This window comes from Bradyrhizobium sp. SZCCHNR1015 (assembly GCF_032489875.1).
In the GTDB taxonomy this organism is placed as follows: domain Bacteria; phylum Pseudomonadota; class Alphaproteobacteria; order Rhizobiales; family Xanthobacteraceae; genus Bradyrhizobium.
On record NZ_JAUEYW010000018.1, the window covers coordinates 57,672 to 162,889 of the forward strand.

The 105,218-nt window shown below is 65.3% G+C and carries 103 protein-coding genes (1 of these 103 only partly in view); 39 read left to right on the forward strand and 64 right to left on the reverse strand.

The window, feature by feature from the left end:
- A protein-coding gene (locus tag QX128_RS27710; protein ID WP_315805001.1) for an aldehyde dehydrogenase crosses the window boundary here: on the reverse strand, positions 1-176 show its 5' end (the start). The gene continues 1,309 nt to the left of window position 1, outside the view; only the first 176 of its 1,485 coding nucleotides appear in the window; the start codon lies at positions 174-176; the stop codon falls past the left edge of the window.
- Positions 177-381: 205 nt separating this feature from the next.
- Between QX128_RS27710 and QX128_RS27715 the strand changes: the two genes are divergently transcribed.
- The 3 genes from QX128_RS27715 to QX128_RS27725 are packed head-to-tail and all read left to right on the forward strand — an operon-like array spanning position 382 to position 3,677.
- Positions 382-1,647: a Tm-1-like ATP-binding domain-containing protein gene (locus tag QX128_RS27715; RefSeq protein ID WP_316239076.1), complete on the forward strand. Its 1,266-nt coding sequence runs from the start codon at positions 382-384 to the stop codon at positions 1,645-1,647.
- Positions 1,644-2,309 carry an HAD-IA family hydrolase gene (locus QX128_RS27720; RefSeq protein WP_315805003.1) on the forward strand — a complete coding sequence of 222 codons (666 nt, stop codon included), beginning with the start codon at positions 1,644-1,646 and terminating at the stop codon, positions 2,307-2,309. The genes QX128_RS27715 and QX128_RS27720 overlap by 4 nt, the downstream gene beginning before the upstream one ends.
- A gap of 18 nt (positions 2,310-2,327) precedes the next feature.
- A complete protein-coding gene (locus QX128_RS27725) occupies positions 2,328-3,677 on the forward strand; it encodes an aspartate aminotransferase family protein (protein WP_316239077.1) in 1,350 nt (449 codons plus the stop codon).
- A gap of 17 nt (positions 3,678-3,694) precedes the next feature.
- Here QX128_RS27725 and QX128_RS27730 read toward each other — a convergent pair whose 3' ends face one another.
- The 8 genes from QX128_RS27730 to QX128_RS27765 all read right to left on the reverse strand — a co-directional run bounded on the left by QX128_RS27730 (position 3,695) and on the right by QX128_RS27765 (position 13,028).
- Complete coding sequence (locus QX128_RS27730) at positions 3,695-4,357, reverse strand: helix-turn-helix transcriptional regulator (protein WP_316239078.1); 663 nt, start codon at positions 4,355-4,357, stop codon at positions 3,695-3,697.
- A 475-nt stretch (positions 4,358-4,832) separates the two neighbouring features.
- Positions 4,833-5,843, reverse strand: coding sequence for an ABC transporter ATP-binding protein (locus QX128_RS27735; protein WP_316239079.1), 1,011 nt, complete (start codon positions 5,841-5,843; stop codon positions 4,833-4,835).
- Entirely contained in the window at positions 5,840-6,835 is a 996-nt protein-coding gene (locus tag QX128_RS27740) for an ABC transporter ATP-binding protein (protein WP_316239080.1), read from the reverse strand. The genes QX128_RS27735 and QX128_RS27740 overlap by 4 nt, the downstream gene beginning before the upstream one ends.
- The gene (locus QX128_RS27745; RefSeq protein ID WP_316239081.1) at positions 6,835-7,740 is read right to left on the reverse strand and encodes an ABC transporter permease; all 906 of its coding nucleotides are present in this window, start codon (positions 7,738-7,740) and stop codon (positions 6,835-6,837) included. The genes QX128_RS27740 and QX128_RS27745 overlap by 1 nt, the downstream gene beginning before the upstream one ends.
- The gene (locus QX128_RS27750; RefSeq protein ID WP_316182707.1) at positions 7,737-8,717 is read right to left on the reverse strand and encodes an ABC transporter permease; all 981 of its coding nucleotides are present in this window, start codon (positions 8,715-8,717) and stop codon (positions 7,737-7,739) included. Before QX128_RS27750 ends, QX128_RS27745 begins: the two co-directional genes overlap by 4 nt.
- Positions 8,718-8,767: 50 nt before the next feature.
- On the reverse strand, positions 8,768-10,363 hold the full coding sequence (locus tag QX128_RS27755; RefSeq protein WP_316239082.1) for an ABC transporter substrate-binding protein: 1,596 nt from the start codon (positions 10,361-10,363) through the stop codon (positions 8,768-8,770).
- 80 nt (positions 10,364-10,443) lie between these two features.
- Positions 10,444-11,385 (reverse strand): GTP-binding protein, encoded by a 942-nt coding sequence (locus QX128_RS27760; RefSeq protein WP_316239083.1) that lies wholly within the window; start codon positions 11,383-11,385, stop codon positions 10,444-10,446.
- Positions 11,382-13,028, reverse strand: a complete 1,647-nt coding sequence (locus tag QX128_RS27765) for an amidohydrolase (RefSeq protein ID WP_315805012.1) — start codon at positions 13,026-13,028, stop codon at positions 11,382-11,384. The genes QX128_RS27760 and QX128_RS27765 overlap by 4 nt, the downstream gene beginning before the upstream one ends.
- Positions 13,029-13,211: 183 nt before the next feature.
- Here QX128_RS27765 and QX128_RS27770 point away from each other — a divergent pair, with 183 nt between their 5' ends.
- Positions 13,212-14,753 (forward strand): PLP-dependent aminotransferase family protein, encoded by a 1,542-nt coding sequence (locus QX128_RS27770; protein ID WP_316218588.1) that lies wholly within the window; start codon positions 13,212-13,214, stop codon positions 14,751-14,753.
- Between the two features lie 4 nt (positions 14,754-14,757).
- On the opposite strand, the gene QX128_RS27775 is transcribed toward QX128_RS27770, so the two are convergent.
- Complete coding sequence (locus tag QX128_RS27775) at positions 14,758-15,576, reverse strand: sulfite exporter TauE/SafE family protein (RefSeq protein ID WP_316218587.1); 819 nt, start codon at positions 15,574-15,576, stop codon at positions 14,758-14,760.
- A 181-nt stretch (positions 15,577-15,757) separates the two neighbouring features.
- Here QX128_RS27775 and QX128_RS27780 point away from each other — a divergent pair, with 181 nt between their 5' ends.
- Together QX128_RS27780 and QX128_RS27785 are read left to right on the forward strand one after the other, a co-directional pair.
- The gene (locus QX128_RS27780) at positions 15,758-16,171 is read left to right on the forward strand and encodes a nuclear transport factor 2 family protein (protein ID WP_315805015.1); all 414 of its coding nucleotides are present in this window, start codon (positions 15,758-15,760) and stop codon (positions 16,169-16,171) included.
- The gene (locus QX128_RS27785; protein WP_315805016.1) at positions 16,168-17,556 is read left to right on the forward strand and encodes an FAD-binding oxidoreductase; all 1,389 of its coding nucleotides are present in this window, start codon (positions 16,168-16,170) and stop codon (positions 17,554-17,556) included. Before QX128_RS27780 ends, QX128_RS27785 begins: the two co-directional genes overlap by 4 nt.
- A 58-nt stretch (positions 17,557-17,614) precedes the next feature.
- Here the strand turns inward: QX128_RS27785 and QX128_RS27790 are convergent, their stop codons facing one another.
- The 10 genes from QX128_RS27790 to QX128_RS27835 all read right to left on the reverse strand — a co-directional run bounded on the left by QX128_RS27790 (position 17,615) and on the right by QX128_RS27835 (position 24,951).
- On the reverse strand, positions 17,615-18,247 hold the full coding sequence (locus tag QX128_RS27790; protein WP_315805017.1) for an urea amidolyase associated protein UAAP2: 633 nt from the start codon (positions 18,245-18,247) through the stop codon (positions 17,615-17,617).
- Between the two features lie 9 nt (positions 18,248-18,256).
- Complete coding sequence (locus tag QX128_RS27795) at positions 18,257-19,066, reverse strand: urea amidolyase associated protein UAAP1 (RefSeq protein ID WP_316239084.1); 810 nt, start codon at positions 19,064-19,066, stop codon at positions 18,257-18,259.
- Positions 19,063-19,665 (reverse strand): urea carboxylase-associated family protein, encoded by a 603-nt coding sequence (locus QX128_RS27800; protein WP_316239085.1) that lies wholly within the window; start codon positions 19,663-19,665, stop codon positions 19,063-19,065. The genes QX128_RS27795 and QX128_RS27800 overlap by 4 nt, the downstream gene beginning before the upstream one ends.
- An 11-nt stretch (positions 19,666-19,676) precedes the next feature.
- On the reverse strand, positions 19,677-20,069 hold the full coding sequence (locus QX128_RS27805) for a RidA family protein (protein WP_316239086.1): 393 nt from the start codon (positions 20,067-20,069) through the stop codon (positions 19,677-19,679).
- A 29-nt stretch (positions 20,070-20,098) separates the two neighbouring features.
- On the reverse strand, positions 20,099-20,866 hold the full coding sequence (locus QX128_RS27810) for an amino acid ABC transporter ATP-binding protein (RefSeq protein ID WP_316218581.1): 768 nt from the start codon (positions 20,864-20,866) through the stop codon (positions 20,099-20,101).
- 12 nt (positions 20,867-20,878) lie between these two features.
- A complete protein-coding gene (locus tag QX128_RS27815; RefSeq protein ID WP_316239087.1) occupies positions 20,879-21,535 on the reverse strand; it encodes an amino acid ABC transporter permease in 657 nt (218 codons plus the stop codon).
- Positions 21,532-22,176 carry an amino acid ABC transporter permease gene (locus QX128_RS27820; protein ID WP_316239088.1) on the reverse strand — a complete coding sequence of 215 codons (645 nt, stop codon included), beginning with the start codon at positions 22,174-22,176 and terminating at the stop codon, positions 21,532-21,534. The genes QX128_RS27815 and QX128_RS27820 overlap by 4 nt, the downstream gene beginning before the upstream one ends.
- Before the next feature lie 136 nt (positions 22,177-22,312).
- Positions 22,313-23,167: a transporter substrate-binding domain-containing protein gene (locus tag QX128_RS27825; protein WP_316239089.1), complete on the reverse strand. Its 855-nt coding sequence runs from the start codon at positions 23,165-23,167 to the stop codon at positions 22,313-22,315.
- A gap of 25 nt (positions 23,168-23,192) precedes the next feature.
- Complete coding sequence (locus tag QX128_RS27830; RefSeq protein ID WP_316239090.1) at positions 23,193-24,026, reverse strand: nitroreductase family protein; 834 nt, start codon at positions 24,024-24,026, stop codon at positions 23,193-23,195.
- Between the two features lie 436 nt (positions 24,027-24,462).
- Positions 24,463-24,951, reverse strand: coding sequence for a MarR family winged helix-turn-helix transcriptional regulator (locus QX128_RS27835; protein WP_316239091.1), 489 nt, complete (start codon positions 24,949-24,951; stop codon positions 24,463-24,465).
- A 174-nt stretch (positions 24,952-25,125) separates the two neighbouring features.
- Between QX128_RS27835 and QX128_RS27840 the strand changes: the two genes are divergently transcribed.
- Genes QX128_RS27840 through QX128_RS27855 form a run of 4 tightly spaced genes read left to right on the forward strand, consistent with a single transcriptional unit; the run spans position 25,126 to position 30,797 of the window.
- On the forward strand, positions 25,126-26,403 hold the full coding sequence (locus tag QX128_RS27840) for an amidohydrolase/deacetylase family metallohydrolase (RefSeq protein ID WP_316239092.1): 1,278 nt from the start codon (positions 25,126-25,128) through the stop codon (positions 26,401-26,403).
- Between the two features lies 1 nt (position 26,404).
- Positions 26,405-28,777, forward strand: a complete 2,373-nt coding sequence (locus QX128_RS27845) for a xanthine dehydrogenase family protein molybdopterin-binding subunit (RefSeq protein WP_316239093.1) — start codon at positions 26,405-26,407, stop codon at positions 28,775-28,777.
- A complete protein-coding gene (locus QX128_RS27850; RefSeq protein ID WP_315805029.1) occupies positions 28,774-29,604 on the forward strand; it encodes an FAD binding domain-containing protein in 831 nt (276 codons plus the stop codon). Before QX128_RS27845 ends, QX128_RS27850 begins: the two co-directional genes overlap by 4 nt.
- The gene (locus QX128_RS27855) at positions 29,601-30,797 is read left to right on the forward strand and encodes a 2Fe-2S iron-sulfur cluster-binding protein (protein ID WP_316239094.1); all 1,197 of its coding nucleotides are present in this window, start codon (positions 29,601-29,603) and stop codon (positions 30,795-30,797) included. The genes QX128_RS27850 and QX128_RS27855 overlap by 4 nt, the downstream gene beginning before the upstream one ends.
- Positions 30,798-31,079: 282 nt before the next feature.
- On the opposite strand, the gene QX128_RS27860 is transcribed toward QX128_RS27855, so the two are convergent.
- The 4 genes from QX128_RS27860 to QX128_RS27875 all read right to left on the reverse strand — a co-directional run bounded on the left by QX128_RS27860 (position 31,080) and on the right by QX128_RS27875 (position 35,885).
- Positions 31,080-33,185: an acetate--CoA ligase family protein gene (locus QX128_RS27860; protein WP_316239095.1), complete on the reverse strand. Its 2,106-nt coding sequence runs from the start codon at positions 33,183-33,185 to the stop codon at positions 31,080-31,082.
- Between the two features lie 12 nt (positions 33,186-33,197).
- A complete protein-coding gene (locus QX128_RS27865; RefSeq protein ID WP_316239096.1) occupies positions 33,198-33,983 on the reverse strand; it encodes an enoyl-CoA hydratase/isomerase family protein in 786 nt (261 codons plus the stop codon).
- Positions 33,984-33,988: 5 nt separating this feature from the next.
- Positions 33,989-34,972, reverse strand: a complete 984-nt coding sequence (locus tag QX128_RS27870) for a tripartite tricarboxylate transporter substrate binding protein (protein WP_316216398.1) — start codon at positions 34,970-34,972, stop codon at positions 33,989-33,991.
- A 127-nt stretch (positions 34,973-35,099) separates the two neighbouring features.
- The gene (locus QX128_RS27875; RefSeq protein WP_316216397.1) at positions 35,100-35,885 is read right to left on the reverse strand and encodes an IclR family transcriptional regulator; all 786 of its coding nucleotides are present in this window, start codon (positions 35,883-35,885) and stop codon (positions 35,100-35,102) included.
- A 217-nt stretch (positions 35,886-36,102) separates the two neighbouring features.
- On the opposite strand from QX128_RS27875, the gene QX128_RS27880 reads away from it, so the two are divergent.
- Together QX128_RS27880 and QX128_RS27885 are read left to right on the forward strand one after the other, a co-directional pair.
- Complete coding sequence (locus QX128_RS27880) at positions 36,103-36,528, forward strand: tripartite tricarboxylate transporter TctB family protein (protein ID WP_316216396.1); 426 nt, start codon at positions 36,103-36,105, stop codon at positions 36,526-36,528.
- A 10-nt stretch (positions 36,529-36,538) separates the two neighbouring features.
- Positions 36,539-38,095, forward strand: a complete 1,557-nt coding sequence (locus tag QX128_RS27885) for a tripartite tricarboxylate transporter permease (RefSeq protein WP_316239097.1) — start codon at positions 36,539-36,541, stop codon at positions 38,093-38,095.
- A 3-nt stretch (positions 38,096-38,098) separates the two neighbouring features.
- On the opposite strand, the gene QX128_RS27890 is transcribed toward QX128_RS27885, so the two are convergent.
- From QX128_RS27890 to QX128_RS27925, 8 genes are all read right to left on the reverse strand, one after another.
- Entirely contained in the window at positions 38,099-39,064 is a 966-nt protein-coding gene (locus QX128_RS27890) for a D-2-hydroxyacid dehydrogenase family protein (protein ID WP_316239098.1), read from the reverse strand.
- Between the two features lie 90 nt (positions 39,065-39,154).
- On the reverse strand, positions 39,155-39,421 hold the full coding sequence (locus tag QX128_RS27895) for a hypothetical protein (RefSeq protein ID WP_316239099.1): 267 nt from the start codon (positions 39,419-39,421) through the stop codon (positions 39,155-39,157).
- Positions 39,422-40,352: 931 nt separating this feature from the next.
- Positions 40,353-40,784, reverse strand: coding sequence for a type II toxin-antitoxin system VapC family toxin (locus QX128_RS27900; RefSeq protein ID WP_316239100.1), 432 nt, complete (start codon positions 40,782-40,784; stop codon positions 40,353-40,355).
- 4 nt (positions 40,785-40,788) lie between these two features.
- Positions 40,789-41,031, reverse strand: a complete 243-nt coding sequence (locus tag QX128_RS27905; protein WP_316239101.1) for a type II toxin-antitoxin system Phd/YefM family antitoxin — start codon at positions 41,029-41,031, stop codon at positions 40,789-40,791.
- A 273-nt stretch (positions 41,032-41,304) separates the two neighbouring features.
- A complete protein-coding gene (locus QX128_RS27910) occupies positions 41,305-41,673 on the reverse strand; it encodes a hypothetical protein (protein WP_316239102.1) in 369 nt (122 codons plus the stop codon).
- A gap of 220 nt (positions 41,674-41,893) precedes the next feature.
- Entirely contained in the window at positions 41,894-42,067 is a 174-nt protein-coding gene (locus tag QX128_RS27915; protein WP_316239103.1) for a DUF1328 domain-containing protein, read from the reverse strand.
- A gap of 144 nt (positions 42,068-42,211) precedes the next feature.
- Entirely contained in the window at positions 42,212-42,586 is a 375-nt protein-coding gene (locus tag QX128_RS27920; protein ID WP_316239104.1) for a hypothetical protein, read from the reverse strand.
- A gap of 151 nt (positions 42,587-42,737) precedes the next feature.
- Positions 42,738-43,847 carry an AI-2E family transporter gene (locus tag QX128_RS27925; RefSeq protein WP_316239105.1) on the reverse strand — a complete coding sequence of 370 codons (1,110 nt, stop codon included), beginning with the start codon at positions 43,845-43,847 and terminating at the stop codon, positions 42,738-42,740.
- A gap of 140 nt (positions 43,848-43,987) precedes the next feature.
- On the opposite strand from QX128_RS27925, the gene QX128_RS27930 reads away from it, so the two are divergent.
- From QX128_RS27930 to QX128_RS27950, 5 genes are all read left to right on the forward strand, one after another.
- Positions 43,988-44,473: a hypothetical protein gene (locus QX128_RS27930; protein ID WP_316239106.1), complete on the forward strand. Its 486-nt coding sequence runs from the start codon at positions 43,988-43,990 to the stop codon at positions 44,471-44,473.
- A 274-nt stretch (positions 44,474-44,747) separates the two neighbouring features.
- The gene (locus QX128_RS27935; protein WP_316239107.1) at positions 44,748-45,107 is read left to right on the forward strand and encodes a hypothetical protein; all 360 of its coding nucleotides are present in this window, start codon (positions 44,748-44,750) and stop codon (positions 45,105-45,107) included.
- Position 45,108: 1 nt separating this feature from the next.
- The gene (locus tag QX128_RS27940; protein ID WP_316239108.1) at positions 45,109-45,366 is read left to right on the forward strand and encodes a DUF5985 family protein; all 258 of its coding nucleotides are present in this window, start codon (positions 45,109-45,111) and stop codon (positions 45,364-45,366) included.
- Positions 45,367-45,657 (forward strand): DUF5985 family protein, encoded by a 291-nt coding sequence (locus tag QX128_RS27945; RefSeq protein WP_316239109.1) that lies wholly within the window; start codon positions 45,367-45,369, stop codon positions 45,655-45,657.
- A 43-nt stretch (positions 45,658-45,700) separates the two neighbouring features.
- The gene (locus QX128_RS27950; RefSeq protein WP_316239110.1) at positions 45,701-47,944 is read left to right on the forward strand and encodes a trehalose-6-phosphate synthase; all 2,244 of its coding nucleotides are present in this window, start codon (positions 45,701-45,703) and stop codon (positions 47,942-47,944) included.
- A gap of 32 nt (positions 47,945-47,976) precedes the next feature.
- Here the strand turns inward: QX128_RS27950 and QX128_RS27955 are convergent, their stop codons facing one another.
- The 5 genes from QX128_RS27955 to QX128_RS27975 all read right to left on the reverse strand — a co-directional run bounded on the left by QX128_RS27955 (position 47,977) and on the right by QX128_RS27975 (position 52,423).
- Positions 47,977-48,426 (reverse strand): SPW repeat protein, encoded by a 450-nt coding sequence (locus QX128_RS27955; protein WP_316239111.1) that lies wholly within the window; start codon positions 48,424-48,426, stop codon positions 47,977-47,979.
- Between the two features lie 87 nt (positions 48,427-48,513).
- Positions 48,514-49,119, reverse strand: a complete 606-nt coding sequence (locus QX128_RS27960; RefSeq protein ID WP_316239112.1) for a PRC-barrel domain-containing protein — start codon at positions 49,117-49,119, stop codon at positions 48,514-48,516.
- Between the two features lie 87 nt (positions 49,120-49,206).
- A complete protein-coding gene (locus QX128_RS27965) occupies positions 49,207-49,611 on the reverse strand; it encodes a BA14K family protein (protein ID WP_316239113.1) in 405 nt (134 codons plus the stop codon).
- A 182-nt stretch (positions 49,612-49,793) separates the two neighbouring features.
- Positions 49,794-50,453: a response regulator transcription factor gene (locus tag QX128_RS27970; protein WP_316239114.1), complete on the reverse strand. Its 660-nt coding sequence runs from the start codon at positions 50,451-50,453 to the stop codon at positions 49,794-49,796.
- Positions 50,450-52,423 carry an ATP-binding protein gene (locus QX128_RS27975; protein ID WP_316239115.1) on the reverse strand — a complete coding sequence of 658 codons (1,974 nt, stop codon included), beginning with the start codon at positions 52,421-52,423 and terminating at the stop codon, positions 50,450-50,452. Before QX128_RS27975 ends, QX128_RS27970 begins: the two co-directional genes overlap by 4 nt.
- 180 nt (positions 52,424-52,603) lie before the next feature.
- On the opposite strand from QX128_RS27975, the gene QX128_RS27980 reads away from it, so the two are divergent.
- Together QX128_RS27980 and QX128_RS27985 are read left to right on the forward strand one after the other, a co-directional pair.
- Complete coding sequence (locus QX128_RS27980) at positions 52,604-53,410, forward strand: Crp/Fnr family transcriptional regulator (RefSeq protein WP_316239116.1); 807 nt, start codon at positions 52,604-52,606, stop codon at positions 53,408-53,410.
- A 188-nt stretch (positions 53,411-53,598) separates the two neighbouring features.
- On the forward strand, positions 53,599-54,864 hold the full coding sequence (locus QX128_RS27985) for a sodium:proton antiporter (protein WP_316239148.1): 1,266 nt from the start codon (positions 53,599-53,601) through the stop codon (positions 54,862-54,864).
- A 91-nt stretch (positions 54,865-54,955) separates the two neighbouring features.
- Here QX128_RS27985 and QX128_RS27990 read toward each other — a convergent pair whose 3' ends face one another.
- The 3 genes from QX128_RS27990 to QX128_RS28000 are packed head-to-tail and all read right to left on the reverse strand — an operon-like array spanning position 54,956 to position 57,050.
- Positions 54,956-55,672: an SDR family oxidoreductase gene (locus tag QX128_RS27990; protein WP_316239117.1), complete on the reverse strand. Its 717-nt coding sequence runs from the start codon at positions 55,670-55,672 to the stop codon at positions 54,956-54,958.
- A 48-nt stretch (positions 55,673-55,720) separates the two neighbouring features.
- Positions 55,721-56,395: a peroxiredoxin-like family protein gene (locus tag QX128_RS27995; protein WP_316239118.1), complete on the reverse strand. Its 675-nt coding sequence runs from the start codon at positions 56,393-56,395 to the stop codon at positions 55,721-55,723.
- Between the two features lie 34 nt (positions 56,396-56,429).
- Complete coding sequence (locus tag QX128_RS28000; RefSeq protein WP_316239119.1) at positions 56,430-57,050, reverse strand: glutathione S-transferase family protein; 621 nt, start codon at positions 57,048-57,050, stop codon at positions 56,430-56,432.
- Positions 57,051-57,247: 197 nt separating this feature from the next.
- On the opposite strand from QX128_RS28000, the gene QX128_RS28005 reads away from it, so the two are divergent.
- The 3 genes from QX128_RS28005 to QX128_RS28015 all read left to right on the forward strand — a co-directional run bounded on the left by QX128_RS28005 (position 57,248) and on the right by QX128_RS28015 (position 60,717).
- Complete coding sequence (locus QX128_RS28005) at positions 57,248-58,132, forward strand: LysR family transcriptional regulator (RefSeq protein ID WP_316239120.1); 885 nt, start codon at positions 57,248-57,250, stop codon at positions 58,130-58,132.
- Positions 58,133-58,272: 140 nt separating this feature from the next.
- A complete protein-coding gene (locus tag QX128_RS28010; RefSeq protein WP_316239121.1) occupies positions 58,273-59,580 on the forward strand; it encodes a DUF2254 domain-containing protein in 1,308 nt (435 codons plus the stop codon).
- An 897-nt stretch (positions 59,581-60,477) separates the two neighbouring features.
- Complete coding sequence (locus QX128_RS28015) at positions 60,478-60,717, forward strand: hypothetical protein (RefSeq protein WP_316239122.1); 240 nt, start codon at positions 60,478-60,480, stop codon at positions 60,715-60,717.
- 1 nt (position 60,718) lies between these two features.
- On the opposite strand, the gene QX128_RS28020 is transcribed toward QX128_RS28015, so the two are convergent.
- The 8 genes from QX128_RS28020 to QX128_RS28055 all read right to left on the reverse strand — a co-directional run bounded on the left by QX128_RS28020 (position 60,719) and on the right by QX128_RS28055 (position 70,345).
- Positions 60,719-61,594: an HNH endonuclease gene (locus tag QX128_RS28020; protein ID WP_316239123.1), complete on the reverse strand. Its 876-nt coding sequence runs from the start codon at positions 61,592-61,594 to the stop codon at positions 60,719-60,721.
- Positions 61,591-63,261, reverse strand: a complete 1,671-nt coding sequence (locus QX128_RS28025; protein WP_316239124.1) for an AAA family ATPase — start codon at positions 63,259-63,261, stop codon at positions 61,591-61,593. The genes QX128_RS28020 and QX128_RS28025 overlap by 4 nt, the downstream gene beginning before the upstream one ends.
- Before the next feature lie 202 nt (positions 63,262-63,463).
- Positions 63,464-65,071, reverse strand: coding sequence for a glutamine-hydrolyzing GMP synthase (guaA, locus tag QX128_RS28030; RefSeq protein WP_316239125.1), 1,608 nt, complete (start codon positions 65,069-65,071; stop codon positions 63,464-63,466).
- Between the two features lie 286 nt (positions 65,072-65,357).
- The gene (locus QX128_RS28035) at positions 65,358-66,659 is read right to left on the reverse strand and encodes an RsmB/NOP family class I SAM-dependent RNA methyltransferase (RefSeq protein ID WP_316239126.1); all 1,302 of its coding nucleotides are present in this window, start codon (positions 66,657-66,659) and stop codon (positions 65,358-65,360) included.
- 13 nt (positions 66,660-66,672) lie between these two features.
- Positions 66,673-67,005: an MAPEG family protein gene (locus QX128_RS28040; protein ID WP_316216338.1), complete on the reverse strand. Its 333-nt coding sequence runs from the start codon at positions 67,003-67,005 to the stop codon at positions 66,673-66,675.
- Positions 67,006-67,146: 141 nt separating this feature from the next.
- Entirely contained in the window at positions 67,147-68,169 is a 1,023-nt protein-coding gene (locus QX128_RS28045; protein ID WP_316182665.1) for an NADP-dependent oxidoreductase, read from the reverse strand.
- A gap of 176 nt (positions 68,170-68,345) precedes the next feature.
- On the reverse strand, positions 68,346-69,833 hold the full coding sequence (gene guaB / locus QX128_RS28050; RefSeq protein WP_316182664.1) for an IMP dehydrogenase: 1,488 nt from the start codon (positions 69,831-69,833) through the stop codon (positions 68,346-68,348).
- Positions 69,834-70,096: 263 nt separating this feature from the next.
- Positions 70,097-70,345: a hypothetical protein gene (locus tag QX128_RS28055; RefSeq protein ID WP_316239127.1), complete on the reverse strand. Its 249-nt coding sequence runs from the start codon at positions 70,343-70,345 to the stop codon at positions 70,097-70,099.
- Positions 70,346-70,479: 134 nt separating this feature from the next.
- On the opposite strand from QX128_RS28055, the gene QX128_RS28060 reads away from it, so the two are divergent.
- Positions 70,480-71,967: a DHA2 family efflux MFS transporter permease subunit gene (locus QX128_RS28060; protein WP_316239128.1), complete on the forward strand. Its 1,488-nt coding sequence runs from the start codon at positions 70,480-70,482 to the stop codon at positions 71,965-71,967.
- Positions 71,968-71,982: 15 nt separating this feature from the next.
- Here the strand turns inward: QX128_RS28060 and QX128_RS28065 are convergent, their stop codons facing one another.
- Positions 71,983-73,122 carry a sialate O-acetylesterase gene (locus tag QX128_RS28065; RefSeq protein ID WP_316239129.1) on the reverse strand — a complete coding sequence of 380 codons (1,140 nt, stop codon included), beginning with the start codon at positions 73,120-73,122 and terminating at the stop codon, positions 71,983-71,985.
- A gap of 209 nt (positions 73,123-73,331) precedes the next feature.
- Between QX128_RS28065 and QX128_RS28070 the strand changes: the two genes are divergently transcribed.
- On the forward strand, positions 73,332-74,756 hold the full coding sequence (locus QX128_RS28070) for an O-antigen ligase domain-containing protein (RefSeq protein ID WP_316239130.1): 1,425 nt from the start codon (positions 73,332-73,334) through the stop codon (positions 74,754-74,756).
- On the opposite strand, the gene QX128_RS28075 is transcribed toward QX128_RS28070, so the two are convergent.
- The 11 genes from QX128_RS28075 to QX128_RS28125 form a co-directional block, all read right to left on the reverse strand.
- The gene (locus QX128_RS28075) at positions 74,741-75,799 is read right to left on the reverse strand and encodes an acyltransferase (protein ID WP_316239131.1); all 1,059 of its coding nucleotides are present in this window, start codon (positions 75,797-75,799) and stop codon (positions 74,741-74,743) included. The two genes, QX128_RS28070 and QX128_RS28075, sit on opposite strands and share 16 nt — an antisense overlap.
- A gap of 299 nt (positions 75,800-76,098) precedes the next feature.
- The gene (locus QX128_RS28080; protein WP_316182655.1) at positions 76,099-78,075 is read right to left on the reverse strand and encodes a cellulose synthase catalytic subunit; all 1,977 of its coding nucleotides are present in this window, start codon (positions 78,073-78,075) and stop codon (positions 76,099-76,101) included.
- Positions 78,075-79,277: a hypothetical protein gene (locus QX128_RS28085; RefSeq protein WP_410053190.1), complete on the reverse strand. Its 1,203-nt coding sequence runs from the start codon at positions 79,275-79,277 to the stop codon at positions 78,075-78,077. Before QX128_RS28085 ends, QX128_RS28080 begins: the two co-directional genes overlap by 1 nt.
- An 11-nt stretch (positions 79,278-79,288) precedes the next feature.
- Complete coding sequence (locus tag QX128_RS28090; RefSeq protein WP_316239133.1) at positions 79,289-80,764, reverse strand: HlyD family secretion protein; 1,476 nt, start codon at positions 80,762-80,764, stop codon at positions 79,289-79,291.
- A 197-nt stretch (positions 80,765-80,961) separates the two neighbouring features.
- Complete coding sequence (locus tag QX128_RS28095) at positions 80,962-82,461, reverse strand: tripartite tricarboxylate transporter permease (RefSeq protein WP_315805044.1); 1,500 nt, start codon at positions 82,459-82,461, stop codon at positions 80,962-80,964.
- Positions 82,461-82,955 carry a tripartite tricarboxylate transporter TctB family protein gene (locus QX128_RS28100; RefSeq protein WP_315805045.1) on the reverse strand — a complete coding sequence of 165 codons (495 nt, stop codon included), beginning with the start codon at positions 82,953-82,955 and terminating at the stop codon, positions 82,461-82,463. Before QX128_RS28100 ends, QX128_RS28095 begins: the two co-directional genes overlap by 1 nt.
- Positions 82,952-83,920 (reverse strand): Bug family tripartite tricarboxylate transporter substrate binding protein, encoded by a 969-nt coding sequence (locus QX128_RS28105; protein WP_316239134.1) that lies wholly within the window; start codon positions 83,918-83,920, stop codon positions 82,952-82,954. Before QX128_RS28105 ends, QX128_RS28100 begins: the two co-directional genes overlap by 4 nt.
- Positions 83,921-84,164: 244 nt before the next feature.
- Positions 84,165-84,527 carry a hypothetical protein gene (locus tag QX128_RS28110; protein ID WP_315805068.1) on the reverse strand — a complete coding sequence of 121 codons (363 nt, stop codon included), beginning with the start codon at positions 84,525-84,527 and terminating at the stop codon, positions 84,165-84,167.
- A gap of 80 nt (positions 84,528-84,607) precedes the next feature.
- The gene (locus QX128_RS28115) at positions 84,608-84,886 is read right to left on the reverse strand and encodes a DUF3551 domain-containing protein (protein ID WP_316239135.1); all 279 of its coding nucleotides are present in this window, start codon (positions 84,884-84,886) and stop codon (positions 84,608-84,610) included.
- Positions 84,887-84,986: 100 nt separating this feature from the next.
- A complete protein-coding gene (locus tag QX128_RS28120; protein WP_316182643.1) occupies positions 84,987-85,682 on the reverse strand; it encodes an RlmE family RNA methyltransferase in 696 nt (231 codons plus the stop codon).
- Between the two features lie 146 nt (positions 85,683-85,828).
- Positions 85,829-86,902, reverse strand: a complete 1,074-nt coding sequence (locus QX128_RS28125) for a Ppx/GppA phosphatase family protein (protein ID WP_315805049.1) — start codon at positions 86,900-86,902, stop codon at positions 85,829-85,831.
- A 200-nt stretch (positions 86,903-87,102) separates the two neighbouring features.
- Between QX128_RS28125 and QX128_RS28130 the strand changes: the two genes are divergently transcribed.
- The 12 genes from QX128_RS28130 (at position 87,103) to QX128_RS28185 (ending at position 96,931) form a co-directional block, all read left to right on the forward strand.
- Positions 87,103-89,478: a xanthine dehydrogenase family protein molybdopterin-binding subunit gene (locus QX128_RS28130; RefSeq protein ID WP_316239136.1), complete on the forward strand. Its 2,376-nt coding sequence runs from the start codon at positions 87,103-87,105 to the stop codon at positions 89,476-89,478.
- A gap of 423 nt (positions 89,479-89,901) precedes the next feature.
- On the forward strand, positions 89,902-90,192 hold the full coding sequence (locus QX128_RS28135) for a RebB family R body protein (protein WP_315805051.1): 291 nt from the start codon (positions 89,902-89,904) through the stop codon (positions 90,190-90,192).
- Between the two features lie 61 nt (positions 90,193-90,253).
- A complete protein-coding gene (locus QX128_RS28140) occupies positions 90,254-90,523 on the forward strand; it encodes a RebB family R body protein (RefSeq protein WP_315805052.1) in 270 nt (89 codons plus the stop codon).
- Positions 90,524-90,595: 72 nt separating this feature from the next.
- Positions 90,596-90,865: a RebB family R body protein gene (locus QX128_RS28145; RefSeq protein WP_172108194.1), complete on the forward strand. Its 270-nt coding sequence runs from the start codon at positions 90,596-90,598 to the stop codon at positions 90,863-90,865.
- Positions 90,866-90,939: 74 nt separating this feature from the next.
- Entirely contained in the window at positions 90,940-91,212 is a 273-nt protein-coding gene (locus tag QX128_RS28150) for a RebB family R body protein (protein WP_172108192.1), read from the forward strand.
- A 68-nt stretch (positions 91,213-91,280) separates the two neighbouring features.
- A complete protein-coding gene (locus QX128_RS28155) occupies positions 91,281-91,502 on the forward strand; it encodes a RebB family R body protein (protein WP_315805053.1) in 222 nt (73 codons plus the stop codon).
- Position 91,503: 1 nt separating this feature from the next.
- A complete protein-coding gene (locus QX128_RS28160) occupies positions 91,504-92,136 on the forward strand; it encodes a RebB family R body protein (protein WP_315805054.1) in 633 nt (210 codons plus the stop codon).
- 98 nt (positions 92,137-92,234) lie between these two features.
- Positions 92,235-92,579 carry a hypothetical protein gene (locus QX128_RS28165; protein ID WP_316239137.1) on the forward strand — a complete coding sequence of 115 codons (345 nt, stop codon included), beginning with the start codon at positions 92,235-92,237 and terminating at the stop codon, positions 92,577-92,579.
- Between the two features lie 6 nt (positions 92,580-92,585).
- Entirely contained in the window at positions 92,586-93,641 is a 1,056-nt protein-coding gene (locus tag QX128_RS28170) for a hypothetical protein (RefSeq protein ID WP_316216324.1), read from the forward strand.
- 26 nt (positions 93,642-93,667) lie between these two features.
- On the forward strand, positions 93,668-94,351 hold the full coding sequence (locus tag QX128_RS28175; protein WP_316239138.1) for a hypothetical protein: 684 nt from the start codon (positions 93,668-93,670) through the stop codon (positions 94,349-94,351).
- 122 nt (positions 94,352-94,473) lie between these two features.
- The gene (locus QX128_RS28180) at positions 94,474-95,196 is read left to right on the forward strand and encodes a hypothetical protein (protein ID WP_315805058.1); all 723 of its coding nucleotides are present in this window, start codon (positions 94,474-94,476) and stop codon (positions 95,194-95,196) included.
- 178 nt (positions 95,197-95,374) lie between these two features.
- Complete coding sequence (locus QX128_RS28185; RefSeq protein WP_316239139.1) at positions 95,375-96,931, forward strand: hypothetical protein; 1,557 nt, start codon at positions 95,375-95,377, stop codon at positions 96,929-96,931.
- 102 nt (positions 96,932-97,033) lie between these two features.
- Here QX128_RS28185 and QX128_RS28190 read toward each other — a convergent pair whose 3' ends face one another.
- Complete coding sequence (locus tag QX128_RS28190) at positions 97,034-98,689, reverse strand: helix-turn-helix domain-containing protein (RefSeq protein ID WP_316239140.1); 1,656 nt, start codon at positions 98,687-98,689, stop codon at positions 97,034-97,036.
- A 304-nt stretch (positions 98,690-98,993) separates the two neighbouring features.
- Positions 98,994-99,791: a hypothetical protein gene (locus tag QX128_RS28195; protein WP_316239141.1), complete on the reverse strand. Its 798-nt coding sequence runs from the start codon at positions 99,789-99,791 to the stop codon at positions 98,994-98,996.
- 125 nt (positions 99,792-99,916) lie between these two features.
- On the opposite strand from QX128_RS28195, the gene QX128_RS28200 reads away from it, so the two are divergent.
- The 3 genes from QX128_RS28200 (at position 99,917) to QX128_RS28210 (ending at position 103,441) form a co-directional block, all read left to right on the forward strand.
- Positions 99,917-100,411 (forward strand): YaiI/YqxD family protein, encoded by a 495-nt coding sequence (locus QX128_RS28200; protein ID WP_316239142.1) that lies wholly within the window; start codon positions 99,917-99,919, stop codon positions 100,409-100,411.
- Between the two features lie 4 nt (positions 100,412-100,415).
- On the forward strand, positions 100,416-102,242 hold the full coding sequence (locus QX128_RS28205) for an ABC-F family ATP-binding cassette domain-containing protein (protein ID WP_316239143.1): 1,827 nt from the start codon (positions 100,416-100,418) through the stop codon (positions 102,240-102,242).
- Between the two features lie 119 nt (positions 102,243-102,361).
- Positions 102,362-103,441, forward strand: coding sequence for a D-TA family PLP-dependent enzyme (locus tag QX128_RS28210; RefSeq protein ID WP_316239144.1), 1,080 nt, complete (start codon positions 102,362-102,364; stop codon positions 103,439-103,441).
- Between the two features lie 121 nt (positions 103,442-103,562).
- Here the strand turns inward: QX128_RS28210 and QX128_RS28215 are convergent, their stop codons facing one another.
- Together QX128_RS28215 and QX128_RS28220 are read right to left on the reverse strand one after the other, a co-directional pair.
- Complete coding sequence (locus tag QX128_RS28215) at positions 103,563-103,859, reverse strand: hypothetical protein (protein WP_316239145.1); 297 nt, start codon at positions 103,857-103,859, stop codon at positions 103,563-103,565.
- Positions 103,856-105,094 carry a TIGR03862 family flavoprotein gene (locus QX128_RS28220; protein WP_316239146.1) on the reverse strand — a complete coding sequence of 413 codons (1,239 nt, stop codon included), beginning with the start codon at positions 105,092-105,094 and terminating at the stop codon, positions 103,856-103,858. The genes QX128_RS28215 and QX128_RS28220 overlap by 4 nt, the downstream gene beginning before the upstream one ends.
- Between the last annotated feature and the right edge of the window lie 124 nt (positions 105,095-105,218).

Sequence of the window (105,218 nt, forward strand, 5' to 3'; positions counted from 1 at the left end):
GCGCGATCGATATCTTCGGCGCTGCCGTCAGCAATCGTCGTCAGCCGCCTGCCATCGATCGGGGAGATCACGTCCAAACGACTGCCGGCCGAACTCTCGGCAACGGCACCGGCGATGAAGAGCCGTTGCGCAGAGACAGCCGCTCCACGCAACGCGTCGATTTCGGATTGTAACATGAAGGAGCCCTGTAAAGAACCGGCTGATCGATCGCCACGCTGCCGAGTCCGATCGTACCTCATTCAGCCGGATGAGCCTTTTCTCGCAATCCACCGATAGGTGGATGTCATGCATTGCAACAACTTCATAGGTTGCGGGCACCACTCGGCTGCTCACGACGACAGATTGCCGCCCTCCTCGCATTCGAGACGACATTCCAAGACCATGACCAACAGATCACCTCCGCGCATCCTGCTGATCGGCACCGGCGATACCAAGGCCGACGAGCTCCTGTTCATGCAGCGCTGCATCGGCGGCGCCGGCGGCGAGGCCGTCATGATGGACATCAGCGTGCTCGGCGATCCTCCCTACGCGGCAGCGCACGACAAGCATGCCGTGGCTGCCGCTGCCGACACGACGATCGAGGCGGTGATCGCCAGCGGCGACGAGAACTCGTCGATGACCCTGATGGCACGCGGCGCGGCGCGCCTGACACGACGGTTATGCGACCAAGGTGAGATCGACGCCATGATCGCGATCGGCGGCACCATGGGCACCGACCTGGCGCTCGACGTCGCACTTGCGCTGCCGCTCGGCTTTCCCAAGCTGATCGTCTCGACGATCGCGTTCTCGCATCTGATCCCGCCGGAACGCATCGCGGCCGATCTGATGATGATCCTGTGGGCGGGCGGGCTCTATGGCCTCAACGGCACCTGCGCCGCGGTGCTGTCGCAAGGCTGCGGTGCGATCGTCGGCGCAGCCCGCAGCGCGATCAGGCCGCGGCCCGACCGGCCGATCGTGGCGCTGACGTCGCTCGGCAAGAGCTGCCTGAGCTACATGGTCGATCTGAAGCCTCAGCTCGAGGCGCGCGGCTACGAGGTCGTGGTTTTTCATACCACCGGCATGGGTGGCCGCGCGATGGAGTCGATCGCTGCGCATCGCGGATTTGCCGCGGTGCTCGATCTCAGCCTGCAGGAGGTCGCCAATCAGCTGATGGGCTCGGTGGTGAATTCCGGCTCCGATCGGCTGACGAATGCGGGCCGCAACGGCATTCCGCAGATCGTGGCGCCCGGCGCCATCGACATGGTGGACTTCCCCGCCTGGCTGCCGGTGCCGACCGAGCTCGCCGACCGCCCGTTCCACGCGCATAATCGTCTGCTCGCTTCCGCGACGTCGCGTCCCGCCGACCGGCGCCGGATCGCGCGCGCGATCGCGGCCAAGCTCTCTGCGATGAATGCGCCAGTTGCGTTTGTGCTCCCGGCCGGCGGGATCCAGCAATGGGATCAGGACGGCGAGCCGCTGCATGATCCGGAGGGCCTCGACGCCTTCGTCACGGAAATGCGCGGCGCCCTGCATCCGCCGGTCGAGCTGCATGAGATCGAGGACCACATCAACGACAAGGGCTTCGCTGCAAAGGTGCTCGCGATCTTCGATCGCTGGGTTGCCGGCGGCATCATCCCGGCCGGCGTGCCCCACGCGGAGCAGCGATGACCGCCGCCTCGTCACGTGCATTGGTTCTGGATTTCGGCGGGGTGATTTCAAAGACCCTGTTCGAAACCCACGACGCAACGGAGGCCGTGCTCGGCCTTGCCGCGGGCACGCTGACTTGGCGCGGCCCGTTCGATGAGGACAGCGATCCGCTCTGGTCGGCCATGCAACGTGGCGAGTTGTCCGAGCGCGACTATTGGGCGGCCCGAAGCCGCGAGGTCGGCAGGCTCGTCGGCGAGGACTGGCGCGACATGCAGACCTTCGTGCGCCGCGCGCGCGGCGCCGATCCGGCGCTGGTCATCCGTCCCGAAGCCGAGCGCGCCATTCGCATTGCGAGCCGCGCCGGCTGCAAGCTTGCCATTCTCTCCAACGAGCTCGACCTCTTCTATGGTGAGGACTTTCGGCACCGGCTGCCGCTGCTCGCGCATTTCGACGTCATCATCGATGCCACGCACACGGGGATCCTGAAGCCTGATCGCCGCGCCTACCTGGCGACGTGCGACGCTCTGCGGCTCGCGCCGCAAGCCTGCGTCTTCGTCGACGACCAGCAGCGCAACATCGACGGCGCGGTCGCCTGCGGCTTGTCGACCGTCTGGTTCGATGTCCGGCACCCCGAAAAATCGTATAGTCAGGCCTTGCAGATGCTTGGCCTCGTTTTCGACTGACCACCATCGGAGCACTCCATGCGCGACATCAACTTTCTCATCGAGAACAACGCCCGGCGCATCTGGCACCCGATGGCGCATCCGAAGGAGATGCGGGACCATCCGCCGCGCATCATCGCCAAGGGCGAGGGCGTCCACGTCACCGATATCCATGGCAAGTCGGTGCTCGACGCGGTCGGCGGCCTCTGGAACGTGACGCTGGGCTATAGCTGCGACCCGATCAAGCAGGCGATTGCCGATCAGCTCAGCGAGCTGCCGTATTATTCCGGCTTCCGCGGCGTGTCGACAGGCCCGGCGATCGAGCTTGCCTACGAGCTGACCGAATGGTTCAAGCCCGAAGGCATGACCCGGGCGTTCTTCACCTCGGGCGGCTCCGACTCCGTCGAGACGGCGCTGCGGCTTGCGCGGCAGTACTGGAAGATCAAGGGTCAGCGCGACCGCACCAAGTTCCTGTCGCTCAAAAAGGGCTACCATGGCACGCATTTCGGCGGCGCGTCGGTCAACGGCAACGCCAATTTCCGCCGCAACTACGAGCCGCTGCTGCCGGGCGCCCACCACATCCCCTCGCCCTGGACCTATCGCAATCCGTTCAACGAGACCGATGCGGCTAAGCTCGCGCAGCTCTGTGCCAATGCGCTGGTCGATGAGATCGAATTCCAGGGCGCGGATACCATCGCCGCCTTCATCATGGAGCCCGTGCTGGGCGCCGGCGGCGTGATCGTGCCGCATGACAGCTTCATGGGACTCGTGCGCGAGATCTGCGACCGCACCGGCATCCTGCTGATCTCGGACGAGGTCGTCACCGGATTCGGCCGCACCGGCGCCTGGTCCGGCGCACGGCTCTGGAACGTCAAGCCGGACATGATGACGATCGCGAAGGCGGTCACGTCAGGCTATTTCCCCCTGGGGGCAACCATGATCGGCGACAAGATGGCCGAGGCGTTCGAGAGCGACGAGACCAGCTTCGGCTCGATCGGCCACGGCTACACCTATTCGGGTCACCCGGTGGGTTGCGCCGCCGGCATTGCCGCGCTGGCTGAAACCAAGCGGCTGCAACTCGATGCAAAGGCCGCAGCCTCGGGCATCGTCCTCAACGACGCGCTCGCCGCGCTGAAGCAGAAGCATGACATCGTGGGAGATGTCCGCGGCAAGGGATTGATGGCCGCGCTGGAGCTGGTGGCGGATCGCGCCACGAAGAAGGCGCTCGACAAGAAGACTGTCGGCAGGATCGCCGATGCGATCTACGAGGCCGGCGTGATGGTGCGCGTCTCCGGCAGCAACATCATCCTGTCGCCGCCTCTGATCATCACCGCCGACGATGCGAGAACAATCGCTGCCGCCATCGACCACGGCCTCGCAAGCGCCTGAGCGAGAGCGGCCGCGCGCTAGTTCGGCCGCGCCATCAGCGCCACGACGGCGGATCGCGTTTCCACGCCGAGCTTCTCGAAGATGTGGATCAGGTGCGTCTTCACCGTCGCCTGGCCGATCTTCAGACATTCGCCGATCTCGCGATTGGTGCGGCCGCAGCACAGGAGCCGCACCACATCCATCTCGCGGCTGGTCAGACCGTAGCGTTGCCCGTCCTCGGACCCGGCTGGCCGGCCGACAAGGTTGAATTGAAGATACTGATGAATCTTCTGGGCGATGGCCTCAGCCCCCTCAGGAATCCGTGCATCCTTGTTCCATGCGACACTCATGCCGGCGACGATCTGGTCATCACGCCGGAAGAAGAAGTCGACCATATCGACGATCCCGCACTGATCGACGAAGGCGCGGTAGGGCGCCATCTCGTCGGGCTGTTTGCCAGACATCGTCCTGCTCAGCCGCGCGACCGCAAGAGCTCCCGCGTGACGCGGATGCTGCGGATCGAACTCGCTCATGCCCTCGAGATACTGCCGGTGAAACGGCTCCGGAATGCCCGACAACAGGAAGCGCTGGAGATTGTACCCTCCGTCGATCTCATAAAATGCTGTCGCCGATCCGTCCAATATGGACTGGGCGAAGTGCACGGCTTCGCTGGTTGCCGCGTCCGAGCGGCCCAAAAGCATCAGCATGGCCTCCCCTCCTCGATTTCACTCCATTCGGGACATCTGCCGTGTCCTCGCGCTGATGACGCTGAGACAGGCACCACACTTAGTCAAGCAATTTCCGGACCACGCCGATCATTTCGCGCCGGCCCCCTGAGCCGACGAATCCGGGTCTCAACCAATCGGTTGATTGACTGGCCAACATCCATGTCTTTCCAGCGGGTGCATAGTCCGGTTCGTGTTGCACGACGGCGCGGACGGCCGATGCATGTCCACGAACGGGCTTTCGTCGAAGGGCTCCTGGAAAAGGACACATGGCAACGCCAGCGCGGAATAGTCTGGGCCCTTCTCCACGTTTCAAACAGCAGGCATGACTGGGCTGTCTCGCGGCGACCTGGGCCCGAGCTCTGCGATCAGTCGACCTCATACTCCAGCTGGAGCCGAGCAGGCTCGCGTGCGCCGAGCTGATATCGCGCGATTGCACGGCCCGCTTGTCTCAGGGCAGCTCGGCAGCACGGTGGCACGCAACGTAATGATGTGATCCGATTGCATCCAGAACGGGGAGACGCTGCGTGCATTCGTCGATCGCCATCGGGCAGCGCTGCGCGAAACGGCAGCCGGGCGGCGGATCGACCGGGCTCGGCGGATCGCCCTTGACGAGATAGCGGCGCTTGAGGTCCTCACGCATCGGGCCGGGCGGCGCGGCGGCCGCAATCAGCGACCACGTATAGGGATGACGGGGCGCGGCGAAGATGTCGGCCGCCGGCGCCTGCTCGACGATCTTGCCGAGATACATCACCGCGACCTCATCGCAGAATTTCTGGATCACGCCGAGATCGTGCGAGATGAAGATGTAAGTGAGATCGCGCTCGCGCTGCAGCCGCTTCAACAGATTGAGGATCTGCGCCTGGATCGCCACGTCGAGCGCGGACACCGCCTCGTCGCAGACGATCAGGTCGGGCTCTGGCGCCATCGCCCGAGCGATGCACAAACGCTGGCGCTGGCCGCCGGAAAACTGATGCGGAAACAGGTCGGCGGCTTGCGGCGGCAATCCAACCTCGGCCAGCAGCCTGCGCACCCGCTCGTCGCGCTCGCTGCGCGTCCCGATTCCGAGCAGGTCGAGGGGCTCGCGGATCTGATCGCCCGCGCGGCGGCGCGGATTGAGCGCCGAGAACGGGTCCTGGAACACGATCTGCAGATGCCGCCGCACCTCGCGCAGCGGCTGGCCGGTGAGGCCCGCAATGTCGCGGTTGCCGAACACGATCTGGCCGGATGTCGCCGGCACCAGCCGCATCACGGCCTGCGCGGTGGTCGACTTGCCCGAGCCGCTCTCGCCGACGATGCCGAAGGTGGTGCCGCGGCGAACGCGAAAGCTGACGCCGTCGACCGCGTGCACGAAGGACGGCTTGCCATGGCGGCGGCCGGCCGGAAAATGCACGACGAGGTCGTTGACGTCGAGCAGCACCTCTTGGGCGCCTGTCCCGCGGATGGCTTCCGCCATGCTCATGCCGCGATCTCCGTCCTGCGCCAACACGACACGGCGTGCCCCGGGGCAATCGGCTCGAGCGCAGGCTGCAGCTTCGCACGGCAGATGTCGCGGGCCTGCGCGCATCTTGCGAGAAAGGCGCAATCGGCACCGCGCGCGCCGAGTGGCGGCACCATGCCGGGGATCTCGCCGAGATCGACCCAGGGCCGCGGCGGCTCGCCAAGGGCGAGGTGCGGAACACAGTTCAGCAGACCCCGCGTATAGGGATGACGCGGCGTTGTCGCGATCGCGTCCGCGGCCCCCGCCTCGATGCAGCGTCCGGCATAGAGCACCAGCATCTCGTCCGCGAGCTCTGCGACCGCGCCGAGATCGTGGGTGATCAGCAGGATCGCCGTGCCGGTGCTGCGTTGCAGCTCGGCCAGCAGGTCGAAGATCTGCGCCTGCACGGTGACGTCGAGCGCGGTGGTCGGCTCATCGGCGATCAGCAGCTTCGGCCGCCCGGCCAGCGCCATTGCGATCATCACGCGCTGGCGCATGCCTCCCGAGAGCTGGTGAGGATAGGCATCGATCCGCTGCCCGGCCGCGGGAATCTGCACGGCGCGGAGCAGCTCGATGGCGCGCGAGCGCGCCGCCGCGCGATCGAGCCCCTGGTGCCAGCGCAGCACCTCTCCGATCTGATCACCCACGGTAAACAGTGGATTGAGCGCCGTCATCGGCTCCTGGAAGATCATCGACATGGCGCTGCCGCGCAGGCTCCGCATCTCCTTCGGCGGCAACGCCAGGACGTCCCTGCCCTCCAGCACGATGCGGCCGGAGGTGATGACGAAATCCTCCGGCAGCAGCCGCATCAGGGCCAGCGCCGTCATGCTCTTGCCGCAGCCGGATTCACCGACCAGCGCCAGGGTCCGCCCCGGTGCGACCGTGAACGACAGGTTCTCGATCACCGGGACGAGGCGGCCGGCCCCGTTGCGCATGCTGACGTTGAGATCATCCACTTCGAGCAGCGCACCCATCACAACCTCCGCCGCAGACGCGGGTTGATCGCGTCGTTGAGACCGTCGCCGACCAGGCTGATCGCGAGCACCGCAAGGAAGATCGCCGCTCCCGGGAACATCACCGCCCACCAGGCATCGAGAATGTAGTTGCGGTTCTGGCCCAGCATCAGTCCCCAGCTCATGACGTTCGGGTCGCCCAGACCCAGGAAGCTCAGCCCGCCCTCGAACAGGATCGCGACACCGATCGCCAGCGTCGCCGACACGATCACCGCGGGCAGCGCATTGGGCAGCAGCACGCGCAGGATCAGGTTCGCGTTGGAGGCGCCCGCCGCGCGCGACGCCTTGACGAAATCGAGATCGCGCAGCCGCATGAACTCCGCCCGCGTCAGCCGCGCCACCGAGGTCCAGCTCACGCCGCCGATCGCGAGCGTGATCGTGGTCAGCTTCGGTCCGAACAGTGTCACCAGCACCATCGCGAACAGCAATGGCGGCAGGATCTGGAAGAACTCGGTGATCTTGACCATGGTGGCATCGATCGCACCGCCGAAAAAGCCGCCGACCGCGCCGATGACGAGCCCGATCGCGATCGTGATGAGCGCCGCGACGGCGCCGACGGCGAGCGTCGCGCGCCCACCATGGATGAGGCCGGCCAGGACGTCGCGTCCGAGATAGTCGGTGCCGAACCAGGCATCGGCATCCGGCGGCATGAACGGGGCGCCGACGAGATCGAGCGGATCGACTGGATAGAGCGATGGCCCGACCACGGCCACCAGAATGATCAGGATCAGCATGCAGGCGCCGGCGACGCCCGACGGGCTCTTCATGAACTGCCGCAGCGCCAGGCGGCCCGGCGACGCGGCGGTTCGCGCGGGCAGATCGGCCGGCAACGTCGACACCTGCGAGGTGCTCTCGATCACCGTCATCGCCGTCCTGTCCGAATTCGCGGGTCAACGAGGCGGTAGACCACGTCAGTCAGAATGTTGGCGGTCATCACCATCAGCGCAGAGAAGAACAGCACCGCCATCAGGGTCGGATAGTCGCGACGCAGGATGGAATCGAACACCAGCCGGCCCATGCCGGGCCAGCTGAACACGGTCTCGACCAGCACGGCGCCGGCGAACAGATTGCCGAACTGATGGCCGGCGACGGTGACAATCGGGATCAGCGTATTGCGCAACGCGTGTTTGCCGACGACCAGCCATTCCGGGAGCCCCTTGGCACGGGCGGTTCTGACATAGTCGGCCGACAGCGCCTCGATCATGTTCACCCGCGCCAGCCGGCTGTATTGCGCGATGAACACGAGCGCGAGCGTCAGCGAAGGCAACACCAGATGGCGGCCGACATCGAGCGCGTAGGCGAAGCCCTGCTTCGGATTCACCACGTCGGTCATGCCGACCACGGGGAGGATCGGCCACACCGAGCCAAACAGCAGCAACAACATCAACCCGGTCCAGAAGATCGGCGCGGCATAGCCCGCCAGCGAGACCACGGTGACGGCGTGGCTGAAGGGGCCGTTCGGCCGCCGCGCGCTGACCACCCCGAGCAATGTGCCGATCGCGAGCGCACCGGAAAGGGCGCACAGGGTCAGATAGAGCGTCGCCGGCAGCCGCTGCAGGATCAGGCCGAGCACGGGCTGGTTGAAGTAGTAGGAGTAGCCGAAATCGCCGACGGCGACGTTCGCGAGATAGATGGACAGCTGCTGCAACAGGCTCTGGTCGAGGCCGTATTTGGCCCGCAGTGCCGCGACGACCTCCGCCGATGCGCCGCCCATCTCGCCGGCGATCACCTGGACGGGATCGCCGGGAGCAAGATGGATCAGGCAGAAGTTGAGCACCAGCACGGCGATCAGCAGCGCGACAGCATTGATGATCTGCCGGGCCAGATGGGTGGCGAATGCCATGGTGCAGCAAGTCTCCTCGTGGCTCTCACGAAACCGGGGATAGCTCCGCCTCAGGTCTTCGGCGGCGTTTCCCAGTAGAGCTCGTCGAGCGGCGACATCATGCCCCAGATCGAGTTCGGGAGATTGCCGAGCCCCTTGGCGAAGGCATTGTAGTATGGGCTGACGTTGATGAAGTAGATCGGCACATCCGAGACGACGATCTTCTGGAACTCCGAGTACAGCGCCTTGCGCTTCTCGGGCGAGGTTTCGACCGCCGCCGCCTGCAACAGCTCGTCCACCTTGGGATTGGAGTATTGCTGCGTGTTCGACCAGATGACGCCCTTGCGGATGTTCGACGTCAGATAGGTGCGGTTGACGCCGATCACCGGGTCACCCCAGTTGTAGACGGTGTCCATGGTGAGGTCGAAATCGAAGTTCGAGACGCGCTGCGCCCAGGTCGGGAAATCCGGCGCGGCGCGCACCTCGAGATTGATGCCGACCCGCTTGAGCTGCGAGCGCAGGTACTCGGCGACGTTGCGCTGCTGCTCGTCGGCGCCCGGAATGTAGTCGATGGTCAGCGAGAAGCGCGAGCCGTCCGCCCCCTTGGCGTAGCCGGCAGCATCCAGCAGCGCGGCCGATTTGGCGTAGTCGACCTTGTAGGGTTCGACGGCGGCTTCGGCGAGCGGCGAATCCGGTGCGATTGGCCCCAGCGACGGCGTGGCCTTGCCGCCCATCAGCTTGGACACGATGAAGTCGCGATTGGCCGCATAGGCGATGGCCTGGCGCACGCGGACATCATCGAGCGGCTTCTTTTTGGTATTGAAGGCAAGCCAGTTGAGCGGGCCGACGCCCGCCATGCCCTTGTCGGTCACGACAAGGTTCGGCGACTTTTGCAGACGATCGATGTCGCGCGCGCCTGCGATGAAGGGAAACGCGTTGAAATCGCCGCGTTCCAGCGAGACGACGGCCGCATTCTGATCCGACACCAGCCTGACCACGATCTTGTCGAGCTTGGGCCGGCCAGGGATGAAGAACTTGTCGAATTTCTCCAGCGTGTAGTATTCGCCCTGCTTGTACTCGGTCAGCTTGAACGGGCCGGACCCGATCGGCCTCAGATTCGCCGGATGCGTCTTGAGGTCCTGCCCGTCGCCATAGATGTGCTTGGGCAGGATCGGCATCAGCGCCGGCGACATCGCCAGGAGCAGCGACGGGCTCGGGTGCTTCAGACGGAGGATCGCGGTCGCGGGATCAGGCGTCTCGACCTTGTCGACCGCCGCCAGCATCGTCTGGAACGGATGGTTGGCCTTGATGGCCATGATCGAAAACGCGACGTCCTCGGACGTCACGGGGTGGCCGTCGTGGAAGACGGCGTCCTTCAGCAGGTGAAGCGTGACGGAAAGCCCGTCAGCCGCGACCTCCCACGACTGCGCCAGATAGGGCTGCGGATTCCACTTGTCGTCATAGCGCAGCGGGCTCGCGAAGATCTGCGCGGTCGGCATGGCCGTCGCCATGCCCGACTGCACGGCGCCGTTGAAATGCCGCGGCACCTGCGTGGTCGCGACCACCAAGGTGTTGCCGCCGGATGACTGCGCCTGCGCCGCGGGGGATGCGGCCGTGGCCGCGACGAGACCGAGAGCTCCGAGCACAAAATGTCGTCTGATCAACATGGCTATCCCGCTTCCTGATTCACGACCGGGTGGATGATGAGAAACTGGCTGGTGGTCCAATGAGCTCTGATGTCATCGCGTCACGCTGCGGTAGACAAAGCACGGTCGAGGATTGCGTCGAGCTCGTGATCCGATGGCAGATCCGCGGTCCCCACGCCGGCGAGCGTGATCGTCTCGGCCGCCGTGGCGCCATCCTCGGCCGGCGTCAGCGACCAGTTGCGTGACACCAGTTGGAACACCTGCGCGCGGCCGTCGCCGTCGACCCGGCAAATTCCCTTCAGCCGCAGCAATTCGCGCGGCAGGGTGCGCACCGCGGCGGCCAGCCTGTCGCGGTCGAAACGCCCGGCGCGCTGATAGGTCCAGCGACGGAAGTCGTTCTCGTGGTCGACCGTCTCCGCGACCAGATCGGCGCGGAAACGCGCCGCCCGCCCCCGCCCGAAGACCGCCTGATGCACAGGCGTCAGGGTCGACAATTGTTCGATCGGCACATTCGGCCGGATGGCGCCGATGGCGGCGCACGCCGCCTTGCGCTGGCTCTCGCTGGCCAGATCGCATCTGCTCAGCAGCACCACGTCGCATTTGGCGAACTGATTGCGGATGGTCTCGCCGATGTGCCGGTCCTCGCACTGCACCGTGATGCGGGTTGCATCGGCCAGCACGACGACGCCGTCGAGCTGCAGCGACGGCTCGACCAGCGCGATCTCCGCGATGCGCCAGGGATCGCCGACGCCGCTGGCCTCGATCACCACGCGATCGAAGCGCCCGATATCGTCGAGCAGCCGCGCCAGCGTATCGAGAAAGCCCGTCCCGATGCTGCAGCAGACGCAGCCATTGGTGAGCGACATCGTCGTGCCGTCGTGGCTGCGGATCAGCGCGGCATCAACATTGATCTCGCCGAAATCGTTCACCAGCACGGCGCAGCGCTCGGTGCTAGCCGACAGCAGACGGTTGAGCAGCGTCGTCTTTCCGGCGCCGAGAAAGCCGCCGATCACGGTGAACGGAATGGGCGCGGATGCCGTCATGCGCGCGGCGCTTCCTTGACGATGCCGCCGACGACAGTGCCCCAGACCGCAACGTCCTTCAATGTCTCCGGCGTGACCGTCAATGGATCCTGCTCCAGGACCGCGAAGTCCGCGTACTTGCCGGTCTCGATACTGCCGATGAGATGATCGAGCTTGAGCGTGTAGGCTGCGCCGATCGTGATGGCACTCAGCGCCTGCTCCACGCTCAGCGCCTCGGTCTCGGCACCGAGCTTGCGGCCCGACGAGGAGACGCGGTTCACGGCGCACCACGCGGTGAACAGCGGCGACAGCGGTGTGACCGGCGCATCTGAGTGGATCGAGTAGGGAACGCCGATCCGCTGTGCCGTGCCTGTCGCATCGAGGCGGTTCGCCCGCTCTGGTCCCATCGTCAGCTCGTAGTGGGAATCGCCCCAGTAGAAGACGTGATTGGCAAACAGGTTGACGCAAAGACCGAGCGCCTTCATGCGGCGGAACTGCGCGGCGTCGGCCATCTGGCAGTGCTGCAGCGTGTGGCGATGATCCAGCCGCGGGTGAGCGGTCTGCGCCTTTTCCACGGCGTCCAGCGCAAGCTCGGTCGCCTCGTCGCCATTGGTGTGGATGTGAAGCTGGATGCCGGCCTTGTGGTAGAGCTCGACCAGGCGCGGCAGCTCCTCCGGCGCGATGTACCAGAGGCCGTTCGGCGCGCCGTTGTGATATCCAGGCCACCGTAGGCGGGCCGTGAAGCCCTGGATCGACCCGTCGACGACCAGCTTGACAATGCCGTAATGCAGCTTGTCGTTGCCGGACTCGCGCAGCGCCGCGATCTTTTCGATGGCCTTGTCCGGAGGATGCGTGGCCGAGGCCAGCGCCGGTACCAGGCGCACACCGAACTCCGCCTGCTGCGTCGCGGAGCGATAAAGGTCCAACGTGTTGTCGGTGAGATCGTTGTGCAGATCGGTGATCGTGGTGACGCCCTGCACGCAGGCCGATGACGCGTAGCGCTGCACGTCGGACATGGTCAGCAGCTCCGACAGCGGATTGCCCACCAAGCGGAACGCCCGCAGCCGGGCTGCGATACCCTGCAGTTCGCCGCTGGCCAGACCGCCGGCTCCGGCGACGACACCGGAGATGTCGGTGGCATGCAGAAGCTGCGTGCGCTCCAGCACCAGCGTGTTGACCACACTGATATGGAAGCTGGCGTGGATCACCATGATCGGCCGCGTCGTCGAGACCCGGTCCAGTGCTTCGCGCGTCAGCTTCTCACCACCGATATGCAGCGGATCGAAACCCCATGCGAACAGCGTTGCGTTCGGATCAGCCATGCCGGCTTCGGCCTCGCGGAGGCGTGCCACGATCGCATCGATGTTGGGAACGCCGGCGACCGCCCTGCCCTCCGGCGAGCGCCGTTCGAAGGCCCCGACATAGGGCAGCGACCACATCATGCCTTCCATGATGTGGCTGTGGCCCTCGACGAACCCAGGTAACAGCACCTTGTCGCGGAAGCGCGTGTCGATCCGACCATCAGGAGCGAATTGCGCGATCTCCGCTTCACTGCCAACGGCAACGATCCGCCCCTCCCGCACCGCAACGTGCGTCGCAAACGGGCGTGACGGATTCATCGTCACGATCCTGCGGGCCGCGTAGACGACGGTATCTGAGCTCACCGCGAACTCCCTCAACTTCCCAAGCCGTTGTCGAAACCTGCGGTGTCGGATGGGTCCAGGCCAGCGCCAGATGCCATGCACAAATGGAGCCAGCCCATGCGAGCCACGCCCGCAATCATTCCGCTATGGCGCGGTTTTTGCTTTAGTTTGAGCGCCTCACGGCTTCCAGGACCAAATACCTCGATGGCAAAATTCGCGCCCCTGCTGCGATCCCAAGCGACCGGACCGGCTGTTCCGATCCATGACGTGCTGTTCTGGATCTCGCTGTTCGACGGCCTGGACCGCGGCGGCACCTTCCTGCAGCTTCAGATCCGGCAGATGATCGTGACCGCGATCGAGGACGGCCGTCTGCCGCTCGGCGTCCGCATGCCGTCGAGCCGCGATCTCGCAGCCCTCCTGAAGGTATCGCGCAACACCATCGTCATCGCCTATGAGCAGCTGGTCGACCAGAACTTCCTGGTGTCGCGCGAGCGCAGCGGCTACTTCGTGGCCGGCCTGCCCAAGCACATCGGCGAAGCCCGGCAGCCTGCGACGGAGGTCTACAGCCGGCGCTGGACCGAGCGGTTCGCGCTGCAGCCGTCGGCGCTTCGCAATATCGTCAAGCCGCTCGACTGGCAGACCTATCCGTATCCCTTCATCTTCGGGCAGTTCGACCCGAGCCTGTTTCCGACCAACGACTGGCGCGAGAGCGCGCGCGCGGCGCTCAGCGTCCCCGAGATCAACAACTGGGCGCGCGACATGATCGACGGCGACGATCCGGCGCTGATCGAACAATTGCAGCGGCAGGTGCTGCCGCGCCGCGGCATTCGCGCCCGTGCCGACGAGATCATGCTCACGATCGGAGCACAGCACGCCCTCTATTTGATTGCGAAGCTGTTCCTGCAGCCCGACACCCCGATCGGCATCGAAGATCCCGGCTATCCCGACGCACGCAACATCTTCGGCATGATGACGTCGCAGGTTGTGCCGCTTCGGCTGGACGATCAGGGCCTGGTCCCTGACGAGGCGTTCGCGCGCTGCGCGCTGGCCTATGTCACGGCGAGCCACCAATGCCCGACCACGACCGCGATGTCGCGGGCGCGGCGCGAGGAGATTCTCCAGGTCGCTCGCGAGCGCGACATCGTCCTGATCGAGGATGATTATGAAAGCGATCTGATGCCGGAGGGCAGCAGCCTGCCGCCGCTGATGAGCCTGGACCGCGACCAGAGCGTGCTCTACGTGGGCAGCCTGTCGAAGGCCTTGGCCCCCGGCCTGCGGCTCGGCTACGTCGTGGCGCCTGCGCCCGTCATCCGCGAGTTGCGCGCGTTGCGCCGGCTGATGCTGCGCCATCCGCCGCTGAACAACCAGCGCGTCGCGGCCTTGTTCATCGGTCTCGGGCACTACCGCTCCCATCTGCAGCAGGTCGGCCGCGTGCTGCTCGAACGCGCCACCCTGCTCGACGCGCTGTTGCCGCAGGCGCTGCCGGGCTGCACCTGGTCGCGCGGCCCGGGCAGCACCAGCTACTGGATCACCTGCCCTGCGGGAACGGATACGATCAAGCTGTCAGAGGTCGCACGCGCCGAAGGCGTGGTCATCGAGCCCGGCGACGTGTTCTCGATCAACCCAGAGGCGACGCGCAACTGCTTCCGTCTCGGCTTCTCCTCGATCCGCACGGACCGGATCGCGCCGGGAATTGCCAAGCTGGGCCAGATCTTCACGCGGTACATGTCGTCGCAAACGACCTGAGCGGCTACAGCAGGTCGCTCAGCCCCTTGAGCGCACTACCGAGTGCGACCACCGCGAGACTTGCGATCGACACCCGACGATGCAGCGTGTCGCTGCCGCGATGAAAGCCGAGATCGCCGAGCCAGGTGCCGACCAGCATCACAGGAACGCCGAGCGCGGTCAGGACCGCAATGTGCAGGTCCAGGAGATCGAACCAGGCGAGGCTGGCGGTCGCAACGATAGAGGAGACCAGGAAGAACACCATCATCGACGCGCGGGCGGCAACCCGGTCGAATGCGCCCGCGTTGTAATAGACGATCACAGGTGGCCCGGGCATGCCTGCAAGGCCGTTGAACAGACCGGCGGCGAGGCCGACCAGCGCCGTGATCCAGCGCGCTGGCGCCGCCGTCAGCCGAAACCCCGCATTGAGCAGCACGACCGCGCCGACGGTGATCAGCGCGATGACAACGCGTGCCACTGAGGCGGATACCAGGCTCAGGACCAGCACACCGGTCGGTGAGCCGATCAGGCCTCCGAGAGTCAGCCAGCGCAGAGACGACCAGTCGCAGACCCGCGAGGCGCGCGGCAGATCGCCGAGCCCGATCAGAAGCTGCAGACAGACCGCAACCGGCACCGATTGCGTCGGCGGCATGAACAGACCGAGCAGCGGCACGGCCGTCAGCGCAAAACCGAATCCCGTGAAGCCGCGCACGAGCGCCGCGGCAAAGATCGACAGCGCCGCAGCGAGTACCAGGGCCGGGCTCGGCAGCGATGTGGCGGCGATGTCATGGACCGCGACGGCCAGTTCCTGCAGGGCCATCGTCAGCGTGGGGCGTGAGAGCACAAAGGCGGCATCATCCGGCCAGTCAGCAACTCCGCCATGGTGATGAAAGGGCCAGCCGGCGCCCTACCATCGGGCCAGTTCTGGCCGCAGAGGTCGCGCGCTCTGGTTCTAGGGCCTCCAGCCGATCGCGTGGCACATGCGAGCCAAGCTCCAGCCGCGGCGCGATGCGCAGGGACATGACATGGCCGATCTCGAAACCGTCCGCAGCGAACTGCTCGATAATCTGTTCGCCGCCTTCAACCGGCACGATGGCGCAGGCGTGATGGCCTGCATGACCGACGACATCGTGTTCGACGCGGCCGCAGGGCCCGACAGCTGCGGCCGTCGCATCAGCGGCGCAGCCGATGTACGCGCCGCGTTCGAAGCGACCTGGGGCGGCATGCCCGACGTCAGCTGGGAGTGCACGCGCCATACGGTGTTCGGCGATCGGGCCCTGTCCGAATGGATCTTCCGTGGAACTGCACCGGACGGCCGGCGCATCGAGGTGCAGGGCTGCGACCTGTTCGGCTTCCGCGGCGACAAAATCTGTACGAAGAGCGCCTTCCGCAAGGACCGCCCGCCGCAGCCGGCCACGAGCGCGAGTGCCGCGCGATGAACATGCATGCTTTGCCCACGGCTGCGTATGATCCCCATTACGACCCGCTGGTCGCCGACGGCCCGGGTCGCAACCGCGACTACGCTCCGACCTACTGGATCGCAACGGCTGGCACCCCTCCGGAGAGCGACGGTCCGATCACGACCGACACGACGGCCGATGTCGCCATCATCGGCTCGGGCTATACCGGTCTTGCCTGCGCGATCTTCCTGGCGCGCGAGCACGGCATCAAGGCGATCGTGCTCGAGGCCAACCGCGTGGCCTGGGGCTGCAGCACGCGCAATGGCGGCCAGGCACAGAATGCCTCGGGCCGCCTGACGCGCTCGCAATGGATCGAGCGCTGGGGGCTCGACGTCGCCAAGCGGATGCATGCCGAGGTGTCCGAAGGGTTCGAGGCCTTCGAGGAGCTGGTGCGATCGAGCCCTGTCGATGTCGAGCCGCAGCGCGGTGGGCACCTCTACGTCGCTCACCGCCAGCGCAATCTCGACAAGATCGCGGCGGAGTCGAAGGTGCTGAATGACGTGTTCGGCTACGCCTCGCGCGTCATCTCGCGCGAGGAATTGGCAAGCGACTTCGTCAACGAGGCCGAGGCCGTCGGCGCGGTGCACGAGCCGCTCGGAACCGGCGTGCATCCGGCCAAGCTCGCCTTCGGCTATTTGCAGATGGCGCGCGCGCTCGGCGTGCGGGTTCATACCGCAAGCCCCGTGACACGCATCGAGCAGTCCAACGGCAGATTCGTTCTGCATACGCCCGGCGGCGCCGTCAGCGTGAACGGCGTCGGCATCGCCACGGGGGCCTATACGTCGCTCGGGCTGACGCCGGAATTGTCGGGCCGCTGCATGCCGATCCTGTCGAATTCATTGGTGACGCGGCCACTCTCCGCGGCCGAGCTTGCTGCGACCGGCTTCAAGACGCGGCAGGTGATCACGGACACGCGCACCTTGCGCTTCTACTACCGGCTGCTGCCGGACGACCGGGTTCAGATCGGCAGCCGAAGCGCCATCACCGGCGCCGATGCCACGCATGACCGGCACCTCCAGCTCCTGATCGACGGCCTGCACCGCAAGTTTCCCGCACTCACGGGCATCGAGATCGATTACTCCTGGTGGGGCTGGGTCGATGTCAGCCACGACATGATGCCGCGCATCGTGCGTCCCGATCCCAAGGCGAAGCTGGTCTATGCGCTCGGCTATGGCGGCAACGGCGTATCCTATTCGGCGCAGGCTGGCCGCCGCATGGCGCAGATGCTGGCGGGCCAATCGTTCAAGGGACAGGACCTGCCGATCTTCACCTCGCCGCTGCCGACGCATCCCTTCGCGCCGTTCCGACGCATCGGCCAGCGCCTGCTCTATCGCTGGTATCACCTGCGCGACGAAGCAAGTTGAGCCCCTCAAGCTTGATGCAACATCGATCAAGCGAGATTGCGAGCAGAATTGACAGCTTTCATGGCACAGAGGCCTGCCTGATCTCCACGCGGATTGGTGTCGGATCGAAACCGTTGCAGGGATTGTTGACCTGCGGACAATTCGAGATCACGAACAACACGTCCATCTCCGCAGTGACGTCGACGTAGTTGCCGGCCGCCGAGGGGCCGTCCAGCACGGTGAAATTGCCGTTTGGGTCGATCGGCACGTTCATGAAGAAGTTCAGGTTGGAGACGATGTCGCGCTTAGTCAGGCCGTAGCGCGACAGCTCCAGGATGAAGTTCTCCCGACAGGCGTGCAGGTAGCGGGTCGCCTCGCCGAAGCGGACGGCATTGCTCTCGCACGAACAGCAGCCCGCCGAGGTGTCATGGCGGCCGCAGGTGTCGGCGGTGATCCGCGCCATCACCCGGCCGCGGTTGGAGATCAGCCGCGTCCCGAGCTCGAGATAGGCCGAGCCCTGGACACGCAACGTGTCCTGCGCGCTGTAGCGCTCCGCGGTGTCGTCGGCGACATACATCAGCGCGTCCACCGCCTGCTCGCCCTCGCTGTCGATGATACGCAGCGTCTGGCCCTTGTTCAGCACCCGTGACCAGGGCTGCTCGGCGGGAATGTCGAAGACATAGACGATGCGGTCCGGATCGGTCGGCGACATGAGCGCTCCTCAGGCGAACAGCTGATCGGTGAAGGCGTAGGCGCGCGACGCTTCCGCTGACGCCGTGCGGCAGAGGTCATCGGCCGCGGGCGGCGGCAGCCGATGCTGGATCAGGGTGATCGGCGCGCTCGCCACCGGCCGTGCCGGATCGAGCGGATGGGCGCAGTTGGAGACCGCGACGATCAGGTTCATCTCGGCGCGCAGATCGACGAAATCACCGGGTCGCTTGCGCGCGGCGTGCCAGACGAACCGCCCGGTCACGTCCGTCGTCACGGGCGCAAAGAAGGTCACGCAGGGCGGGATGTCGCGCACGCCCAGTCCGATCTTGGCAGCGGCGGAGATGAAGTTCGCCTGCGTGTTGCGCGTCACCTCGCCATAGGCCGCGAGCGTCGAGTCCGCGGTCGAGCCGCCGACCAGAAGATCGTGCGCACCTGAGGTATCCTCGATCACCGACAGCAGCACACGTCCCATGTCCGACAGGATCATCCGGCCCTTCGACAGCGCTGCGCTCCATTGCACCTTCACCGTGTCGGCACAGTTGATCCGTTCGCTCGGATCCTCGGCGCGCCATGCCAGCAACGATACGCTCGAGCGCCCGTGATCATCGATGATGCGCAACGCCTCGCCGCGCGACAGCCGCACCGTCGTGTGCCAGCCGGACGGCACCCGCTCGCTCCGGACGATCGCGCCCTCCGCGATCGGCGCGGCATCCAGCGCCGTCGGCGGCGGCAGCTGCTTCAGCTCCTGCCCGGCCGCACGCAACTCCTCATAGCGGCGGCGGTTGGCGGCGGCACGCTCCGCCTTGCTCTCTGCGCTCATGCTGATGTCACCGTGAAATGCGCCTCGACCGGCTTCCCGGCCTTGCCGTTGATCGGCAGGATGTCCTGCGGACAGGCCGAGAACGCAATCACGAGGTCCATCTCGGCGCGCAGGCGCACATGGCCGCCGGGCACGGGGCGCGGCGGCGAGGCAAAGCCGAGCGTGCCCTCCGCGTCCCACGGAATGTTCATGAAGAGGTTGAGCGGGCTCGGCACCTCCGGCGGCGTCAGGCCAAGCTCGGCCATGCCGGCGAACAGATTGTCGGTGCAATTGTCGTGATGGCCCTCGTGCCCGAGAAACGCGTAGCGATAGCGGTCGCAGGCGGCGATCAGGGTGTCGTGAATGCCGCCCGAGGTGTCCTCGATCAAGGTCAGGATCGGCCGGCGCATATTGGTGCGGAGCACGTCGCCCGGCCGCGGCACCAGATGCAGCGAATGCGCGCGCGTGTGCTCATTCGACATGAACTCGGAGAGGTCGGCGCGATTGAACGCCCAGGTGTCGACCACCTGCTCGCCATGGGTGTTGATCACGGTGACCACCTGGCCTGCCCTGACGAAGGCCGCCTTGCCGCGCCGTGCCGGAATCTCGATCGGATCCATTGACCTCTCCCTCAGGGCCTGTAGGCGACCATGTCGATCTCGACGATGCCGCCGCGCGCCAGGTCGCAGACACCGATCGTGGTCCGGCCCGGCCGGTGCGCATCGTCGAAATGGCTCGAAAAGATTGCGTTCATCGGCGCGTAGTCGCGCTTGAAGTCGGTCAGGTAGATGCGGGCAAACACGACGTTCGCGAAGCTCATGCCGCAGCCCTTCAGCACGCGCGCGAGATTGTCCATCACCTTGCGGGTCTGCGCCTCGATACCGTCGGGCAGCGGCAGCGCGTCGTCGTCGGGATCGGTCGCCAGCTGGCCGGTGACGAACAGGAACGGGCCTGCCTGCACCGCATGGCTGTAGGGCGTGACCGGCTTCGGCGCATCGGGGAGCAGATGATAGATCGGATCCATGGCGTGTCTCTCCTCGTGTCGTTTCTGGTTCATCCGGCGGCATAGCGCTGGATGAACTGGCGCGCGCGCTCGGTGTCCGGGTTGACGAAGAAGCGCTCCGGCGGCCCGGTCTCGACGACGCGGCCGCGATCGAGAAACAGGATGCGGGTGGCGGCGTCGCGGGCAAAACCCATCTCGTGGGTCACGATCACCATCGTGCGCCCTTCGCGCGCGAGCTCGCGCATCACCACCAGCACCTCGCCGACCAGCTCCGGATCGAGCGCACTGGTCGGCTCGTCGAACAAGAGAACATCCGGCTTCATCGCCAGCGCCCGCGCAATTCCGACGCGCTGCTTCTGGCCGCCGGACAGCCGCGCCGGGAACACATCGCATTTGTCGGAGAGCCCGACCTTGGCGAGCAGCGCCATCGCCTCCTCGCGCACCTCGGCCACGGAGCGCTTCTGCACCTGCACCGGCGCCTCCATGAGATTCTGAAGGACGGTCAAATGCGGCCACAGCGCGAAATGCTGAAACACCATGCCGATCCGCGTGCGAACTCGCGACAGCTCGCGATCGGACATCACGACACCGCCATTGTTGATGCCGATGCGGTCGCCATTGAGATAGATCTGTCCGGCGTCGGGCCGCTCCAGCCAGTTGATGCAACGAAGCAGGGTCGACTTGCCGGAACCTGACGGGCCGAGCACGCAGACCGTCTCGCCACGCGTCACCGTGAAGCTGATGTCGGAGAGCACCTCCAATTCGCCAAAGCGCTTGGAGATGCCGGCGACGTCGAGCACGGCCATGTCGTCGGTCATCCCAGGTTCCTTTCAGCGCCGCGCCGCCGCCAGCCGGTCGATGCCGCTGACGGCGGCTTCGATCACCAGGCAGAGGCCCCAATAGAGGACCACGGCGGTGATGAAGGCGGCGAACGGCACGTAGTGGCGCGACTGGATCGAGCTTGCGGCATGCGTCAGCTCGGGCAACGCAATGATGGTGAGAAAGGCGCTGTCCTTGACGATCTGGATCATCTGGTTGCCGATGACGGGCCCTGCCGCGAGCAGCAGCGGCGGCAGGATGATACGGCGGAACAATCGCGCCCCGGAGAAGCCGAAGGCGACACCGGCCTCAAGCGGCTCGCGCGGCTGTGCCGCCCAGGCGCCACGCAGGATCTCAGCAAGGTAAGCGGCGTGATAGACCGTCAGCGCCACCAGCCCGGAGCTCCAGTTGTCGAGCCGGATGCCGAACGAGGGCAAGCCATAGTAGACGATATAAGCGAACAGCAGGAACGGCACGCAGCGCATGCCGTCGACGAACACGCGCACGGTGAGCGCCAGCCAGCGCCGCTGCGACATCAGCGCCGGCGTCAGCACGAACGCGATCACGAGGCCTGCGATGGCCGACAGCACCGACAGGATCGTGGTATTGCCGAGCCCGCTCAGCAGCAGATCCCGCTCGCTCCAGACGATGGCGAAATCCTGGATCATGCCGCCTCGCTTGCGCGCTGGCGCTTCTCGATGAAGCGCTGCAGGGAGACGAGCGCGAACACGATCGGCGCATACATCGCGATGGCCACCAGGAACGGCGGCAGCGGCTCATAGGTCTCGGCGCCGATCCGCACCGCCGCGCGCGTGATGTCGACCACGCCCACGACCGCGAGCACGGGCGTTACCTTGATCAGCAGCGACATCTCGTTGACCAGGCCAGGAAGACTGACCCGCACGATCTGCGGCAGCACGATGCGGCGGAAGCGCAGGCTCGCATGCATGCCCACGGACTGCGCCGCCTCGTACTGCTCCTTGGGAAAATTCATCAGGGCGGCGCGCCAGACCTCGCAGTTGAACGCCGAGGTATTCATCACCAGCGCCAGGATCGCCGCCGACACCGGCCCGATTGCGATCCCGATATTGGGCAGCGCGAAGAACAACAGCAGCAGCAGGGTGACGAGCGGCGTCGCGCGCAGGACCGAGACGTAGACGGCCACGATCCGTGCGATCACCGGCACGTCGGCCCAGCGCAACAGCGCGAGACCCAATCCGATGGGAAGCCCGATCAGGATGCCGACGAAGGACAGCGTCACCGTGACCACGGCGCCCTGCAGGATGGCCAGGACTTCGGCCGTGCTCATGACCATCCATCCGCAGCGCCGCGCGGGGGCCGGCGCCCTGCACCGGCCGACCGCGCCCGCTGGAGGACCACGCGACCGTCAAGCGGACGGGCGCGCAGCGATCGCCACCCGCACATGAATTGCCCTCGCCGCGCCGTCAGAATTCCGGCTCGAACGTGACCGGCAGATCAGGGAAGGCTTCGCCGAACCACTTCTTCTGCAACTCGGCGAAGCGCCCGTTTTCCTTCTCCTTGGCGATGAAGCCGTTCAGGAATTCCACCAGCTCGGTATTGCCTTTCGCGACCGCCCAGGCCGGATACGACTTGCCGGAGACGGGCTGGCCGACCGCGAACACGTTCGGCTTCTCGGCGACCAGCGCCTTGATGTTGATGATCGTGTTGACGACGTAGTCGACGCGGCCGAGCGCGAGATCCTGATAGGCTTCCGGATAGGAGGTGTATTCGACCACCTTGCCGAGCTTGCCGCCCTCCTTCTCCAGCATGTCCTTCAGCTCAGGCAAACGACCGAGCAGCGCGCTGCCGGCCTGAACGCCGACCGTCTTGCCGCTGAGATCCTTGATCGCGTTGATGCTCTTGTCGTCCTTGCGCTTGACGTAATAGTGCGTGGCGTCGGCGATCGGGCTGGTGAAGTCGAGCGACTTCTTGCGTTCCTTGGTGATGATCGCCGCGGTGATGGCGACGTCGTATTTGCCGGTGGAGACGCCGGCCAGGATGCCGGTCCAGGGCAGGATCTGCTGCTTGATCTCGAACGGCGCATATTTGCGCAGATCCTCGATCAATTCGTTGTCGAAGCCGGTCGGCTTGCCGTCCTTGACGAACTCGAAGGGCCGGAAGTCGTCCTCGGTGGCAACGATGAGGCCCCGCTTCTTGATCTCGTCCATGCTGCCGGCCTTGGCGGTGAACGCGGCCGGCAGCGTCAGCGCGGCCGCCAGCAGGGCCAGCGCGACGCGCCGCGACGGCGCCGACAGGCGGGGAAACGAAGGCTTGGTCATCTCACATCTCCTCATATGAAACTGATCAGTCGAAGCTGAAGCCGTGCGCGCGCAGATAGGGTGGGAAGGCCGCGCCCTCCGCCTTGGCGGCCTGACGCGCCTTGTCCTCCGACCAGCCGTAGAAGTCGGCCTCGCCGAACTCGGCATTGCCGCGCTGCTGCTCCTTCGGAATCGCGTGCCGCGCATGACGCCGCCGGTCGTAGTCGTCGAGCGCTGCGGGCAGCGCATTGTCGCCGTAGCGGTCGACATGCGTGGTGATGCTGCGCGGCAGCCGCAGGCTGACATGGCCCTCCCCAGCGGGATAGCCGAGGCACAGCCCGGCGACGGGGAACACCATGTCGGGCAGTTCCAGCACCTTGGCGACCGTGTCGATCTCGTTGCGGATGACGCTGATCGGACAGGTCCCGAGACCGGCCGACTCAGCGCACAGGATCATCGTCTGCAGCGCCAGCGCGGCGTCGACCGAGGCGTTGAAAAAGCCCTCCAGGGTCCCGTTCTTGACGGGCTTGGCACGCAGTTCGCCGATCCGCTGCAGCCGCCGCGCATCGCCCAGAAACACGAAGAACGCCGGCGACACTCCGATCCAGGGCATGCTCGGAAACAGTCTGCCGATCGCCGCCCGCTTCTCCGCGTCACGCACGCGCATGATCGAGGCCTGCTGGAAATCCGACTTGGCCGAGGCGCTCAGCGCGCAGGCGACGAGCAGATCGAGCAGCCCCTCCTCCGGCATGCGGTCGCTATAGCGGCGCACCGTCTTGCGGGACAGCACGCCGTGCAAAAATGCGCTGGACTCGGCGTCGCCGCCGTCGGGCCCGCCATCTCCGAAGCGTGTCGCAATGACATCAGCATGCTCCGGCATCAGGGTGCTCCCGTCGCGTCATGCGCAACGCACCACGGCGCACGAACGCTCTTGGCCCGAGCAATGATCGGCGGGTTGCGCCGCGGCAGACATCGCATCGCTTACTCCACGCCGCGACATCGATGTCGCCGCCCCGGATTCATTTCGCCGCGGCTTCCGCGCAGCTGTCGTCGGTCATGTCAGCAAGGGACATGCCAGACGCCGCCCTGCCACGCGCAGCGCAACGTCTGCGCATCGGCGTCCACGATGGCGTCAGCGGAAATTGGGCTGGCAGATGCGCCGTTTGCGGACAAAACGCCGCAGCGCGAAAATGCGGAGCATGCTTCGTAGTTGGCGCAACGAACGCCATGGCCGGATACCGCGCTCCGATGACGCGCTGCTTTTCGGGCAGCACCATGCCCATTATCTAATCGGAGCTCATCGCAAGCCGGAGCCGTCAGTCCGGCGAGCGTGTCGCGTCGAGTCTTTGCCCCTGCGCCGCAACAATCGCTTGCATCATGGCAATGAACCGCTTCTGATCGGCCTTCGTCAGATCCGCGACCGTCGCCAGATGCGCCGCCCGTGCCGGCCGCTCGATCTTGCGCAGCAATGCCGCGCCAGACGGGGTCAAACGACAGGTCCGCGACCGTCGGTCGTGCTGTCCGACGCTGCGATCGACGAAACCCCGCGCCTGCAGCCGCTTCAGCGCGCCTGTCGTGGTGGTCCGGTCGAGGGCGATGTCCTGGGCCAGCGCCGTCTGATCGGCCGCTCCCCGTTTCGCCAGCGCCGTCAACAGGCTGTACTGCAACGGCGTGATCTCATAGGCGGCGCATTTCTCCTGGAACAGCGCGACGTGGATCTGGTGCAGCCGCCGGATCAGGTAGCCCGGACGCTCCTCGAGCGGCCAAGACGATCTATCGGCTTTAGGCTTGTTCCTTCCGGCCATCGAACGGCTCCCGCATAAGCGCTGATCACGTTGCATCAATTTGAAGCTGTCTATGGCACGGATCTTGATGTAATGCGAAGCATGCTTCGTAACTAAGTCGGCGCATCATTTGCGTTGGCTCGTTGAAGAAGGCTTTGACCGGGACGACCACGCGCCCCGGAAAGGAGACCTTGCATGTCCGTGAGCGCCTCGTTCGACCTCCTGCTGCGCGGTGGCCGCGTCATTGACCCCGCTTCCGGCATCGATGGCTTGAGAGACGTCGCCATCCGCAACGGCCGCATCGCGGCCGTCCAATCCGACATTCTGCCGACCAGCGCCAAGGACGTCATCGATGTCAGCGGCCAGCTCGTGCTTCCGGGACTGATCGACACCCACGCCCATGTCTATCAGTACGTCACCGGCCGCTTCGGCATGAACGCGGACATGGTCGGCGTGCAGTCGGGCGTCACCAGCCTGATCGACCAGGGCGGCCCGTCCTGCATGACCCTGCCCGGCTTCCGTCACTTCGTCGCAGATCAGGCGCAATCGCGCGTCTATGCCTTCCTATCGGCCTATCTGGTCGGCGGCCTCGAGGGCCACTACTATCCCGATCTCTACCGGCCGGATTGCGTCGACATCGATGCGACGGTGAAATCGGCGGTCGCCAACCGTGACATCGTTCGCGGCATCAAGGCGCATGCCGAGATCGGCGGCTTCGCGCGCTGGGGCATCCGTGTCATCGAGATGGCGGCCGAGATCGGCCGCCGCGCCGAGCTTCCCGTTTACGTCCATTTCGGTCAACTGTGGGGACTGCCCGCAAGCGGCACCAATGGCGAGGATGTCGACACCATCCTGGAGCGCGTGATCCCGCTGCTGCGTCCGGGCGACGTGCTGGCGCATCCGTTCACCCGGCATCCCGGCGGCTTCGTCAACACCAAGGGCGAGGTGCATCCGGTGATCCAGGCCGCGCTCGATCGCGGGCTCAAGGTCGACGTCGGCCATGGCAGCCATTTCTCCTACCGCCTGGCACGCAAGGCGATCGACGCCGGCATCGTGCCGCATACGCTCGGCGCCGACATCCACGGCTACAACACCCATGTGCCGGCGCCCGCGGGCACCCCGGACGAGCATGCCGACGACGAGAACCATCCATTCGCGGGCCAAGCCAAGTTCAGCCTCGTGCAGGCGATGAGCTCGATGGTCGCGCTTGGCCTGACCTTGGAGCAGGTCGTGCCGATGGTGACGTCGAACCCCGCCGCCATGCTCGGCCTGTCCGATCAGATCGGCGCGCTGCGTCCAGGCATGGAGGCTGATGTGAGCGTGCTCCGCGAGCAGCAGGGCCGTTTCGTGCTGCGCGACAACGAGAAGACCGAGGTGATCGCCGAGAAGCTGCTGCAGCCGGTGTGCTGCCTGCGCGCCGGCGTCCGGCACGACGCCACGGCGCCGATCCTGCCCGCAGCGGTCGCGGCCTGACGTGACGGACGCGGCCTCGACCGCCTCGGATGCCCGCGCGCCGCGCGGTGTCGGCGCGCGCTTGCCGCGCAAGGAGGACGACCGTTTTCTGCGCGGCCGCGGTCAGTACGTCGCCGACATCAGGCTGCCGGGACTGAAGGACGTCGCCTTCGTGCGCAGCCCGATCGCGCACGCCAGGATCAAGGCGATCCACGTTCCCGCTGAATACCGCGACGTCGTGTTCACGGCCGATGACCTCACTGGCATCAACCCGATCCGCGCGGTCTCCGGCCTGCCCGGCTTCAAGATCTCCGAGCAGCCGGTGCTGGCGACCGGCAAGGTGCGCCATGTCGGCGAGCTCGTGGCGATGTGCGTCGCCCGCAGCCGCGCCGAAGCGGAGGACATCGCCGCGGCGGTCGAGCTCGACCTGGAACCGCTGCCGGCGGCGCACGACATGCGCATGGCGCGCGAGGCTGGCAGCGCGCTGGTGCACGAGCACTGGGGCGACAACGTCTTCCTGGAAACCAACTTCGAGGTCGACATATCAGCCGCGCTTGACGCGCCGATCAAGGTGACGCGCGAGATCACGACCGCACGCCAGTGCATGGCGCCGCTGGAGGGCCGCGGTGTCGTCGCGACGTTCGATCACCGGCTCGATCAGCTTACGCTGCACACCGGCTCGCAGATGCCGCACATCGTGCGCAACGGTCTGTCCGACTGCCTCGGCATCGAACAGGGCCGCATCCGCATCATCGCGCCTGACATCGGCGGCGGCTTTGGCCACAAGGGCATCCTGCTGCCCGAGGAGGTCTGCCTCAGCTGGCTCGCCATGCACAGGGGCTGGACGGTGCGCTGGCTCGAGGACCGGCGCGAACATCTGAGCGCCAGCGCGAATTGCCGCGAGCACGCCTATCGCATCACCGTCTACGCCGATCGCGACGGCCGGCTGCGCGGCATCGACTGCGTGGCCACGGTCGATTCCGGCGCCTATTCGTCCTATCCGTTTTCGGCCTGCCTCGAAGCGGCGCAGATCGCGAGCATCCTGCCAGGGCCGTATCGGATGCCGGCCTATCGCTGCCGGACCTACTCGGTCGCGACCAACAAATGCCCGATCCTGCCGTATCGCGGCGTCGCCCGCACCGGCGTCTGCTTCGCCCTCGAGCTGCTGCTCGACGCCGTCGCGACCGAGGCCGGGCTCGAACCCGGCGAGGTCCGGCTGCGCAATCTGGTGCAGCCGCAGGACATGCCGTTCGACAACATCACCAACAAGCATTTCGACAGCGGCGACTATCCCGGCGCGCTGCAGCGGGCGCTGACGGCGATCGATGTCCCCGCCGTGCGCGCACGACAGCAGCGCGGCGAGCCGGACGGCCGGCTGATCGGCACCGGCGTGTCGATCTATTGCGAGCAGGCCGCGCATGGCACCTCGGTCTATGCCGGGTGGGGCATCCCGATGGTGCCCGGCCATGAGCAGGCCACCGCGCGGCTGACGCCCGACGGCGGACTCGAGCTGCGTGTCGGCGTCCACTCCCACGGCCAGGGACTGGAGACGACGCTCGCCCAGGTCGCGCACGAGATCCTCGGCGTCGATCCCGACAAGATCCGCGTCGTGCTCGGCGACACCGCGATGACGCCCTACTCCACCGGCACCTGGGGCTCACGGTCGATGGTGATGGCCGGCGGCGCCGTGGGCACGGCCTGCGCGCAACTCGTCGCGCGCGCCACGCGCATCGGCGCCAAGCTGCTGCAGCTCGCGCCCGAGGCGGTCACGTGGCGCGAGGGCCAGGCCTGCGGGCCGAACGGCAGCGTCAGCCTCGCCGAGATCGCTCACACCTGGTACCGCCGGCCGCAGGACCTGCCCAACGACGTCGATCCGGCGGGCCTTGAGGCGACCGGCGGCTACAAGCCGGTGCGTGACAGCGGCACCTTCTCCTACGCGGCGCATGCCGTGACGGTCGCCGTCGATCCGGATCTCGGCGAGGTCGAGCTGCTCGACTACGTCGTCGTCGAGGACGGCGGCGTCCTCGTCAATCCGATGATCGTCGACGGCCAGATTCTCGGCGGCCTCGCCCAGGGCATCGGCACCGCGCTGTACGAGGAGATGCCGTTCGACGATGCCGCGCAGCCGCTGGCGACAACCTTGGCCGATTACCTGCTGCCGGGTCCGACCGAAGTCCCGGAGCCGCGCCTGTTCCACATGGAGACGCCGTCGCCCTACACGATGTTCGGCGTCAAGGGCATCGGCGAAGGCGGCGCGATCGCGCCGCCGGCGGCAATCGCCAACGCCGTCAACGACGCGCTGCGGCCGCTTGGTGCTGAAATGATGCAGTCGCCGCTGTCGCCGCGCCGGATCGTCGCGGCGGTGCTGGCAGCGAAACAGGCGAGCTCGCCGTGAAGGCCGCCTCCTTCAACTACGCGCGTCCCCAGAGCGTCAGCGACGCGGTCGGCCTGCTCGCGAAGGCCGAGGACGGCACACGGATCATGGCCGGCGGACAGTCGCTCGGTCCAATGCTCAATCTGCGTCTCGTGCAGCCGCCGCTCATCATCGACATCGCCGGCCTTGCCGAGCTTCGTTCGGTCGAGCGCGATGGCGATGCGCTCGTGATCGGCGCCTGCGTCACCCATGCCGACATCGAGGACGGCCGCCTCCCCGACGTGACCCATGGCATCTTGCCGCGGATCGCCCGTGGCATCGCCTATCGCGCCGTGCGCAATCGCGGCACCATCGGCGGCTCGCTAGGTCATGCCGACCCGGCCGCCGACTGGGTGACGACGCTCACGGCCCTCGGCGCCAGCGTGCAACTGACAGGCGCGGCGGGACGGCGTGACCTCGCCGTGACGGAGTTCATCCAGGGCGTGCTGCAGACGGCGCTGCGTCCCGGCGAGCTGGTCACCGCGATCCGCCTGCCCTCGCTGTCACCCACGGCACGCTTCGGCTACGCCAAGGCCTGTCGCAAGCCTGGAGAATTCGCCCATGCAATGGCCGCCGTGCTGATCGAGCCCGACACCGCCCGCAGCCGCATCGTCATCGGCGCCATCGACACGACACCGATCATCATCGACGATTCATCCCTGTTCGGCGGCGCGACCAGCCATCTCACCCCGCAGTTCGATCGCGCCCTCGCCGACCGCCGGCTCATCCAGGCCGGCGTGGCCGATCCGGCCGCCCGGCACATCCATGTCAGCGTGCTCGCGCGGGCGATCGCGGAGGCGGCCGCGTGAACAAGATCCAGCTCACCGTCAACGGCAGCGCGATCGAGCCAACGGTCGAACCTCGCACCCATCTCGCCGACGTCCTCCGTGATCAGCTTGACCTGACCGGGACGCATCTCGGCTGCGAGCACGGTGTCTGTGGCGCCTGCACGCTGTTGCTCGACGGCGCTCCGGCCCGTTCCTGCATCACGCTCGCCGTGGCCTGCGCTGGCGCTGCCGTGACGACGATCGAAGGCCTGGACGAGGATGAGATCGCCGCCGAGCTGCGCGTGGCTTTCACGCGCGAGCATGCCCTGCAATGCGGCTACTGCACGCCCGGCATGATCATGTCGGCGCGCGACCTCGTGCTGCGCCTCGATCACGCGGACGAACACGCCATCCGTGTCGGCCTGAGCGGCAATCTGTGCCGCTGCACCGGTTACGCCGGGATCGTACGGGCGGTCGGCGCCGTGATCGAGGCACGGCGTCAGCGAGGCATTGCAGCGGTGATCGGCGCAGGTCGAAGTTCGCTCGGTCCTGTGGGATCGCACCCGGTCGCGATCCCGACCACCGTCTCGTCGCCGCAAGCCAAGCACGAGATGGCGGCAAAGCAGAGCGCTGTGGCTGGCATGCTCGACATTCTCGACGCTCCGCCCACGAGAAGCTTCGATGCATCGCTTACGGTGAACGCCGCACCTGCCGAGGTCCTTGCGCTGTTCACAGATGTCAGAACCTTGGCTGCATGCTTTCCCGGCGCCTCCATCACGGGCATGCCAGCCGCCGATCTCATCGAGGGCGAGGTCAGGATTGCCCTTGGCCCGCTTGCTGCCGTCTTCCGCGGCGCTGCACGGATCGAGCGCAACGACGTGAGCCTGTCCGGGCGGCTCATCGGCACAGGACGTGACCGGCTGAGCCGCAGCTCGACTTCAGGACAGATCAGCTGGCGCATGGCCCCGATCGACGAGGGACGAAGAACCCGGCTCGCGCTCACGATCGGCTACAGCCTCACCGGTCCGCTGGCGCAGATCGCGCGTGACGGACTCGTGCGGGATCTGGCATCGCGCCTCACGACGACGTTCGGACAAAACTGCGAGCGGTATCTCAACGGCACGTTGAGCGTGGCTGAGAATGCTGCGCCGCAACGCCTCAACGCCGTTAGATTGCTCCTCGACGTCGCACTTTCACATCTTAGCGCACTCGCTCGCGGCATGCGAAGACAATGAGACTACCAATCGCAGCATGCGGTGCGCACGCACCGCTTGCGGTGCCAAGAGTTCGCAAGGTCTGCAATTTTAGCAGTGCCAAGTCAGCCAGTATCAAGTCACCCGAATTTAGCCGGAGCGTAGCAGGCAAATATCGCGGAGACGCGACCAACGGTACCGACATTGCGCCCTCCCGATCTGCTGACGTCCGCCACCTGCTCGATCAAGCAGATGACCTCGCGGCGGCGTCCCCTTCGTACAGTCAGATCCCAGCATGGGCATAAGGAGCTCTTGTGCGAGAGGTCATCCTTGGGAAGCCGGACCGCTCGTCAGCACGGCCACCGCGTCGGCGGCGCGGACGCCTGCACCTGTCGGGAGAACGAACATCGGATTGATCTCGGCCTCAACGATGCGCCCGTCGAGCGCGATGGCCATCGCGGCGAAATTGACGATGGCGCTGACCAGCGCCTCGACGTCGAGCTTGGCGCGCCCTCGATATCCGTCGAGCAAGGGCCAGCACCGGAGTTCCTGAACCATCTCCAGCGCGAGGTCCTGCGACAGCGAGTGCTCGGAGGACAGCAGCCGGATGACCGTGTCGTTCATGAGCTCGGCCGTGACGCCTCCCATGCCGAGCAGCAGGACCAGACCGAGCGGATCGCGGTGGCAGCCGAGGATCAGTTCCAATCCGCCGCCTTGAACCATTTCCTGCACAATGAAAGCTTCCGGCGCGCGTCCTGCTTTGGCCGTGACGACCTCCCGCATCCGATCGAGAGCATCACCGACCGTCGCGGCGTCGAGCCCGACGGCCACGCCCCCGACATCGCTCTTGTGGGTGATCGTCGACGAGAGAATCTTCAGGACGACGGGGCCACTGAACGCTTGCGCCGCCTCCCGGGCCTCGGACTCATTTGCGACGATCTTCTCGCGCACGACGGGGATGCCGAACCTTGCGAACAGCGCTTTGGCCTTGTGCTCGTCGAGCGAGCCAACCCAGTCGTGGGGAATGTCGACGGCCGGGCGCGGCTGAGGTCCTTCAAGCCGACGGAGGGGGCGTCCAACGGTCCACAGGGCATCGAGAGCAACAGTGACCGCCTCCGGCGTGCTGAAGGTCGGAACGCCCTGCGTGGTCAATCGCGACACGGCTTCAGGCGCATGCGGGCTCACATAGGCCAGCAAGGGCTTCGACCGCACGGACTTCGCATCACGGATGGCGTTGCTGATCAAGTCGGGATTGCGCACGCTCGTCGCTCCGACGATCACCACCAGTGCATCGTAGGCGGGGCTGTCCAGCAGCGTTTCGATACAGCCCTTCAGGATCGCCGGCTGCAGGCCTGCGAGGGTGACATCGATCGGATTGGTCGCGAGTGACGATGGACCATCGGGCATGAGGGCGGCGAGTTGTGCCGCAGTCCTCGCGTCCGGGTCCGGCGCTTCGAAGCTGTTCAGGCCGAAACTGTCGACGATGAGGGTCCCTGCCCCTCCGGTCGACGTCAGTATCGCGACACAGCGTCCCATCAATGGCGGCTGCGTCGCCAGTGCCGCGGGAATGTCGACGAGGTCGCCGAAGGTCTGCGCTCGGATGATGCCGAGATCGCGGAAGAAGGCATCATAGGTCCGGTCCGTGCCGGCCATCGCGCCGGTGTGCGAGGCGGCAGCGCGAGCGCCGGCTGCCGAGCGGCCGATCTTCAAGGCAACGATTGTCTTGCCCGCCTCTCTCGCCCGGCGCGCCGCGCGGCGGAACTTCCCGGGATGCCGGATGGCCTCGATGTAGAGAGCGATCACGGACGTGTCGGGATCATCGGCCAGATGGTCGACGAAGTCGGCTATTTCGAGATCCGCTTCGTTGCCGGTCGCAATCAGCTTGGAAAGGCCGACACCGTTCGCCGTCAGCCGCGACAGCAACGCACCGAGAATTCCGCCGCTCTGAGAGACCACGCTGACGGAGCCCTTCAACAGCGCGCCAGCCGACAGCGCGCCGCTCGCCGACAGCGGCACGGCGTTCGAGACGTTCACGAGACCAATCGTATTCGGTCCGAGGATGCGCATGCCGCCTGCCGCAGCAAGAAGCTGCTGCTGGCGCTTTCGTCCGTCTTCTCCGCTCTCGCCAAATCCGCCTGCCAGGACGATCGCGTATGTCGTGCCCTTGGCCGCCAGTTCGCGCACCGCCTCCACTGCGTGAGCCGAACCCAGCAGGACCATCGCAACATCAGGTGAGACCGGCAGAGTCTCGATGCTCTTGTAGCACCGAAGACCGTCGATTTCGGCTACGCGCGGGTTGACCGGGAAAATCTCGCCTTCGTACTTCTGCTGCCGCAAGAACCGGATCGGCAGACCGGACGTCTTGGTCGAGTCGGCGGAGGCGCCGACGATGGCAATGCTGCGTGGATTGAACAAAGCGTCCAGAGACATCGGCTGCGCTCGTCAGTTGCTCGACTTGGCGAGGAAGGCGAGGACCGAGTCGCGATGCTCGGTGCTGGTATAGCAGATGCCTTGCGCCTGGCTTCCGCTCGCAAAGATGTTGTTGGCCTCGGTCTCGAACGACCGGTTGAGAATGGCCTTTCCGAGCGCGATCGCGGTGCTCGAACCGGCGGAGAGTTCGCGTGCCCAATCTTGCGCATCCTGAAGCAACGTCTCGGCCGAACTCATGCGATCGACGATGCCGAGCTGGACGGCCTCGTCAGCACCGACCTGCCGACCGGTGAAGATCAATTCCTTCGCTTTCGCGAGCCCGACGCGCCGCGGCAGGAAGTACATGCCTCCGCCGTCCGGAATGAGACCGCGTAGGATGTATGACCACACGAACTTCGCAAAGGGGCTCGCGATGATGAAGTCGCACGCCATCGCCGTGTCCGCGCCGAGCCCCGCCGCCGCCCCGTTCACGGCAGCGATGGTCGGCTTGGGCATGGTGTGGAGCAACATCTGCGTCCGGTGCACCCGCTGCTGACGTGCCCATCCGTTGAATCCGACCTCGCCGGCCGGCGCCTCCATTCGCCGCTTCATGCCGGCGACGTCGCCGCCTGCACAGAACCCCCTGCCGGCCCCCGTGAGCACGAGGGCGCGAACCGATTTGTCTGCAGCGATGTCCTCGAGCACCTCGATCAGCGACGAGCGCATCTCGTCGCTCATGGCATTGCGCTTCTCGGGGCGGTTCAGCGTCACGGTTGCAATGCCGTCGCTGACAGTCTTCAGAACGATATCCGAGCCCATGGTGCCTATTCCGGTTTGATCTTGTTTTCAGTCACGACCTTGCGCCAGCGTTCGGTATCCGCCTTGACGTAGGCGTCGAGTTCGTCGGGGGTGCCGACCCGCAGCAGCAGGCCTTCGTCCTGTGCCCGCTTGAGAAAGTCCGGATCCTGTGCGGCGAACTTGACGGCCTCGAGCAGCTTGTCGATCACGGGCTTCGGCGTCTTCGCGGGCACGTAGAGCCCGTACCAGCTGTCGAACACATATCCGGGCACGGTTTCCTCGACGCTGGGAACGCCCGGCACTTGGGTCTGTCCCTTGGCGCCCGTGACGGCGATCGGCCGCAGGCTCTTGCTCGCGATGAACCCGGACACTGCGGCGCTGCTCGCGAACATCATGTCGACCTGGCCGCCGAGGACGTCCGTCAATGCGGGGCCCGCGCCCTTATAGGGAATGTGCGTCAGCTCGATATGAGCAAGATTGTTCAGAAGCTCACCCGCCAGATGCGCCGAGGTCCCGATGCCTTGCGAAGCATAGGTGTATTTCCCCGGATTTGCCTTGGCTGCCTTGATGACGTCTTCGACGGTCTTGAACGGGCTGTCCGGCTTGACGACCAGAATGTTCTGGTAGGTGCCGATGAGCGTGACCGGGGCGAACGCCTTGTCCGTATCGTACGGCAGCTTGGCGTGAAGGCTCGGATTGACCGAATGGGCGAGCGTCGCAATCAGGAGCGTATAGCCATCCGGCTGGCTTCGGGCGACGACATCAGAGCCGATGATGGTCCCCGCGCCAGCCCTGTTCTCCACAACGATCGATTGCCCGAGCTTCTCAGCCATCGGCTTCGCCAGGGTTCGCGCGATCAGATCCGTCCCGCCGCCGGGCGAAAAGGGAACGACGACCTTGATCGGTCGATCGGGATACTCGGCCCGGGCAGTCCCCGGAATTGCGCCGACGATTGCCAGACCCAGGCTCGCCAGCATCAAAACTTTACGTCCTACGCGATGATCTGCCATCTAGGGTGTCCTCCGCCACATCCGGCGTAGGCCGCCGGACCTTGTTGCGGAGGAGACTACGATGCGACGGCTCGTCCGGGACGCCCTCAATTCCACCTGTTGGAATTGGGCCGCGCGGGGCGCGCGCTCAGCTCAATTCGGAAGCCGCTGCATGCTCGAGTCGATTCAGGCAGCGGCGCTTCAGATCGAGCAGCCAGGGAGCCAGCCTGTGCGCAGCCTCGGCCAGTGGCTCGACGCTCCCGATGCTCATGTTCATGACGTGCGGCTCACTCGCGCCGTAAGGTAGCGTCGTCGCAACGGCCACGACTCCGGGCTGCCAACCGACCGCGCAATAGCCGAGCTTGTCCAGCTCGGTGAAGGATCTCTCGATCTCGCGAATGAGCCGCTTGTAGGTTTTCGGGCGCCGTCTTGCGATGGCGGCATACTCCCGTTCGCGGGCGGAGGGCTCGAGCGCCCATAGATAGGCGCGCCCCAGCGAGGTGAGTTCGACAGGGATGCGCTGGCCCGACACCACCGTCCGATGTGTCAATCGCGGGTGATAGCGGAACGACTCCAGGTAGACCATCATCTCCTGGTCCGCCGCAGCCAGCCCGACATTGACGCGACGCCGCGAAGCTTCGGTCCGCATCAGGGGTGCTACGACGGACAGCATGGGCGAGCTGAGACGCATCGCGTGCGCCAGGCTGAGGACCGCCGGGGCCAACCTGTAGACCCGGCGTCCCGGATCCCTCTGCAGCAGCCCTCCGCTCACCAGCGTCTGCGTCAACCGGCTGACCGTCGCCTTGGCGAGCCCGGTGCGTTCCGCGATCTCGGCGTTGCCGAGATCGGCGACCCCCGGCTTGAACGCCCGCAATATGGCGATGCCGCGCTCCAGCGAGCGGTTCACGCCGTCATAGCTGTGGTCTGCCGCCATTTTCTCGTGTTCCAGCAGATGGAATTCGGGTGCATCTCGACCCTAGCACGACAGCTATTCTTGATGCGAGTGGAGGAAGCCCATCACGTCTGTCCCGCCCGACTCTGAATATCGAGGCCGACCAGACGACTGAGCGCGTGTCCAGGTTCGTCACGAACGTTGGGCTCCCTCCTCATGGGACAATGTGCCGATCTCAAGCGCACGCCCCGGAGGAAACATGACGATCAATCGAGACCTGGCAAAAGGGCTGAGCCTGCTCGCCATAGCCCTGTTCTTCGGCCTGCAGGCGCGTGGCTATTCCCTGGGTACGCTGGGCCGTGCAGGACCTGGCATGTTTCCGCTGGTCGTTTCTGCCCTGCTCTTCCTCGTGGGCCTCGCGATCGTCGTGCGCACCCGCCTCGTCAGCGCCGGCAAACTTGAATTCAAGGCGAGGAACATCGCACTCGTGGCCGCCGGCCTGCTCAGCTTCGTGCTGCTCTCCGAACACGTGAACATGCTGGTCGGCCTTGTCGTCATGGTGCTCGTCACCTCCTACGCGGCCTCCGACTTCAAGCTGTCGCGCGCTCTGGCGCTGAGTGCCGTCCTTGCTTCCGTCGCGCTTGCGATGAAGCTCGGCCTCGGACTGCAGCTCCCGCTCTATTGAGGCGACACCGATGGATATCCTATCCAATCTCTCCTTCGGCTTCAGCCACGCCCTGACGCTCAACAACCTGCTGTTCTGCGCCGCCGGCTGCACCATCGGCACCCTGGTTGGTCTGCTGCCGGGGCTTGGGCCGCTGGCGACGATCAGCCTGCTGCTGCCGCTGACCTACTCCTTGCCGACCGACGGCGCGCTGATCATGCTGGCCGGAATCTATTACGGTGCCCAGTATGGCGACAATGTCAGCGCCATCACGATGAGGATGCCGCACGCATCCAGCATCATCGCCTGCATCGACGGCTATGAGATGACGCTCAAGGGCAAGACCGGCCTTGCGCTGTTTACGGCGGGCATTTCCAGCTTCATCGGCGGTACGATCGCGACGATCGTCCTGGCGTCGCTCGCGCCGCCCTTGAGCCAGCTGGCGCTGATGTTCGGCCCGACCGAATACTGCGCGCTCGTGCTGCTCGGCTTCCTCTGCGTCAGCCTCGTGACGACCGGGAGCGTTCTCGACGGCCTGTCGATGTGCCTCGTTGGCGTCCTGCTCGGCCTCGTCGGCACCGACGTCAACACCGGCACCCTCCGGTTCACGATGGGTCTTCCGCAACTGTACGACGGAATCGCGCTCGTCAGCCTGTCGCTCGGCTGCTTCGGCATCGCCGAGATCACCAAGAATCTGGACAAGGACCGGCAGACGTCGCCGTTTCGCGGAGAGATCAAGCTGATACCGAGCTGGACCGAGTTCAAGCGCATCATCCCGAGCGCGCTCCGCGGCAGCGCAGCCGGCTCGCTCCTCGGGCTGCTGCCGGGCGGCGGCCCCGTCATTGCGCAATTCGCCGCCTATGCCGTCGACAAGAAGTTCAGCAAGTACCGCGACGAGATCGGCCAGGGCGCGATCGAGGGCGTTGCCGGACAGGCGGCGGCCGACGAAGCGGCCGCACGCACGAGCTTCATTCCGCTGATGAGCATCGGCATTCCCGAGAATGCCGTGATGGCGCTGATGATGGCGGCCTTCATCATCAACGGCATCAAGCCGGGGCCCACCATGATCGCAGACCATCCCGATCTGTTCTGGGGGCTGGTTGCGAGCATGTGGATCGGAAATCTTTTCCTGGTCGTCCTGAACGTTCCGCTGGTCCGCTACTGGCTGACGGTCTTCAAGATTCCCTACAGCGCGCTCTTCCCCTCGATCCTGTTCTTCTGCTGCGTCGGCACCTACAGCGTCAACAACAGCCTCGACGACATCTACACCACGGCATTCTTCGGCGTGCTTGGCACCATCTTCTTCCGGCTCAGCCTCGATCCCGCGCCCTTGATGCTCGGCTTCATCCTTGGACCGATCCTGGAGGAGAACTTCCGGCGCGCGATGCTGCTCAGCCACGGCAGCCTCACGACGTTCGTCGAGCACCCGATCAGCGGCGGCATTCTCGGAATCGTCGCCCTGATCTTCGCCTGGCAGATCGTGTCCGGGCTTGTGGCGCGGCGCCGACCGGACAAGGGGTCAAGCGACGAGCCGCGCGGCACGACGCCATTGGTGCCGACCGCCGAGACCTTTCAGGCGCCAGGATAGAGATCAGGCGCTCAAGACCCGGATCGGCTTGCCGTCGAGCCAGGCGGCGATGTCCTCCACGGCCTGGCTGAAATAGGTCCTGTAGCTGTCGCGCGAGGCATAGCCGAGATGCGGCGTCAGCAAGGTGTTGGGCGCCGACAGGATCGGCGCATCCCGCGGCAACGGCTCGACATCGAACACGTCAAGCGCCGCACCTGCAATCCGGCCGTCCGTCAGCGCGGCAATCAAAGCGGCCTCGTCGACAAGGCCGGCGCGCGACGTATTGATCAGACAGGCCGACGGCTTCATCCGCGCCAGTTCCGCGGCGCCCACGATGTTGCGGGTCCGCTCGCTCAAGACGACATGCAGGCTGATGAAGTCCGCGCGCCGGAACAACTCGTCCTTCTCGACGAAAGCGGCGCCTCCCGCCGTTGCATCCGTCGGCGTCAAGTTCTGGCTCCAGGCGATGACATCCATGCCGAACGCCCTGCCATATCCGGCCATCTGAGCGCCGAGCCGGCCGAGCCCGAGAATGCCGAGCGTCAAACCCTTCACGGCATAGCCCATCCGCGTCTGCCAGCGTCCCTCGCGAAGCGCGCGGTCCTCCAGCACGATATTGCGCGACAGCGCCAGGAGCATTCCGAAGGCCAGCTCGGCCGTCGAGCTGCTGCCGGTATCGGTGCCGCAGACCGGGATGCCGCGCGCCGCGCAGGCGGCCACGTCGATGCCCAAATTGCGCATCCCCGCGGTGACGACCAGCTTGAGATTGGGCAGGCCGGCGACCAGCGAAGCCGGCAACTTGGTCCGCTCTCGGATGAGCATGATCACGTCGAACGGCAGCAATCGCGCCAGCAGCGCGTCCCCCGTCACATTGTCATCGAAGAACGTCGTCGTGGCACGGGGCTCGAGCGAGCTCCAGTCCGCGAGCGAGTGCGCGACATCCTGAAAGTCGTCGAGCACGGCAACGCGGACAGGTGTGACTGCTGGCATGAGATGGGCTCCGTCCCTTCGCGAGGTCATGTCGATCAGGCGATGTTTTCGTTCGAAACGATACCTAGTCCGAGCATCAAGTGGCCAGCATCACGCGAATTCCAGCAGTTGGAACGGATGCAAACAAGGCCGGGCCGTCACGGCAATCCCCGCGCGTGAGGTCGGACAGTCCGCCCAGGCGGCAGGCCCTGACGTTTTGCCTGACGATGAGCCGCTCATCGCCATCGTCGATTTGCCGAACAGCAGCTTTCCTGCACCGTCAGAGAGATCGCGGATCACCTTGCGACTGTCGACCTGATGCGGAGCATCACCCGGACGCGTGCTATACGTTTCAAACAGCGGATATGGCTGAGTCATCTCGCGGCGGTCTCCGCCCGAGTTGTTCTCTTACTTGAACCTCTCCTTCCGAAGAAGAGGCGCAGGGAAGACCGGGTATCGGCTGATACCCGCGGTCCGCGTGCAACAAGAAGCACGCGGCAGAACCACAGGTTCAGCCTAATATCCGGCCTTCCCTGCGCGACGGTTTTGCGACTTATAGGCGCTCTCCCCGGGGATCGGCTGTCTTGCCCCCGTCACCTGCGGCTCATCATCACCACCAGCTTGGCATCAGCACCGCGATGCCAGGACCACACCATTTCGCCGTCGCCTCGCTCCGTCCGTCGGCACGGGCTGTGACACCCGGCTGCAGAGCAACGCGCCCATCGCCTCCCCAGCTCGACGCTCGTGACGATCGCGAAACGTCCCTCTTCAGCGAGCCGGGATGCGCGAGAATGTGGATGTGATTTGCCCGACGACACAATTGATAAGTCTGCGACAAACTGGCACGACGGGCAGTTGGTGCATGCGGGGCATGCATGGATTGCCCGTCGGGCAGAGGATCATTCAGTCGATCGGCGACAGCGAAGGAGCGCCGAGGCGCAGCCTAAACCCTCTCCATGAGCACGCTGCTCATGGTCTACCTGCCGTTCCGGGTGCGGAGCTAACCCTCATGGTGAGGAGCGCCACATCACCGGTCGTGCCATGACGAAGAGTCTTCATGGCGGCGCGTCTCGAACCATGAGGCCTCAGCTCTGGCCTCACCCTTCGAGACGCGCGCCAAGAGGCGCGCTCCTCAGGGTGAGGAGTGAAAGTGTGATTTGACGCATCAAGCTGCTGATCGGATCAAATGCCGTCTCCCCCCTTCATGAGCAAGCCCTTCAGGGTCCACGTGCAGCTTCGGTTGCGGAGCTGCCTCTCATAGTGAGGAGTGCCGCTCGGCGCGCCTCGAACCACCTTCATCTCGTCGCGTTCACGGCAGCGCCGTAAACGGATCGCGCACGGCCACACCCAGGGGCTCGTAATGCCGGAGGTTGCGGGACAGGATGGTCAATTGATGCCGGCGAGCCGTCGCGGCGATGATGATGTCGGCAAAGCCCGGCGCATGGCCGAGCCCCCTCGCCCGGTCCGTCAACGTGCCGGCGATCCGGGCGGCCTTGATGTCGAATGGGAGAATACGGTCGCCGTAGAGATGCACCACCGTCTCCAGCCACGCGGCGATATCGGCACTCTTGCGCGTGGCGCCTTCCCGCCGCACCTTCGCGATCCCGTCCTCGATCTCCGCGACCGTCACGACCGATATGAACAGCGACGCCGATTGCGCATCCATCCAATCGACCAGCGCGGCAGGGACCGGATGTCCTAGCGCCCCCGCCGAAATGACGTTGGCATCGACGAGATACACGATGTCAGAAATCGGCGGTTCGTGCCGGAGACGGATTGCGCTCGGGCACATCATCCGCTGCCAGCGGCGCCGCCATCAACAGCCGTCCAAAGCTCGGTACGTGAGACAGCCGTTCCCACTCCTCATAGCTCAAGACGACCGCTTCGCGCTTGCCGTGACGCGTGATGACCGACGGCTTGCCCTCCACCGCCTGATCGACCACGGCGGAGAGGTTCGCCTTGGCATCACGAAGCTGAATCTCGCGCATGGTTCTGCTTGTCCAAAAAGTGACTACAGTAGTCATATAACGCAAAGGACCCGCTGCCGCAAGCCGTTAGAGCTCCTGCCCAACGTCCGCGACCAAACCTGCTCAATCAGCAAGCCTGTGGGAGCTGGAGAGTTTTGTGGACTGGCACCGTGATCCCCCGCCACGACAGCGCCGAGCGCGACCGCAAATGAGCGCCGCGCCTCGGCTACTAAGGCCCATGTAGTACACCCCGCCGCCGAACGAACTCGGACCTGGATAACACTTGGGGCAGAGTCACTGGTGTTGAAGTGCTCTCCAATTGTCGTTCCGAAACAGAAAACGAATCGCTTCATCCAGCACGAGCGCGTTCTCAACATCATTGAACTTGTGTTGGCTTCGTAGCCTGCTATCGCTTACCGATTGAAGGTAAAAAGAACCGTCGGTTCCATAGGTCTTCAGATCGGTCCACGGAACAAGTCGTGGTTTGGCCTTCCAGCCCAAAATGTTCCAGCTCCCGTCTATCCAAGCACCAGTACGGACCAGAGTGACGTTTCCGATCTTTACCGCCTCGTCACGTTCGAGCTTTTCGATCAGCTTTCGGACGAGGAGTTGACCCGAGGCTCGCCAGATTGATCCTAGTGTCGCGTCGAATGCATCATCCAATCTGTCGCGATCTGGAAATAGCTCGCTGAGCAGGTGCGCGCTCGACCAGCGTCGGCTCGAAGCCCGCGGCCTTCAGCCAATAAGCGAGCGTCGGTCCCGCGATCCCTGCCCCCGAGATCAATACGGTTCTCATCGGCAACACCCAGGTGAAGCCTTTGAACTTGGTTGCACAGCCGCTTGGAATCACGGGCAACCACGCTTGCAGCATAGCTTCTCGAACTCAGAAGATCACTTCTCCGGCCACGAACGCCAACACGATGAAGACCACGAAGATCGCGAGAGCGGCGAAGAACAGCCATTTGGCGATCCGGGCGGAGCCGGCGGCAATGCCGCTGAATCCGAGAAAGCCTGCGACGACCGAGATGACGAAGAAGATGAGCGCCCATTTCAGCATGGAGCCTCCGGAGCAAACGCGCTTGTACGCGAGAAAATAGACGACCGCTCCCCGTGCGCAGCTCTCAAGCGCTGCGGCGCCCACCAACGGCGCCGCCGCAACGCGTTCTTGCGCCGTGGTGACGGGCGCATGCGATCTGCAGCGCTACTTGCTGCTGTTGTTGGCCTTCGAGCTGCTGCCTGAGCCATCGTGACTGGCGCCGGCCGCGCTGCCCGTGGTCTGGGCCTGGTTGTCGATCTCGGTGAACATGGTCAGGGAGTGCGGCCCGATCACCATCGTGACCGGATCATTGTTGCTGTCCTTCGCGCTGACCAGGAACGAGCCGGGCACCACGTTGATGTCGGTGAAGCCCTGCTTCTGCAGCTTCTGCTTGATCTGCTGCGGCAGCGGCTGGGCCTGGTTCGACGCCTGTGCGCCTTGGGTGCCCGGTTGCGAGCTGGCGCTGGTTCCTTCCGCGAAAGCCGGAGCCTGAAGCGCCGCGAGCACCAGCAACGATGATCCGATGAGTTTGATGGACATGGAGGTCTCCTCTATGAGGTTGCACTGAGCTCATGTTGAACGGAGGCAAAGCCGGATGGTTCTCTTCCGTTCGAGGGGCTCGGTGCGCCGCCGTACCACTCGACGGTGCCACCATGAGCAAAGCCCGTCACGACCGGACATTGGGCGTCGCTCAGCCACCGCGCACTCGCGGCTCGCGATCAAGAAAGTCGGCGACATAGAAGCGCTTTCCCAGGGCGAGCAGCACAGCCGCGACGGGCGTCGCCAACGCCAGCCCCAAGGTGCCGAACATCACCCCGAACAGCAATTGCATCGAGATTGTGAATGCAGGAGGAAGAGCGACCGTCCTCTCCTGAACGCGCGGCGCGATCACATAGCTCTCGATGAACTGGATAGCGACGTAGAGAGCGGCGATCCAAAGCGCCCGCATGGGTCCGTCCGTCAGGCCGATCAGGACGGCGGGTGTCGCGGCCAGAACCGGACCGATGTTCGGAATGAAGGTCAACAGCGCAGCCAACACCGCAAGCACCAGCGGCAGCGATCCGCCGAGCGCCCATAACCCGATGCCGGTGAGAATGCCGACCACCGCCATCGACACGAATTGCGCGAGCAGCCAGGCGCGCAAGGTCTGTCCGGCCTCCGCCAGCATATCGGCCGCTCGCGGCCGCATGCTGGGAGCCACCAGCGCCACGATGCCCCTCACATAGAGTTCAGGGTTGGCGGCACTGTAGAGGCCGATGAAGACGACCACCACCGTGCTGCCGAGGAACCCCAGCGTCGTCGAGAACACGGAGGTTGCCTCTCGACCCGACGGCAGGAACCTGTCGACGTCCAGCAGACCGACGCCCCGCTGCATCCAATCGTGCGAGTCGATCATGTGCTTCGCGGCTTCGATCGCGCGCGGAAGTCCATCAAGAAGATTCTGGAACTGGTCGGCGAGCCTGGAGCCGGCGAAGGCAAGAAAGCCCGCCAAAAACGCAACGAGCGCAACGCCGAAGATGCCAAGTCCGACAGCCGGTCCGACGCCAAGCCCTTTCGCGATCCATGAGCCGCCGCTCCTCAGGAAGACGCCGAACAGGATGCCGGCAAAGACGATCAGCAGAACATCCGGAGCGAGCCACAGAAGCACCGCGGCGATCGCGCCGACCGCAAGCATGCACACGACCCTCTGCGGCATGTTTATCCTCTCTCGAACCAGCTCGATGCGCGTTTGCATTGACAACGCACACCGGAAGACACGGCGGCGACGCACGCCGCCTTTTTCTTCCGGATCGGCGGGCAAGTACGGACGCGTACCAACAACCGCTCTGCCATGGCCTCGAAAGCCGTGCTGGATTGTTGAAGAGCGATCGGCGTCAACGACCTTCTCTGAGCGGATGAGGACGCCGGTGTCGACCCAATGCACGACGACAGGAGCGAAAGATGCGCAATTTCGGCTTGGCACTGTCCCTCTCTGCAATGATGGCGATCACGCCGGTCGCCGGCACCTGTGCCGCCCCGCTGACTCCGCTGTCCGCAACCGCCAGGCCCGCGGCCCATCCGTTCGGCAGTCAAGGCGAGCTGACGGAAGTCCGCTGGCGCGGCGGTTGGGGAATCGGCGCCGGTCTGCTCGCAGGAGCGCTGATCGGCTCGGCTCTGGCCTCGCCCTACTACTACGATGCTTATCCGGCCTATGATGGCTACGGATACGCGTACGGCCCGGCTGGCTATGATCCTCGCTACGCGTATACGCCCTACTGGGGCGGGTATGGGTGGGGCGCAGGCCCCGGTTTCTATACGGCCTACAGCTACGCGCCTGCCCCGTGGGGCTACACGATGCGCCATCAATGGCGGAACAGCTATGGCTGGCAGCCGAGGCGGTGGCGGCATCACCATCACGGCGTGATTCGCACACACCATCGTTGGTGAGCACAAGTACGGGACCAATACCGCCCGGCCCGCATCAAGCAGCGCGCACCGTCCGACACCTCCCATGCTCGTCGGCGCGATCGGTGCCCGAAATCCATCCGCCTGGAGTTGGTACGGCAGCGTACCAACTTGAGCGCGCAACAGCGCATTGGACTTTGGCAGAAAGCGGAACCACACTGCCGCCTCGAGCATATGTGAGGCTGCTTGATCCGCTCGCCGAATTCCACCAAGCTGCGGGCAAATCAGATCTCGTTGCTTCATGCCCAAACAGCCCTTGGCCAAGACCATTCAGGACTTCATCCTGAATCACATTCACACTGTCGCCCAGATGGAAGCCCTGCTCTTCCTCCATTCTCACCCGCGGGAACGTTGGGTGGCCGCAGAGATGGCCAAACGGCTCTACGCCACGGAACGCGAGATCGTCGCCGCGCTGGCCGAACTTCACCGTGATGGTTTTCTCAGCGAAGCTGACGGGCACTATCAATTCGACGCATCTCCGGAGCGCGCCGAACGCGTCGCGGAACTCGCCGAGGCCTACCGTCATCAGCTCATTCCGATCACGAACCTGATCCACGGCAAGCGGCGGAGCATCAATGCGTTCTCGGACGCGTTCAAGCTGCGCAAGGACCGCTAGCATGGCCGCGGTGATCTACACTCTGTGTGCGCTGACCTGCGCCTTGTGCACCGGCCTGCTTGCGCGCGCCTATGTCCGCTTCCGATCGCGGCTTCTGCTCTGGAGCGCGATCTCGTTTCTTGGACTGACGTTCAACAACATCGCTCTGTGGGTCGACAAGATCATTCTGCCTGAAGCCGACCTCTCGCCCGTCCGCAACGCGATCGCGCTGATCGCGATGCTGGTTCTGATCTACGGCCTCGTTTGGGAGTCAGAGTAGATGGCACATCTTGGCCCGGTGCTCGGCGGCAGCGTCGCCGCCTGCTCTCTCATCGCCGCCCTGTTCTTCCTCAAGTTCTGGCGCAGAACCGGTGACCGCTTCTTCCTGTTGTTCTCGGCCGCATTCACGGTCGACGCCGGATCCCGGTTCCTGCTTGCGGCAGTTGCGGTCTCCGATACGACCGAGCCGATGTACTACGTCCCTCGGCTGGTCACTTTCGGCCTCATCCTGACGGCGATCATTCAGAAAAACGCCGGCCGCAACGCGCAAGATCCTCGCAATTCAGATTAGGAGACGCCACATATCACCTCGCACAGTGCTTCCGGGACGAAGAATGATCTGGTCCGCAGGTCAGTTCATGCGCCGCCCGGCGGCGAGATATCTCGCTTTGACCGCCGTGGCCGTCGCGATCGTCGTGGCCGGCCTTGTCATTCTCGCCTCGGTCCTGATCGAGAGCTGGTCGCGGCAGGACGTGGACCTGCGCTCGCGGCTGGTGTTTCGATCGGTCCGGGATCGGATCGTCGCCGCCGCGAACTCTCCGCAGCAGGCCGACATTGGCGCTCTGTTCGAACGCATCACCGAGGACGAACGCATTCTGGCGCTGGGGTTCTGCACACCGGACGGCGAGCTGCGCTACGCGACAAAGGACTTTCCGCGCTCCATCACCTGCCGCGCCATCGACCGGGACAAGCGCCGCACCTTCGACACGACCAGCTCAGGCCGCCGCGTCAATGTTGGAATCTTTCCGGTCAACGCTCCCCAGGCCGCCGGAGATCTGCTGGTCATTCATGATCTTGCCTATGTCGACGAGCGGGCCGCCGAGGCGCGCGTCTACGCCGGGCTTGCGCTGGGCGGAATCGCACTCGGACTGGGCCTGTTTGCCTTCGCCGTCGTATCCGCGCTGACCCGATCCTGGGCGCGGTCCATCCGAAGCATTCTGCAAGGCGCATCCGCCGGCGCCGAGGCGCCGTCTCCGTTCAGCGGCTCGCCGATCGGCCGTGCCGTGCACGCCACGCTTGCCGAGCTACGGGCCGAGCGCCGCTTCGGCAGCGACATCAACATCGACTGGTCGCCGCATACACTGCATCGGCTGCTGGTGGAGCGATTGCCGGACGCGCAGGTGGTCGTCGTCTCCAACCGCGAGCCCTACATCCACAACCGTTCGAGCGAGGGCATCGTTCTGCAAAATCCTGCCAGCGGCCTGGTGGCCGCACTCGAGCCGATCATGCGGGCGTGCGGCGGGGTCTGGATTGCGCATGGCTCCGGTTCCGCCGACCGCGACACAGTCGACCGGCATGACCGCCTGCAGGTTCCTCCCGGTGATCCCGCCTACACCCTTCGCCGGGTCTGGCTGACCGAGGAGGAGCAGACAGGCTACTACTATGGTCTCGCCAACGAAGGCCTCTGGCCGCTCTGCCACATCGCGTTCGTTCGCCCGACATTCCGGGAGACGGATTGGCTGCAATATTGCAAGGTGAACGAGCGCTTCGCCGAGACGGTCGTCCAGGAGGCCACACGCGACGATCCGATCGTCCTCGTGCAGGACTATCACTTCGCGCTGCTGCCCCGTATGATCCGTGACCGGCTGCCGAAGGCGACGATCATTACGTTCTGGCACATCCCGTGGCCGAATGCAGAAACATTCAGCATATGCCCTTGGCGCAACGCCATCATCGAGGGCCTGCTGGGCAGCACGATCCTGGGCTTTCATACGCAGCTTCATTGCAACAATTTCCTCGAGGCCGCCGACCGTTTCATGGAAAGCCGCGTCGACCGCGAGCACATGTCCGTCACCTATCGTGGTCAGGAGGTGCTGGTGAGGCCATATCCGATTTCGATCGAATGGCCGCCAGCGGCGCTTGCGAACCAGGCTCCGACGGAGTCCTGCCGCGCGTCGGTGCAACGGCGGTTCGGCCTGTCAGCAGATGTGCGGATCGCAGTGGGGATTGAGCGTTTCGACTATACGAAAGGCATTCTCGACCGGCTCAAGGCGGTGGACGATCTCTTGACCCGCCACCCCGAATGGATCGGCCGGTTCGTGTTCATCCAGGCCGCGGCACCGACACGGAGCAAGCTCGGCGCGTACAGCGCTTTGCAGGAAGAGGCCGAGACACTCGTCAACTGGATCAATGCGAAACATGAAACACGCGATTTCGCACCGATCCGTCTCGTCATCCGCCATCATGAGCCCGATGAAGTCTTCGAGCTGTTCAGGGCCGCCGATATATGCGTCGTATCGAGCCTGCATGACGGCATGAATCTGGTTGCGAAGGAATTCGTCGCCGCACGTGACGACGAACAGGGCGTGCTGATCCTGTCGACCTTCGCCGGAGCTTCCCGCGAATTGTCGGAGGCCTTGCTCGTCAACCCCTACGACACGCACGGCATGGCGGACGCGCTGCAGAATGCGTTGCAGATGCCCTCGTCCGAACAGCGCAACCGCATGCGGCTGATGCGGGAGCTCATCCGGGAGCGCAATGTCTATCGCTGGGCGGCGCAAATGCTGCTCGACGCATCCCACATTCGGCAGCGTCAACGCATCGGATCAGTCGAATTGCAGGCACAGCGATCGGCGTGATGAGGTCCTGCGCTCGGCATCCCCCCGCGACTTCAGCACGGGGCCGCTGCAGCGCGGCGAAGCAGCAGGAGCCGCGAGGTCGCAAGGGCGAATGCCATGACGCCGCTCAGCCCGACGGTGACGGCTGGCAGGCCGGCCAGACCGATCACGAGCGGGGACAGAATGGCTGCTGCCGACGCGAGGAGGAGAATGTATTCTTCCCAGACTTCGAACGCCGCCAGCGCAGCGAAGCTGGTGACGCCGATGACAGCCCCGAGCACGCCGGCCGTCTGCGTCGCGGTGTTCGGTGCCGGGCCGCCGAAGCCGAGAATCCAGGGTGACGAGAACAGGAACGCCCCGACGACAAGGCTCGCGAGGTCGCACCAGATCCCGGCCAGGAACGCTCTCCTCACCGTATGCTTGACCGGGACTCTTTCGATACGCTTCAGACCAGGCGCGTGCGCGCCTGCCCGGTGGGGCGACGCATTGCCTTCGATCGTCATTGAGCTTTCCTCCGGAGCGGAGCCACAGATCCTTGAGAGCTGCAGCACGACCGGAGCGGCGCGCGCGCCGCTCCGGTTCGTCCTTGCCTACATGCTGCTCGGATATTTGAACGATGGAGCCGCCTTCAACTGCTCCGCGGTCGTATCCATCGATGCATGCCAACGCTTGTCGTTCTGATCATATTTGATCTTGATCGCCGATGGACGCACCGCCACGTACTGGTCGCCGATCCCGAGGAAGCCGCCGACCGAGAGGATGTAGCCGTCGACACCGTTCTCGTTGAAAGCGATATCCTTGATGGTGCCGATGTTCTGCTTGGCCATGTTGAAGACGTCCAAGCCGATCACACGCGATCCGAGCCCGTCCTTGGCCGGAACGGATGTGAAGGCGCCGCCGGGAGCTGTGTCGGAGGCCGATCCAGCCGCGGAAGCTGTATTCGCGCCGACCGTCGCCACTTCAGCAGTGGCGTTCGCTCCCACGAGCACCGTGATCGGGTTGCCTGACCTGTCGTTCGCCTGGATGACGGTTGAGGCGGGCATCACCTTCACATTCGTGAAGCCGGACTGCTGGAGGTTGGCGACGATGTCCTGCCGACTGCTCTGATTTGCCGGCGGTGACTGCGATGCGGTCTCGCCGAACGTCGCGGTCGACGCGAGAGCTGTCAGCGCCAGTGCTGCCGTTATGTTTCGCATTCGATCGATCCTTTTAGGTATGTGCTTTCTTTCGGGACCTTGGGTGCGTCCATGAGGAGCCACTTCTCCTCATGGACGAGCCGCTGCTCATGGACAGGGATGGCGCTGTCCGTCGTAGCCGAGATAGGTGCCGGAGCCCGGGTCGTAGGATTTGAAGCGCTGCGAGCAGTAGGCGTCCGTCTCGGCCGCCTGTGCGCGGCTGTTGGCGATTGCTCCGCCGATGACCGCACCTGCGGCGAGACCGCCGATCGCGGGGCCCCAGCCGTAACCGCGGTGATGCCAGCCGTATCCCCGATAGCCATATCCCCGATACCCGTGATGCCAGCCGCCGCCGCGCCAACGCGCTTCAATGACATTGGACCGGTTGTCGATGCTTGCGGTTGCGACCGGGGCCTTTGGTGAGATGACGGTGGCGGCACTTGCCATCTCGCCGCTCGAGAGGATGGCGACGAGCGCGACGGCCGCGATCGGAACTGCGTTTTGGGTCCGCATGTAGTTCTCCTTCGTTTCGACTTGCGAAGGACCAATCCCGTCCATCCGTTCGGGTTCTCGCGGAGTGTACCGCTGCGTACCAGTGATGGAGTGAGGAGAGTCATGCGCGCTGGTGACGACAGCGTCGGCCCAGCGGAAGAACGCGTTCTCAGCGTCAGCGGCAATCTGTCGCGACCCCACGCCTATCTGGCGAGATCCCCGAGCCACCCTTGCGAAACGCCGTATCGGACGATGTCGGCCCTGGTGGAGAGGCCAAGCTTCTCGATCGCCCGCGCCTTGTGCGTTTCGATCGTCTTCACGCTCACGTCGAGGCGCCCGGCAATCTCCTTGTTGCTGAAGCCCTGCGCGATGAAGCGCAGCACTTCGGCTTCGCGCGGCGTCAGCTCGTGTTGGGACGCCTTGTCGGGATGCGACTCGTCGAGGCGCGCCGTCGGCAGCACCTTCTCCGCGATGGCGGGATCGAGATAGACGCCGCCCTCGGCAATGGCCCTGATCGCACGCACGAGATCTTCGGCAGCAGAGCGCTTGAGCAGATATCCACGCGCGCCAGCCTGCATCATCGGTTCGATATAGGCGCGATCTTCGTGGACCGTGAGCGCCAGCATCCGTACCGAGGGCGCCCGATCGGCAATCCTGTGGGCCAGCTCGATGCCGCCGATCACAGGCAGCGATATGTCCAGAACCGCAATATCCGGCGTCTCGCGTGCAATGACTTCGAGCGCGGTCTCAGCATCGGTCGCCTCGCCGACGACCTCCATGTCCGCGACGTGCGCGAGGAGCGCCTTCATCCCGGCCAGCACCAGAGGGTGATCATCCGCAAGCGTAATCCGGATCGTGGTCAAGAGCTCACACTCACGTTGGTCACGGGAACGGTCATGAAGAGCGTCGTTCCGTGCTTCGGCTCGGTTTCAATCGCGAGCGTCCCGCCGAGCAGAGACATTCTTTCTTCGATGAAGGAAAGACCCAACCTCTGGCTCGCAACCTCCTCGCCCTCGGGCCGGTCGGGATCAAATCCCTCACCATCGTCTTCGACGATGACGCGCAGCTCTTCGCCCCGGCGGTCGAGCACGACGCTGACCCGCCGCGCGCGCGCATGCTTTGCCACATTGGTCAACGCTTCCTGGATCGCACGATAGACGGCGCTCTCGACTTCCGGTGGAAGCCGGCCGGTGCGCCCCAACGTCTGGACGTCAGTGCTCAGTCCGTATCGTCGGCTCCATTCGGAACAGAATGCCTCCACGGCCTTGTACAATCCGAGATCGTCCAGGGCGGTGGGACGAAGGTCTGCCGCAATCTGATGAATATCACGCCCGATGTCACTTGCGAGCGACTGCAAGGAATGCAGGCGATCGAGCTGCGCCGCCTGTCCCGGCATTTGCGCAAGCGCCTGCTCGACATTCTTGAGACCGAGCAGCAGGCCGGTCACGGTCTGGCCGATCTGATCATGCAATTCCCGCGATAGACGCTTGCGCTCGTCCTCTTCCGCCTTGCCAAGACGCCGCAACAGGCGCTGGCGGTCGAGCTCCGCACGCTTGCTGTCGTCGATGTCGATCAGGACAGCGACGACGACCTCGGCGCCTGTATCCGACCGATGCGAGCTGCGGCCGTTGACGCGCAACCAGCGCCCCTGAGGGGTTGCGGTCCTGAAATCCACCGTCACCGCCTGATCGCCTTGACAGTGCAGCAGGGCAGTCTTGACCACGTTGCGGTCAGCCGGCTCGATGGCATCGACGAGTTGATCCAATGCGAGGGTGAGGTCGTCAGGGCCAGCCATGTCACGCAGCTGCAGCATCTGGAGCGCTCGCCCGGATGCGATCACCTCGCCAGTCGACACGTTCAGGCTGAAGACACCGAGATCCGCAGCATCGACCATGATGCGTCGGCGCTCTTCACTGGCCTTCAAAGCCAGCGCGGCCTGGGCTTCCTGCTCCAGACGCCGCTGCGAAATGTCGCGCGCCGTGAACCAGACGAGCGCCATGCCCAGCGCGAAGCTGACCGCACCTCCGCTGGCGAGCACGATCGCCGAACGACGCACGGGAGCATCAAGCTGGTCTGTCGGAATTCCGAGATGAACTGACCAGCCGCTGGTGCCCGGCAATTCCTTGAAGATCGAATCGACGGGAGTGCCTTCGACCGTCGTTCCCGTGTAGTTTCCCTCCGAGCCCTCCGAAATCGCCTGCCGAACGGCGGCGGCCGCGGGACGGCCGAGCTCAAATTGGTCGCCAATCGTCCGCGCGACGATGTTGCCTTTCGCGTCGACGACGACACCCACCCATCCCGGCGGAGCGCCGGCGCCTTTGAGGATCTGACTCACCGCGTCCGGCACGAGGGCGACCGTCAGGACGAATTTCAGTTCACCATGCCGTTCGACCGGCGCCCGCAGCGCGACCAACCGTTTTCCCGAGATGGGTCCGATCGGCCCGATGCCGCCGATCGCGGCCTTGCGCGTCGTCAAGATGCGTTCGAAGTTTTCACGATCCGCCGTTGCCCCCAGATCTGCCCCGATGGGCCGAAGCAGATTGAGCACCTGGTTGCCCTTGGGATCGACGAGCTCGATCGTCTCCCAGAGCGGCCTTGCCTGTTTGATCCGCAACGCCTCGATGTAGAACGAGTCGAGATCGGGAGCGTCCAGGCTCGCAGAGGTGGCGAGTGTCTCCGCGATTTCGACTTGAAGACCGAGCTCAGAGGACAGGCGGCTGACGACACGGTTGAGCGTTTCGAGCGCAGCCACACGCGAATCGGTTCGCGCCTGCCGGGCATTGAGGAAGACGACCCAACCCGCGAACAGGATCAGTGGAATGGCAGCGGCCATGACCAGGAGCACCAGGGACCGCCGAGTGGCACTCGCTTTCGTGCTGGTCACAACATCCTCTAGAACCGGGTTGTCCGAAGGGTCAGGTTTTTCCTGACGGCGTCTGACCGTCAGCCCGACTGGGATCAGCGTCGTGCACTCACCATCAATAGTCAAATGGTGATGGTCAGGACGGTCGACATGCTGAAACCCGAGACGATGCAGGAGCGCACGTGGAACGTGGGACCGCCGCGGACCATGTGGGCCGACGGAGCGCCCTGCCACAATGTGCATGAGACATGCAATGCCCTGTTGAGCAGGCTCCCGCAACGGTCCCGTCAGCTTCTGCTGGAACGTTGCGAGACGGTCGACCTCACACCGAAAATGCGTCTCCAGGATCGCGGAGTTCCCATCCAGTACGCCTACTTCATCGAATCTGGCGCTGCGTCCGTGAGCACGCGGGCCGGCGACTGCCTCCAGGTCGAAATCCAGACGCTTGGCAAGAAGGATTTTGTCGGCATTCCCCTGGTGCTCGGGATGCGGATTTCACCGCATATCTGCACGGTCCAGATGCCGGGAACCGCGCTACGCATTCCCGCCGAAGCGCTCATCCATTTAATCACCACGGATCGCGACATCGAGAAGATGTTGCTGCGCTACGTCCAGGCGACGCTCATCCAGAGTTCCCAGCTCGTGGCGTGCAACTCACGGCACAGCTTGAACCAGCGGGTCGCGCGCTGGCTGCTGGTCGCCAGAGACCGGACCGACAGCCCGGAGATCGGCATCACCCATCGCAGCATCGCCCAGGCCCTTGGCGTGCGGCGCGCCAGCATCACGGACACGTTTGCGGAGATGGAGGCGGCAGGCCTGATCCGCCGGAGCCGGAAATATATTGCGATCAGCGACGAAGTCTGCATGGCCGAGCTGAGCTGCAACTGTCACCGCGTCATACAAGCTGCCCACGAAAATTCCCTGTTCGGAAGTCCCAGTCTGCGCGGCGCGCCATGATGAACGAGCGTCCTCCGACGGCGTGACGTCTGATCCCCTGAGTGGAACCAACCCTCTCGCGAAGGCTTTCCGTGAGAACGACGGCCTGTTCGCCGGCGGGGCGGCTGGCCGGGCCAGGACACGGTCGGCCGCCGATCGTCAGAGCAGCCGCGTGCATCACGGCGCCACCCCAGAGGAGCGAGAATAATTTGGTATTTTCCCTTCTGGACCTGAGCGCAATTCTGCTGGCGCTCTCGGCACTGTTCGGCTGGCTGAATCAGAAATACAGCCCCCTGCCGCATTCGATCGGCCTGCTTCTGATGAGCGTCGTGGTCTCCGGCATTCTGGTTGCGATCGATGTGGCCGCACCGTCCCATCATCTGTTCGCGCCGCTGACGAACGCGCTGTTGCAGATCGACTTCACCTCGGTCGTGATGAACGGGATGCTCGGCTTTCTCCTGTTCGCCGGCTCACTGCACGTCGATCTGCAAAGGCTCAAGCGCCGTGCAATTCCGGTTCTCACGCTGGCGCTGTTTGGCACGGGCATATCGACCTTGGTGGTTGGTTTCGGCTTCTACGCAGCATGCACGGCCATCGGCCTGCCGATGTCGCTCGCCTGGTGCCTGGTGTTCGGCGCCCTGATCAGTCCCACCGATCCGGTGGCTGTCATGAGCACGCTCAAGAACATCAACGTCCCGCCAGACCTCGAGATCGAGATGCAGGGAGAATCGCTGTTCAACGACGGCGTCGGCATCGTTCTGTTCACCATCCTGCTCCGCTACGCCACGGGGAGCGGAGATGTCGGTGCCGTCGATATCGGCGAGATGCTGCTGCTGGAGGCGGGTGGCGGCATTCTCCTGGGGCTCGCGGGCGGCTACATCGCCTACCGGGCCATGCATGCGATCGACGATTACGCCATCGAGGTGCTGGTGTCTCTGGCGCTCGTCACCTCGGTGTATGCGGCTGCCCTGCGGCTTCATTGCAGCGCGCCGCTTGCCGTCGTCGCAGCCGGATTGCTGATCGGGGATCGTGGCCCGCGATATGCCATGAGCGAGCAGACCCAGCGCTATTTGTTCGGACTTTGGACGCTGATCGACGAGATCCTGAACTCCGTGCTCTTCCTGTTGATCGGTCTCGAGGTCCTCCTGCTCCGCTTCGGCGCACTGGCGTTGCTGGGCGCCGCGACGGCCATTCCGCTCGTGCTGGTGGGCCGCCTGACCGCAGTCAGCCTTCCACTGCTTTTCCTTGCCCGGACCAAGCTCGTCTCAGCCCACAACATCCCGTTCCTGACCTGGGCCGGCGTGCGCGGCGGCATCTCGGTGGCCCTGGCGCTGTCGCTTCCGGAAGACCCGGCCAAGGCGCCGATCCTCGCCGCGACCTATGCGGTCGTCGTCTTCAGCGTGATCGTGCAGGGATCGACACTCGGTCTCGTCGCCAGGCGGACCCTGTCTCTGCCGGCCAAGGCCGGGCGCTGAGGTTCGACCCTGCCCTGCTCACTCCCCGCCCCCAGCGCCTCGCAGGACCAGATTGGACCCTTTCGGCGCCGTACCGATCTCTGTCCAGGTGCTAGAACGCAGCCTTGCCGATCGAAGCGCCCCCGTCAACTTGGATCGTCTGGCCGGTGATGAAGGCGGCTCCGTCCGACAACAGGAACGCGATCGCCGCGGCAATCTCGCCGGGTTGCCCGAAGCGACGCATCGGAACGCCCGAGAGATAGCGGCGCTCGCCTTCGCTGCCCGGCGGGTTGTTGGCGCGGAACAGCTCCGTCTCGGTCGGTCCGGGGGAGACCGCGTTGACCGTGATGCCCGTGGTCGCCAGCTCGAGCGCCCAGCTGCGGCTAAAGCTGACCAGAGCGGCCTTTGCCGCAGCGTAGGAAGTGCGTTCGACCGAGCCGAGCACGGTGAGACTGGAGACGTTGACCACCCTCCCCCAGCCACGCTCCATCATGCCCGGTAGGAGAGCCTGCACCGTCTGCAATGCTGGATGCAGGTTGACCTGCATCACCTCGTCCAACACGGGCAACTCAATCGCACCGAGCCGCTGCGGCCGAACCAGGCCGACATTGTTGACGACGCCGTCGAAACGGAAGCGGACCACGAGCTCACGGAGCGCTTCGTCGGTCGCGCTCGTGTCAGCGAGGTCGACCGACACGAGCGTGCCTGGAAAGTCTTCTGCCGCTCCGCGCGCAAGACCCACGACGCGATGCCCGTCCCGTGCCAGACAATCCGCGAGCGCACGGCCGATGCCCTTGCTGGCACCGGTGATGAGGAATGTACGAGACATTGAGATCCTCGCAAATTGGCTTCGTCCGCAGAGCGGCGGAGACGCAGGTCAAACGGCGACCGCGGCTGCGCGCCGAAGCGCGGGCAGCATGTCCTCAGGCTCGGGACGACGGGTGTAGTCCGGGTTCACCTCGGCGTAGAGGATCAGGCCGTCAGGTGCGATGACGTAACGAGCCGGCATCGGCAGCGTCCAGCTCGGGTCGCCGTTGAAGGCCGGCAGATCATTCTTGAGGCTCTTGTAGAGATCGACGAGATAGTCGGGCAGCGCGAAGCGAAGCCCGAAAGCGGCGGCCACATCGTTGTGCGTGTCCGACAGGATCGGAAAGCCGAGCTCGTTCTGACGCACTGACTTTCGGCTGTTCGCCGCCGTCTGCGGCGAGATCGCGACCAGACTGGCGCCGAGCTTCTCGAACTCCGGCAGCGCTGCCTGGAGCGCCTGCAGCTCCATGTTGCAATAGGGGCACCAGACGCCACGATAGAAGCTCACGACCAGCGGGCCCTTGGCGAGCAGGTCCGAGGACGATACGAGCTGGCCATCTGGATCTTTCAATGAGAAGACCGGCGCCCTGTCGCCCGCCTTCAGCGCGCGCGTCGCGGCACCGCTCGCGATCAGTTCGGCCGTGGCCCGGTGCATCGTCTCGATCACCGATCGTGGCACTTGATAGGGTGGTTTGCCCGCTTCGAAATCGGCCTTGAAGGCATCGAGCTTGGACTGAAGCGTCATGATCTATCTCCGTGGATCAGGGTGAAAGGAAGCGTCAGGCGGCAGGAATGAGCGCGTTCACGCGCGTGACCGCGCGCTGCACAGCTGGCCGGCTTTCGACTTCGCCGTACCAGCGCGCGACATTGGGCGCCTGCCCAAGATCAACGCCGGCGAACTCGCGCCGCCACAGCCAGCCAAAATGAGCGATATCGGCAATCGTGAACTCGTGGCCGGCGGTGAAGGGCTGCTTGGCAAGAACGCCGTCGAGGATCGAAACTGTGCGCTTCGCTTCGTTGGAGAAGCGCTCGATCGCGATCGGCTGCGGCTCGCTCGCCAGACGCTGAAAGAAGCCCGATTGGCCGAACGCCGGGCTCAAGCCCGACGCGTGGAAGAACAATTGCTCGAAAACGCGCGCCCTCCCCTCACCCGAGGCCGGCAACAGACGACCCGTCTTCTCAGCGAGATACACCAATATGGCGGCGGACTCGGTCAGGACGATATCCCCGTCGACCAGCACCGGCACCTTGGCATTGGCGTTCAGTGCAGTGAAATTCGGCGCCTTCTGTTCGCCTTTGCGGATGTTCACGCCGTGCAGCGCGTAATCGAGCCCCAACTCTTCCAGCGCGACCGGCACCTTGATGCTGTTCGGCGTGGCGAAGGCATAGACGTCAAGCATGATCTCGTCACCTCAAGTGCAGCTGGGGCCGATGCCCAAGACCGAGGAGCCCAGTCGCGGTCGGCGTCAGCCAATCCGCTCCGGTCTCGACCAGGTTGCCTTCGGTCGGCCCGAAAGCGTGGAGAACTGATGCCCCTGTTCCGCTCGACAGGGCAGCAGGCCGTGGGCGATAACGGTTATTCCCAGGAGGAATGACGGTGGACAGATATCAAGCCATGTCGACATTCGTGCGCGTTGTCGAAACCGGCTCCTTCTCGGCTGCCGCGCGGCAACTCAATGTCGGCCAGCCCGCCGTGTCGAAAACGATTGCGCAGCTCGAGGACCGGCTCCAGGTGAGCCTGCTGATCCGCTCGACGCACGGACTAAGCCCGACCGAGGCCGGGCAGCGCTTCTATGAGCGGGCCAAGGCAGCCATCCAGGAAGCCGACGAGGCCGAGCTTGCCGCGCGCGGGGCCGGCGCGGGACTATCCGGCTGCCTGCGCGTGTCCGCGGCGACGACATTCGCCCGCCTGCATATCGTGCCGCTACTGCCACGCTTTCTTGACGAGCAACCGGACCTCGAGATCGACGTGATCCTCGACGATCGCGTCATCGACTTGGTATCCGAAGGAATCGACGTCTCGCTGCGAATGGGCGCGCTCGCCGACTCCTCGGCCATCGCACGCAAGCTGGCGACCGGCGGGCGTTCAGTGCTGGCCACGCCGGCCTACCTCGCGCGTGCTGGCGAGCCGCACAGTCCCGCGGATCTCACAGAGCATGAGGCGGTGATCTACAGCCAACTCCCCAACGTCTGGTCCTTCGCCCGTGACGGTGCCGAAGCGTCCGTTGCGGTTCATGGGCGCATCAGGGTCAGTGCGGCCGAAGGTCTGCGGGCGGCCGTGCTCGCCGACATGGGCCTGACCATCGCGTCCGACTGGATGTTCAGCCCGGAGTTGGCCAGCGGCGCCGTGCGCCGCATTTTGGCTGACTGGATGCTGCCGCCGCTCGATCTCTGGGCCGTCTTTCCAGGCCGTCTGGCTAGCGCCAAGGCGCGGGCGTTCGCAAGCTTTGTGGAAGGCGCCCTGGCCGGCAGTGCGCGATGAGGAGGATCCGTTGGAGGTTGAGCGGAACCTTCGCGGAATGGAACCATTGACAGGCGACGGACCATTGCCGTCCGTCCAGCCGGCCGCCGCGTGTCATCGCCCAGCGCAGGCTGGTCCGACCGCCCCGCCAATGAGGAGCAATGACCGCGCGATTCCGCAAGCTGCTCGACGATCTCGCAGAGACGTTCTGGCTGGTGCCGGCCTTGCTGATCCTACTCGGTATCGGCATCGCGTTTCAGGCGATCGCGATCGATCGCGGCACGATCGTGCCCGGCTGGCTGCGCGACGAATGGCTCTACACCGGCGGAGCCACCGGCGCCCGCACCCTCCTGGGCGCCATCGCATCCTCGACGATCGGCGTCGCCGGCACGGTGTTCTCGATCATGATCGCGGCGCTGTCGCTCGCGGCCGGACAGATGGGGCCGAGGCTGCTGCGGAATTTCACGCGTGACCGCGGCAACCAGGTCACGCTCGGCGTCTTCCTCGCCACCTTCTGCTACGCGCTGATCGTGCTGCGCAGCGTGCGCACGCCGGCGGAAGGGGAGTTCGTGCCGCATCTTGCGACCACGATCGGCATCGTGCTCGCGTTTCTCTCGGTCGCCAATCTGGTCTACTTCGTCGGTCACATGTCCGGACGGATCAACGTCGACACCGTCATCAGCCTCGTCAGCGAGGATGTGCAGGCGATGATAGGATCGCTCACGCGCGAAGGCAGTCAACCTGCACCGCCACCCCAGAGCTTTTGGCGACATGCCGTTCCGATCACAGATCCGCGGCAAGGCTATCTGGTCCAGCTCGACGAGAACGGACTTGCGACCTGGGCCTGCGAGCACGGCACCGCCGTCCATCTCCTGGTCCGGCCGGGCGACTACGTCTTTCCCGGAGCACCGATCGCGATCGCGACGCACCCCTGTGATGGCATTGAAGAGGCAATCCGCAATGCGGCCGCGCTCAGCCCGCAGCAGGTGACATCGGCGGATCTCCGGTTCGCGATCCGGCAGCTCGTCGAAGTTGCGGTCCGCGCGCTCTCGCCGGGGATCAACGATCCCCATACCGCGATCACCGTCCTCGGCCGCCTCGGCGCAGCGCTGTGCGAGATACAGCCGGTGAAGCTGCAGACCGGCGTCCGGATCAAGGATGGCAAGCCGTCGCTGGTCGTTCCACATCTTCGTTACGGCGAGTTGGTCGGCGCCATGTTCGACATGATCCGGCAAAACGCGACCAATGCGCCGCCGGTCCTCATCCGCATGATCGAGGTGCTGACGCAGGTGGTGAGCCGCGAGCGCGACCCGGATCGGAGCGACTGTATCCGCAAACAGGCCGACCTCGTGCTGGAGGACGCCGAGCGAAGCATCCGCACGCCGAGCGACCTCGACGCGATCCGCAGTCATCACCGCGTCTTCACTGCGATCCTGGAGAATGGTCCGCTGGGACGCTTCCGCGTCTGATCGTTGCGCGTAGACGCACATGCAGTCCTCCGCCGATTGGACCGAGGGATCAGCGACGCCGCTCCCCGCGTCGAGGCCGCGCGATCAAACGAACGACCACCGCCATGCGATCGCGTCAGCCGCAGTCACCCATGCCGCCGTCTACGACGACGAGGGCCGCGAGGACGTCGCTCGTCACCGGCGGCAACGCGATCCTCAAGGACAAGATCGGCGATCAGGTCGTCGTCCATGCCCTGCCGCGGCGATCAGGTGGCTCGTCTCTGCACGTGTCAAACAGCTGATATGGGTGGGCGATCTCGCGGCGGTTTCCGCCCGAGTCGTGCGCCTCGCATGAACCTCTTCTTCGAAGAAGAGGCGCAGGGAAGACCGGGTATCGGCTGATACCCGCGGTCCGCGTGCAGCAAACAAGCACGCGGCAGAACCACAGGTTCAGCCCAATATCCGGCCTTCCCTGCGCGACGGTTTTGCGGCTTATAGGCGCTCTCCCCGGGGACCGGCTGTCTTGCCCCCCGTCACCAGCGGATCATCATCCCGCCGGCTTGGTCTCAGCGTCGGGAGACCAGGACCACACCACTTCGCCGTCGCCTCGCTCCGTTCGTCGGCACGGGCTGTGACACCCGGCTGCAGAGCAACGCGCCCATCGCCTCTCCGGCTCGACGCTTCATGACGATCGCGAAACGTCCCTCTTCAGCGAGCCGGGATGCGCGAGAATGTGGAGGTGATTTGCCCGACGTGGCAAGGGTGGAGTGCGCGACAAACTGGCACGACGGGCAGTTGGCGCATGCGGGGCATGCGCGGATTGCCCGTCGGGCAGATGATCCGTGGACGGGGTGTCCGTGCGTGGCTTTCGCCGTCGCCACGTCGCGACCAACTTGCTCAATCGCAGCGAGGGAGCCAATGAGTTTCGTGCACTGTCACCGCGACCTGAACTGCAAGAACGACCACATCGCCTTCGCCTCGGAGACGTCCATCTTAGCCGAGGACCTGTTCCGGCGCATCGATGCCATGCCGATGCGGCATGAGCGGGGAACGAAGCCGGAGAAGCGGCACGTATCGACACTACGCTACGAGAGTTACGACGATCAGTCCCTCGGCCGACTATTACACACAAAACTGTCGATCGCTGAAGTAAACTAAATTAAGCCTTCAAACCAGTTAGATACGCCACCGGTAATACATTCTTGAATCCACCTAAGCAAAATTCATCGTGATCAGAAAGAGCACTCAACAATACAGGACGCCAGTGATTAGGATGAAACGCACCCCTTTCAACGTTCGCCTGATGCTGGAGAAACGATTTAACGCCCGTCTCGGCTTGCGCCTCAAACGCCCAGACCAAGGCAGTGGTGTGACCAGTCAAATAACTATTCAATTCTGCTCGGAACCGATCACCGAGCTTCAATCGCTTGAATTGATATGAAAGCCTAGCATAAAGCGCATCGTCAAGCCCACACCAAGGATCAATGTAGAAATCGACCAATAGTGCGGAATTATCGAGCGCTACACTAGCTCTCACAAACTGAAACTCTGGCAAGACGTCAAAATAAGGATGAAAAAAACGCTTCTCCTCCTCGGACTGATCATGGGCACCTTTTGAATGATTGCAGTCGTGACAATACGGCACGAGATTCCATACGTAGATCGCCAGCGGACGAAAAATGGATTCGGGAAGGTAATGGTCGAGATCTCTGGGCGGTGATATTCCGCAGATCGGGCAATGCGACACCCCCTTAAACAGATCCGTTCGGATGCCTGACAGCTTTCCTCGTTGTTGGGTAAACCGATAACCGTCTTTTATTGCCTGACTCAGCGCATCTTCCAGCGAATCGCCCTTCAGATCCTCATTAGGCACGCCACCCGCAGCATCATAAAGATCGTACAGCTCAAGCACCTCATCAAGTTCTTGCTCTGTAACAGGGTAGCCTTTTTGCTCTCCCGCCCAATTAAACACTTCGAGCGCCTGGACTAAGTGCTCACGCACTTTCGACCGATCGGGAAGCGGAAGAGACCTCATTCCTTCCTCTCCTTTCGGGCAAGCCCCGCCATCACATAACCTAAAGCCTGTGCGCTGAGGCCTGGTGAAAACAACTCGTTTACCTGCTCGACTGTGTCAAAATTTTCAATCAGCAGATCAAGGACGTGATGATAGTCTGTAGCCGCAGACGTTAGGCCAAATATGGTTTGCGTAAGAATCCCAGCATTTTCACCAAATGTCTCCGCCTTAGGCTGCTCAACTGAAAAACTATCCCCTGCTCTGTGGATTATTCTGACATGCTGGGCCAGGGTCTCTTGCAGGACCACAGGCGAGTGCGTCGCAACCAAAGCGAACGCATTCTTCTCTTCGAGGACGATGCGAATTGCATGCATCAAGGCTGCAACAAGTGGTGGGTGCAGATGAGTTTCTGGCTCGTCGAACAGGACCAGAGCTCGACGTGTGGCCGTAGCCACGATTGAGGCTATGACGTGAAGAGCAATTTTATGACCTGTGCTCCAGCTCATGAAGGACGCTTTTGGATCATCACCCAACAGCGCATAGCGACTACGGCCATCCAGATCGCTAAAGGATGCATCAGCGAGGAGTGGCGCTAGAGCTGCATCGAAGAGCGAAAGACCATCCTCGGCCTCAATTTGCGCAATTAGGCGCACAAATTCGTCGGCCAAATGCTCAACAGATTTCAATTTTGTAGAGTCGCTACGTTCGTTCCCGCGGAGCAACACTCTCCTGTCAAGATTTTTGTCTCTCTCTTGTAAAAGGGACAGCTCGTCTCGCGCCTCAGCTGCGATATCTCGAAGGCCCGCGTAGACATATCGTCCTGCTCCTCTGTCGATATCAGATGCAATCTGATCCAGATCAGTATCGTATGCGGCGGGCACGCTGAAATTATCAAACCCGCTATAAGAAATGGCAATGATTCGAGGAAAGCCTATTGAGGAAGGCTGAAACGATCCGACATCTTGTAGGACTCGGAGTTTCCGATCGGATGGAGCGGCAAAAGCAACTCTAGCGATACGCGCAAGCAGCGTACTTTTTCCCGACCCGTTCCTACCGATTACAACGACTATTCGGCGAGGTAACAACACTTGCCGCCCGCTTGGCCCAATCGAGCGTTTTCTTCCGAAATAGAAATAGGGATCCGCCGCATCAAAATCGAGATTTATCGGATCGGACCAACCAGCAGGATAGAATTGAATTGCTTCGTCAAGTTTCGCCAAGTCTGTGTATCTGTGGGCGTAAATTGCCGTAGCGTCCGCTAAGAATCCTTCGATATCGTCATTGTCTCGAAACAGAGAAACTCGCCATCCCTCTTCTTGTCGAAAATTGAGCTGAAGCTGTTTATTGGCAACCACATCACGAAGAGCATCTAATATTCCATCACGATCCTGTTCAGTAATTTCACTTAGGCGCGCATAATAATCCAGTGACGTCCCAACGGAACAGAATTGGGGACCGAGACTTTCAAATGGCTCCGAAATTTGGATGCCATCCGCCCCCGTCTGCCTCTCTCGCAGTATTTTAACCGAACCAATAAGAGTCGGTTTCGGATCGCCGTGCTCCGACTGAAAATACAGGTGATATAGGGTCTGAAATCCAAAATCGTTCCACCTGTCCTGCTTAAGCGCGAACCGCGTCTGGAGCTTCGCTGGAGAACCGCGCCCCGGCGCCAAGACGTTGATCACCATTCAAAGACCTCACAAATGTCGTGACGTGCTACGAAATTTTCCCCTCAAGGATATCGAGCGCATCCGGCACGGAGGGCGGCAGCCGGTACACGTTCAGCTCTTTTCACGACCTCAGCGCACACAAATGGGTCACACCGGGTAAACTCGGATTTTCGTTTTGATGTAAGCAATTGAAGGCATTGCGCCGTATCGGAGGAGCTTTCTACTCCCACTCAATCGTCCCCGGCGGCTTCGATGTCACGTCATACACCACCCGGTTCACGCCCTTCACCTCGTTGATGATGCGCGTCGCCGTGTTGCCGAGGAACTTCATGTCGAAGGGATAGAAGTCCGCGGTCATGCCGTCCGTCGACGTGACGGCGCGCAGGCCGACGACGTAGTCGTAGGTGCGGCCGTCGCCCATGACGCCGACGGTCTTGACGGGGAGCAGCACGGCGAAGGCTTGCCAGATGGTGTCGTAGAGGCCGGCCTTGCGGATCTCGTCGATGTAGATGGCGTCGGCCTTGCGCAGGATGTCGAGCTTGTCGACGGTGATCTCGCCGGGGCAGCGGATCGCGAGGCCGGGGCCCGGGAACGGGTGGCGGCCGACGAACACGTCGGGAAGGCCGAGCTCGCGGCCGAGCACGCGGACCTCGTCCTTGAACAATTCGCGCAGGGGCTCGACCAGCTTCATGTTCATGCGCGCCGGCAGGCCGCCGACATTGTGGTGCGACTTGATCGTCACCGAGGGGCCGCCGGTGAAGGAGACGCTCTCGATCACGTCGGGATAGAGCGTGCCCTGCGCCAGGAAGTCGGCGCCGCCGATCTTCTTCGCCTCCGCCTCGAACACGTCGATGAAGAGTCGTCCGATGGTCTTGCGCTTCTGCTCGGGGTCGGTGACCCCTGCGAGCTCGCCGAGGAAGAGTTTTGAGGCGTCCACATGCACCAGCGGGATGTTGTAGTGGTGCCGGAACAGGTCGACGACGGTCTCGGCCTCGTTGAGCCTGAGCAGGCCGTGGTCGACGAACACGCAGGTGAGCTGGTCGCCGATCGCCTCGTGGATCAGCACGGCGGCCACCGCGGAATCGACGCCGCCGGAGAGGCCGCAGATCACCTTGCCCTTGCCCACCTGGGCGCGGATCTTCTTGATCTCCTCCTCGCGGAAGGCGTGCATGGTCCAGTCGCCGCCGAGGCCGGCGATGTTGCGGACGAAGTTGCGGATCAGCTTGGCGCCGTCGGGCGTGTGCACCACTTCGGGGTGGAACATCAGGCCGTAATACTTGCGCGTCTCGTCATGGATCACGGCGAACGGCGCGTTCGGCGAGACGCCGGCGACGGAGAAGCCCGGCGGCATCTTTGTGATGCGGTCGCCATGGCTCATCCACACCTGGTGCTGCTCGCCCTTCTGCCAGACGCCGTCGAACAACAGGCTGTTGGCTTTCACCTCGACGTCGGCGCGGCCGAACTCGCGGTGGTGGCCGCCCTCGACGGTGCCGCCGAGCTGGGCGGCCATCGTCATCTGGCCGTAGCAGATGCCCATCACCGGGACGCCTGAATCGAAGATCAGCTGCGGGGCGCGCGGGGAGCCCTCTTCGTGGACGGATTCGGGGCCGCCGGAGAGGATCACGGCCTTTGGGTTCATCTGCCGGAAGGCGGCCTCCGCCTTCTGGAACGGCACGATCTCGCAATACACGCCGTCCTCGCGCACCCGGCGCGCGATCAGCTGCGTGACCTGGCTGCCGAAATCGACGATCAGGATCTTGTCATGGAGCGCGGCCACGGAGGTGTCGGTGGCGGCGGCGGTCGGGGTGTTGTTGGCTGGGGCTGTCATGGCAAGGAATTACGCCGCTGCGGGGGGACTCGCAACCCTTGGCAGCGGGGGATTCACCGCGCCGTGCAACCGTTTCACCGACACGCTTTGCAGGGCTGCCCGATGCAGCGCCCTCTCCCCTTGTGGGAGAGGGCATCACCGGCCCATCCACGCACGCGGTTGGGTGAGGGGTATCTCTCGGCGAACAGTGCTCGCGGAGGCATACCCCTCACCCGACCGAATCTGCCGAGCTGTCCTGCATGCCCTCTCCCACAAGGGGAGAGGGCTCAGTCATGGGCAGCCCGCGTCAGGCGGAGCGGCGCAGCACAGACACGAAAAACCCGTCCGTGCCGGTGCGGCGGGGGGTCATCAGCCAGCCTTCGTCCGACTTCAGCGCGGCTTCGGCGAAGGCCTCGGCCTTGTCCCAGAGAACGGTAGCGGTTTGCTCCGGCGGCTGGACCGCAAATTCCGGGTGCCGCGCCACGAACGCCCGCACCTGGTCGCCATTCTCCGGCTGCAGCACCGAGCAGGTGATGTAGCCGATGCGGCCGCCGGGCTTGACCAGACGGGCGGCGCGGTCGAGCACTTCGGCCTGGTCCTTGAGGCGGATCTCCAGGGCGCCGGGGCGCATGCGCCATTTGGCGTCGGGGTTGCGGCGCCAGGTGCCGGTGCCCGTGCAGGGGGCGTCGATCACCACCAGATCAGCCGAGGCCTTGATGTCGGCGAGCGGGTCGGCGTCGCCCTTCGGACTGCGGATCTCGGCGTTGTGGACGCCGGCGCGCGACAGCCGCTCGTGGATCGGCGCGAGCTGGCGCTTGTCGGCGTCGGTGGCGATCAGGCGGCCCTTGCCCTGCATCATCGCGGCCAGCGCCAAGGTCTTGCCGCCGGCGCCGGCGCAGAGGTCGATGACCTGCTCGCCGGGCTTGGCCGCGGTGAACAGCGCCGCGAGCTGCGAGCCCTCGTCCTGGACCTCGATCGCGCCCTTGATGAAATCCTCCTCGGCATGGATTCCGGGATTGCGCGCGTCGGCCCCGAGCGTGATGCGCAGGCCGAGCGGCGACCACGGCGTCGGCACGGCGCCGAGATGCTTGAGCGAGGCCTGAACCTTCTCGCGCTTCGCTCTCAGCGTGTTGACGCGCAAATCGAGCGGCGCGCGGCTGGCCATCGCCATGGCCTCGGCGACGCGGTCGTCGCCGAACACGGCGGCGAGATACGGGTCGAGCCAGTCGGGATAGTCGCCGGCGACCGGCGGCGGCGCGCCCTCGGTGGTGCGCGCGGCCAGCGCCTTCTCCTCGGCGGCGGTGAGCGGCGGCGGCGCGAAGCGGCTGCCGTCGCACATCGCGGCGATGGTCGGCACATCCAGGCCGCGTTCGAGCTTGAGCATGCCCAGCACCCGCGCCCGCGCGGTGTCGTCCTCCATGACATAGGCGCTGGAGGCGCGGCGGCGCAGCACGTCCCAGACCAGGCCGGCAATGGCGGCTCGGTCGCCGGAGCCGGCGAAGCGGTGGCTGGTGCCCCAATCCTTCAAGGCCTTCGCCGCCGGCGCCCGCTGGGACTCGATGGATTCGATGATGTCGATGGCGGCGGACAGCCGGGCGGCGGGGGTCATTCAGTATCCAGTCTCAGATCAGGAGAAGCATCTTCAGGGCGAAATACAGCCACATCGCCAGCAGCACCAGCGCCGAGGCGGTCCAGGCCAGCCCGCGCTTGTCTGCCCCACTGATAAAGCCGGCATTGACGAAGCGGGTGACGACGAACACCCAGGACAGCAGCACGATCACCAGATCGGCATGGCGCAGCGGCAGCGCAAGCGCGATCAGGGCATAGAACAAGGTCGGCAGGCCGAATTCATCGGCGGCATCCGTGGCTTGCGCCTTCCTCTTATTCCAGAACAGCAGCGCGAAGGTCAGTGCAACCTCGACGAAAACGGGCAGCAGCACCATGGGCAGCGACATCGACAATCCCCCCTTGGGAAAAGTGAAGGCCCGGCATGATGCCGGGCCCTCGTGGATGAACCGGTTCCCTCAGGACTCCGAATAAGGCGCTGTGGTTCCCGCTTTTTTGCGGACAGGCTGAAGAATCACATCAGGTGTGGCTCAGGCCTTGTCCGGCCCGACCCGCACCAGCTGCTTGCCGAAATTGGCGCCCTTGAGCAGGCCCATGAACGCCGCGGGCGCGTTCTCCAGGCCCTCGGTGACGTGCTCCTTGTACTTGACCTTGCCGTCGCGGACCCAGGCCGACATGTCCTTGAGGAAGTCGCCGTGGCGGGAGGCGAAGTCGGAGACGATGAAGCCGCGGATCAGGAGCCGCTTGGTCAGGACGTTGCGCATCAGCGCGCCGGCCCATTTCGGCGCCACCGACTGGGTATCGTTGTAATGGGCGATCAGGCCGCAGACCGGCATGCGCGCGAAGGCGTTGAACAGCGGGAACACTGCCTCGAACACCGCCCCGCCGACATTCTCGAAATAGACGTCGATACCCTTCGGACAGGCTTCCTTCAGCTTGGCGGCGAGATCGGGGTCGCGATGGTCGAGACAGTCGTCGAAGCCGAACTCGGATTTCACGTAGTCGCACTTGTCCTTGCCGCCGGCGATGCCGATGGCGCGGGCGCCCTTGATCCTGGCGATCTGTCCGACCGCCGAGCCGACCGCGCCGGAGGCGGCGGCGACCACCACGGTCTCGCCCGGCTTGGGCTGGCCGATGTCGAGCAGGCCCGTGTAGGCGGTCATGCCGGGCATGCCGAGCACGCCGACGGCGGTCGAGATCGGCGCGAGGCTCGGGTCGATCTTCGCAAGACCCTTGCCGTCGGAGACCGCATGCGTCTGCCAGCCGGCGCGCGCCAGCACGATGTCGCCGGCCTTGAAGCCGGGATTGTTGGAGGCCGCCACCTCGCACACCGTCCCCGCCTCCATCACGCCGCCGACCGGCACCGGCTGGGCGTAAGACGGCCCGTCGCTCATGCGCCCGCGCATGTAGGGATCGAGCGACAGCCAGATCGTGCGCAACAGCACCTCGCCGGCGCCGGGAGTCGGGATGGCGTGCTCCTCGAGGCGGAAATCAGACGGCTTGGGCTCGCCGACGGGACGGGACGCGAGCACGATGCGCTTGGCTTGGGACATGGTGTTTCCTCTTGTTTGTTGATGTGGCGTTCGGCGCCGACCCCACGGGAGCCGTCATTGCGAGCGCAAGCAGGGCCGCGCGCGCAACCCCTGGATTGCTTCCGCCGTCGCCCTTCGGGCTATGGCGGACAAGTCGTCGCTTCGCTCCTCGCAATGACGGAGAGAGCGGTGGTTGTTTACACCCCGCCCGGATAGTTCGGGCTCTCGCGGGTGATCGTCACGTCGTGGACGTGGCTTTCGCGCAAGCCCGCGCCGGTGATGCGGACGAACTCGGCCTTGCCGTGGAATTCGGCGAGATCCTTGGCGCCGACATAGCCCATCGCGGCGCGCAGGCCGCCCGCGAGCTGGTGCATGACGTTGCCGACCGGGCCCTTGTACGGCACCTGGCCCTCGATGCCTTCCGGCACGAGCTTCAAGGTGTCCTTGATGTCCTGCTGGAAGTAGCGGTCGGCCGAGCCGCGCGCCATCGCGCCGACCGAGCCCATGCCGCGATAGGCCTTGTAGGAGCGGCCCTGCCACAGGAACACCTCGCCGGGCGTCTCGTCGGTGCCGGCGAGCAGCGAGCCGACCATGGCGACGTCGGCGCCGGCGGCAAGCGCCTTGGCGAGGTCGCCGGAGAACTTGATGCCGCCGTCGGCGATGACCGGCACGTCGGCCTTCTTGGCGGCTTCCACCGCATCCATGATCGCGGTGAGCTGCGGCACGCCGACGCCGGCAACGATGCGGGTGGTGCAGATCGAGCCCGGGCCGATGCCGACCTTGACGGCATCAGCGCCGGCATCGATCAGCGCCTGCGCGCCGTCGCGGGTGGCGATGTTGCCGGCGATGACCTGCACGGCGTTGGAGATGCGCTTGATGCGGTTGACGGCTTCCAGCACGCGCGAGGAATGACCATGCGCGGTGTCGACCACGACGAGGTCGACACCGGCCTCGATCAGCTTCTCGGTGCGCTCGAAGCCGCCCTCGCCCACCGTCGTCGCCGCGGCGACACGGAGTCGGCCCTGCGCGTCCTTGCACGCGAGCGGATGCGCGACCGCCTTCTCCATGTCCTTCACGGTGATCAGGCCGACGCAGCGGTACTGGTCGTCGACCACGAGCAGCTTCTCGATGCGGTGCTTGTGCAGGATCTTCTTGGCCTCGTCCTGGCCGACGCCCTCGCGCACGGTGACGAGGTTCTCGTGCGTCATCAGCTCGGAGATCTTCTGGCGCGGATCGGTGGCGAAGCGGACGTCGCGATTGGTCAGGATGCCGACCAGCTTGCCGGGGATGCCCTTGCCGCCGCCGGTGACGACCGGAATGCCGGAGAAGCCGTAGTCCTTCATCAGCGCCAGCGCGTCGGCCAGCGTCGCCTCCGGCGAGATCGTCAGCGGGTTGACCACCATGCCGGATTCGAACTTCTTGACCTGGCGCACCTGGGCGGCCTGGCCCTCGGGATCGAAATTGCGGTGGATCACCCCGACACCGCCGGCCTGCGCCATCGCAATCGCCATGCGCGCCTCGGTGACGGTATCCATGGCGGAGGCCATGATCGGAATGTTGAGCGGGATCTCGCGCGTCACGCGCGAACGGATGTCGACCTCGGAGGGCAGCACATCGGAGAGGCCCGGCTTCAAGAGCACGTCGTCGAAGGTAAAGGCTTCGCGAAGTGTCTGGACGGTCGCCATCGTCAACTCCTTGTCTGCGGCCAGAACGGCCGCGATGCGGTTACGGATGAGCGGCGCCGCCGTCGAGACCATGCCTCGCCGTCGAATCGGTGCCCATCGGTGGGGTTGACGCGGGTCGATAGCATGGGCCTGTGACGAATCAAAGAGCCGATCCGCCATCCTCCCGCGATTGCGAAGAACGGCCCAGACCGGCCCTGATCAGGTCCGAAACGCGCAACAAAAGGTCGCGGACGCCCCGATTCCGGAGCAGAAGTTCCGCGCCTCTAGCGCCAGGCGCCCGGCGGCGGCCCATAGCGGCGGATGGCCTCGACCACCTCCCGGTGGCGCCGGTCCTCCCGCCGCATGTGCACGGCGATCAGCGCGTGCGCCGACGGCACCCGCAGCAGCACGTGGAAGAACAGGCCGAGGACGAGGCAGACCAGGCAGAGCAGCAGATTGAAGATGGCCGCGAACGGCTGCCCGTTGAGCAGCAGGCCCAGCGGCGGCACCAGGGCGGCGAGCAGATAGATCATCGGCACATCTCCAATAACGATGACGCGGCAGCGTCACGCTGCATCTAGGGGGCCATGCCAGCAGCGCAATGGCCCCGTTCGTCGCAGGGTGCTACAGCCGCGGCGCCGGCCTTCCCCGTCCCTCCCGAGATTCGATGAACAAGCAACGCGTCATTCCGCTGATCGTCGCCACCGCCCTGTTCATGGAGAACATGGACTCCACGGTGATCGCGACCTCGCTGCCGGCGATCGCCAGGGATATCGGCACCAGCCCGCTGACGCTGAAGCTCGCCATCACGTCTTATCTGCTGTCGCTGGCGGTGTTCATCCCGGCGAGCGGCTGGACCGCCGACCGGTTTGGCGCGCGGCGGGTGTTCTCCAGCGCGGTCGCGGTGTTCATGATCGGCTCGATCGGCTGCGCGCTCGCCAACTCCGTCGAGAACTTCGTGTTCGCGCGCATCCTGCAGGGCATGGGCGGCGCGATGATGACGCCGGTCGGACGTCTTGTCCTCTTGCGGTCCGTCGACAAGAGCGCGCTGGTCGGCGCGATGGCCTGGGTCACGATCCCCGCGCTGATCGGCCCGGTGATCGGGCCGCCGGTCGGCGGCTTCATCACCACCTATTTCTCCTGGCACTGGATCTTCCTGATCAACATCCCGATCGGCATCGTCGGCATCATCATGGCGCTGCGCTTCATCGATCCGATCAAGAGCGACAATCCCGAGCCGTTCGATCTCACTGGCATGGTGCTGGCCGGCATCGGCCTCGCCGGTCTCGCCTTCGGTCTCTCGGTCGCCGGTCTCAACCTGCTGCCGTGGTCGGTGGTCGCCAGTCTCGTTGCGATCGGCGCGATCTCGATGACGCTCTATGTCCGCCACTCCCGGCGAACCAATTCGCCGGTGCTCGACTTCTCGCTGCTGCGGCTGCCGACCCTGCGCGCCTCGATCGTCGGCGGCTTCATGTTTCGCCTGGGCATCGGCGCCCTGCCCTTCCTGCTGCCGCTGCTGATGCAGCTCGGCTTCGGCCTGTCGCCGTTCCAGTCCGGCCTCGTCACCTTCGGCTCCTCTGCCGGCGCAATGGGCATGAAGGCGCTGGCCGCGCGGCTCATCCGCGCCTTCGGCTTCCGCCATCTGATGACGGTCAATGCCGTCGTCAGCTCGGTCTTCCTCGCCGCCTGCGCGCTGTTCACGCCGGCGACGCCGCTGCTGCTGATCCTGATCATTCTCGTGGTCGGCGGCTTCTTCCGCTCGCTGCAGTTCACCGCGATCAACACCGTCGCCTATGCCGAGGTCGAGACCGCCCAGATGAGCCGCGCCACGACGCTCACCAGCGTCAACCAGCAGCTCGCGATCTCCGCCGGCGTCGCGGTCGGCGCGTTCTCGGTGGAGACCACGATGTGGATGCACGGCGCGAGCCAGCTCACCGCGGCGTCCTTCGCGCCCGCCTTCATCGTCGTCGCCATCACCTCGGCGCTGTCGTCGATCCTGTTCTGGCAGATGCCGGATGACGCCGGCAGCGAGATCTCGGGCCGCAAGGTCGCGGCGATCGCCAGTCGCAAGGGCGCCGAGAAGGGCGCGGAGAAGGCCGCCAGGAAGTCGGCGAGCGAGACCACGCAGGATGCGCGGGATCAGCGGCTGGGGTAGCGGACGGTTCTCCGGTCAAGGTCTCCGCCCGCCGGACTTCCAGAATTCGGCGAGGCGATCGGCCCACATCCGCGCGTGAAGCTCGGTGCCGGCGTGGCTCATGTGGCAGCTGTCGTGGCGCAGCGGAAGGCCGATCTGGTCGGTGTCCGGCCCCGGATAGACGCCGGTCGCAGGGTTCGGCACGGCGGCCTGCGCCGACCGGATGATCTCGTCGGGAACGCTGCCGCAGAGCGTCGCCGCGGCAACGAAGATCGGCGCGGTCACGTCGGCCGCGCGCAGCCCGGCCACGATCTCGAGATCGTTCCGCAAGTAGGACAGCCGTCCCGCCTCCTTCATCTTCGCGGTGACCTGCAATTGCGTGCCGTCCTCCGCGCCATTGGTCGAGAAGGCGAAGGCGTTGGACTCGCCCTGATGCCAGAGCACCGCGCTCGGCTCGAGACCCGCCTCGCGCAGGCCGGCAAGGGTCGCGAGCAGCACCTCGAAATACTTGCCGCCACGGACACGCCACTCCTCGATATACGTCCCGCCGATCGCAACGGGTGCGATCAGGATCGTCTTCGCCAGCCCGCGATCGATCAATTCGTCGCCCAGCCGCGTGGCGACGTTCTCGCCCTCACCCGGCGTTCCCAGCAAGGGATTGCGCGCCACGTAGCAGCGGCCGTCGAAGCGGTCGAAATTGTAGAACCGGTTGTGCGGCTGATAGAGCCGGCCACTCTGATCGGCCGCGCCGGTGTTGGAGATGTTCGACTGGCCCGCGGTCAGAAGCACCACCAGCCCCTCGCGCGGAATCGCGTCGCAGGCAATCGGCGTCGCCCTGGCTCGCGCAGCCTCGTCGTCCGGCACGAGACAGCGCGAGGCGCTACCGCCCGCGATGAAATCCGCATCAGAACCGTACAGCGCACGGGCCAGGTTGCGTCCCTGCAGCAGGGTCTGCACCTCCGGATCTCCGCTGGCGCCATCGATACGACGGTCGATGTCGGCAAAGGCGGCGCGCCGCGAGCGCACCTGCTCCAGCAGTGCCAGGAAGCCTGGGGCGGTCGAGATGGGTCCGACGGCGCAGGGAACGCAATTGCCGTCGCGCGATTTGGCCGAGGTGGTCGGCTGGCAGACGTCGCGGGCCGGCAGCACCTCCGCGGCTCCTGCCGTCGCAGTCAAGGAGACGACCAACCACGCTGCGAAAAGTGTGGCCACGATTACGCGTCGCATCATGCTCGGATCATTTCTTTCGTCGCCTCGGTTGACGGCCGCCCCAGGCGCCGGGCCTCTGACTTTCCCGGCCATGCGGCTGTCCCAGCCATGCGCGCCGGCACGGTCTCGTTCGAACGTGCGTCGGGAGCCCGGGTTTTCCATTATAGTCCGACTTCATGAAAGAGAGCCGAATCGACCCGCAGCCGCTCGCGGCGATGGCGATGAACTGTTGGCCGTCCGCGCTTCTCCTGGCAGCGACGGCGCTCGCCGTGCCCGCACTCGGCGGCATCGTCAGGCCGGCTTTCGTGCTCGGCTGCGCGGTCGCCGGCTGGTTCGCGTGGCGTCGCAGCCCCGCAGCCCACGTGCAGTCGGCGATCCTGATGTTCGCCTTCGCTCCTTTCGTGCGCCGCCTGGTCGACATCTCCGCGGGATTCGATTCGTCCGGCATCATGCTGAGCGGCCCGCTGCTGTTCATCATCGCGCCAGTTCCGAGTCTGGTGCTCTCGCCCTCGGACAAGGACAGGCCGGGCAATCCATGGCTCGTGGCGCCCTTCATCGTCCTCGCCTGCATCGTCTATGGCGGCGTGCTGTCGATATTCCAGAACGACTGGTTTAACGCCGCCAATGGCGGAATGAAATGGGCCGCGCCCGTGCTCTATGCGATCGCCCTGCAGCAGCGGTCGCGATCCGACGGCGCCCTGCTCGATGCAATCACGCGTGTCTTCCTGCTGGTGCTGCCGGTCACCGGCCTCTACGGCATCTGGCAATATGTCGATCCGCAAGGCTGGGATCGGTTCTGGATGGTGAATGCCAGCATCACCTCGGCCGGCTATCCGCTGCCCTACATGGTCCGCGTGTTCAGCACGATGAACGGCCCCGCCAGCTACGCGACCTTCACGGCCACCGGCCTGCTGCTGGTGGGCTTCCTGCGCCCGGGATGGCTGTCGATGGCGGCGATGGCGCCCGCAGCACTCGGCCTGTTGCTGTCGCTCTATCGTACCAGCTGGATCACGCTCGCGGTGGGCGTGCTGTTCTGCATGCTGTTCCCCGCGACGCGGCGTCGCGCCGTATCGATCACGGTCGGACTGGTCGGCGCGGTGATCGTCACCGTCATGTTCACGCCGTTCGCGGAGGTCATCACCTCCCGTCTGGAATCGCTCGGCAGCGTGTCGCAGGACAGCAGCGGCAGCGAGCGGCTGGATGAGTTCGTCACGCTGTGGAATGCGCCGAACAGCATGGTCCTGGGATCGGGCTTCACCATCACCGACGTCGGCGTCGCGGGCGCGATGCCGATCGACGGGCAGATCATCGCAAGCTGGGTGACGATGGGCATTCCGGTCGGACTGATCTGCCTCGCGGCCTATGTCTGGGTCGGGCTCGCCGCCACCGGAGCCGCGTGGCGGATGCCGACGCGCGAGGGCGCCGTGCTCGGGGCGCTCGCCATCAGTGCGCTCTTGGTTCAGCTGCCGCTGACCAGCATCTCCTCCGGCGAGGTCTCGGCGCTGTTCTGGATGCTCGTCGCGATGGCCTGTCCGCTCGACCAGACGGCCGGCGCAGCACGGCGCACCGTCGCCGCGCGGCAGCATCAGGCCGGCGCCTGATCGGACGTTGCAACGCGCGGCGTGATCGCCGCAGTCTGCGGCTTGCGGGAGGCCAGTGGTGCGAGCCCGAAGACGGCCAGCAGATTGAGCCGCCGCAGGATGGCATGCGCGATCAGAGGAAGCACCACGCCGGCCGCCGTTCCGGCCAGCAGGTAGACCCATGGCAATGGCGGGATGTGCAGCTTCAGCATGATGATCCGCACGCCCGAGCCGGCAAGGATGTGCAGCACATAGATCGTCATCGACGCCACGCCTGCGGCCGCAAGCCAGCGATGACTGGTTGGCGCGAGCAGCTTGCAGAGCCCGACCGTGCCGGCGATGCCGAGCACACAGGCCGGCAGGGAGGCGAGCCCGTTGGCGTCCATGCCGGACAGCTGGCCGCCCAGCGCCACTGCGGCCGCAAACGCAATCCCGATCACGACCGGAGAGGACCAGCCGAACGGCCGCCATTCCGCCACCACGCGGGTGCCGTAGATGCCCGCAACGTAGAACGGCAGATGATGCAGGGTGAGTGCGAGGTCAGGCCGGATCGGCAGCGCGAGGAACACGCCGAGCCCGGCCAGCGCGAGCGTGATCAAAACCGTCCGCGACGGAACCAGCACCGCGAACACATGGCAGATCATCAGCGCGTAGAGGAACCAGAACTGTGCGATCGGACGATACCATATCGCGGCGAGATCTCCGGGATGGATCGGGATGTTGGCATCCCGCGCCAGCAGCATCGTGATCCCGCCTTGGATCAACGACCACAGCACGTAGGGATAGGCGATGGTCCAGAGCTTGGAGGTGAGGAAGGAACGCGCGCCGCGCCGCAAGCTGTGCTGCACGTTCAAGCCGGCCAGGAAGAAGAACAGCGGCATGTGGAACGTATAGAGCGTGTAGTCCATCCAGCGCGCGACGGCTCCATCCGGGAAGATGCCCGGGCGCACGAGACCGCCAAGCACATGACCGTACACCACCAGGATGACGCCAAGGCCACGCGCGAAATCGATCCACGCCGTGCGCGCGGTGTCAGCCGTTGCCCTCTGCGTTCCAGCGTCCATGCCCGACATGTCCTGCTTCTGTCGCGCAGCCCGCGTCCAGTCTGCGATGCTGCGAAGTCAGCGCGCCCCAAGTCATATCGCAGCCGGCTTTGCAGCGCCGTCGGCGCCTGCAAGGACATCGGGGGTATTCTCGCGTTAGTCTTAACCAACGGATAAGCCTCCGCCGAATGGCTGCGCCTCCGCCGGGTTCGCGACCGGAACGGGGCACGAGGTGGAGACGCTCGCCATCCCGCCCGGCCGGTGGGCACGCTGCCGCCTGCGGCGGCTGCTTTGCCCACCCTACCGCTGGATCCGGAACGTCAGCGACCGACGAAGCCGCGGCGGGCCAACCCTGCGAGGGCCCCGCGCAGGCGGGCGCGGCCGGTGATGACGCCGCAAGAGGAGCTGAACAGGCGGACGACCAACTGGCGCCGCTGCGCTTCGGTCGGGTGCATGCGGAGGTGCATCGTCGTCCTGGAAACATCGCTCACCGAGGCCTCGATCCATCCGAGGCCGTCGAGATGCACCGGCAGCAGCGCCCCTGGCCGCATCGTTCCGCGGCCGCGCGACCGGGCCACGCGTGCCGACGACAGAGACAGCGCCTCGATCTTGCACGGCACGACCTCGCCGTTCTGCGCCAGCCAGCCCGCCTCGTCGCTCGGAAACAGGTCCTCGCCGCGCGGAAGCTCGAAGCAGACGAGAAACGCGATGAAGGCGATCAGCATCGCGATGCCGGCCCATAACAGATTGAAGTAGTCGATCGACGAGATCTCGCTGGCTGCATTCGGCGACACGAACGCCCAGACGATGGCCGCCGCCGAGCTCGCGGCGATCGCGCCGAAAATCGCGGCGAGCTTGCCGTGGACGCGCGGCTTGGAGCGGTCGCCGCCCTTGTCGGTCACCTTGAAGGGGCGGCCGAACGGCCGGACCAGCGCGCTGAGCAAGGTGGCAGTGACGGCAAAGCAGGTCACTGCATGGGTCGCTTCCATGAACAGCGGCAGGGTCTTGGAACGCGAGATCCAGCCCATGTAGATGATCGTCCCGAGCAGCGCCGGCACGCCGTAGCGCAGGAACGACAGATAGTCGGCCTCGAACGCCGGCAGCCCGGCGAACCAGTAGATCGGCGGCGCGATCAGAAGCAGCACCATGAACGGCTTGCAGGCCCAGTTGAGCACGCCATGCAGGAAGTGCCAGCGCTGGGTGAAGCTGTAGCCGCGGCTGCGCAGCGGGCCATCGCGCAAGAGCGCGACCTGGATCGTGCCGAGGCACCAGCGGGCGCGCTGGGTGATGTATTCGGGCACGCCTTCCGCCGAGAGGCCGAAGCTGAGCGGCTCGTTCAGCCAGACCGTGCGATGGCCGCGCTTGAGCAGCGTGTAGGTGAGGTTGAGATCCTCGGAGATCGCCGCATGCGGGAAGCCGCCGATCTCCATGAGCCGCTCGCGGCGGACGACGAAGGAGGTGCCGACACAGAACGCGCAGCCCCAGGCATCCTTGGCCGGCTGGAACACGTCGAAGAAGAAGCGCTGGTCGTCGACCCAATGGCCTGATGACAGCAGATTGTGCTGGATCGGATCGGGGTTGTAGTAGAATTGCGGCGTCTGCACGACGGCGATATCGGGCTCGGACAGCAGCAGGCCGACCGTGCGCTGGAGAAAGTCACGGCGCGGGGCGAAGTCGGCATCGAGCACCAGGATCACCGGCGCGTTCGACAGCTGCGCCGTCGCCGCAAGCGCGTTGTTGAGATTGCCGGCCTTGGCGCCCTTGTTGTCGGGCCGCGTCAGATGGCGCGCGCCGACCTCGTCGCAGAACGCGCGGAGCCGATCACGCCGGGTGTCGTCGAGCACCCAGACGGTCTTGTTGGGATGGTCGAGCGCGAGCGCGGCCAGGATCGAGCGCTCGACAATCTCCATGGGCTCGTCATAGGTGCAGATGAAGACGTCCACGGCCGGCTGCTCGCCCCGTGCCGCCAGCGCGCGCTGCGCGGCGTCGGCCTGTCCCGAGCGGTCGACGCTGCGGGTCAGAATCAGGATCGACATCAGCGTGTAGGAGATCGCCACGATCTCGAGCGTGATGAACAGCCGCGGCCACAGCGCCTGCAGGGTCAGGTCGAACACCGGCAGCGTGTCGTGCCAGCGCCATAGCGTGTAGATCAGGAGGAACGACGCTGCGGTAGCGCCGAACAGCAGGCGGTCGCGCCGGCGCGTCGGATCGAGCAGGCGAGCCATCACGAGGAGCCCGAGCAGGACTCCGAGATCGGTGGTCAACACCGAGGCGTCATTGCTGGGGAGCGGAAACATCAGGGCACCCTTGCGCCAGTGAAAGGATTCCAGCCGGTCTCGGCGAGCACGGCCCAGGCAGTGGCACCGAGATGCGGACGCTTGTAGTAGAAGAAGTCCTGAATGGTGGTCGCGCCCGTCGGATCGATCGACAGCCCCGTGGTAAGGCGCGCGTTGCGCGTCGCGTTCAGCAGTCCCGTTGCCGTGCGGTCGGCACGCAATCCTGCAAGCAGCCGCTGGCTGGCAGCGGCGTCCCCGACCATGCGATAGGCCAGCGCCGCCTGCGCGGTGCCCTCGACCCAGACGCCGTCGCGATCGCCGTTGAAGTCGAAGCCGCCGTCGACGGCGAGATGAGTTTCGGCAAAGCGCAGCGCCCTGCGCCAGTCGGGCGCATCCGTCACCGCCATCCACGGCCAGAGCTGGACGTCGAGCGCGAGCAGATTGCCGTCGGCGAGGTGGCCGTCGGGCTTGGTGCCGAGCAGGAAGTGATCGCCGCGGAACGTGCGATCGAGCAGCCGGCGCGCCGTCTGCGCGGCATCCCGATAGCGCGGCTCCGATGTGATACGAGAGAGCCACGAGGCCACGGCGTAGACATCGGCATTGTGCTCGGTCGACATCCAGCTGAGGCGCACCTGCTGCGGATCGTAACCGTGATAACCGCCGCTGAAGCCGTCCGCGCCGTTCGTTGCGTTGGCCATGATCCAGTCCATCAGGCGCCGCGCGCCGGACAGGTAACCCTCCTCACCGGTCGCCTGATGCAGCGTCAGCAGCGCCAACGCTGCCCAGGCGATGTTGCCGGTCGCGGTGCCGTCCTGCGCGGCGTCCTCGCCCCAGATCTTCTTGTGGTCGTCCCACCAGCCCGGCAGCAGCGCCGCGCCGGGGCTGACAGGACCGGCGCGATAGGCGTTACGCAGGCGGCCATCGCCGAAGCTGCGATCATGAGCGGCGGCATGCACCAGCGCGTTGCCGATCACGCGGCCCTCGTCGACGCGACCGCATGCGACCAGCGCGATGGCGGCCAGGGCGTTATCATAGGTGAACGCCGTCGTCGAAAGGCCGAGCGGCAGCCCCTCCTCGTCGGCACCCGGCTCGTAGCTGCGGATGAACGCCGCGTCACGGCCGGCGAGGCCAGGCTCGACGGCCTGCATCAGTCCCGCACACAGCGACGTCTCGGCGCGCATCGGCGATGCTCCGCCGAGCAGAGCGATCACCGCCATCGTCATGGAGAGAAGCCTCATTGTGCCGAGACCGCGCGCGCCGTCGGCAGCCACTGCTCGTCGAAGACCGGCTGCTGCGCCGGTTGCGACCGCAAGGCGGAGTCGAGCTTGCTGACACCGGCACGGCGCGTCGCTTCGTCCGGCTCAGACGGGTCCAGATCGGTCAGCGACGCAACGAGGTGGCCGAGCCGGCGCCATGTCACCGACATCGACGGCACGATGCCATTGTCGCGCGTCACGGTGACCCACTGCCCCACCGTGCAGGCCGGCGTCGCCGCGGAGGTCGGCTGCGCTGCCCGCTTCTCGTCGGCAGCGTCAGGCGTGATCATGACATAGAGCTCGCGCCGCTCGGTCTGTGGAAATGGCACGGCAAAGCGCTCGTCGACCTTGTCGCTCGTCTTCGGCAGCACGGCGCTGACGATGCCGCTATGGAACCCGCCGCCATCGATGCGCACCTTGGTGCCCGGCTTCATCGCTTCGCCCTGGCGATAGGAGAAGATCGCGACCACGAAGCGTTTGTCGCAATCGACCACCGAGGCGATCGTATCGCCGGCGCTGACGTGGCGTCCGGTGTCGGCGCCCACCGCCAGCACCTTGCCGGGACCGGGCGAGAGCACGTCCGCGGCAGCGAGCCGCGCCAGCCGCGCGCGCTCCGACTTGATCAATCCCTCGAGATCGTCGAGCACGGCCGCCTGCTGCTTCTCCTCGATCTCCATCCGCCTTGCATCGAGATCGATGTCACGGCGCTTCTGACTGAGCATGTTCAGCGCGACCAGATCCTCGCCGACATAGACGCCGGCATCGAGCGCCTTCAGCTGCGTCAGCTTCTGGTTCAGCTTGGCAGTCTGCGCATCGGTGTCGTGCAGCGCCGCCGCATATTGCTGCTCGGTCGGCTTCAGCATCTCGACGCTGGCGGCATCGCGCGCGACCATGCGGTTCTGGCGGTCGACGATGGCCTTCTTCTCGCTGCTCTGCGCGTTCGACTGCGCGACGCGGGCACGCAGCTCCTCGATCTGGGACTGCAGCTGCGCCTTCAACTGACCGGCCTGGCTCGCGATCTCCTGATCGAGCGAGCTGACATAAGCGACATCAGACTGATGCTTGGCACGCGTGGCGTCGAGCTTCTGACGCGCGTCGCCCGCCTTTTCTTCCAGCGAGATGAGCGTGGTGCGGTCGAGCCGCGGATTGGTGATCTCTGCGAGGCGGTCGCCAGACCGAACCTCGCCACCCGGCTTGGCCGTGAGCGAATCGACCTGGCCCGCGATCGGGGACGTCAGCAGCATCACCGGCGCATCGACCACGGCGCGATCGGACTGGTCGGCCACGATCGGCGGCACCACCGCGGTCAGCATCAACGCCGAAAGGATGCCGGCCACACCGAGCGCCGACACCCTGAGGATCACGGGATGGCGCGGCGGCTGGGTTGCGGTCTTTGGAGCGGCGGGACGTTGCGCGGGGGCTGGCTTGAAACCGTCATCGAAGCGATCGGTCATCGGGTCTCTTTCGGTTTGGGGTGACACGCCCCGAAAGACGCTTCCTCGGCTGATCCGGAGTTCCAGGCTCCGGTCTCGATGGCTCAACCCAAACCGGATCGCGGGCACATCGTTTCACGCCGCGCCCGATCTCCGCGCCCCCCTCCGGTCACGTTATGTTGCACTGCGATGGCGCGGTTTCCGCTTGCGGGCCGCACTCAATCCTCATTCGCCTTGAAGCGCCCGAGTCCCTTCAAGATGAACGGCGCGATCAGCGCAATCAGCGCGACCACCAGAAGCGTTGCAGAGATCGGCGACTGCAGCAGGGTCATGGGATCGCCGAGGCTGATCGCGAGCGCCCGCCGCAACTGGCTCTCGGCGATCGGTCCGAGGATCAGCCCGACCACGACCGGCGCAATCGGGAAATCGAACCGGCGCATCAGGAATCCGAGCACGCCGAAGCCGGCCAGCATCGACAGTTCCACGACCGACGGCTTTGCCGCGATCGTGCCCATGGTCGCGAACACGAGGATGCCAGCATAGAGCCAGGGTGTCGGGATCGCGAGCAGCTTCACCCACAGCCCGACCAGCGGCAGGTTGAGCACGAGCAGCATCGTGTTGGCGATGAACAGGCTCGCGATCAGGCCCCAGACCAGATCGGGCCGCTCGGCAAACAGCAGCGGTCCCGGATTGAGGCCATATTGCTGGAAGCCGGCGAGCATCATCGCGGCGGTCGCCGAGGTGGGCAGGCCGAGGGTCAGCAGCGGCACCAAGGTGCCCGCGGCAGAGGCGTTGTTGGCGGCCTCAGGGCCGGCGACGCCTTCGATCGCGCCCTTGCCGAACTGATCGGGATATTTGGTCAGCCGCCGCTCGGCCGAATAGGACAGGAAGGTTGGAATCTCGGCGCCGCCCGCCGGCAGCGCGCCGATCGGAAAGCCGAACAGCGTGCCGCGCAGCCACGGCTTCCACGACCGCTTCCAGTCCTCGCGCGTCATCCACAGCGAGCCCTTGATGGCCTCGATCTTCTCCTCGCTATGGTGACGGCGCGAGGCGACGTAGAGCGCCTCGCCGACTGCGAACAGGCCGACCGCCAACGTCGTCACCTCGACACCGTCGAGCAGTTCCGGCACGCCGAAGGCGAGCCGCGCCTGCCCCGTCAGCTTGTCGATGCCGATGAGACCGAGCGTCAGCCCGATGAACAGGCTGGTGAGGCCGCGGATCGGTGAATCGCCGAAGGTCGCGGACACCGTGACGAAGGCGACGCACATCAGCGCGAAGTAGTCCTCCGGACCGAAGCGCACGGCGATGTCGACGAGGTAAGGCGACAGGAAGGCGAGACCGATGGTGGCGATGGTGCCGGCGACGAAGGAGCCGATCGCCGAGGTCGCCAGCGCCGGGCCGCCGCGGCCGGACTTGGCCATCTTGTTGCCTTCGAGCGCGGTCGCCATCGAGGCGCTCTCGCCGGGCGTGTTGATCAGGATCGCGGTGGTCGATCCGCCATACATGCCGCCATAATAGATGCCGGCGAACATGATCAGCGAACCGCCGGGATCGAGCTTGTAGGTGACCGGCAGCAGCAGGGCGACCGTGAGCGCCGGCCCGATGCCCGGCAGCACCCCGACGGCGGTGCCGAGGAACACGCCGACCAGCGCATAGAGCAGGTTCATGGGCTGGACGGCGATCGCCATCCCATGCGCGAGCGCGGCAAAGGTGTCCATCAGAGCAGTCTTTCGAGCGGACCGGCGGGAAGGCTCAGGGTGAGGAGACGGTCGAAGGCGAGATAGATCACGGTCGTCAGCACGGCGCCGATGACGAGATCGGTGACGAAGGCGCGCCGGCCGAACGCGGCCGACGTCGTCACGAACAGCGTCGTCGTCGCGAGGATGAAGCCGCCACCGAAGCCGATGATCGCGATCAAGAGCGCAAGGCCGGCGAGGATCAGCAGCACCGCGACCGGATCGGAGCTCTCGCGCGGCGGCAGCTTGCCTCTCACGGCATCGATCAGATTGGCCAGTGCAAGAATGCCGAGCCCGATCGCGATCACGACCGGCATGACCTGCGGGCCCATGCCGTACATCGTGGTCGCCGGGATCTGATTGGCGTCGTAGACCAGCACGAGCGCAACGGCCGCGAGCAGCGCCGCAATGACGATGCCGGCCTTGTCGACGCCTCCCGAGGCGGGTGTCTCGGCGCCGGCGCGCTCCGTCGTCATGACTTGACGAGGCCGACCGACTTCAACACGTCGGTGACACGGACGTTCTCCTTTTTCAGGAAGTCGGCGAACGCATCCCCCGGAAGATAGGCGTCGTCCCAGCCCTTCTGCTTCAGGATCTCCTTCCAGGCATCCGACTTCACCATCTTCTCGACGGCGTCGCCGAGCACCTTCTTCTGCTCCGGCGTGATGGCGGGCGGCGCGACCACCGAGCGCCAATTCGCGAGCACGAGGTCGATGCCCTGCTCCTTGAAGGTCGGGATGTCGACCCCGGGAATGCGCTTCTCCGAGGACACGCCGATCGCGCGCAGCTTGCCGCTCTTGATCTGCCCGTCATACTCCGACAGGCCGGAAATGCCCGCCGTGACCTTGCCGCCGAGGATCGCCGCCAGCGACTCGCCGCCGCCCGAGAACGGGATGTAGTTGACCTTCTTGGCGTCGGCGCCGACGGCGCCGGCGAACAGCGCCGCCATCACGTGATCGACGCCGCCGGCCGAGCCGCCGGCGAAGGTGACCTTGGCGATATCGGCCTTCAGCGCCGCGGCGAGGTCCTGCGCCGTCTTGATCGGCGAGTTGGCCGGCACGACGATGACCTGGATCTCCTCGGTCAGCCGCGCGATCGGCGTGACCTGCTCCAGCGTCACCGGCGACTTGTTCATGGCGAGCGCGCCGACCATCACGAAGCCGTTCACCATCAGCTGGTTGCCGTCGCCCTTGGCGCCGGTGACGAACTGCGCGATGCCGACGGTGCCGCCGGCGCCGGCGACGTTGGTCACCTGGACGCTGCGCGCCACGCCCGACGCCACGAAGGCCTGCTGCATGGCCCGCGCGGTCTGGTCCCAGCCGCCGCCGGGCGCGGCCGGCGCCATCACCTTCAGTTCCAATTGCTGGGCAGAGACCGGTGCACCGGCCAGGAACGTCAACGCAACAGCTGCGCCGGACAGGCGCGCACAGAATGACTTCAAGGACCCCTCCACGGCCGCCCCGGCGGCTCACGTTTCTCTATCCGCGTCTCAACCCCGATCATGCGGCACCAAGACGCGCACGGCTGCACGATCGACTGCGCACGGACCGGTCAGATCAGCTCTTGGATTCTCGAGACACAGCAAAAGCTTACAGGCCCAAAGGGGGCATTCAAGGCGCTACCCTGCGACAGGATGGCGCACCTCCTTTACGCGAGGCACTTTGCCGCTCAGTGGCCTGGAGGGCTCAGCCGCAAGTCCAGACCATTCCCACCGGCGTCCGCGTCCAGCACGGGCCGAAGCTGCCGCCATTGTAATGGCCGCGATAGAAGCCGGGCTGGCCGAAATAATGCCACTCGCCGTTGTAGAGCATGTATTTCGGGGTGCCGTCGATGTACCAGTGGCGGCGGCTGCCGCGCGGCGGGCCGTTGCGCATCGCTTCCTTGTCCGCGTACAGCGGGAGGCTGTTGTTCGGCGGCTGCTTATAGCCCGGCAGGAAGCCATAGCCCTGCCAGCGATGAGCCTTGCGCTTGTGCGACGGAGCGGCCGTCGCAAGCGCGGGCACCAGCAGCAGAAGCATCACAATCGAGACGATGAAACGACGTGACATACGGGGGCCCGGGATTGCGGTGTTGGCGATCTTGAGCTTGATCACGCGATACGACAACGGCCGTTCCGTGATGAATTGTTTCAGCGATGCCGCCGGTGCTTGCCGCGCGGCGGCGGTGCCGGCGGCGCGTAGAATGGATTGAGGTCGCACATCGCCGCGCGGCCGGACGCCGTGGCGCGGCATTGCGGCAGCGACGTGTAGCTGCAGTCGATCCACTCGCCACCGCCAAACCGGCCGCCTTCATAGACCTTCATGCACACGGGATAGCGCGGATCGTAGGCCTGGGCATGAGCCGGCGCCGATATGGCCGAGCCCGCCATCAAAGCGACCGCGACAGCGCTGCAGGTCAGGACACGCATTCGGGGACCTCCGGAAGGGGTCTCGTCGGCCCAAGCCGATTCCCGAGACCGTGTTGCATCTGCTCTGTATCGCCGGCGCGGGCCGCTCGCAATGACGCCATTACAACAGGTCGGCCTGCTCTCCGCCGCGGAAACCCATCGCCAGCACGTAGCGCTCCGACGAATCCTGCCGGCTCGCGGCCGGCTTGACGTGGCGGACGCTGGCGTAATCGCGCTTGAGCTGCGCCATCAAGTCGGCATCGGCGCCGCTCTGGAACGTCTTGGCGAGAAAGCTGCCGCCCGGCTTGAGCACCTCGCTGGCGAAATGCGCGGCAAGTTCGACGAGACCGACGATACGCAGCTGGTCGGTCTTGCGATGGCCGGTGGTGTTGGCCGCCATGTCCGACATCACCACGTCGGCACGCCCGCCGAGCATGGCGCGGAGCTTTTCCGGCGCATCCTGGGCATGGAAGTCGAGCTGGGTGAAGGTGACGCCGGGGATCTCGCCCATCTCCAGCAGATCGATCGCGATCACCTTGCCCTTCCCGGCTTCGGCCCCGACCCGACGCGCCGCGATCTGGCTCCAGCCACCGGGCGCGGCGCCGAGATCGACCACCGTCATGCCGGGCTTCAGCAAATGATACTTGTCGTCGATCTCGAGCAGCTTGTAGGCCGCGCGCGAGCGGTAGCCGTCGCGCTTGGCCTTCATGACATAAGGATCGTTGAGCTGGCGCTCCAGCCAGAGTTTCGAGGACAGCTTGCGCTTGCCCCCGGTCTTGACCTGCACATGCATGCGGCCAGTGGTGTCTTTTGCCATCTTGATCTCTGAGGTCATTCCGGGACCGCCCGTCAGGGCGGGACCCGGAATCCAGAAGTTGCGGAGCGAGATTCCGGGTTCGCGCCAAACGAAAGCAGCTTCGCTGCTTTCGTCCGACCGCACCGGAATGACGTCGTCAATTCTTGCTACGCCGTCCTGAGCGCGCCGTCCTCGCGCATCATCTCGACCAGCATGCCCTCGCGCAGGCCGCGATCGGCGACGCGCAGCCGCGGCAGCGGAAACGCCAGGCGAATCGCGTCGAGAATGGCGCAGCCCGCCAGCACGAGGTCGGCGCGGTCGATGCTGATGCAGTTGTTCTCGGCGCGCTCCTGGTAGCTCATCGCCAGCAGCTTGGCGATCGTCGTCGTGATGTCGGCATCGTTGATCCAGATGCCGTCGACCCGGCGCCGATCGTAGCGCGCGAGGTTCAGATGAATGCCGCCGAGCGTCGTCACGGTGCCGGAGGTGCCGAGCAGATGCATGCCGGAGAGGTCGCCGCCATTCTCGGCCGCGAACGGCCCGACATGCTCGGCCACGGCCTCGACCATGGCGGCATAGATCTCCGGCGTCACGTCGCGACCGCCGAAGCGTTCGGCCAAGGTCACGACGCCGAGCGGGATCGACATCCAGGCCTTGATGCGCGGCTCGGCGTTGCGGTCGGCCGGATCGCGCTCGATCCTGACCAGCTCGCTGGAGCCGCCGCCGATATCGAACAGGATGGCCCCGCGCCCGCCCGGATCGAGCAGCGGCGCGCAGCCCTTGACGGCCAGCGTCGCCTCGGTCTCACGGTCGATCACCTCGAGCTCGATGCCGGTCTCGGCCACCACCCGGCTGCGGAACCCGTCGGCATTGGTGGCGGCGCGGCAGGCCTCGGTCGCGATCAGGCGCAGCCGGCTGGCCTTCTTGGATTGGATCTTGTCCCGGCAGATGCTGAGGGCGGCGATGGCCCGATCCATCGCCGCATCGCTGATACAGCCGGTGGTCGAGATGCCCTCGCCCAGCCGGACGATGCGCGAGAACGAGTCGACCACGCGGAAGCTGTCGCCCGAAGGACAGGCGATCAGGAGCCGGCAATTGTTGGTTCCGAGGTCCAGGGCCGCGTAGACGCTGCTGCCATTGCTGGCGCAGGAAGGCGTCGCGACGTCCAGACCCGGACGCAAGCCGGGCTCCAGGTTCCCGCGCGGCGTGGGACTCTCCCGCAGCCGCGTGTCATTGATCATTCAAATGTCTTTCCGCTGGCCGGACCGGCCCAGATGGAAGTTCTCTTTCGCTAGACATTATCAGTGGATAGCGCCGGCGCAACAGCCCCTCCGTCAGGCGTGATGCACCATTCCTAATCAACCGTTGTCCGGCCGCGGGCGCTGCACTATCTGGGAACAGCCCGCATTTGCGACCAATCCAGCCCGTTGGGTCCTCATCCATGCAAGATCACACCTCCCCGGCCTCCCTCGAAAACGCGATCGCGCTGCAGAAATTCGGCGTCGGGCAGCCGGTCCGGCGCAAGGAGGACGACACGCTGGTGCGCGGCCACGGCAAATATACCGACGATTTCAACCTGCCCGGCCAGGCCCATGCCTGGATCGTGCGCTCCAGCCATGCCCACGGCATCATCAAGGGCATTGATACCGCGACCGCAAAGGCGATGCCCGGCGTGCTCGGGGTGTGGACCGGCGCCGACCTCGCGGCGGCCGCCTATGGCCCGTTCACCTGCGGCCTGCCGCTGAAGGGCCGGGACGGCTCACCGCTGCTGCAGACCAATCGCCCGGCGCTGGCGACCGACAAGGTGCGCTTCGTCGGCGACCCCGTCGCCTTCGTCGTGGCGGAAACCGCCGCGCAGGCCCGCGATGCGGCCGAGGCGGTCGAGCTCGATATCGAGCCCCTGCCCGCGGTCACCAATGCCGAGGAAGCCGCCAGGCCCGGCGCGCCGCTTCTCTACGACCACATCCCGAACAACGTCGCCCTCGACTACCACTATGGCGACACCGCCAAGATCGAGGAGGCCTTCGCCAAGGCGGCGCACGTCACCAAGCTCGACATCGTCAACACCCGCGTCGCCGTGGTGTCGATGGAGCCGCGCGTTGCGCTGGCGGCCTTCGACGGCAAGACCGAGCGCTTCACCTTGCAAGTGCCGACCCAGGGCGTCTCCGGCAACAAGGCAACGCTCGCCAAGATCCTCAACGTCGCGCCGGACAAGGTCCGCATCCTCACCACCAATGTCGGCGGCTCCTTCGGGATGAAGAACGTCTCCTATCCCGAATATGTCTGCATCCTGCATGCGGCCAAGGCGCTGGGCCGTCCGGTGAAGTGGCGCGACGAGCGTACCACCGCCTTCCTGTCCGACAGCCAGGGCCGCGACCAGATCATCCATGGCGAGCTGGCGCTCGACGCCGACGGCAAGTTCCTCGCTGTCAGGCTGTCCGGCTACGGCAATCTCGGCGCCTACATCATGGGCGTGGCGCCGCTGCCGCTGTCGCTCAACACCGGCAAGAACCTCGCCAGCGTCTACAAGACGCCGCTGCTCGGCGTCGACATCAAGACGGTGCTGACCAACGTCACCCTGATGGGCGCCTATCGCGGCGCCGGCCGGCCCGAGGCGAACTACTTCATGGAGCGGCTGATCGATACCGCCGCGCGCGAGATGGGCATCGACCGCCTCACCATCCGCAAGCGCAACTTCATCAAGCCGAGCCAGATGCCGTTCCCGGCGGCGTCCGGAGTCACCTATGATTCCGGCGACTTCGCCGCGGTGTTCGAGAAGGCGCTGGAGGTCTCGGACTACGCCGGCTTTGCCAGGCGCAAGCGCGAGAGCCGTAAGAACGGCAAGCTGCGCGGCATCGCGGTCGGTTCGTATCTCGAGGTGACCGCGCCGCCGTCGGGCGAGCTCGGCAAGATCACCTTCGACGCCGATGGCGGCGTGACGCTGACCACCGGCACGCTCGATTACGGCCAGGGTCACGCGACCCCGTTCTCGCAGGTGCTGTCGGCGCAGCTCGGCGTGCCCTTCGAGAAGATCCGGCTGGAGCAGAGCGATTCCGACCTCGTTCGCTTCGGCAACGGCACCGGCGGCTCGCGCTCGATCACCGCGACCGGCCAGGCGATCGTCGAGTCCTCGCAGCTCGTCATCGCCAAGGGCAAGCAGGCGGCGGCGCATCTGCTCGAGGCCTCGGAAGCCGATATCGAGTTCGCGGGCGGCCAGTTCACCATCGCCGGCACCGACCGCAGCATCGACATCATGGAGCTGGCGCGGCGCATGCGCGAGGGCAAGATGCCCGAGGGCGTGCCGGCCTCGCTCGACGTCGACCACAATTCGACCGCGACCGAGTCGACGTTTCCGAACGGCTGCCATGTCTGCGAGGTCGAGATCGAGCCCGACACCGGCGTCGCGCAGATCGTCGCCTACACCGCGATCAACGACTTCGGCACGGTGATCAACCCGATGATCGTCGCCGGCCAGCTCCATGGCGGCGTCGCGCAGGGCATCGGCCAGGCGCTGATGGAGCACCTGCGCTACGACGAGAGCGGCCAGCCGATCACGGGATCGCTGATGGACTACGCGCTGCCGCGCGCCTCCGACGTGCCGATGATGACGGTCGACAACCATCCGGTGCCGGCGAAGTCCAACCCGTTGGGCACCAAGGGCTGCGGCGAAGCCGGCTGCGCCGGCTCGATGGCATCCGTGATCAACGCGGTGATCGACGCACTGTCCGACTACGGCGTGAAGCATCTCGATATGCCGCTGACCACCGAGAAGCTCTGGCGCGCAATCCAGGACGGCAAGGCGAGGACCGCGGCGTAGAACCGTCGTCTTCGGCGCATCGCCGTCGCTTTTGCCTGATCAAGCCCGGCCCGAACGGCCGGGCTTTCGTTTGCGCAGATGGCAGAGGATCCGTTCGCACGGCGACGTTGCCGCGCGCCGGTCTCACGCTCCCTCCATACGCGATCGCCCTGCCCGCAGCGGGGGATGCCAGTCGCGATCACCGCAGCAGGCGTGCGGAAAAATCGCTGAATTGCGGCAGAACCGATGAAGTCATCCGGTTATTTTCGCCGGGATTCGTCCCTGAGTTCCATCCCTTTCGACTATCGCGAGCGTCCCGATCTTCCTTAGGTTGCTGCAACGCCGGTTGGCATCTTCAACACACGCCGGACGCCGGTGCCACGCCAAACGACGCACGACTGCGTCACGCGGTGGATGTCGGCTCAAACGAGGGAGAATGACGAGATGGCTTTCCCGACGTCGGTCAACGACCAGATCACCGATTCCGTCACCCAGGCGAATACCAAGGTGCTCGGAGATGCGCCCGCGATTGCGATGGGCAACCTCTATCAGGCCACGGCGCAGGCGCTCGCCAATGCGGCTCACAACGCGACCAATGCGCAGCAGCAGAGCTACGTGACCACGCAGGCCGCCACCACCATGGGCGTCGCCACGCTCTACTCGCTCGACACCGCCACCACCGGCGTCGCGACGGCCGACATCCTCAACACCGGCGTCAAGGGCCTGACGAGCTGACGCGCACGTCCCGTTCGACCACCCACCTGCTGAAATGACCTCCACCTGAAAGGATCGAGCCATGGCATTTCCGACCTCAGTCAACAATCAGATCACCGATTCCGTCACCCAGGCGAACACCAAGGTGCTCGGCGACGCGCCGGCGATCGCGATGGGCAACCTGTTCCAGGCAACCGCGCAGGCGCTCGCGAACGCTGCGCACAATGCCACCAATTCGCAGCAGCAGAGCTATGTGACCGCGCAGGCGGCAACGACCATGGGCGTCGCCACGCTCTACTCGCTCGACACCGCCTCCACCGGCGTCGCCACCAAGGACATCCTGTCGTCCTGACCAGGCCCGAGCGCGGGATCGGGACACTCCCCGATCTTGGCCCTCGCCTCATGATCCCAGGGAGCTGGTGAGATGGCATTTCCCACGGCAGTCAACAGTCAGATCACGGACTCCGTGACCCAGAGCAACGTCCAGGTCCTCGGTACGGCACCTGCGATCGCAATGGGCAACCTGTATCAGGCGACGGCGCAGGCGCTGGCGAATGCAGCGCACAACGCCACCCTGGCGCAGCAACAGATGTACGTCACTGCGCAGGCAGCGACGACGGCAGGCGTCGCGCTGCTCTACTCACTCGACACGGCGTCGACCGGACTGGCGACGTCGACCATCCTGAAGAGCTAGGCACCATCCGCGCGTGATGCCCGGCTGATCGAGAGACGACCCCACGCCAACAGCACTCGCAAAGGAGAGACATCATGGCATTCCCCACCGCCGTCAACAGTCAGATCACGGACTCCATCAGCCAGGTGAACACCAAGGTGCTCGGCGACGCGCCGGCCGTCGCGATGGGCAACCTGTTCATCGCCACCAGCCAGGCGCTGTCCAACGCGGCCCACAACGCGACCAACAACCAGCAGCAGTCCTACGTGACGATGCAGGCCTCGACCACGCAGGGCATCTCCACCCTGCTGACCCTCGATACCGGCACGACCGGCATCGCCACCGAAAAGGTGCTCGGCCTGGTGTAGCGGTCCGTCCACCGACGGTGCCACCCGGCTAGCCGCAGGCTTGCGTCCGGCCAAGGGAGCCGTTCGTCGTGCCAGCCGCCTCCGCATCGTTGACGGCCGTGGTCGACGGCAACGTCGTCAATGTCGGGCTCGCCCCATCGGTCGCCATGGGCATGACCTATGTGGCGATGGCCGACAGCCTCGGGCTCGCCATGGCGAACGCCGCGGCCAATCAGCAACGTGGCCAGGTCCTGGCCGGCGCGGCGCTCGCGCAGGTCCTGGCGATGATCATTGCGCAAGGGAGTTCGTGACATGAGCGATCCGGGTACGGTCAACGGCCAGATCATCGACTCGACGACCGGCGTGGTCACGCTTCTGACCGGTCAGTCTCCGTCGCAGGCCTTCGGACTGCTCGACGCCGTGATGGTCGAGACGCTCGGCATGGCCATGCACAATGCGATCGGGCGGCAGCAGGGCGCGAGCGTGATCGGCTCGGCGGCAGTGACCGCGGCGTGTGCCAAGATGCTGTCGGTGCCGCTTCCCATTGCACCGCCGCCCGCGCCGAAGCCCCCGCCGCCCGCCGTCGATCCGCTCCCCGGACCGCCGCCCAATCCGTCGCCGAGCGCAGCCGTCGCCGCCGCCTTTGCCGAAGCGGAAAGCGCGGTGACCGCGCTGAAACTGCAGGCCAGCTCGGCCTCCAGCCTGGCGCAGACCGCGCAGGCAGATCTCAACCAGATCGTCACCGACGCCGGCGGCACGACGCCCTCGACGCCGCCACCCCCGAGCAGCTCGATCGCGACCGCCTATGCGGATGCGGCGAGCGCGATCGACACGCTGAAGGCCCAGGCCGCGACCGCGAATGGCCTGGCGCAGACCGCGGAGAGCGACCTCAACAAGCTGATCACCGAGGCCGGCGGCACCCCGCCCGCTCCTCCGAAGACCTGACCAGATCCTGAGCCGAAGACCCGACGACGAGACCGCCATGATCCGGGGCGCCGCAACCAGCACCGGCCGCAGCCTTCGGATCGGTTGAGGATACGCAGATGCCCAGCAATGTCGACGCCCAGATCATCGACGTGATCAACCAGGTCCAGAAGGCGACCATGGCGCCACAGGTCGTACTCACCAGCGGCGCCGGCAAGGCCTATCAGTCGGTGGCGCAATCGGCGGCCATCGCCATCCAGGACGCGGCCGATGCGCTGCGCAACGTCTCGACCATCGCGACCACGGCCTCCGGCGTCGCCATGGCGCAGTTGCTGGCGACCGGCGAGCCGAAATACGCCGAAGCGCTGGTGACGGCGCAGAGCATGATGAAATCGGCGACCAACGACTTTGCCCAGATCGGCGCGGCCGCTTCCACGATCCTCAAGAACTTCCCGTCGGGGTGATGTGTCATGTCGGTGACGGTCGCAAACAGGCTGATCCAAGGCCGTGGCGGCCTCTCCGAGATCGGCGCGGTGGTTCTGGCGTTCATCGACGGCGGCGTGCAATGGCTCGAATGGGCGGTGCGGGCGCCGACGGCGAGCTACAGCTTCCCCGACGAAACCAGCATGATGGCCGAAATCCAGGACGGGCTGCACGGCTCGCCGCTGGCGCTGCTGCCCGGTCTGGGCCTGCAGGTCAGCCCGGTCAAGCTCCTGACCTTCAATCTCGGTGACCTGCGCGCGATTGCCAAGGCAGAGACCGGCGCGCAAGACGCCGCGACGGCGAGCCAGACCGAGAGCATCCTCAACGCCCACGGCATCCATGCGCAGTCGGATCTCGCAGCGGTCCCGGCCCTGCTCTCGCAGTTTGGCGTGGCCACGTCGCCGCTGTTCCAGTGTCTTGGCCTCAACGAGACGATCGCGCTGTGGGAGCTGATCGCGCTGCCGCAGCCGCAGGACGGCGAGCCCGACATCCGCAACGACGCGGCCGCCTTCGCCGTGCAGCAGGCCCGCACGCCCGAGGAGTTCTGCGACTACTACCGCATCTACATGGCGCTGACGGCCAAGCTGAAGACCGCCGCCAGCTCTGCCGAGCAACGCCTGTCCCAGGCCAATGGCGCGGTTCAGACGCTGCTGCCGATGATGTTCGGCGCGCTCGACTGTCCGCAGGTGCGGGGCCTGGTGCCCCCGCACGAGGTCGCCGCGGCCGTCAACAACTGGCTGCGGCAGGGACGGCGGCTCGGTTTCGCCCGGCTGTCGGAGGGCGTCTGCCGCATCATCGAGAGCACGACATTCACGCAGGAGACCGGCGCGGCGGCCCAGCAGGTCGTCACGCTGTATCTCGCCAATGCGCAGTCGTTCCTCTCGGCCAATCATCCGAAGACCGGCCGGATCAGCCAGGACGGACGCTCCTGCATCCTGCCGACGCAATCCGGCAATCTCTACGCCGAGCTCTACCTCGGCGCCGACGGCGACATCACCTTGCGCCAATTCAGGCGGATCGCGCCGCCCGCCGAAAAGAGTTGAGTCCGACACCCCATGAGGCAGGCATCATGAGCGAGCAGCCCCCGTCCCAGACCTCTCCGCCGGAGAACGAGCCCGACATCCTGCTCGACAATCCCTATGCCAGCCCGATGTTGCCTGAAGCATTCATCGAGCAGATCGAGGAGCAGTCGGCGGCTCAGTCGGCGCGCGATACCGAAATCGAAGCCGAGCTGATCGAGAGCGCCACCGACGAGGTCGTGTCGATCGAGGAGCATCTGGGCGAGATGGACGAGGCGGTGATCGAGGTGGACGAGCAGGTCGCCAGTCCCCTCTCCTCGCACTCCATCCACCAGATCGAGCATCGCCTGCTGGAGGCCTCCCGCGCGATCGCCGCGGCCCAGCAGGCGTTCAACGAAGCGGTTGGTCGCACGGCGGCCTCGATGGAGCGCAAGATGGCCGCGGCGCAGGCCGCCATGCTGTCACGCCGGGCGCAGGTCGAACCGCTGCAGCCGCCCGCGGACTACGCGCCGCCCACGGTCGAGACGGCCGAGCAGGCCGTCGCGGCCTCGATCGTCGCCACGCGCCAGGCCACCAACTTCACCGATCGTCAGCTCGCGGCGATGGCCGCCACCGGCCGCGCCATCATCGCCGAGGCCCAGCAGGCGGCCGAGCAGAGCGTCATCGCCGCCGAACGCTCGATCAGCGCCGCGCTGGCGGCGAGCCAGCCACAGAAGACGGCGGCTTCCGCCTGACGCCACGCAAACCACCTCGCTGCGGCTGCGGGTGATCCGACCTGCTGTGTCAGCGATACTCCCGAAGCGGTCGTAAGAACACCGCCTCCGGCACCGCCTATCACGCGGAAGGATCCAATCCGATGTGCTGCATCATCTTCGATCTCGCCAGCACCGGTGGCCTGGACACCCTCGCCTCGCCGGGTGCCGGCCTCCCTGGCGCGCTGCCCCAAGGCATGGGAACCCAAGGCGGCCTCTACGTGATCGTCAACGTTCCCACCAACAACAGATACATCGGGAAAGCCGGCAATCTGGCGGACCGCTTCGATGGTCGAATGCTCACCGTGAACGAGTTCGGACTGAGCACCAACAATCTCAGGGGCGTCGGCGCGTTCTGGGGTGTCGCCTACGCCTTCAACACGCCGCAACCTCCCTCGCCGCCACTGCCAGTCTTCAAGGTCGAGGCCGGCATCACCTACAACGCCCAAACGAACGATGGCCGCCTCGCCAACCTCCTCTTGCCCGGCCAATTCGCTCCGGGAACTCCACAATATGCTTTCGCCAGCGCGCTGCAGATGAACACGATGGAAACCTGCAGGGTCGCCGATCCCATCTATTCCCTTAAAGATCCAACGGTCTACATCGATTCAACGACAGTCGACGTCGAACAACTACTCATTCGATTCTTCAAGATGGCGATCGGCAGCGGCGGAACTCTCACAAACAAGCAAAAAAGTCTGAATGCGTTCGTGAATTCAACCGGCAACAGCATGATCGTTGCGGTGTCGTGGGGCGCATGCCAAGCGCTCGGATTCCCGACCAGCGGCTTCACCATCATCACGATCGCCAACGGAGGCGCGCTTTGACGATCGCCGCGGGACTACCGTCCCGACGCAGCGCGCGAGCCGTGCCGATCGACCCGGGGCGTAACGCCAACGGCAAAACGGTGAACATCAGAACTGATTCCCATTCGATTGCGCCGGGGGATGCGAAACTCGCAGGCATACGGCGCTCACATCAAACAAAGAGAAGAGGACGATCAGGATGCCAAAAGGCGACGAACCAACGATCTTCGTGACCAAGGACGACAGGCAAGTCGTCATCGCGTCAGGAGGCGAGCAGATCAGCCCCAACAGCTACGGCTTCGAGATCGAATTCTGCAGCCACAACAGCTGGGTGTTCCAATTCACTCACGTTGAAGCAGCCGACATCGAATTGACGGTTGGAGACTCGCCGGAAGCAAAAGCCGTCTGGACGATCGAGACCGATTCGGACAACGTCTTCGAACTCACGACGGGCAAGACGTGGTTTTCGACCGTCGCGGACGCCTACCTTGCCAAAGACCGACTTGCTGAATATCTCGTCGCTTCTGTATCCGGGACATCGACGCAAAAATATGTGACTTTCCTGCAATGGAAGGCGGCGCTCGCAAGCGAGGCCTTCGATACCCTCGTCAAGAATTTCTTTGGCAAAGCGTTGAAAAAAGCCGAGGCGAAGAATCGCAGCTCCACTCAAGTTCTTGTTCAACTGAACGAAAACAACATTGACGATACGACTAATGTCGGCGCGGCCCTATGGACGTTCGCCAAGAACGAGGGAAGCCCCCAAGATCCACAACCGTGGAACGATTACCTCAACAACATCCTCCTTGGGCGCAGCCAGAAAGACCCAAAAGAAGGCTTTTCTTCGCAGGTCAACATGCCCATGACCTTGCAAGGTTATTTTTTATACCAAATGGCGTGGAAACTACCTCGTGAAAATCTGCGCTTCAGCAAGGGCGTGGTACGGCCATCCTGGATCTGGTTGAACGTCATGGCCGAAGTCTATAGCGGATACATGTCATTGCTTATAAAGATCTATAAGGACGTCGGTCAGATTGATCCGGCGAAAGTTCCAGTCGAACTGAACATGACTATTGCAGAACTCAAGAAGTCCGCGTTTGTTTTCCTTGTTACGAACAAGGTGGTATGCGGTGCAATGGGCGCTCTGAGCGAGATGAATCAGCTCAAGCTCCAGGAAATCGCATACGCCGAAAAATCGACGTTGATCTTTCGGGATCCATACCCCTTTGAGGAACAGATCAATTCATATCAAGTGGACCAATTCCCGGGCTGGTGGCGCTGGTTGCCATTTCATAGCTACCTGAAGGATTTAACGGCACTCTGGTTTAAAGCTGCGCTGCTGGATGTGATCAGCAAGGAAGACTTTGATCGCACGTTTTACGGCAAACTCGGCGAAGTTCTCTTGTCGGGAGAAACGGCTGCGATTTGGCTGGACGCACTCGCAAAGTTTCAACGCGAGTACATAGAGAAGGCCGGAAAGAAACCTTACTCACGGCTCGCGACGTACGACGTCAAATCTCTCTGTAAAGCGATCAACATGGTGGAGAAAGCGCTGGGCGCAATGCTCCTGAACGCGAGCAATCCATCCACCGATCTTGCTTTCAATCTGCCGCCGCCAAATGCGCGCCCGTTTCTTGACTATTCCAGAGCACCGAAGTGGGAAGGACGCTACGACACCATGTGGTCTTCGATCAAACTACCGGGGTCCTCGCCGTCGACCGGTGATTGGACCTACCTCGTTGAGCATCGCCGGCATTAGGCGACGGAGAATGCCTTGGGTGGAAATGCGTCTTTTTCATACCAACCCTCGGCGGCGCTTACATGTTTCCAAAGCCTCTGTGAAAGAGGACAACCGCCCCCCTCACTCCGCCGCCATGCGCCGGTACTCGCGCGGGGTGCGGCCGACCTGACGGCGGAAGTATTTCTCGAAATGGCTGAGATCGGCGAAGCCGACCTGTAGCGCCACATCGGTGATCGGCTGCCGCGCATTCGTTGCCAGCAACTCCTTGGCTTTCTCGACCCGAATGCGCGACAGCATTGCCTTGCACGAGGTCTGCAGGCTGTGACGAAACAGGAAGCTCAGATGCGACTGGCTGACATGGGCCTGGCGTGCCAGGCTGCCGAGCCGGATCGGCTCGGCATAGTGATCGACGAGATACAGAAGTGCCCGGCGCAGATTGGGATGCAGGCGCGACAGCGCCGTGATGTCCTTGTTGAGCACGTGGCGAATCCAATCATCCGCTTCCGCCCCGATTTCCGGCCTCGCGGACGCTTGCTCGCGAACGGCTTCGGCCGGCGGCTTCGCCGCCGGCAACGCCGGTGACGGTGCCGCCGACGTCACCGTCACGCGCTCGGCCCGCGCGTGGAGAGCCGGGAAATAGCGCCTGATGTCCTCGGCACGGATCCTCGCACGTCCGGTCATGACCGCGAGCCGGGCGACCACGCGCTCGACCTCGAACGCGTTCTCCGGCCACGGATAGCTGCGGCACAGATCGAGCATCTCGGCGCTGATCTTGTCTTCGGCGCGATGACCATGTCCCTCGAGCGCAGCGATGACGAGCGGCTCGATGTCGTCGCAGCGCTCGCGCAGCGGCGGCACGCTGACGGGCAGAAAGTCGAGCTCGGCCAGCAATTGGCGCGAGAAGGAGCGCTCGGCCACCATGCGCGGCAGATCGCCGCCGGCCGAGGCGATCACGCGCACGCGGGTCGTGTTCGACACGTCCAGCCATTGTCCCAGGCGAGAATGCATGTGCTGCGGCAATTCGTTCTGCAGACCGGGCGCCAGCATGTCGATGTCGCTGAAGAACAGCGTGCCGCCCTCGGCCTGCCGAAACCAGTCCTGCGGCGCCCCCCGCGGCTGCGCGCAATTGACCTGCACGAACGGCAGATCGCGGCGCGGCCCGCAGCAATGGATCGCGGCGGCCAGATACGGCGTCTCGGTCCCGAACTCGCCCTGCAACAGGCACGGCAGATCGCTGTGCGACGCCTTCTCGACGAAGATCTCGAGATTTCGGACCGCCTCGCTCACACCCACCAACAGCAGCGAGCGGCCCAGGCGCTGCCGTGCCCACTCGCAGACCTCGTGGCGCTTGATCACGAAGGCGAGCTGGCGCGCGCAATCCGCCAGCGCGTCGGACAGGTCCGGCCCGCCCCGCCGCCCCTCCCAGGCCAACGTCAAACGGCCGATCCCGACGTCGGCATAGACCAGCGGCGCCGTCACGGATGGCGTCGGTTCGAGCCGCCATTCCGGCGCACGCCGCGGCTCGCGCTCGGTAGTCGCCGCACCACCGCCGTCTCTTTCGCTGAGCCAGTCCTGCACGGTTTCCGATCCGGATCGGGACAGGACGATGCGGCCGAGATCGGCGACGGCAATCTCCACAGTCGCCGCCCGCGACAGCTCCGCCAGACGCTGTGCATAGCTTGCCAGGAAATCGACGACGTTGAGATACGGCCGGCTCATCCTGGACAGATCGCGCCAGGCCTGATCGCCGCCGTCGAGTCCCCGCTGGTCTTTCATGACCCGGCTCAGCGCACGGACGCGTTGTGTCGATGATCCAACATGGCGGGCACGTTACCGCGGCTCCGACGCCGCTTCCGACCGAAGCGGCCGGCCCGATCTGCCCACCTTGTGCATCGCTTGCCAGAATTCATGGTCCCCCATGACGCAGCCCGCGGCCACGCCGCATCTCCCATGTCCGATCATTGGCCCTTCCCCCTCACAACTACGGGCCAACCAAACCATACACAATTTTAGATTGAGTGTGAATGAATTCACAAGCAGGCCATCAAATGGTCTTGATGACTGATGCGATTCGTCGCGGCTATCCGCGCTGTTCGCGTGGCTGATAGATCGCCACGTGATGGCAATGCGCGAGCGGGCGGTCGCCATTGGCGACCACCAGCGCATCGAGCTCGACGAAGCGGTGACCCTTCTTCTCGTAGTTGGCAACCACACGGCCGCGCGCGGTGATCTCGTCGGCTTCTTCGATCGCCGACAGCAGTTGCATGCGGCTGCCGACGTGAATCCAGGGGCCGAGGACGACGTTGTCGACGAGCAGCCGGTTCATCACCCGCTGCAGCATGCCGGGATGGCCGAGCCGCTCGTTGGCATAGATCGGATCGCGCTCGCGAATCTCAGAAAGATAGGCGGTGGCCGCCTGCCCTGGCCACGCGCGCGGCGCCGTGCCGAGCCAGCTGCCGACAGCGAAAGACTCCGCACTGACGAGCGGCCGCACCGCCGCGGCCGGAACATCCCGGTACTCGGCCAGCACGACATCCGGCACCGACGCGGGCAGCGAGGCGGAACCGGTGGCGCAGAGCTGCCCTCGGCTGATCACCTCAAGGGCGAGCCCGTCGGAGGTCTCGTTCGCGACGACCTCCGCGATCTCGCCGTCATAGACCGGCTTGGTGAACCGTGCCTCGATCAGCCCACGCTCCAAGAACGCCCGCCCCCAGCGTGCGACGGGCTGATGCAGCATATAGGCCAGCACCTCGACGCCGGGTACGAGACCGCCGGCGAAGCCGAATCGCCGCGCCACACTGTCGTCGTGCATCTTGTTCTCGGACTGCTTGGCCGTGTTGAACGCCTCGACCGCATAGGCCGCGATTCTGCCCGACATCCTTGCCTCCCTTTCACCGTTTTCGGGCGATGGTAGCGGCCGGAAAGGCCCTGGCAAGCGGCGCGTTTGGCTCGCAATTCCCGGCGCGATGGAGTACCAACCGGACCATTCCAACCGATGGCCCGATGACGACCGAAACCGCCCCGATCCGCATCTTTGTCGACGCCGACGCCTGCCCGGTGAAGGACGAGATCTACCGCGTTGCGATCCGGCATGGCCTGCCGGTGACCGTCGTCGCCGGTGGCTTCATCCGCGTGCCCGAGGATCCCCTGATCACGCGCGTGGCGGCCGGCAGCGCCATGGATGCCGCGGATGACTGGATCGCCGAGCGCACCGGCGCTGACGACATCGTCATCACGGCGGACATTCCGCTGGCCAGCCGCTGCGTCAAGGCCGGCAGCGCCGTGATCGCGCCGAACGGCAAGCCGTTCACGGAGGAGTCGATCGGCATGACGCTCGCCGTGCGCAACCTCATGACCGATCTGCGGTCATCGGGCGAGGTGACCGGCGGCCCGCGCTCGTTCACGCCGCGCGACCGCTCCACCTTCCTTTCCACCCTCGACACCACGATCCGCCGCCTGCAGCGCCAGCGCGCGGCGCGGACCCAGCAGCAGAGCTAACCTCATGGCGCCGCCTCTCATCCAACTCAAGGACATCCGCCTGACCTTTGGCGGTACGGCCCTGCTGCAGAGTGTCGAGCTGTCGGTCTCGCCGGGCGAGCGCGTCTGCCTGATCGGCCGCAACGGCTCCGGCAAGTCGACGCTGCTCAAGATCGCCGCCGGCCTGGTCGAATGCGACAGCGGCACCCGCTTCGTGCAGCCGGGCGCCACGGTGCGCTATCTGCCGCAGGAGCCGGATTTCTCCGGCCATGCCACCACGCTGTCCTATGTCGAGGCCGGACTCGGGCCGGGCGACGATCACTATCAGGCGCGCTATCTCGTCGAGCAGCTCGGACTGACCGGAGAAGAGGATCCCGCGCATGTTTCCGGCGGCGAGGCGCGCCGCGCGGCGCTGGCGCGCGTGCTTGCGCCCAACCCCGACATCCTGCTGCTGGACGAGCCGACCAACCACCTCGACCTCACGACCATCGAGTGGCTGGAAAACGAGCTCGACGGCCGAAGCTCGGCGCTGGTGCTGATCAGTCACGATCGTCGCTTCCTCACCAATCTGTCGCGCGCGACCGCTTGGCTCGACCGCGGCCAGATCAGGCAGATCGATCGCGGCTTTGCGGCATTCGAGGCGTGGCGCGACGAGGTGCTGGCGGAAGAAGAGCGCGAGCAGCACAAGCTCGACCGCAAGATCGTCAACGAGGAGCACTGGCTGCGCTACGGCGTCTCCGGCCGGCGCAAGCGTAACGTCAAGCGGCTCGCCAATCTGCATGCGCTCAGGCAGCAGCGCCGCGACTATCGCGGTACGGCCGGCAGCGCCAATCTCGCCGCGGCGGAAGCCGACAAGTCCGGCAAGCTGGTGATCGAGGCCAAGGGCGCATCGAAGAGCTATGGCGACCGCAGGATCGTCGACAATTTCTCCATCCGCATCCAGCGCGGCGACCGCATCGGCATCGTCGGCCCCAACGGCGCCGGCAAGACCACGCTGGTCAATCTGCTCACCGGCGGCAGCGAGCCCGACAGCGGCAGCATCAGGCTCGGCGTCAATCTGGAGACGGCGACGCTCGACCAGCACCGCGAGAGCCTCGATCCCCGGACGACGCTCGCCGACGCGCTGACGGGCGGCCGCGGCGATCACGTCATGGTGGCCGGCAAGCCGAGGCACGTCGTCGGCTACATGGAGGACTTCCTGTTCTCGCGCGAGCAGATGCGCACGCCGCTCGAAGTGCTATCGGGGGGCGAGCGCGGCCGGCTGATGCTGGCGCGCGCGCTGGCCAAGCCATCGAACCTCTTGGTGCTGGACGAGCCGACCAACGATCTCGACCTCGAGACGCTCGACGTGCTCGAGGACATGCTCGGCGACTACGAAGGCACGGTGATCCTGATCAGCCACGACCGCGACTTCCTGGACCGCGTCGTGACCTCGGTGATCGTGCCCGAGGGCAACGGCAAATGGCAGGAATATGCCGGCGGCTACAGCGACATGCTGGCGCAGCGCGGCGCCGACCTGAAGCGCGAGCACGCCAAGAAAGCTGAAGACAAGGCGGCTGAGGAGAAGAAAGAGGCGAAGCCTGTGGCGGCGGCGCCGGCGAGCGCGGCGAAGCGCAAGCTCTCCTTCAACGAGAAACACGCGCTGGAAACGTTGCCGAAGACGATCGCGAAGCTGCAAGCAGAGATCGCGCAGCAGCAGGCCGTGCTCGCGGATCCCTCTCTCTATGCCAAGGACCGCAAGAAATTCGACGCCGCCTCCCTCGCCATCGCCACGGCGCAGGCCGAGCTCACCGCCGCGGAAGACCGCTGGCTGGAGCTCGAGGTGCTGCGCGAGGAGATCGAGGGCGCGTAAGGTTCATCAATGATCTCCGTCATTGCGAGCGAAGCGAAGCGATCCAGGGCTGCAGTCGGGACTCTGGATTGCTTCGTCGCTTCGCTCCTCGCAATGACGGCAACATGGAGCAAAATGACATGACCACCCCGCTCGCCGCCAAGATCGCACGGGAGTACGGCACGCCCTGCGCCGTCATCGACATGGACAAGGTCGAGCGCAACATCGCGCGGATTCAGGCGCAATGCGCCGCTGCCGGTGTCGCCAACCGCCCGCACATCAAAACGCACAAGAGCCCGGTGCTGGCCAAGCTGCAGATCGACGCCGGCGCGCAGGGCATCACCTGCCAGAAGATCGGCGAGGCCGAGATCATGGCGGATGCCGGCATCGACAATATCCTGATCAGCTACAACCTGATCGGCGAGGAAAAGATGGCACGTCTCGGGGCGCTGCAGGCGAAAGCCGACATGACCGTTGCGGCCGACAACGCCACCGTGATCGCCGGCCTGCCGCAGGCGGCGAAGCAGTCGGGCCGCACGCTCTCGGTCGTGGTCGAATGCGACACCGGCCGCAAACGCGCCGGGGTCGAGACACCGGCGGAGGCGATCCAGCTCGCGCGCCAGATCAAAGCCTCCGAGGGACTGCGCTTCGCCGGCTTCATGCTGTATCCGACCGAGAGCGGCTGGGACGACGCGCAGCGCTTCTACGACGAGGCGCTGGCCGGCGTGCGCGCCGAGGGGCTCGAGGCGGCCATCGTCTCGACCGGCGGCTCGCCGAACCTCAAGAACCTTGGCAAGCTCAAGGGCGCGACTGAGCACCGCCCCGGCACCTACATCTACAACGACCGCATGCAGGTCGCCGCCGGCGTCGCGACCTGGGACGACTGCGCGCTGCACATCTACTCCACCGTCGTCAGCCGCGCCGCGCCCGAGCGCGGCATTCTCGATGCCGGCTCGAAGACGCTGACGACCGACACTGGCGGGCTCGACGGCCACGGCCTGATCCTGGAACACCCCGAAGCCAAGATCGCGCGCTTCGCCGAGGAACACGGCTTCCTCGATCTGTCGCGCAGCAACACCCGCCCCCATGTCGGCGACGTCGTCCGCATCGTCCCCAACCACGTCTGCGTCGTCGTCAACATGATGGACGAGGTGGTGATGGTGCGCGGCGAGGAGATTTTGGGCACGCTGCCGGTCGCGGCGCGGGGGAAGCTGCGATAGGCCCACCTCTCTCCGCCGTCATTGCGAGGAGCAAGCGAAGAAGCAATCCAGGGCTGCGCGCGCAGCCCTGAATTGCTTAGCTCCGCTTGCAATAACGGCAGTGTATGGAGTGCGTCCGCCTTCAAGCACGACCGGCTGAGGAAGTACGCCAGTCCTCCAGGGATTCGTAGATCACGGTTGTCGGCCATCGCGTATCGGCGTCGCGGCGACCGGACCATGTCAGATGAACCGCGGCAACGCGTCCGTCATTGAGCATCACGAGAACATCGTCGCAGTCGTCACGCTTGGCGATGCTCCTGACGGGCAGATTCGCCAGCGCATGACCAGGAGCAAGTTCGCGCGCAAGCTCGACTTCGAACGTCGCCCGGAGATGATCGTCCGTCAGCCAATACCAGGGCTCGGGGAGCAGGTCGGTCATTGCTGCCCCGTCCCCGTCAACCACTTCAACACGCCCTTCCCCGCAGCCACGCCAGTCGCAAACGACGCCTGCAGCAGATAGCCGCCGGTCGGCGCTTCCCAGTCCAGCATCTCTCCCGCGGCGAACACGCCGGGCAGACGCCTGAGCATGTAGTCGGCGTCGAGCTCATCGCGGGCGATGCCGCCGGCGCTGGAGATGGCGCGCGCGAGACCGGCGGTGCCGGTCAGCTTGATCGGCAGGGCGTTGATCAGTGCCGCGAGACGGTCGGGCGGTAGCGACGACAACGACAGCCCTTGCGTCTTTGCTGCCTCCTGCAGCAGGCCGATCGCGACCGGCGACAACTGCAACGCTTTGCGGAGCACATTCGAGAACGACTGCTTGCCGCGTGGAGCCGATAGCTTCTTGATCAGATCAGCGGCCGCGAGATCGGGCCGCAGCACGACGTGCAGCGTTGCTTCGCCCGTTCGCGCGATCGCCTCGCGCAGCTCGGCCGACAACGCATAGATTGCGCCGCCTTCGATGCCGTCGCGCGTGATCACCGCCTCGCCGCGCACGCTGCGCTCGCCGAACGCCAGCGCGATGCCCTTCAGCGGCTGGCCCTCGAAGCGGTCGCGGAAGATGTCGGACCAGCCGACGGTGAAGCCGCAATTGGCGGGCCGCAGCGGCGCGATCGCGACGCCCTTCGCGGCGAGGATCGGCACCCAGCCGCCATCCGAGCCGAGCCGCGGCCAGGAGGCGCCGCCGAGTGCCAGCACGCTCGCGTCGGCTGCGACGGTGTGCGGACCGTTCGGCGTCTCGAAGGTCAGATGCCCCCGGTCCTCCCAGCCGGTCCAGCGATGCCGTAGCGCGACGCGCACGCCCTGCGCATCGAGCCGGCGCAGCCACGCCCGCAGCAACGGCGAGGCTTTCATTGCGACAGGGAACACGCGGCCCGAGGAGCCGACGAAGGTCGGCTCGCCCAGCGCCTCGCACCAGCCGCGCAGTTGTTGCGGCGAGAAGGCTTGGATGGCCGGCGCAAGCCACGACGCAGCGTCGCGATAGCGCGACAGGAACAGCGGCAGCTCTTCGCTGTGGGTGAGATTGAGGCCCCCTCGCCCCGCCATCAGGAACTTGCGGGCAACCGACGGCATCGCGTCGTAGACGGTGACGGCGACGCCGCCGCCCGCCAGCACCTCGGCGGCCATGAGCCCAGCCGGGCCGGCCCCGATGACCGCAATGTGCTTTAAAGAGGACATGTCGTCAGTTTAGGCCCCCCACCGCACCAAGCCAAAGGTCGTCATGCCCGGGCTTGTCCCACGGCTGTCCGGTTCAGACAGACTGGACATGGTGCATGGCGTGGATTCTTCTGCGGTCTTGAGC

Bases quoted from the DNA above. Each gene is read 5' to 3' on its own strand.
- QX128_RS28175 (WP_316239138.1), top strand. From the start codon at position 93,668: ATGAGCGAGCAGCCCCCGTCCCAGACCTCTCCGCCGGAGAACGAGCCC.
- QX128_RS27990 (WP_316239117.1), bottom strand. From the start codon at position 55,672: ATGTCTCGTACATTCCTCATCACCGGTGCCAGCAAGGGCATCGGCCGT.
- QX128_RS28190 (WP_316239140.1), bottom strand. From the start codon at position 98,689: ATGAAAGACCAGCGGGGACTCGACGGCGGCGATCAGGCCTGGCGCGAT.
- QX128_RS27895 (WP_316239099.1), bottom strand. From the start codon at position 39,421: ATGACTCAGCCATATCCGCTGTTTGAAACGTATAGCACGCGTCCGGGT.
- QX128_RS27825 (WP_316239089.1), bottom strand. From the start codon at position 23,167: ATGACCAAGCCTTCGTTTCCCCGCCTGTCGGCGCCGTCGCGGCGCGTC.
- QX128_RS27950 (WP_316239110.1), top strand. From the start codon at position 45,701: ATGATCTGGTCCGCAGGTCAGTTCATGCGCCGCCCGGCGGCGAGATAT.
- QX128_RS27745 (WP_316239081.1), bottom strand. From the start codon at position 7,740: ATGACGGTGATCGAGAGCACCTCGCAGGTGTCGACGTTGCCGGCCGAT.
- QX128_RS27865 (WP_316239096.1), bottom strand. From the start codon at position 33,983: ATGGGCTCGGATATCGTTCTGAAGACTGTCAGCGACGGCATTGCAACC.
- QX128_RS28010 (WP_316239121.1), top strand. From the start codon at position 58,273: ATGACCGCGCGATTCCGCAAGCTGCTCGACGATCTCGCAGAGACGTTC.
- QX128_RS27860 (WP_316239095.1), bottom strand. From the start codon at position 33,185: ATGTCTCTGGACGCTTTGTTCAATCCACGCAGCATTGCCATCGTCGGC.
- QX128_RS28210 (WP_316239144.1), top strand. From the start codon at position 102,362: ATGACCACCCCGCTCGCCGCCAAGATCGCACGGGAGTACGGCACGCCC.
- QX128_RS28085 (WP_410053190.1), bottom strand. From the start codon at position 79,277: ATGACGATGGCGGTGATCGCTCTGCTCGGCGGAGCATCGCCGATGCGC.
- QX128_RS27735 (WP_316239079.1), bottom strand. From the start codon at position 5,843: ATGAGCATGGCGGAAGCCATCCGCGGGACAGGCGCCCAAGAGGTGCTG.
- QX128_RS28090 (WP_316239133.1), bottom strand. From the start codon at position 80,764: ATGACCGATCGCTTCGATGACGGTTTCAAGCCAGCCCCCGCGCAACGT.
- QX128_RS27835 (WP_316239091.1), bottom strand. From the start codon at position 24,951: ATGGCCGGAAGGAACAAGCCTAAAGCCGATAGATCGTCTTGGCCGCTC.
- QX128_RS27975 (WP_316239115.1), bottom strand. From the start codon at position 52,423: ATGGCCGCTGCCATTCCACTGATCCTGTTCGCGGGTTGGGTCGTCTTC.
- QX128_RS27730 (WP_316239078.1), bottom strand. From the start codon at position 4,357: ATGCTTTTGGGCCGCTCGGACGCGGCAACCAGCGAAGCCGTGCACTTC.
- QX128_RS28015 (WP_316239122.1), top strand. From the start codon at position 60,478: ATGAGTTTCGTGCACTGTCACCGCGACCTGAACTGCAAGAACGACCAC.
- QX128_RS27780 (WP_315805015.1), top strand. From the start codon at position 15,758: ATGGCCGATCTCGAAACCGTCCGCAGCGAACTGCTCGATAATCTGTTC.
- QX128_RS28220 (WP_316239146.1), bottom strand. From the start codon at position 105,094: ATGTCCTCTTTAAAGCACATTGCGGTCATCGGGGCCGGCCCGGCTGGG.
- QX128_RS27785 (WP_315805016.1), top strand. From the start codon at position 16,168: ATGAACATGCATGCTTTGCCCACGGCTGCGTATGATCCCCATTACGAC.
- QX128_RS27795 (WP_316239084.1), bottom strand. From the start codon at position 19,066: ATGAGCGCAGAGAGCAAGGCGGAGCGTGCCGCCGCCAACCGCCGCCGC.
- QX128_RS28040 (WP_316216338.1), bottom strand. From the start codon at position 67,005: ATGTCGCTGCCCATGGTGCTGCTGCCCGTTTTCGTCGAGGTTGCACTG.
- QX128_RS28035 (WP_316239126.1), bottom strand. From the start codon at position 66,659: ATGACCCCCGCCGCCCGGCTGTCCGCCGCCATCGACATCATCGAATCC.
- QX128_RS27715 (WP_316239076.1), top strand. From the start codon at position 382: ATGACCAACAGATCACCTCCGCGCATCCTGCTGATCGGCACCGGCGAT.
- QX128_RS27755 (WP_316239082.1), bottom strand. From the start codon at position 10,363: ATGTTGATCAGACGACATTTTGTGCTCGGAGCTCTCGGTCTCGTCGCG.
- QX128_RS27800 (WP_316239085.1), bottom strand. From the start codon at position 19,665: ATGGATCCGATCGAGATTCCGGCACGGCGCGGCAAGGCGGCCTTCGTC.
- QX128_RS27820 (WP_316239088.1), bottom strand. From the start codon at position 22,176: ATGAGCACGGCCGAAGTCCTGGCCATCCTGCAGGGCGCCGTGGTCACG.
- guaA (WP_316239125.1), bottom strand. From the start codon at position 65,071: ATGACAGCCCCAGCCAACAACACCCCGACCGCCGCCGCCACCGACACC.
- QX128_RS28110 (WP_315805068.1), bottom strand. From the start codon at position 84,527: ATGTCACGTCGTTTCATCGTCTCGATTGTGATGCTTCTGCTGCTGGTG.
- QX128_RS28000 (WP_316239119.1), bottom strand. From the start codon at position 57,050: ATGCTTGACGTCTATGCCTTCGCCACGCCGAACAGCATCAAGGTGCCG.
- QX128_RS28195 (WP_316239141.1), bottom strand. From the start codon at position 99,791: ATGTCGGGCAGAATCGCGGCCTATGCGGTCGAGGCGTTCAACACGGCC.
- QX128_RS28140 (WP_315805052.1), top strand. From the start codon at position 90,254: ATGGCATTTCCGACCTCAGTCAACAATCAGATCACCGATTCCGTCACC.
- QX128_RS27875 (WP_316216397.1), bottom strand. From the start codon at position 35,885: ATGGCGGCAGACCACAGCTATGACGGCGTGAACCGCTCGCTGGAGCGC.
- QX128_RS27830 (WP_316239090.1), bottom strand. From the start codon at position 24,026: ATGCCGGAGCATGCTGATGTCATTGCGACACGCTTCGGAGATGGCGGG.
- QX128_RS28025 (WP_316239124.1), bottom strand. From the start codon at position 63,261: ATGGTGATCAACGTCTTGGCGCCGGGGCGCGGTTCTCCAGCGAAGCTC.
- QX128_RS27720 (WP_315805003.1), top strand. From the start codon at position 1,644: ATGACCGCCGCCTCGTCACGTGCATTGGTTCTGGATTTCGGCGGGGTG.
- QX128_RS28150 (WP_172108192.1), top strand. From the start codon at position 90,940: ATGGCATTCCCCACCGCCGTCAACAGTCAGATCACGGACTCCATCAGC.
- QX128_RS28120 (WP_316182643.1), bottom strand. From the start codon at position 85,682: ATGGCAAAAGACACCACTGGCCGCATGCATGTGCAGGTCAAGACCGGG.
- QX128_RS27955 (WP_316239111.1), bottom strand. From the start codon at position 48,426: ATGACGATCGAAGGCAATGCGTCGCCCCACCGGGCAGGCGCGCACGCG.
- QX128_RS28075 (WP_316239131.1), bottom strand. From the start codon at position 75,799: ATGGACGCTGGAACGCAGAGGGCAACGGCTGACACCGCGCGCACGGCG.
- QX128_RS27870 (WP_316216398.1), bottom strand. From the start codon at position 34,972: ATGGCAGATCATCGCGTAGGACGTAAAGTTTTGATGCTGGCGAGCCTG.
- QX128_RS27905 (WP_316239101.1), bottom strand. From the start codon at position 41,031: ATGCGCGAGATTCAGCTTCGTGATGCCAAGGCGAACCTCTCCGCCGTG.
- QX128_RS28205 (WP_316239143.1), top strand. From the start codon at position 100,416: ATGGCGCCGCCTCTCATCCAACTCAAGGACATCCGCCTGACCTTTGGC.
- QX128_RS27960 (WP_316239112.1), bottom strand. From the start codon at position 49,119: ATGCGAAACATAACGGCAGCACTGGCGCTGACAGCTCTCGCGTCGACC.
- QX128_RS27980 (WP_316239116.1), top strand. From the start codon at position 52,604: ATGCTGAAACCCGAGACGATGCAGGAGCGCACGTGGAACGTGGGACCG.
- QX128_RS28185 (WP_316239139.1), top strand. From the start codon at position 95,375: ATGCCAAAAGGCGACGAACCAACGATCTTCGTGACCAAGGACGACAGG.
- QX128_RS27915 (WP_316239103.1), bottom strand. From the start codon at position 42,067: ATGCTGAAATGGGCGCTCATCTTCTTCGTCATCTCGGTCGTCGCAGGC.
- QX128_RS27725 (WP_316239077.1), top strand. From the start codon at position 2,328: ATGCGCGACATCAACTTTCTCATCGAGAACAACGCCCGGCGCATCTGG.
- QX128_RS27885 (WP_316239097.1), top strand. From the start codon at position 36,539: ATGGATATCCTATCCAATCTCTCCTTCGGCTTCAGCCACGCCCTGACG.
- QX128_RS28160 (WP_315805054.1), top strand. From the start codon at position 91,504: ATGAGCGATCCGGGTACGGTCAACGGCCAGATCATCGACTCGACGACC.
- QX128_RS28180 (WP_315805058.1), top strand. From the start codon at position 94,474: ATGTGCTGCATCATCTTCGATCTCGCCAGCACCGGTGGCCTGGACACC.
- QX128_RS28135 (WP_315805051.1), top strand. From the start codon at position 89,902: ATGGCTTTCCCGACGTCGGTCAACGACCAGATCACCGATTCCGTCACC.
- QX128_RS28115 (WP_316239135.1), bottom strand. From the start codon at position 84,886: ATGCGTGTCCTGACCTGCAGCGCTGTCGCGGTCGCTTTGATGGCGGGC.
- QX128_RS27805 (WP_316239086.1), bottom strand. From the start codon at position 20,069: ATGGATCCGATCTATCATCTGCTCCCCGATGCGCCGAAGCCGGTCACG.
- QX128_RS28095 (WP_315805044.1), bottom strand. From the start codon at position 82,461: ATGGACACCTTTGCCGCGCTCGCGCATGGGATGGCGATCGCCGTCCAG.
- QX128_RS27840 (WP_316239092.1), top strand. From the start codon at position 25,126: ATGTCCGTGAGCGCCTCGTTCGACCTCCTGCTGCGCGGTGGCCGCGTC.
- QX128_RS28165 (WP_316239137.1), top strand. From the start codon at position 92,235: ATGCCCAGCAATGTCGACGCCCAGATCATCGACGTGATCAACCAGGTC.
- QX128_RS27995 (WP_316239118.1), bottom strand. From the start codon at position 56,395: ATGACGCTTCAGTCCAAGCTCGATGCCTTCAAGGCCGATTTCGAAGCG.
- QX128_RS27920 (WP_316239104.1), bottom strand. From the start codon at position 42,586: ATGTCCATCAAACTCATCGGATCATCGTTGCTGGTGCTCGCGGCGCTT.
- QX128_RS27790 (WP_315805017.1), bottom strand. From the start codon at position 18,247: ATGTCGCCGACCGATCCGGACCGCATCGTCTATGTCTTCGACATTCCC.
- QX128_RS27890 (WP_316239098.1), bottom strand. From the start codon at position 39,064: ATGCCAGCAGTCACACCTGTCCGCGTTGCCGTGCTCGACGACTTTCAG.
- QX128_RS28055 (WP_316239127.1), bottom strand. From the start codon at position 70,345: ATGATCTATCTGCTCGCCGCCCTGGTGCCGCCGCTGGGCCTGCTGCTC.
- QX128_RS27750 (WP_316182707.1), bottom strand. From the start codon at position 8,717: ATGGCATTCGCCACCCATCTGGCCCGGCAGATCATCAATGCTGTCGCG.
- QX128_RS28215 (WP_316239145.1), bottom strand. From the start codon at position 103,859: ATGACCGACCTGCTCCCCGAGCCCTGGTATTGGCTGACGGACGATCAT.
- QX128_RS27740 (WP_316239080.1), bottom strand. From the start codon at position 6,835: ATGGGTGCGCTGCTCGAAGTGGATGATCTCAACGTCAGCATGCGCAAC.
- QX128_RS28070 (WP_316239130.1), top strand. From the start codon at position 73,332: ATGAAAGAGAGCCGAATCGACCCGCAGCCGCTCGCGGCGATGGCGATG.
- QX128_RS28080 (WP_316182655.1), bottom strand. From the start codon at position 78,075: ATGTTTCCGCTCCCCAGCAATGACGCCTCGGTGTTGACCACCGATCTC.
- QX128_RS28125 (WP_315805049.1), bottom strand. From the start codon at position 86,902: ATGATCAATGACACGCGGCTGCGGGAGAGTCCCACGCCGCGCGGGAAC.
- QX128_RS27880 (WP_316216396.1), top strand. From the start codon at position 36,103: ATGACGATCAATCGAGACCTGGCAAAAGGGCTGAGCCTGCTCGCCATA.
- QX128_RS28100 (WP_315805045.1), bottom strand. From the start codon at position 82,955: ATGACGACGGAGCGCGCCGGCGCCGAGACACCCGCCTCGGGAGGCGTC.
- QX128_RS28045 (WP_316182665.1), bottom strand. From the start codon at position 68,169: ATGTCCCAAGCCAAGCGCATCGTGCTCGCGTCCCGTCCCGTCGGCGAG.
- QX128_RS27965 (WP_316239113.1), bottom strand. From the start codon at position 49,611: ATGCGGACCCAAAACGCAGTTCCGATCGCGGCCGTCGCGCTCGTCGCC.
- QX128_RS27815 (WP_316239087.1), bottom strand. From the start codon at position 21,535: ATGATCCAGGATTTCGCCATCGTCTGGAGCGAGCGGGATCTGCTGCTG.
- guaB (WP_316182664.1), bottom strand. From the start codon at position 69,833: ATGGCGACCGTCCAGACACTTCGCGAAGCCTTTACCTTCGACGACGTG.
- QX128_RS28130 (WP_316239136.1), top strand. From the start codon at position 87,103: ATGCAAGATCACACCTCCCCGGCCTCCCTCGAAAACGCGATCGCGCTG.
- QX128_RS28200 (WP_316239142.1), top strand. From the start codon at position 99,917: ATGACGACCGAAACCGCCCCGATCCGCATCTTTGTCGACGCCGACGCC.
- QX128_RS28170 (WP_316216324.1), top strand. From the start codon at position 92,586: ATGTCGGTGACGGTCGCAAACAGGCTGATCCAAGGCCGTGGCGGCCTC.
- QX128_RS27940 (WP_316239108.1), top strand. From the start codon at position 45,109: ATGGCCGCGGTGATCTACACTCTGTGTGCGCTGACCTGCGCCTTGTGC.
- QX128_RS27760 (WP_316239083.1), bottom strand. From the start codon at position 11,385: ATGACGGCATCCGCGCCCATTCCGTTCACCGTGATCGGCGGCTTTCTC.
- QX128_RS28060 (WP_316239128.1), top strand. From the start codon at position 70,480: ATGAACAAGCAACGCGTCATTCCGCTGATCGTCGCCACCGCCCTGTTC.
- QX128_RS28145 (WP_172108194.1), top strand. From the start codon at position 90,596: ATGGCATTTCCCACGGCAGTCAACAGTCAGATCACGGACTCCGTGACC.
- QX128_RS27810 (WP_316218581.1), bottom strand. From the start codon at position 20,866: ATGACCGACGACATGGCCGTGCTCGACGTCGCCGGCATCTCCAAGCGC.
- QX128_RS27945 (WP_316239109.1), top strand. From the start codon at position 45,367: ATGGCACATCTTGGCCCGGTGCTCGGCGGCAGCGTCGCCGCCTGCTCT.
- QX128_RS27770 (WP_316218588.1), top strand. From the start codon at position 13,212: ATGGCAAAATTCGCGCCCCTGCTGCGATCCCAAGCGACCGGACCGGCT.
- QX128_RS28020 (WP_316239123.1), bottom strand. From the start codon at position 61,594: ATGAGGTCTCTTCCGCTTCCCGATCGGTCGAAAGTGCGTGAGCACTTA.
- QX128_RS27930 (WP_316239106.1), top strand. From the start codon at position 43,988: ATGCGCAATTTCGGCTTGGCACTGTCCCTCTCTGCAATGATGGCGATC.